Origin of the sequence: Bradyrhizobium lablabi (assembly GCF_018131005.1) — a bacterium.
Classification (GTDB): domain Bacteria; phylum Pseudomonadota; class Alphaproteobacteria; order Rhizobiales; family Xanthobacteraceae; genus Bradyrhizobium; species Bradyrhizobium lablabi_D.
Window position 1 is genome coordinate 1 of the sequence record NZ_JAFCJK010000002.1, and the last position, 113156, is coordinate 113156.

Below are 113156 nucleotides of genomic sequence, written 5' to 3' on the forward strand. Positions count from 1 at the left end.
GAGCCGGCCGAACTCGGCATATGGGCGGTTTTCCTGACACGCGCACAAATGCCCGCCCGCGTGCGAGCGTTCATCGATGCATTGCGGGGACGGCTGCTCGCCGGCACAACTGCCGGGTAACGTGGGGAGCGGACGGACCGGGCCGGAGCCGGGAACGCTGCACCGGCCCGGCAATGGCACGCGACCATCACCGAGCCGGCCTCTGCGTCATTGCTTGCTTGGTTCGAGCACCACGATCACGCCGGTCGGCTCGGGTTCGTGTGGTCTGAGACTCGTCAGTGTGGGATCACTCCACTCGGCAAGGCTGACGATTTCACCGGTCTTACCCTCCATGTCGGGCGTCTGCGCAGGCTCGAGGACCTTCAGCCCGCTGGTATCGACGAAAAACGTATGCTCGCCAAACACGCTATTCAATTGCGCGACCGCCGGGTGATCATCGGGAAGCACCTGTGCTTCCATCTGAGTCATGGTTCTCTTCACCTGTTCGGAATTTAGCTTCATGAGCCGCTCCTTTTTCGTGTGTTCCGATTTTGGTGGTTCCCCGCCGCCTGTTTCCTCAGGGCATCTACTCTCGAACCGATCTTGGATGGAAACGTTCCGCTTGCCGCATGCCGAATGGCTGCGGACAAGCGCTTATCGTTCGTATGCCAACAGTAGCGCGTTAGGGAACAGAGCGCCCGTGGATCCCAACCGACCGGACTATTTGGCACCCGGCCCGATTGTCGCGGTGGAAACATATGGGCGAACCTGGGCCTGGGGGTAGGATTTGCGCAAATTTTGCGTTAGTCACGGCGGTAGCCTGCCTTCCGACCCGGTTCCCCTCCTCGGTCATTACGCGATTTCGGATATTTCGACATGAGACAGATCATCTTCGCGCTGGCGCTCCTGTATCCGGCTGCCGCACTTGCCCAAGGGACGACGCCCCCAGCGGCCAATGCCGCCGAGACGCCGGCCGCCCCACAGTCGCCGACGGTCGGCGGCAAGCCGCTCGTCCAGGTCGGCAAGAAGCACGCCGCCAAGAAGGGCGAAAATACCGCCGCAGCCCCTAAGTCCCAATCGGTCGCGCAGCAGCTGCAGGCGTGCCAGGAAATCGACGACGCCACCAAAGAACGGCTGGACTGCTACGACACGATCTTCAAGCCGCAGCCGAAAGCGAAGGCGGCAGCCGCCAAGGGCGTCAACGATTGCCGCTTTATGAAGGAAGAGGACGAGCGGCTAACCTGCTACAACGGCTTTGCCGACAAGATCCCGAAGCTGCCGCGTTAACCGGATTGGCGTAGACGTGACGCCGTCCGAAGGCGCCGCGTCGAACGGGCGCCGGATTTCGCAACTACCAGGTGCCGAAACCGAAGAGGCCGTAACGCTGCTGCTGCTGCTGGGCGACGCGGTACGGCTGGAACAAGCCAGGCTGGGCAAAACGCATCGCCTGCAGCTGAGTCGGCGGATTGGCGCGCACTTTGGCCACCCTGCGCTTCTTCGGGGCCGGAGGCGTCATGGCCTGCGCCTGCTGCTCGAGTGGCTTGGCATCTGCCGCCGCTGCCGGCCGATTCTTCGCTTCCGCCGGAACGAATTGAGCGAAGGTGTCGCGCACTCGCGCCTTGGCCGACAGGTCCGGCGTGGTAGCAGCCGGTGGGGCCGCGGCGACCCCACTCGCCTGCTGCGATGGTACGGCGGGCAGGCTGGTGTCAAACACCACCCGCTCAGGCAATTTCTGGGTGGACTGGATGCGGACCGTGCTCTTGTCCACGGCAGGCGCCGACAGGCTGGCGTTGGTTGCAACCTCCGCCTGTGGCACTATAGCGTTAATCAAGAACAACAACGCGAGCAAAGCTCCGCCCACGAACAGGAAGTATCGCGCCACGGGCATTTTGAATGCTCCCCCCGCGCTTCGGCGCGGATTGTCTCGCCTGGAGCGCAACGACAGCGGGTCATCACGCACCGTCCCCGCGTGATCTCTCGGAAAACCGGAACCCACGCGCACTGATCACGCTGTAACGGGCGATCTATCAGTTAGTTCCGAGCGGGCCCCTAAGGTTCACCCAGCCAGGTCACTTTTTCGGAATGGAGGCCTAGATCCGGTTCGCGGTCACGACGGTACATTTGGCCTTATTTGCGTTGACGTTTACGAACCCGATCAGCATGCCAGGATAGGTCTTCCGGCTCCTCATGCCGATCGTATCTGCGATCAAACGCTTGCGGTCAGTCAGGTGGCTGCCGTCGCTACGGACGAAGGCGCAAGCGATCTCGATATCCCTCACGGCAAAGTCGTTCGTGTTGCGCAGGGTGAGCGTGACCAGAGCCTTGGAACCGAGCCCGCCCCGTCGAAACGACTGCGAGGAAATCCAGAGCCCGTCGCGCGGCGATTTCTCTGACCTGACTTCCGGTGAGGCCTCCTGTGTAGCCGCGATGCCGACGGTTGCAGGCTCATCCGATGGCACAGCAACGGCCGCCGGTGCAGTCCCGACCGCAGGGCTTGGCTGCATGTCGGTTGCTGCACCTGGAGTTGGCGCGGACTGCGCCAGGAGAACGGTCTCGGCGGACGATGAGGCTGCAGTCTGGTCATCAGCGTCGCTTGGCTCAGGAAGCATAAGCCATGCCGCAATTCCGGCGATCGCGATCAGCGGCAGGACCAGACTTGCCGCAACACCTCGAAGCGACGTCATGCCGATCCGCATTGCCGTGCCCTCATCCGGCGGCAGCGCCACCCGGCGCCGCACGCGAAAAAAGCCATACGGGCGTCGCACCGTACGGCTTCCAGGGACGGCCGCGCGGTACGGGCGCCACTCCATCACAATCACCAGCAGCGCGAATGGTTTCATTGTGCGACGGCAATATTGCGGCGGGTGCCGTGCAGGGATGGCGTTGCGTGCACTCGGCCGCTAGATTTGCGCGGTTTCAGCCATGCGCAAGCGCAAACCTAACAGCGCGATCGCAGCCAACAAGAACGAGCAAGGAGACCATGATGCCAATCGTCACCTGGGATCACATCCACCTGCGCAGTCCCGATCCCGAGGCAACGGCGGCGTGGCTGCGTGACATTCTCGGCGGGGAGATCATCCGCGGCCCCGGTCGCATCGATGTGCAGCTTGGCGGCGCCAAGGTATTCATCGCCGAAGTCAAGCCGGGGGACGGCGTCAACCCATCTCCCGTGACGCCCTATCAAGGGCTCGATCATTTCGGGCTGACGGTGAAGAACATCGACGCGGTTGCCGCAGAACTCAGGGCAAAGGGCGTCGGGTTCACAAAGGAACCGACCACCATCCGCCCTGGCGTCCGCATCTGCTTCATCCGCGGCCCGGAGGGGATTTCGATCGAACTGCTGGAGCGCGACCAGAAATACGCGTGAGCGCTACGTCATGCTGCCTGGCATAAAGCAGCGGATCGAAATCCCCATATAGCCGCGGACCGGCCACACCATCGCGCGACCGGCGCGGTTGGGTTCGGTGATCACGGCTTCATCTGGGACATCGATCCACTCGCCGTCGAGGCGCACGCGGTAGTGTCCGTCCTTGGATTCCCAGTCGACGTCGCTGACCGCAGTGCCATCGGCGTCCGAACAGCACGGCCCCTTCCCGCTCCGCAGACTGTCAAACCATTGCTTGAGCGGAGAATTGGCATAGCGGCCGTCGGGATCGCGTGCCTTCGCGAATTCGACAGCCGCCATCAACAGCAGCAGGGCGACGGCAAGCCTCAGTGAGGTCGCCGCGAGGCCATCACGAAGGCGGGTCGAAGTTCCATACTCACTGCATCGGCGCGCCAAAGGGCGGCCAGGCTCAGTCCAGTCTGTCATATGTTTCTGCTCCAGCACTTACCGGCCAGTGCAAACAGACCTATGCATTTCACGGGCCAGTTTAAGTCCCGAGCGCATTCCAACGTCATCACATCGTAACACGGATTGACAGGAACCGAGGATCCGCGCCACCGAGGCGTCCGGAAGTTAACTTGCCGCGTTGCGCGAGTGTGCGCGCTTTGGCATAAAAAACCCGCCAGCCTCCGTGGGCGCGGCGGCCGGTGATCGGGGCACCATGAAGAACGGACTGTATTCGATTCACGTGACCTTGCTCGATGGGCGTGTTGGCAAGGGCAGCGGCGTGATTCTGTTCCGCGACGGCCAAATTCTCGGCGGGGACGCTTATCTTTTCTATACGGGCAGCTACACGGTAAAGGGCGACACCTTCAAGGGCGAGGTGCTCGTGCAACGCCACACCACGCCGCGCGACACCGAAAACCCGTTGTTCGGCGGGCCCGCCCCCGTGGGTATCGGCGTCTCCGGCACCTTCACCGACACGCGCGGCACCATGAGCGGAACAGCACTGATTGGAAAGCACAGCCAAATCTTCGGCGCGACGCTGCACAAGCTCGCGGATGTCAATTAAGCGCTTGCGCTATCAGCCGCCCAGGGCGGCTCTTGCAACCAACCTTGGTGGTTCCGCGCCTACTCCGCCGCCTGCTCGAGTGGCGCAACGCGCGGCAGAATGATCTGAATGCGCGTGCCGTTGCCCGGTGCGGAATCGAGATCGAGCCTGCCGCCAAGACGTGTAGTAACGATACTGTAGACGATGTGCAGGCCGAGTCCGGTGCCGCCCTGGTCGCGCCGCGTCGTGAAGAACGGATCGAAGGCACGGCGGCGCACGTCGAGGCTCATGCCGCAGCCATTGTCGGCGAAGACGATTTCGACGTTGTCCTTGCCCGATGCGCGAACCTGGATGTCGACTTCGCCGGCCCTTCCATCCGGGAAGGCGTGCGCGACCGAATTGAGGAACAGGTTGGTCAGCACCTGGCCGTAGGGTCCCGGATAGGAGTTCATGATCAGATTCGGCTGGCAATCGACATTGAGCGTCAGATTGTGCTTGCGCAGGCCAGGCCGCAGACTCATCACCACCTGCTCGGTCAGGTCGCCGAGATCGAAGGTGCGCTGGTCTGAATAGTTGCGGTCGGCGGCGACCTGCTTGAACGACTGGATCAATTCGGCGGCGCGATTGAGATTGGCGACGAGTTGCGACGACGCGCTGCGCGTGGTGTCGAGGAACTCGTTCAGGCTGGAACGACGCAGTTCGCCACGCTCGACTTGGGCCGCAAAATTCCCGGTTTTGCGTTCGAGCGCAGACGCCACCGTCAGGCTGATGCCGACCGGGTTGTTGACCTCATGAGCAACGCCCGCCACCAGCCGCCCGAGCGCAGCCAGCTTTTCCGCCTCGATCAGCGAGTTCTGGGTTTCGCGCAGATTGCGCAGCGCGGCTTCGGCGGAATCCTTTGCCTTCCGCATCTCCTGCTCGGAGCGCTTCCGTTCGCCGATGTCGAGCGCCACCGTAACGATATTCTCGATCTCGCCTTGCGCGCCGAGGATCGGCAGCTTGTTGACCAACCACTGCCGCATGTTGCCAGCGGAATCCTTGTACTCCTCCTCGTAGAAACCGAGCTCGCGGCGGGCCGAGAGCACGCGCTTGTCGTTCTCGTCGGTCTTCGCCGCGCCGTAGCGTGACATCAACTCGGCGGTAGTCTGGCCGATCGCGTCCCGCGGCTCGATACCGAAAATGCCGGCCATGTAGCGGTTCATCAGCACGTAACGCAGGTCACGGTCCTTGACGTTAATGACCGCCGGAACGGTGTCGATCACCATTTGCAGGAGGCGCCTGCCCTCGGCGATCGCATCTTCCGCGCGCCGCTCATCGGTGATGTCGCGCACGGTGCCCTCATAGCGGACCACCTCGCCCTGCTCGTTGCGCACGACGGTGGCCGAGTCCGAGAGCCACAGCACGGTGCCGTCGCGCGAGCGCACCTGGTATTCGTATTCGCGCACCATGCCGTCGCGCTGCATCCGCGCCTGGTACTCGACGCGCGCTGCCCGATCGACATAGACGGTGGAGGCGATATCGCCGATGCCGTTGATCAGGTCCTGCGGCGTGGCGTAGCCCATCATCCGCGCCAGCGCCGGGTTGGCGTTAAGCAGCGCGCCGCCCGGCGTGGTCACGTAGATGCCGTCGACCGACGCCTCGAACAGTTTGCGATAGCTCTCTTCGGCCAGCCGCTGCTCGGCGAGCGCGCGCACGGCAGCTTCGCGCGCGGTGTCCGCGTCGACCAGAGTCTGGCGAAATACCTCGGCCGCGCGGGCGATGTCGCCGATCTCGTTATCGAGATTGGTCTCCGGGATGAAGGCGCTCTTTTCGCCGCCCGCAACCCTGCGGATCGCGCCCGCAATCTTGGCGAGCGGGCGCACGGTACGACGGACCACGAGCAGCGCGGCGAACAGGCCGATCAGCACCCCGGCCGAGCCGAGCACGATGCTTTGCCATTTCGCCTCCGTCAGCGTGCGCGCGAAATCGCGCGACAGCACGTGTCCGCGCCGCGTGCTGAGCTCGCGCAGGAGCTCGGTGACGCGCTGGATCAGCCGGCCCTCCGCCCCCAGCACCTCCTTGTCGATGTCGGCGATCTGGCCCTCCCGAACCGAGACCGCGATGATCGCTTCGGCATAATCGTTGACGGCCGCCCGCAGCGCCGGATCGGCGATGGTCAGCGCGCGCATGTTCTGCGCCGCCTGATCGGCCGCGGAGGTATTATGCGCGAGCAGCGCGGTTGCGATGCGGCTCTGGGTTTCTGACAGCGTTGCCGCAACTTCCCGATCCGCGCTCGCGGCGACCGCCTTGTCGAAGGTCTCGCGGAGCGGCGGCAACCCGGCGAGCAGCTCGGCGCGGCGGCTCAAGAGTGTCGAGATGCGTTCGATGCCGCCGCGATAGGTCGCAAGCCGCTGGGTTACACCGTCGATCATGTCCTGCTGCTCGGGCGCCAGCTCGATTCGGGTCTTCCCGAGTACCTCGCTCAGCGAGCGGGCGGCCTCCGCGACCTGGATCGACTGGCTGCCCGGTTCGGTGACGAAGTCGCGCGCCGCCAGCCGCAGCTCGTTCATGCGCCGGTCGATGTCCTCGGCGATGTCGCTGACGCTTTGCAGCCGCTGCAACTCGGCAAAAGTGGTGTCGATATGACGGATCGCGACCACGCTCGCCGTGGACGTGATGATGATCACGGCGAGCACCAGCATGAAGCTGCCGAACGTGAGCTGGCCGATCGTCAGGGAAAATGCGCGCGGCGGCTGCGAATTTTGCGGCAATTCAGCGGTCATATCACCAAGCCGGGTCTAATCGACCGCAATATACGACGTAATTCGGGCTGGGGGGAACATGCCCGCAGTTATGGCTAAGGCGCGACGCCCGGCCAAGAGTGATGGGGTCACGCTGATGACGGCGGCTGGCGCCCGTCGGACACCGGCGCAAGATCGGGGCCGGCGCGCACAGGATGTCAGGCGGTAGCTATCCTCCGCGCCGGGATCGTCATCGCGGCAACGCCGATGACGACGCAGGCGAGCCCAATCCATGCCGTCGGACTGAGCCGTTCGCCCAGAAGGAGCACACTGAGCGCGACGCCGATCGGAACGCGTAAATAAGCCTGTGCCGTGGTGCCGACCGAGCCGAGGGTCTGGATCAAGCGAAAATAGATCACGAAGGCGAGCGCGGTCGAGACCACGGCAAGGGTCACGAGCGCCAACAGCGAGTTTGTCGAAGCTGACATGGTCCAAGGACGCTCAAGGGCAAGGCTCACCGGAATGAGGATCGCAGCGCCGGCAATCAGCGAGCCTGCCGCCGGCGCCATCGGATCAAGTTCCTTGAAGCCGCGGCCGAAGATCGCCGCACAGGCGTAACAGATCGTCGCCGCCACGATCGCGATTTCGGCAACGATGCCGGTGCCGACATCGCGGAACGCATCGACGCCGACGATCAGGCAGATTCCGGCCATGCCGGCGACCACGCCGAACAGCTTTCGTGGCGTCGCGGCCTCATGGTGGGTAATCACGGCCGTGAACAGGAACGTGAAGATCGGCGATGCCGAATTGAGGATCGTGGTCAGGCCGGCATCGACCATGCGCTCGCCCCAGGCTATCAGGGTCCAGGGGATCACGCTGTTAAGGCAGGCCTGGAACGTGAAGCGACGCCAGGTCATCTGATCGGTCGGCATTCTCACGCCGCGGGCCCTCATGATCGCGAGCAATAGCAGGCCTGCGATCGCGGTCCGCGCGGCGATCAGCGTGACCGGCGGAATGGTCGCAACGCCGAGCTTGATGAGGATGTAGGAACCGCCCCAGAGGGTCGCGAGCGCAAGCAGCAGCGCGAGATCGAGGGCCGTATTCGGGTGTCGCGAGGTGCTGTCCATGCCGGCGGTTCCGTCTCGATGGTTGGACGGAAACTACATCGTGCGAGGTCGTAATACTTCGCTGCACGTCGAAGCATGTATGATCGCCATGGTCGGACCTTGTCCCGCCCTGCGCGACCTTTTGCGAAGACGTGGATGCCCTGGGCCTGACGATGAAAATGAGCCGCGCAGGAACACTAGCCCAGCGCGCCGACGTCGAACACCTCACCGTCATAGCCGGCTTCCTTGGGAATCCGGAGCTGGCGGCCAGCGGGGGTCTTCGTCATCACGGGCATGACAGTGACGATCGGCTTGTCCTTGCTGTCGGCGAGCGCCGCCATGACACTCGCCTGCTTGCCGAGCTTGATCAAGTTACGCGTGGTGGGAAACGGCAGCTTGAACCGGCCGGTCTCGCCGCCCTCCAGCGCCTCACGCGGCGATACCCAGATCGAGTCGGTAGACTCCTTGCCGTCATGGCCGCCGAGTTGCTCGGGCGGCGCGGCCGCAAGAAAGAACCAGGTATCAAAGCGTTTCGGCATGCCCTCCGGCGTGATCCAGTGCGCATAGGGCATGAGCTCGTCGAGCGCGAGCAGCATGCCGTTGTCACTCAAGACCCTCAGGAAGCTGATCTTGCCTTCGTTCAGGTCGGCGCGATGCGCGACCGCGATTTCGGTTGCGAGTTTGGCATCGATCAACTCCTTCGCGCCTCTTCGCCGTGCCAGCAGAATTCCGCTTTCCTCGAAGGTCTCGCGGATCGCCGCAATCCGAAAGCCGAGCGCGTTGGCATCGAGCCCCTCGCCGCCCGAATACAGCGCGGGATTGGCTGCGATCTCCATGTCATTCTCGTCGAAGCTGCCGCCCGGAAACACCAGCGCGCCGGAATTGAACTCGATCTGGTGATGGCGGACCATCATAAAGACTTCGATCTCGTCGCGGCTCTTGCTGTCGCGCAGGATCAGGACGGTCGAGGCCAAACGCGGGGCGACAATGTCAGGCATGAGCTAACCCGCGGCGCTGGATTGCGGTTGCAGATTGGCGCGACGGTCGACCCGCGCGACGCGCGACAGCAGGTAATCAACCTCCGCCCTCGCTTGCGGCGTGATGACTGCGCCCGGCTTGCGTTGCACGATGGACGAAATAATGCCGCGCTTCTGCAGCACATATTTGCGCACGGTGAGGCCAACGCCGGGCTGCTGTTCGTAGCGGATCAGCGGCAGATGAGCGTCGAACAGGTCGTGCGCGGCGTCACGCTTGCCTGCCTTCGACAGATTGACGACGTCGATCAGGAGCTCGGGGAACGCGTACCCCGTCATCGCACCATCGGCGCCGCGCTCCATCTCGAAATCAAGGAACAGGCCGCCATTGCCGACCAGGATCGACAACGGACGCAGCGAGCCATCCTTCTGGAAATTACGCAGCGTCGAGATCTTCTCCAGGCCCGGCCAGTCCTCATGCTTGAGCATCACGCAGGACGGGCTGTCCATCACGATCTTGCGAATCACGGCGGGCGTGAACACGACGGTGAGCGTCAGCGGATAGTCCTGAAGCACCCAGGGAATGTCGTCTCCAATCGCTTCCTGTGCCTGCTTGAAATAGGTGATGATCTGGTCGTCGGTGCGCAAATGGGGAGGCGGTGCGATCATCACGCCGGCGGCGCCCGCGTCCATCGAGGCTTTGGCCAGCGCCCGCATCGAGGCAAAGCCCGGCGCCGAGACACCGACGATCACCTGCAGCTTCTTGGCGCGCCTGACGAAGCGAAGCGCGACCTGCTCGGCCTCGGCGGCGTCGAGTTTCGGCGCCTCACCCAGAATGCCCAGCACGGTCACGCCATCGCAGCCGACATCGGTATAGAAATCGGTCAGCCGGTCGATCGACGCCTCGTCGATGCGGCCGTCGTCGTGGAATGGGGTCGGCGCAATCGCGAATGTTCCTGCGGCCTGGGCGGTGAGTTTCATGGATGCCTCTATCCTGTGTCGTCAGTCCGGGACGCGCGGAGCGTGAACCTCAGGCGCGCAATTGCGAGGTGAATCGCGAGGTTCCGGGCTGGATGCCGCGCATGGCCCGGAACGATGTGTACCACCTAAAACCGGCGCGCGCCCATCTTGATCTGCTCCTCGGAGAAGAAGATCTCCTTGGCGTGGGTAACAATGTCCTCGGCCTGCCAGCCCGAGAAAGGCGGCTTCCAGCCTTCCATTTCCATCATCCGCATCTCGCGTACGCCGCGCGGGCCCGAGACACCGAGGACCTTGCCGGTCTGGTCGCACGACAGGTCGCTGACCATGTACAGGACTGCCGGCGCAATGCCGTTCGGCCCGAGCGCGGCACCCGGGTTCTCCTTGTAGCGGGGCAGGTCTGCGGTCATGCGGGTCAAGGCGCCCGGCGCCAGCGTCCAGATCCGGATGTTGTACTTTCGGCCCTCGATCGCCAGCACGTTGGACAGACCCCAGATGCCGCCCTTGGCCGCGCCGTAATTGGTCTGGCCGAAATTGCCTATCAGCCCAGAGGTCGATGACGTATTCACGATCACGCCGCCGCCATTGTCGCGCATCCATTTGAATACCGGCTGGGTGCAGCAGAAAGTGCCCTTCAGATGCACCCTCATCACCCTGTCCCAGTTCGCTTCCTTTGCCTTGTGGAAGGTTTCATCCAGCAAGATGCCGGCATTGTTGACGAGGATGTCGGCGCGACCGAAGTGCTTGATGGCATCATCGAACACCGACTGGCCGCCGGCCATGGTCGAGATGTCGGCGCCGTTGGCGACTGCGCGGCCGCCCTCGGCCTTGATCGCATCGACCACCTTCTCGGCCATCGACTTGTCCGAACCCGACCCATCGCGCGGGCCGCCGAGGTCGTTGACAACAACCGCCGCGCCCTCGCGCGCGAACAGCTTCGCGTAGGCTTCACCGAGCCCCCCGCCTGCGCCCGTGATCAGCGCCACCTTGCCGTCAAGTAACCCCATGGTCGTTTCTCCGTTTGTTGTTCTCTTCCTTACCTCGCCCCGCTTGCGGAGAGAGCTGGACCGCATCACAAGCTGCGATCCCGGTGAGGAGGTACAGGTCTATCGGCGAAGACCACCGTTGCGGAGGCGCCCCTCACCTAACCCTCCGCCCGCAAACGCGGGGCGAGGGAGCCACCGCCCTCGCAACCTACGCCAGCACGGTCTTGCCGCTCCTGATGACGGTGACGCCGCGCGACTTCACCTTGGCTTCGAACGACACCACGTTGCCGTCCTTCCACAGTTCCATCGTCACGGTCTCGCCGGGAAAGACTGGCGAGGAGAACCGCGCCGCGTGCTGCTTGAACGCGGACGGATCGTAATCGGCATAGGTCTGCAACACACCGCGGCAGGTGATCCCATAGGTGCACATGCCGTGGAGGATCGGCCGCGGGAAGCCCGCCTTCTTCGCGAACTCCGGATCGGAGTGCAGCGGATTGCGGTCGCCGCAGAGCCGGTAGATCAGCGCCTGATCCGGCCGCGTCGTGATGTCGATGACCCTGTCGGGCGCGCGCTCCGGCACCCGGTGCGGTTCGGGCTGGCCTTCCGACGGCCCGCCAAAGCCGCCGTCACCCCGGGCGAAGCGCGAGGCGACCAGCGTGGCGAGCCTTTCGCCCTTGTCGTCCTTCAACACGGTCTGGTGACGAATGACGGCGCCCTTGTCCTTGCCCTTGTCGAAGACGTCGACCACGGTCGAATCGGCAGTGATGTGCGCAGCGGTTGCGAGCGGCTTGTGGAAGGTGATGTCGCGCTCGCCGTCGACCACCATCACGCGGTTGAGATTCATCTCGCCGGGACCGGCGCCCCAGGCGGCAACGGATGCGAATGTCGGCACCACCTTGAGCGGACGCGGCGTCAGCGCGCCCTCGTTGACGAAGGCGAGTTCCTTCTCGTCCATCGGATCGGCGCCGAGCCCTATGCCGTAGGCGTAGAGCATCACCTCGCGGTCGCTGTAGCTGTATTTCTGGCCGAGATTTTTCAGGGCCATCAGCTGTTCGTAATTGATCGGCATGTTTCTCTCCCGAGATTTTTGCTGCCGTCATGTCCGCGGAGGCGGGCACCCGGTAATCGCCAGCGTTGGCGGATCCCCACTTTTGCGGGGATGAAGATCTGTTGTTTGGTCAGAGTCGAACGCAGCAGCATCAGGCAACCGTGAAGAATGGCAGCGGGGCGCCATCGGTCGGCTTCCATACGAGCTTCACCTTCTGACCGATCTTGATGGTATCGAGGTCGCAATCGACGATGTTGGTCTGCAGCGACGGCCCCTCCTTCAGCGTCACGTAGGCAATCGCATACGGACCGGTCGGCGATTTGCGCATCAGGCTGTAGGTGTAGACCGTCGCCTCCCCGCTCGCCTCCTCCCACACCGTCTTGTCGGAGAAGCAGAACGGGCAGATCGAGCGGGGGAAATAATGCGGCTCCCCGCAGGCCGTGCAGCGCTTGATCATGAACCTGCCCTGCTTGGCGGCGTCCCAGAATGGCGCGGTCTCCGGATTGATCAGCGGGGCATTGTATTTCTTCGGCTCGGCCATCACACGCGCTCCAGAATGCAGGTTGAGGCGGCATGGCGAACGCCGAGCAGGCCGCCGGTGCCGTGCGCGATCGCGAGATCGCAGTTCGGCACCTGGACTTTCGGATGCGCTTCGCCGCGCAATTGCCTGACAGCCTCGAGGATCTTGGTCATGCCGCCGCGGTTGACCGGGTGATTGCTGCAGAGACCGCCGCCATCCGTATTGAACGGCAATTTTCCGACGCCCGAGATCAGATTGCCATCAGCGACGAATTTGCCGCCCTCGCCCTTCTTGCAGAACCCCAGATCTTCGAGCTGCATGAGCACAGTGATCGTGAAGCTGTCATAGATCGAGGCGTATTTGATGTCCTTCTGCGTCACGCCTGCCTCCTCGAAGGCACGCGGGCCGGACCACACGCCGGCTGAATAAGTGAGATCGAGATCCTTGCCGCCACGCGGCCCCTTCATCGCCTCGCCATGGCCGATCAGGCGCACCAGCGGCTTCTTCAGCCTCTTGGCGATCTCGGGCGTCGTGACGATCATCGCGCCACCGCCATCGGTGACGACGCAGCAATCCATGCGATGCAAGGGATCGGAAATCATCGGCGAATTCAGCACGTCCTCGACCGTGACGACGTCCTTCAGCATCGCATGCGGATTGTATTGCGCGTGATGAGACGCCGCGACCTTGATCCAGGCGAGCTGCTCGCTGGTCGTGCCGTAGTCGTGCATATGGCGCATGGCACACATGCCATAGGCATTGTGTGTGGTCGCCCCGTACGCCGACTCGAAATCGGCCTCGGCGCCGGCGGCGCGCGGCGGCATCGGGCCGGTGCGCGGCTTGCCCGCCAGCGTCACCAGCGCGACCGAGCATTTACCGGCGGCGATCGCTTCAGCGGCGTGGCCAAGATGAATCAGGTAAGAACAGCCACCGGTTTCGGTCGAATCCACGTGGCGCAGCTTCCTGGTATTGAGGCCGAGATAATCGACCATCGGCCAAAGGCCGCCCGGCGCATCGCCGGCGCAGAAATAGCCGTCTACATCGTCCTTGGTGAGGCCGGCATCCTCGAGCGCGCCCTTGGCGACCTCGGCATGAAGCTGTGCGGTGGATTTATCGGGTGCGTGCCGGGTGGGATGTTCGTAGATCCCGGCGATGTAAGCCTTGCCCTTGATGGTCAAATCTTTCTCCGCTGGCGTTTCTTAAGGTCTCCAGCGTTTTCTGAACCGCCTGACGGGCCTTGGCAAGCGTGGAAATATTCCGCGGGGCGAGAGGGAAAGGCACGCCACACGCGTCATCGTGAAATCAGCTAATTCTTCGCGCAGGATCAGACCGCTCCAACGTCCGCTCTGGCCGACTGCACGTGGGCGATGGTGCTGATTGCCAGCCAGCGTGGCAGTGCTCGTTGCGCCTTCACTGTGCCATGTGCGCGGAGCCGCCCGGTGTCGAGAGCCTGCGCGAGAAGCAGATCTCCGCGCCAGACGCAGACCAGATCGCGAAGCGTGCCCTCGAGAAAAAGATCTATACGATGATCGGGCTTCGAGAGGCATAGCTCGCACCGGCCGTCCTCATTGAGAAACCACCAGTAGCGCTTCTTCGCGATCTGGTCGGTAAGTGCCAGCTGGACAACAGTTCGTCGGTCCCCAAAGGCGTCCGGCCTGGCGCCGCGCTCGAGCGCCCATAGCAAGAGGCCGAGGTCGATTTCGTGCTTCGCAAGCTCACGGCGCGACCATTTTTGTCCCCACACCCCGAGAGCCATGACGATCGGCACAAGATCGTCGCCGGCACTGGTCAGATGATACGTCCAACTATGCCCGCTCGCCGATTTGCTGCGCTCGACAATGCCCTCGTTCTCGAGCTGCCTGAGCCTGTGGGACAGCAGTGACGGCGAGGCAAGCGGCACGCCGCGCTGCAGCTCCGAGAAGCGCGACGCGCCGAGCGCCAGGTCGCGCAGGATGAGCGGCGTCCATCGCTGGCAGAACACCTCCGCGGCCTTGGCCACGGGACAGAACTGGCCATAGCGCTTCATCGCCTTCTCCGAACCGGACCGGCATGACGGAGGCAAGGATACCCGATGGCTGCGTGCTGGATACTACAGATTTTAGAGCAGATTTGAGCTCAGCCTTGTGGTTCGATCGCTCATCTCGGGAGGGCTTCGGGACAGGAGGCCGCGATGGGAACCGATCAGGCCGTTCTCCCTCATCACCAGACGGCTGCGACCGCATGGGGTCGCGGCGGCAAGCACTATGATGACGTAAGCTTTGCTATTTCCGATGCGCTCGCTCATGGTGCCCAGAGGCTCAATCCGCGCGCGGGCGAGCGTATCCTCGACGTCGCGACCGGCACCGGCTGGTCCGCCCGCAACGTGGCGCGCGTGGGCGCAGTGGTGATAGGCGTGGACATTTCGGAGGAGCTGCTTGCAGCAGCTCGTGAGCTTTCCGCCCACGTGCGGCCCCCGATCGAGTTCCAACAGGCTGATGCCGAACGCCTGCCGTTTGACGACGGCGCCTTCGACGGTGTCATCTCGACGTTCGGCGTGATGTTCGCCTTCGACCACGCGCAGGCCGCCGCCGAACTGGCGCGTGTGTGCCGCCCTGGCGGTCGCCTGGCCCTGACCACTTGGGCACCGGCAGGGGCAGTAGCGGAGTTCTTCGGCATCATTGCTCGACATAGCGATGCACCGCCTCCGCCCTCATCTCCCCTGGCCTGGGGCGATCCGCCGCACGTCGAAAAGCTGCTCGGGAAGGCCTTCGATCTCAAGTTCGAGCCCGGCGTCAGCAACGCCTATCACGGCAGCGCCGAGGATATCTGGAACTGGTACACGCGAGGCTTCGGACCGTTGCGCCAACTCGCGGAGAGCCTGCCGCCGGACCGCCTGGAGCGCCTCAAATGTGATCTCGACGCTTACCATCAGCACTATGCAGTGCCGGCGGGACTGCATGTGAAGCGCGAGTATCTGCTCACCCTGGGCCGCCGACGGTAAGCGCCGGGCCCGGTGGCCTATTCTGCCGCCATCTGCCGTGGCGCGGGCGGCGGGCTGGCGAGGTCGGCGGCGAGTTGCGCGTAGCGAACCTTCGCCTCCCGGATCGCCTTCTCCTTCACCGGGCCATAGCCCCTGATACGATCGGGCAGCGAGAGCAATTCCACCGCGATATCGTGATTGAGCGGCGACAACAGGCCGAGCACTGTCGCTACATCCTTCTCGTAGCCCGCGATCAAATCGCGTTCGAGCCTGCGGTCTGCGCTGTAGCCGAAGATGTCGAGCGGCGTGCCGCGCAGGAAACGGAGCCTCGCCAGCACCTTGAATAACGACATCATCGAGGAGCCGAACTCTCGCTTCTTCGGCCGGCCCTGCGCGTCCACGCCGCCGCCGAGGATCGGCGGCGCCAGATTGAAGTTGAACTTGAAATCGCCCTCGAACTGGTCGCGGAGCTGCTTCTCGAAATGACCATCGGTGAACAGACGTGCCACCTCGTACTCGTCCTTGTAAGCGAGCAGCTTTGCGTAGTTGATCGCGACCGCACGCGGCAGCGCTTCGCCATAGCCGCCCTTGGCCGCCGCGTCGCGAACCTGATCGACCAGCCTGCGATAGCGCTTCGCGAGCCGCGAGCTCTGGTAGCCGGTCAGCAGGCCCATGCGATGGGCGATGATCTCGTCGAGCGACATTGCGTCCAGCGTCTTGACCGGCAGGACGTCGTCATGATCCTTCATCATCGCGTTGAGCCGCGCCGTATCGGCGGCGGCAAGACGGCCGAGCTGGAAGGCTTGCGTGTTCATCTTGATCGAGACGCCATTGACCTCGATCGCCTGCTGAATCGACTCCGCCGAGAGCGGCAACAGACCGCGCTGATAGGCGAATCCCAGCATCATGATATTGGTGGCGATGGAATCGCCGAGCAGCGCTTCGGCCGGCTTGGTGAAGTCGAAGAACGCGGAGTCCTTGCGCAGTTCGGTCTCCAGCACGCTGTTGACCTTTCGGCTCTGAAAATTGAAGTCGCGGTCGAGGATGAAGTCAGCGGTCGGGATCACGTGACTGTTGATGATGCCGACCGTACGGCTCGCGTCGCATAGCGTGATGGTGTCCTTCGATGCCGCCACCACTTCATCGGCGGCGAGCACCAGGTCCGCCGTGCCGGTGACGATGCGCGAGCAAGTGACGTCGGCGGTGTGCTCGGAAAGCCGGACGTGGCTCAGCACCGCCCCGCCCTTCTGCGCAAGGCCGGACATGTCGAGGATCATGCTCGCCTTGCCCTCGATATGGGCGGCCATGCCGAGCAGTGCGCCGATGGTTAGGACGCCGGTACCACCGACGCCGCCGACGGCGATGTTGTAGGGCCTGTCCAGCGAAGGCTTCGACGCCGGCTCCGGCAGATCGTCGATGGCGCCGAGATCGGGCGGCGCGCGCCGCCGCAGCTTGCCGCCATCGACCGTGACGAAGGACGGGCAAAAGCCCTTCACGCAGGAATAATCCTTGTTGCAGGTCGACTGGTTGATTGTGCGCTTGCGCCCGAGCTCTGTCTCCAGAGGCTCGACCGAAATGCAGTTCGACTGCACCGAGCAATCGCCGCAGCCTTCGCACACGGCCGGATTGATCAGCACGCGGCGCGCCGGGTCCTCCATCAGGCCGCGCTTGCGGCGGCGACGCTTCTCGGCAGCGCAGGTCTGCACAAACACGATCGCGGACGTGCCCTTGTAGTCGCGGCACATCTTCATGACGTTTTCGAGCTCGTCGCGATGGAACAGCTTGACACCAGGCGCGATGCTGTCGGCCGGATAGGCGTCGGGATTTTCCGAGACCAGGTAGATCTCGCGGATGCCCTCGGCGTGGAGCTGGAAGGTGATCTGCTGCGGCGAGAGGTCGCCGTCGTGACGCTGGCCCCCCGTCATCGCGACAGCGTCGTTGTAGAGGATCTTGTAGGTGATGTTGGCCTTGGAGGCGATCGCCTGACGGATCGCGAGGATGCCGGAGTGAAAATAGGTGCCGTCGCCAAGATTGGCGAAGATGTGGTTCTCATTGGTGAAGGGCGCGATGCCGACCCACGGCACGCCCTCGCCGCCCATGTGGGTAAAGGTCTCGGTCGAGCGGTTCATCCACAGCGCCATGAAATGGCAGCCGATACCGGCTAAAGCCCGGCTGCCTTCCGGCACCTTGGTTGAGGTGTTGTGCGGGCAGCCCGAGCAGAAATACGGCGTGCGGGTAACCGGTGACACCGCCTGCATCTGGGTCGCCTGGCGACCGTTGAACCAGTCGGCCTTGGCGCGGAGCATCTCCGCGATTTCAGGGTTGAGATTAAGCCGAAGAAGCCGCTCGGTGAGCGATGTTGCCAGCGAAGCGACGCTGAGCTCAGCGGCGAAGGTCAAAAAACGCTTGTCGTGATCGTCCATCTTGCCGACGATGCGCGGGCGGACGTCGTCGCGCCAGTTGAACAGTTCCTGCTTGACCTGATTCTCGACGATCTCGCGGCGCTCCTCGACGATGAATATCTCCTCGAGTCCGACAGCGAAGTTGCGTACGCCTTCCGGCTCCAGCGGCCAGGGCATGCCGATCTTGTAGAGGCGGATGCCGATCTTGGCGGCGACCTGCTCGGTTATGCCGAGTTCGCGCAGCGCCTGGCGGATGTCCTCGTAGCTCTTGCCGGACGCCATGATGCCGTAACGCGCGTTCGGCGAATCCATCGTGATGCGGTTGACCTTGTTCGCGCGGGCAAAGGCGATCGCCGCGAAGCCCTTGTAGTCCTGCAACCGGCGATCCTGGTCGAAGCGATCGTCTGGCCAGCGGATATTGAGGCCGCCCGGCGGCAATTCGAAATCGGCCGGGATCACGAACGGCGTCATCTCGTCGGTGAGATCGATCTCGGCCGTGGTCTCGACCGTCTCGGTGATGACCTTCATGCCGACCCAACAGCCCGAGTAGCGCGACATCGCGATACCCAACAGGCCCATCTCGATCATTTCGTGGATACTTGAGGGATAAAGGTAAGGCATCAGCGCGGAGATGAAGGCGTGGTCTGATTGATGCGGGACGGTCGAGGATTTCGCGCCGTGATCGTCGCCGGCAAGGCAGAGCACACCACCGTTCTTCGCCGAGCCGGCCGCATTGCCGTGCCGGAACACGTCGCCGGAGCGGTCGACGCCGGGGCCCTTGCCGTACCAGATGCCGACCACGCCATCGTATTTGGCGCCGGGCGAGAGCCCAAGCTGCTGCGAGCCCCAGATCGCGGTGGCCGCCAGGTCCTCGTTCACGCCGGGCTGGAATTTGATGTTGTATTGGTCGAGGTGCTTGCGGGCCGCGAACAACTGTTGGTCGTAGCCACCTAGCGGGGAACCGCGGTAACCTGAGATGAAGCCCGCCGTGCTGAGGCCTGCGGCACGATCACGCCTGATCTGCGCCATCGGCAGGCGCACCAATGCCTGGATTCCGGTCAGGAAGACATGGCCAGTCCCTTGAGTGTACTTCTGGTCGAGACTGATAGGACCCTGGTTGATACCCATTTAGCCCTCGTAAAGCTTTGGTCGCCACGACTGATTTTTAGCTAGTCATCTGAGCTCGTTAGAACCAGTCTATGTCGGATTTTTCGATACGCGCACCACAATTCTGAGCAATGGAGCCCGGCGCTCGAAAATCGCAATTTCGTGCCCGGAATATCGGAGGCGCGTTTCGGTTTCTGTCGCTGGAAAGGCCTGCGGCGAAATGGCGTAACGGTCTCACGGACCAAAGGGTAAGTGAATGTTGGGGCGGTTTTGGGCTGCGCAGGCGATTCTGGTCACTCTGCTGTTGTGCAGTGCGTTCGCATCAAGCCAATGCGCGGCCCAGCCGGAGGATGCAATTGCCCACGGCAAGGCGCTTACCATCGCGGGCGATTGTGCGGGCTGCCACACCGCCGATCCGGCAAGGCCTTTTGCAGGCGGCAAGCGGATCGACACGCCGTTCGGCGCGATTTATTCCGCGAACCTGACCCCCGACCGCGATACCGGTATCGGCAGCTGGAGCGATACCGATTTCCTTCGCGCGTTTCGTTTCGGCGTGTCGCCATCGGGCGCGCACTATTATCCGGCCTTCCCCTATCCCAATTTCACAAAGCTGATCCGCGACGACATCCTGGCGATCCGCGCCTATCTCGCGACGCTCGAGCCCGTCGCCAACAAGGCGCCGCCGCCGGATCTGCGTTGGCCGCTGAACTATCGCGTGCTGATGCGGGCCTGGAGCTACCTGTTCTTCAAGCCCGGCATTTTTCAGCCGGACCAGAGCAAGAGCGCGGAGTGGAATCGCGGCGGTTATCTCGTTGAAGGCCTCGCGCATTGCGGCACCTGCCATACGCCAAAGAATATCTTTGGCGCCGACAGGCGCGGCCAGCCGTTCGCTGGCGGCATGGTCCAGGGCCTGTTCGCGCCACGGCTCGATGCGGCCTCCCGCAGCGGGCTAAATTCCTGGAGCGTCGACGATATCGTCGAGTACCTGCAGAGCGGACGCAACGCCCGTAGCAATGCTGGTCCTTTGATGTCCGAGGTGGTCGTCAATTCGACCTCCAAGATGAGCGATAAGGACGTCCGGGCAATCGCCGTGTATCTGAAGAGCTTGCCGGCGGGCGCGCCGGAGCCCGACGTCACCACTCCCTCGCTGGAGCAGATGAACAATGGCGAGCGGATCTATCGCGGTGCATGCGTGGCCTGCCATGAGCTCGACGGCTCGGGTGCACCGCGCATCTACCCACCGCTGCCGGGCAACGCCAATCTGCAATCGGCCAACCCTGCGAACACCCTGCGCATCATCCTCGACGGCGCGCAGACCATCACTACGCCGAGGGCGCCGAACGCCGGCTCGATGCCGGCCTACCCCAAGCTGAGCGACCAGGAGATCGCCGACGTCGCGACCTACATCCGCAACGCCTGGGGCAATACCGCACCAGCGGTGACGGCCGATCAGGTGGCAAAGGCGCGACGGAACTAGCAACAGGCCTGTACCTAAGGGCCACGTGGTGAGGAGGCGCGGCCAGCGCCGTCACGAGACCCTCGTCCCAGTCACCGCTCCTCGCCGCTGAAGACGAATTTCGGCATCTCCCATTTGTAACGAATCGCCAGCAGGCGAAGCGTCAGGCCGAGCGCGAAGGTCAGCACGGTCCAAAGATGATCGTTGACGTTCAATCCGAAGGCCGTCGCATAGAAGAGCCCCGTGACGACGGAGACGCTGGCATAGAGTTCGCTGCGAAACAGAAGCGGCACCTCGTTGCAGAGGATGTCGCGCAGCACGCCGCCGGCACAGCCGGTGATCATGCCCGCGACGATCACGATCGGCAGCGAAGCGTCGACCTGCCAGGCGACGTCGCAGCCCGCCATGGTGAACACCACGAGCCCGATCGCATCGAGCACGAGGAACGCCAGTCTGAGGCGATGCACCAACCGCGCCAGTACGATCGTGACGATCGCCGCCACTACTGCGATCGCCAGATAGATCGGATGCAGCACCCAGAGCAGAGGGTAGTGTCCAAGCAGCACATCGCGGATGGTGCCGCCGCCGAGCGCGGTGATGCAGCCGAGCATGCAGACGCCGGCCCAATCCATGCTGCGCTTGCCCGCTGCCAGCGCCGCCGTCATCGCCTGAGCCGCGACCGCGATGAACGAGAGCACCTGCAAGACCGAATCGGTGGGCGGCAGTGTCCACATCGCGAAAGCCTCACGGAACAGATCGGGGAACCTGGAATCAGCAGTTCCATCATGAACAGGTTGCAAGATTGGCGCGGAACATCCTCGCGCGCCAGCCATTGTCCTTGGCGTTTAGTTTTGGGGTGCTAACGGAGGAACTTTGAATGGCATACCAACCTGACGATCCGTATCGCGCCAACCTGACCGATGACGAAATCCGCCGTCAGGCGCGTCTCAACAGCCTGGACACTGAGTTGCAGGCGGATCCCGAACTCGCCGAGGGTTCGGCGAGCGGCACCAAGATCGCGATGTTCGCGGTCGCCGTAGCTGTGGTGCTCGGCGCCCTGTTCTACGGGCTGAACAACACCTCGGTGAACCAGGCCGGCACGACGCCGACCTCACAGACCGCGCAGACCCAGCCGACCAACCCGGCCGGTGCGCCGCCCGGCATGCGAGACGTGACGCCGAAGTCCAACACCGAACCGGGCATGACCACGGGTGCGGCCCCGGCTCGTCCGGCCGCCCCGCCGGCCAACAAGCCAACCGGTCAGGAGATCGACCGCTCGGCGGCGCCGTCGGACTCCACCGGCGACAAGAAATAATTCACGCATCATCGCGCAAAACAGCGGGCCGGATCGGCCCGCTGTTCCTGTCTCTTACTTGAACATCTTGTTGAGCTCACCGCCGGAATAGCCGTTGGCGAGCTCGGTGAAGGTCCCCTTCTCGGCCATTTCCTTCGCGGCCTTCATGAAGCCGGCCCAGGCCATCCTCGCCAGCGAGCCGCCGACACTGATCCGACGCACGCCGAGATCCGCGACCTCGCTCAGCGACAGGCCGGACGCACCGATCAGAAGATTAACCGGCTTTGGCGCCACCGCCTTTACGACGGCCGAGATCTCCTCCTTGGTCTTGATACCCGGTGCGTAGAGGCAGTCGGCGCCAGCCCCGGAATAGGCCTGTAGCCGCTCGATCACCATCTTGAGGTCCGGCTGACCCCACAGGAAGGCCTCGCAGCGGCCGGTGAGCAGCACGCCGCTGTTGTTCGCATCGATCGCCTTGCGTGCGGCCTCGATGCGCTCCACAGCGAGCTTGAACTCGAACAGCGGCTTGGCTGCGTCACCGGTAGAATCCTCGATCGAGAGCCCGGCAACGCCGGTATTTGCGCCCCGTGCGACGTTGTCGGCGACCCTACCGGGCTCGATGGCAAAACCGCCCTCGAAATCGGCGTTGACGGGAACGTCCACCGCGGCACATAGCGCCGTCAGGTGATTGCAGACGTCATCGACAGTGACACGGTTGTCGGCCTTGCCGATGGTCCAGGCGAAGCCCGCGCTGGTAGAGGCCAGCGCCTTGAAACCGAGATGCTGAAGCGCTCGGGCGCTGCCGACATCGAACGGATTCGGCAGAATGAAGCACCCGCTTTCGTGCATCTTCTTGAAGGCGATGCGCTTGTCCGCGGTCGTTGCCGGCATTGTGCTCTCCCTTTTGTTTGTCGCGCAGAGATAGGAAGGCGCGCGATGGCGCGCTAGTGCGCCTCGTGGACCGCGCGACTGTCCCTTGGCGCCTGCGCGCGGTCGCTCATGCCATAATCTCTGATCACGCTGGCGACCCGCAGGCGGTAATTCTCAAAAATCCGGGCCCTACCCTTGGCCTGGGTCCGGCGGTGCTCGATCGTGTTGCGCCAGGCCTCCACCGCGGCCTCGTCGCGGAAGAACGACAGCGAGACGAACTTGCCCTTCTCGGTGATACTCTCGAAGCGCTCGACCGAGATGAAACCGTCGATCTCTTCCAGGAGCGGCTTCAACTCGGCAGCAAGGTCGAAATATTGCTGGCGGTGTTCCGGCTTGGGCCACACTTCGAAAATCACGGCGATCATGGCTGTCTCCTGGCGCATTTACGGATCGCCATTATAGCGTCACCTTGCGAAGAAATGTCCGTTCCTCCACCAGGATGAACTTGTTTTCCTCGGCGAAGTTGAAGTTCGCCATGCCCTCCTTGTCGCCACGCAGCCGCGCGCGATAGGCCTCGTAGGCGGCGAGGCTTTCGAACGAGATCAACGCAAATGCGATGTTGTTGGTGCCCTCGTGCGGCATCCAGTAGCCGATCAGGTCGCCGCCGCATCTCGGGATGATACCGAGCCAATTTCTGGAGTACTCCTCGAACATCGCGCGCTTGAACGGATCGAGCTGGTAGCGAATGAAGACGGTAACGGTCATCCTGTGTAAGCCTCCAATGCTTGCCGTCATTACGAGGCGCGATAGCGACGCAGCAATCCATACCTCCACGCTCGGCGCTGTGGATTGCTTCGCTTCGCTCGCAATGACGATCCATTTCCGACACTGACAATAGCCGCTTGTCCGACGCCAATGCTTCGGTTATCATCGAAGCATGAAAGCAGGACCTGACATCTCCGTGGTCGCCGCCCTGGTCGGCGATCCCGCCCGCGCCAACATGCTGACCGCGCTGATGACCGGTCGCGCGCTGACCGCGAGCGAACTCGCCCAGGAGGCCGGCATCACGCCGCAGACTGCAAGCTCGCATCTGTCGAAACTTGAAGCCGGCGGGCTCATCGAGCCGGAGAAACAGGGCCGTCACCGGTACTATCGCCTCACCGGTCCGGATGTCGCGGGCGTGCTGGAGGGGCTTGCAGGGCTTGCCGCGCGTGCCGGCCACATGCGGGTTCGCACCGGGCCGAAGGATCCGGCGCTCCGGCGGGCGCGCATCTGCTACGACCATCTCGCCGGCGATCTGGGCGTGCAGATGCTCGACAGCATGAAAAGGCAGAAGCTGATCCGCCAGACCAAGCAGACGATCGAGCTGACCGGCGAAGGCAGGCGCTTCATGGCCGATACACTGCAGATCGATGCGAACATGCTGGCGCATCCGCGCCGGCCGGTGTGCAAAGCCTGTCTCGACTGGAGCGAGCGGCGGCATCATCTCGCGGGCACGCTCGGCGCGGCCATGATGGCGCGCTTCACGGAGCTGAAATGGGCCGCGCGCGACGCCACGCCCGGCAGCCGCGTGGTCAACTTTTCGCGAACCGGCGAAAAGCGGTTTGCCGCGCTGTTCGGGCCCGGCGAATAAGCACGCGTTCGGTTCGGCCTCACGGCCGCTCTGCACGAATGCGCGATCTCGTTCCCGGAGCCTCCCATGAAACGTCGTCCTCTCATCACCGCGCTGCTCGGCGCCCTGCTCGTTTTCTCCCTGGCGCCCGTCTCTGCCGCCGAACGCGAACCCTACGGCATCGGGCTCGAAGGCTTTCCCTATCCCTACCCAGTCCAGATGCTGCCGCTGGTCAACGACGGCGAGCAACTCCGCATGGCCTATATGGATGTCGCACCCGCGCAGCCGAACGGCCGCACCGTGGTGCTGTTGCATGGGCGCAATTTCCCATCGAGCTACTGGGCACCCGTGATCAAGACACTGACCGGCGCGGGCTATCGCGTTGTCGTGCCGGACCAGGTCGGCTTCGGCAAATCCTCCAAACCGCAGGGCGATCTGCATTTCGACAACCTCGCGCGCAACACGGTGATGCTGCTCGATCATCTGCAGATCGCGAGCGCCGACATCGTTGCGCATTCGCTCGGCGGCATGCTCGCCGTGCGGATCGCGCGGGCCTATCCCGACCGCGTCAACCATCTGGTGCTGACCGCGCCGATCGGACTGGAGGACTACCGGCTCTACGTGCCGCCGACGCCGACCGAGAAGATCCTCGAGACCGAGGACAAGCTGACGGCGGAAGGTTATCGCAAGCAGCTCGAGACCAACTATGCGCTGAAGCTGCCGCCGGACCAGGTGACGCCGTTCATCGACGCGCGCTTCAACATCAAGGGGAGCGCTGAATATCCACGCTGGCTGCGCGCCTTCGTCGCCTCGGCGCAACTCATCTATCGCGAGCCCGTCGCGCACGAAATTCCATTGATTTCGCAACCGACGCTGTTCGTGATGGGCGCCGACGATCACAATGCTCCCGGACGGCCGAACGCGCCGGAAGCGCTGCGGCCGAAGATGGGGCAGAATGCCGACCTCGCCAAGGCGCTGGCCGCGAAGATGCCGAACGCTCGCGCCGAGGTGATCCCCAACACCGGGCATCTGGTGTTTCTGGAAGCGCCTGTGAAGTACGACGAATTGCTGTTGGGCTTCCTGGCATCGCGCTAGCGACCAACATGCACGCGGCACGTTCATATCAGGTTCAGCCGGCGGCACTATGGTGAGAGGACAACAGGCGCGGCTTCTGCAAGTATCCGGCCAATCGATTCGTCGTACGGAGTTTTTGCGGTGCCGCGCAGTGCGGCCCGGGATGATGGGAGAAGACATGAAGTATCTTTTTGCTGCAGCAGTTCTGGTTGCGACCTCCTTTGCCGGCTTGAGCGCGGCGAACGCTGCGGGCGGATGTGGTCCCGGCTGGCATCGCGGCCCCTACGGCGGATGCGTCAGGAACGGCGGCCCCGTCCTTGTCGCTCCAGGCGCAGTCGTCGTGCGTCCCGGCGCCGTCGTGGTCGCGCCCCGCGGACGCGTCTGCCCCTACGGCTTCGTCTGGCGCTACGGCCGTTGCCGCCCGATCTGATCGCTGCATGAGATGACAAGTAAAACCCCGCCTTGCGCGGGGTTTTTCTTTTAGCGCGTCCGCAGGCAACGGATCACCAGTAACGGTGCCGCCAGTGCCGCCGCCAATGGCGGTGACGCCAGCCCCAATGCCTGCGCCGCCAGCCCCAGTGGCGATGGCGCCAGCCCCAGTGGCGGTGGCCCCAGCCTCCGTGATGATGCCACCGCACTTGCTCCGGCTTCAAACGTTCGATCTCGTCACTTGACGTCACGGCGGGATGAGCATCCTCCGCAGCCGGCTGCCGCGCGTCTTCGTTGAGAGGATGCGGCGCGAGCGGCGCGGCTTGCGCACTTGCTGCGAAGGCCGCCGCGCCCGCGGCTACTCCGGCTGCGATCTTCAGAAAATCCCGGCGTTCCATGGCACTTTCCTCATTCTATAGCTCATGATGCACGGCAGATCTTGTCGCACTGGCCTGAACGCTTGCTGAACCGTCCGTTCACGTGCGTGGTGGAGCAATCACGCCGCCATCGGCAGTTCCGAAGCACCGAGGGTTCGCGCCGTTGCGCGGAAAAAGGACCGCAGGCTCACGCAACCGTCACATCGGCTGTGATATATCCGCCGTGGATCATGCTTCATCTGGGGATCACCGATGTTTGCCCGCCGCTTCGCCACCCTGCTCTCGGTCCTCTTGATGTCCGGCACGGCCCTGCCGGCCGCGGCGCAGGAGATCGCACTGCCGCGCGAGGCCCAGATCGGGCCGCGGCCGTTCTATCTCGTCGACAAGATGAAGGACGGACCGCTGAAACAGCAGCTGAGCCTGTGCACAGGCCCGTTCCACAAGAGCAACTTCTCGATCGGCCACCGCGGCGCCGCGCTGCAGTTTCCAGAACACAGCAGGGAAGCCTACATGGCGGCCGCCCGCATGGGTGCCGGCGTGATCGAATGTGACGTCACCTTCACCAAGGATCGCCAACTGGTCTGCCGCCACTCGCAATGCGACCTGCACACCACGACCAACATTCTGACAGTGCCAGATCTCGCCGCGAAGTGCTCGCAAGGTTTCAACCCGGCCGATCCCGCGACCGGCAGGAAGGCATCGGCGAAATGCTGCACGTCGGACATCACGCTCGCCGAATTCAAGCGGCTGACCGCGAAGATGGACGGTTTCAATCCGGCCGCGAAGACGCCGGAGGAATATCAGAACGGCACGCTGCGCTGGCGCACCGACCTCTACGCCAATTCCGGCACGCTGATGACCCATGACGAGAGCATCGCATTGATCAAGAGCCTCGGCGCCAAGTTCACGCCGGAACTGAAGGCACCGGAAGTGCCGATGCCGTTCGACGGCGACTACACCCAGGAGAAATACGCAACGCAAATGCTCGCCGCCTACAAGGCCGCCGGCATCCCCGCTAGCGACGTGTTCGCCCAGAGCTTCAATCTCGCCGACATCCTCTATTGGGTGAGGACCGAGCCCGATTTCGCCAAGCAGGCGGTCTTTCTCGAGGAACGCTATGAAAAGGAAGGCCTTGATCCCGACAAGCCAGAGACCTGGAAGCCCTCGATGGCGGAGCTGAAAGCCTCGGGCGTCGCGATCCTGGGACCCCCGATCTATGCGATGCTGACGCTGAACGACAAAGGCGAGATCGTCCCCTCGGCCTACGCCAAGGCCGCGAAGGAAGCCGGCCTCGATCTGATCGGCTGGTCGCTCGAGCGCGACGGTCCCCTCAACAAAGGCGGCGCCTTCTACCACAAATCGATCAAGGCAGCGATCGACCGCGACGGCGACACGCTGACGGTGCTTGACGTACTCGCAAACCAGGTCGGCGTCCGCGCGATGTTCTCGGACTGGCCGGCGACGACGACGTTCTATGCGAACTGCATGGGGATCAAGTAGAGGGTACTTGAGCGCACAACGATGCGTCGCCCCCGCGAAAAGCAGCCATCCATAACCACAGCCGTTTGCTGTGATGGAGAGCCGGGCTCCAGCGTCGCGCATCAATTCCCGCCGGTGGTCCCGGGTCGCGCTTCGCTTGCCCAGGACGACGTGGAGTTGGTTTCGCGATCGATAACCATCGTTGTCATTGCGAGCGAAGCGAAGCAATCCATGCCCCCGCTTGCTGAAGCATGGATTGCTTCATCGCTTCGCTCCTCGCAATGACAAGGTGAGATTCTCGGATTGTCAAACAGTGGATGCGCATCCGCGTTCTCGCGGCGCGATGCGCTCGAGTTGTGGGTCTCGTCTCACCCTCCATCCGGATAGAGGGCGCTGGGAAAGCCGGGTGCCGATCGCACCCATGGGCCCGGTGCAACAAAAAGCACCGGGGTAGGACCACAGGTGTAACCGGAAACAACCCGGCTTTCCCTGCGCGATGGTTTACGACTTACTTCGCGCTCTTCCCGGTGAGACCAGCTCTTTTGTCACCGTCATCAGCGAGCACTGTGCTGCTCACGAACTTGACACCTGCATCGGGGCGTCAGAACCACACGACTTCGCCGTCCGTGTCGCACGCGCTCGTCGTTTCGCGCGCCTCACGTCCACCGCATCCCACCGCAACGTTCGTGACGATCGCGAGCCGCCCCTCTTTCGGGTGAGACGGGCGGATTCATGGACTGAGTTGGGGTCTGTCGGGAAGCAGAATATTTTTGCCTGAAGGGCTGGACAGGTTTCTGACTGATTTGCCTGTCGGGTTGATTTGTCGCACACGGCGCAACCGGATTTGACTTGCGTCCGAAGCAAGTCAGCGACGTAGCCCGCATGAGCGGCACGACATGCGGACGACCTATGGTGCGCGGATGGAGTTGCCCCGGATATCGCTGCGTTCATCCGGACTATGCTTGCCGTGCTTAGCCGACCGTGCCTGAGGGCATCGACGCGCCGCCGGTCGCACCTCCGCACAACGCCGTCATACTTTATTCAAACAACGGATCGAACCTTCGGAACAGGAGCGAAGCGAGCTGGGTTGTCCTGGGTGGATCAAATCCATCGAACACAGGAACGAAAGCCATGGCAACACAAGTAAAGCCGATTCCCGACGGATACCACACCATCACGCCCTACATCGTCGTCGATGACGCCGAGAGGATCATCCGCTTCATGAAGGACGCATTCGGAGCGCAACCGGTTTTCGAGCCAATGATGCGGCCTGACGGCAAAGTCATGCATGCGGAGTTCAAAATCGGAACTTCCATCGTGATGATTGCCGACTCCTCGGAACGTGCAAAAGCCACATCCACGATGCTGTATCTCTACGTGCCCAACGTCGATGCGGTCTATCAAATGGCGCTCAAGGCCGGTGCCACGTCAGTGATGGAACCTATGGATCAATTCTATGGCGACCGCAGCGGCGGCGTGAAGGACCCGGCCGGCAACCACTGGCACATCGGTACACACATTGAGGACGTATCTCCGACCGAACTCAAGAAGCGCGCTGCTGAAATGATGAAGCAGCAGCACAAGGTGGCATAAGCGGGGATGCTGGGCCATCGTCGCCGCCTTCATTGCGAGCGAAGCGAAGCAATCCATTCATCCACTGTTGGAGACATGGATTGCTTCGTCGCTTCGCTTCTCGCAATGACGACTTCTCTGCTGGTCAGCCATGTAACCCACATGAGCGAAGCGACATGCGGGGCTGCTACGTTCCTATGGCCTTGCGTTAGCCAACCACGCGCGCGGCCGTGAGTCCGGAGCGGCCAACAGCAGACATCGGCCGCAGACGTTAGCACCGGCCTCGAGCGCGAAATCCGGCCTCGCGAGCCGGGAGGTCGAGCTGAAACCAGCCTACCGTGCGCAACTCGAAGGCAATCCGAGCCGGCATGAGCCCAGCGCGGTGAACTCCGGTTTGGACGCGTCCGAGAAAAAGATCAGAGCTGACGGCTACATGTTTCCCGATACCGCCGGCAGTTTCCCTGGCCGCGTTCGCCGAGTTCATCCTTGTGAAGGCAGGCCAATCGCAACTCGGCGCACATCTGGCCCCGTGACGGACGCTGGCATTCTTCGCGGAATCTGCGGCAATTGCCTTGGCCGCGCTCGCCGAGTTGGTCCTTCATTTCGCAAGCGAGGCGCAACTCCCTGCAGTCCTGCGCGAAGACAACATCGGTCAATCCAATCAGCAAGAACATTACTACCGGAATTGCACGCATGGCTTTCAATTCCCGGGTGAAATCTGGGCCTTTAGCTCGCCCAGCACGAATGGGTCACGCGGATACACAGAAGAGTTCGGCGTCAGGCGCCGGAAAATGGACATCTGAGCTGCGCCATATTGGCGCAGCGTGAGAATCCTTCATTGCCTTCAGGCTGGGATCGCCTCACTGACCGGGCTCAGAGGGGCCCAGCACCAATGTCTGTAGGAGGTCAACAGCCGTCATTCTGACCCGTTCGCCAGATGTCTGCTCATTCCCTGACGGCGGCGGAGAACGAGACTTCCTCCAACCGCTGCCTTGGGCCATAGGCGAAATTGCGCTGCTCACTCGATCACCTCGTCAGCGCGGGTGATAAGCGTCGGCGGCATCTCGATGCCCAACGCGCTCGCCGTTTTGAGATTGACCGCCAGAAACAGGTGCGTCGGAAATTCGATCGGCAAATCCCCCGGAGCGGTTCCGTGCAGGATCCTGTCCACGAAGTAGGCACCTCTATGGTAGCACCAACGCAAATCGACACCGTAGCTGACAAGTCCGCCGGCGACGACATGCTCGCGATAGCCGTGGACTGTCGGAAGCCGGTTCTCTAGGGCCAACATGGCAATCTGCCTACTGTTCGCCAACAGCATTGAGGTTTGCAGCACGATGACGACGTCAACGCGTTCGTCGCTTAGATAGCGTACTGCCCCGTCGAGGTCGTCCGGTCGATTGGCATCGGCCGAGACGGTCGCGATCTTCGCGGCTCGCGCCGAAGCTTCCACCTCGATCGCCTGAGCAGGAGCCTTGGGATCCTTCGAATTGGTAAGAAGTCCCACTTTGCTCACGCCGGGCACGATCTCGCGAGCAAAATCGATCTGCTTTGAGGGCAGCCCCGCAACATAGGGATTCACGCCGGTGACATTGCCCCCGGGTCGGGCATCGCTGGCTATCAAACCCAAATGAACGGCGTCCGCGAGCGCCGGCGAGACGATTGGAATCGTCGATGTAAGTTTTTTGGCCGCAACCGCGTAGATAACCGCGGCGGCGAGGATGACGTCTGGCTTCAATCGGATCACTTCTTCGGTGAGCGCAGGCACCCGTTCCTGATAGCCATCGGTAAATCGATAGAGCATCTTCAAGTTGTGCCCTTCGGCATAACCCCGCTCTCGCATTCCGCGCAAAAAATTCTCGATGAAGGATGCGTTTAACTGCTGTGAGGTTCCGACCCAGGCGACGGTGGGCCCCTTGGACGAAGTTTGCGCCAGCGCCGCGAGTGGCCACGCAGCAGCGATACCAAGTGCCGTGATGAAATCGCGCCGTTGCATCTGACCCGCCCAAAAGGTGGTCCACGCGTTGTACAAACTACAGCAACCTCGAACGTTCGAAAAGGGACACGGTTCAGCGCAGGCAAGGTTCAATGCCGCTTTGGGCCGTTCGCGACCGATGCAGCCGATCGTTGCAGACGAGCTGATTTGGTTACGGCAGGCCCCATTGCCCAAAGCATGATCCGGAAAAGTCTAGCGGTTTTCCCTCGCGACAAACGCGTAGCGTTTGCGCGGAGATCATGCGCAAACAACAAGCTAAAGCGCGATGATGATTCATCCTGATCTCATCGCGCTTTAGCGGGTTTCGCGGCCTCGTGCCTGCTTTGGGGGTCCGACAGCAGACCTCATTCGATGATGTCGGCACTTACGCTAACAGACGGCGGTATAGTCAGCCCCAGCGCTCTGGCCGTTTTCATATTGATAGCGAAGTCAAGGCGCGTCGGACCCTGGAACGGCAGCTCGCCAGCCGGCGTGCCACCGAGAATGCGCTCCACGTAACCGGCTGCTTGTTGGGCAAGCTCTCTAAGGTTGGGGCCATAGCTCATCAGCAAGCCTCGTTCGGCATTGTCCCGGGAGCTTCCAATCGTCGGCAATCCAGCTTTTACTGCAAGCGCGCCGAGCTTTTCGCTGTCGCGATTTAGCTCTGGGGTAGGCACGATCACGAGGGCCTCCACGCCATGACTGCGCATCGCGTCAAATGCGGCCGCATACTCGTTTGGGCTTTCGACCCAGATTTCGACCAGTTCCAATCCGGCCTCGGCAGCAGACTTTCGCAAGGGCGACAAGCCCGGCTCCACGACCTTGCGATGATTTGATATCACCGCAATTCGATGCACTGAAGGCAGGGCCTCATGAAGCAAGGACAGACGCTTGACCTCAAGTTGCGGGGCGATCAGGCAAACGCCAGTGACGTTGCCGCCCGGGTGCGCCCAACTCTCGGCGACGCCAGCGCGTACCGGGTCCACACCCATTGGAGCGGCGACAATCGGAATTGTGCGCGTCGCCGCACGGGCCGCATGAATTGCCCAATCAGATGTGGCGATAATGGCATCGGGCTTATCGCCGACCATGGCTGTCGCCAGCTCGGGCATTTGCGCCTCGGTCCCGACGCGAACATCAACAACCAGATTGCGGCCTTCGACAAAGCCGCGCGTCGCCAGGTAGGGCAGCATGACAGACTGCGCAACGCCCCCGTCGACAAGCGCGAGCACACCCAAGCGCCAGACACGTTCCGCAGCTTCTGCGTAACCCGGCAAAAGCACCACCAACACAGCGCAAACGAGCGCAGCCCGCCTCATCTTGAACGCTCCTCTGTGGCACAGCTCCCAAATTATCATTCCCCGCAAGAAATGTCCGCATGGGGACCCGGAATGGACATCGCGGGTGGCGACGACTGCCAGCGCCAACAGGTTTGGCAGTCGTCAAGGGTGATGCTAAGAAGGCTCGACCGATTTATCGGCATCGCGGCGCCGCGCCGCGACGGCTGCTTCCACGCCAGAGCAGATCATTCCAAACTGACGAGAAACTGAGACGAGAGGAGCAAGCGTCAGCATCAGGAGGGCAGGCAGCGGCCGGTCTTTGTCGAACTATGTCAAGCCGGGTGCCGCCAGCCCGGAACGCACCGCAATATAATGTTTCCGGAGCGATCTCAGCTGCTCAGCCGAAAAAGCAGCAGCAGGCTCGTTCGCAACCGCAATAACGGCGGCCCGACACACAGAGGCCGTTGAAGCGAGGCTCACATGGATAGCGCATCCTCGTCACGCCGGACCTCGGCCTATTTTGAAAGTCTGACGCGAGCCGGCCGACAAATCAAGGCGGCGGCCAGGTGGGCGGCGTTCGCGCTCGTCGCCGCGCTCGTTGCTGCAAGTTTGAACGCCGCGCTTGGAGATATGCCGGCCGCACGAAGCTTTTCGCAACCGGGCCTGCAGCGGATCGGCGACTATCTACGTCATGAGGTCGCGATCAGCAAAATTCCGGGCGCGATCCTGTTGATCCAGCAGCACGGAAAGCCCGTCTATTACGAAAAATTCGGCCTGCGCGACGTCGCAACCAAGGCGCCGATGACGGATGACACCATCTTTCGGTTCTATTCGATGTCGAAGCCGATCACATCGGTTGCCGCTCTGATGCTGGTCGACGACGGCAAGCTGTCACTCGATGACCCCCTCTCCAAATACATTCCGGCCTTTGCCGACGTAAAGGTCGGCGTAGAAAAGCCCGACGAGACCGGAAAGCCAGTGTTTACGCTGGAACCGCTCAAGCGCCCGATCACCATACTCGATCTGATGCGACAGACTTCCGGCATCACCTACGGGTTTTACGGCGACGGCCCCGTGCAAAAACTCTACCGGCAGGCCGACCTTTACAGCGGCGATTTTGACAACGCCGAGTTCGCTGCGCGCCTGGCAAACCTGCCGCTCGCCGTGCAGCCGGGCACGACGTGGACCTATAGCCATTCCGTCGATGTGCTCGGGAGGGTGATCGAGGTGGCTTCGGGAAAATCGCTGTTTCAGTTCGAGAAGGAACGGCTGCTGGATCCTCTTGGCATGAGCCATACCGCGTTTTTTGTCGCGGACGAGGCGAAGCGCCCGCTCGTTGCCCAGTTCCTGCCGAATGATCTGATAGACCCGCCCATCGCCGGAATCAGGGACCCGATGGTGCGTAGGCGCTGGGAATCCGGCGGCGCCGGGATGGTAGGGACGATCGGCGACTACGCGCGCTTTTTGCAGATGCTTCTGAACGGCGGCACGCTTGACGGACGACGCTATCTGAAGCCGGAGACGGTGGCCCTGATGACGTCGGACCAAATCGGCCCCGGGAGCGGAATCGCACCCGCCGACATCTATTTTCTGGCAGTCCACGCCGGATTCGGATTGGGCGTTGCCGTGCTCACATCGCCGCAACCGAAGAGACCGTGGCCGCCAGGCGTATATGGATGGGATGGCGTGGCGGGCGCCTTTTTCTTTGTTGACCCGGCCGACGATCTGTTCGTGCTCTGCATGATGCAGTCACCCTCGCAGCGCGGTCGGATCGAGACGGAGTTGGCGCCCCTGATTTTCGATGCGATGGTGAGATAGGCTGCCAAAGCTTGATCGACTACAGGGACCTGTCGCGATTGCCGTCAGTCCTATGCACCATCGAACGGACCTCGATGAGACCTGTCGGCACTTCGCTGTTGGGCCACTGACGAAACGGCTCTCACAACGGCAGATTGTCGTGCTTCTTCGCGGGAATCTCGACCTTCTTGTCCTTCAGCATCGCAAGCGCCCTTGCGATCCGCCGGCGGGTGGAGTGCGGCATGATGACGTCGTCGATATAGCCGCGCTCGGCGGCGATGAAGGGGGAGAGGAAGCGGTCCTCGTATTCCTTGGTGCGCGCGGCGATCTTGTCGGGATCGCCGATGTCGCTGCGGAAGATGATTTCCACCGCGCCCTTCGCGCCCATCACTGCGATCTGCGCGGTCGGCCAGGCGTAGTTCATGTCGGCGCCGATCTCCTTTGAGGCCATGACGTCGAATGCGCCGCCATAGGCCTTGCGGGTGATGACGGTGACAAGTGGCACCGTGCACTGCGAATAGGCGAACAACAGCTTGGCGCCGTGCTTGATCAGGCCGCCATATTCCTGGCTCGTGCCCGGCAGGAAGCCCGGCACGTCGACGAAGGTGACGATCGGGATGTTGAAGGCGTCGCAGAAGCGTACGAAGCGCGCCGCTTTGCGCGACGCATCCGAGTCGAGCACGCCCGCCAGCACCATCGGCTGGTTGGCGACGAAGCCGACGGTGCGGCCGGCGATGCGGCCGAAGCCGGTGACGATGTTCCGGGCGAAGGTCTCGGAGATCTCGAAGAAGTCGCCCTCGTCCACGACCTTGAGGATCAGCTCCTTCATGTCGTAGGGCTTGTTCGGATTGTCGGGGATCAGCGTATCAAGCGAATTGTCGACGCGCTCGATCGAATCGAAGCTCGGCCATTCCGGCACGCCGTCGCTGTTGTTCGACGGCAGGAAGTCGATCAGCCGGCGCATCTGCAACAGCGCGTCGACGTCGTTCTCGAATGCGCCGTCCGCGATCGATGAACGCGTCGCATGCACGGAGGCGCCGCCGAGCTCCTCGGCGGTGACGACCTCGTTGGTGACGGTCTTCACCACATCGGGGCCGGTGACGAACATATAGCTCGTGTTCTTCACCATGAAGATGAAGTCGGTCATCGCGGGCGAATAAACGTCGCCGCCGGCGCAGGGGCCCATGATGACGGAGATCTGCGGGATCACGCCCGAGGCGATGACGTTGCGGCGGAACACGTAGGAATAGCCCGCGAGCGCGGCGACGCCCTCCTGGATGCGCGCGCCGCCGGCGTCATAGAGGCCGATGATCGGCGCCCTCGCCTTCATCGCCATGTCCTGCAACTTCGTGATCTTCAGCGCATGGGTTTCGGAGAGCGAGCCGCCGAACACCGTGAAATCCTTGGCGAAGACAAACGTCTTGCGGCCGTTGACCGTGCCCCAGCCGGTGACCACGCCGTCGCCCGGTATCTTGGTCTTGTCCATGCCGAATTCGGTCGAGCGGTGCTCGACGAACATGTCGAATTCCTCGAACGAGCCCTTGTCCAGCAACAGCTCGATGCGCTCCCGCGCGGTCAATTTTCCGCGCGCGTGCTGCGCCTCGATGCGCTTTTCGCCACCGCCAAGTTTGGCGCCGGCACGCCGTGCTTCGAGGGTATCGAGGATATCTTTCATTTGCTTTCGCCCGTATTAGCTACCGCATCAAGGATTGGCCGGGTTCTAACACGGCATTTTCCGAACCGGAAACCGGGTTATGGGTGGCCCGGACGGCAAGAACGGTAGGATTTTCTGACCCCTGGGGGATGCTCCGATGAACGAAACGACCACACTGGAGACCGGCGCTCCGACCGGCGGGGTGCGCACGCTGCTGCGGCTCGAGGGCCTCGTGCTGTTCCTCGGAATGACCGTGCTCTATGCCGTCTGGGAGGGGTCGTGGCTGGTCTATGTCCTGCTCTTCCTGGTGCCGGACCTGAGCTTTGCCGCCTACCTTGCCGGACCCCGCGTCGGCGCGATCGTCTACAACGCCGCCCACGCCTATCTCGCACCGGTCGCGCTGATGACGCTCGGATTCGCCACGTCCTCGCCGCTGGTGCTGTCGATCGCGATGATCTGGCTCGCCCATATCGGCATCGACCGCGCGCTCGGCTACGGACTGAAATATCAGGCCGGTTTCGGCTTCACTCATCTGGGGCATATCGGGAGGCAGAAATTGACAGGCTGACGGGCGCTTGCTGTAGTCGCGCCCCAACGGGCGATGCAACTCCATCAAATCAGGAGGAGCCGATGCTGACAGACTGGCGAGTTGCCGCGACGGCCGCGATCTTTTGCGGCGTGCTCTTCGCCTGTATCGAGACCAGCGCACAGTCGGTCCCGAAGGAGATCGCGGCGCGCACCGAGATCTACGCCATCCCCTCGCTGACGATCTCGGACCAGCAATTCCTGACCGGCGATGCCAACGGCAAGCAGGTGACAGTCGCGGGCGAATTCCGCATCGCGCAAGGGATCGGCAAGCTGCCGGTCGTCGTGCTGATGCACGGCTCGAGCGGCGTCGGCGGCAACACGGACGCCTGGGTGCACCAGTTCAACAGCATGGGAATTTCCACCTTCGTGATCGACGGCTTTTCCGGCCGCGGCCTGACCGCGACCGGACCGAACCAGGCCCTGCTCGGCCGGCTCAATCTCATCGTCGACATCTACCGATCGCTCGACATCCTCGCCAAGCATCCGCGCGTCGATCCCGAACGCATCGTGCTGATGGGTTTCTCGCGCGGCGGCCAGGCGACGCTCTATGCGAGCCTCGACCGCTTCAACAAGCTCTGGAACAGATCGGGCGTCCAGTTCGCGGCCTATATCCCGTTCTATCCGGATTGCTCGACGAGCTACGCCACCGACACCGAAGTCGCGGCGCGCCCGATCCGGATCTTCCACGGCACGCCCGACGACTATAATCCCGTCGCAAGCTGCAAGGCCTTCGTCGCGCGGTTACTGGACGCCAAGCGCGACGTGGCGCTTACCGAATACCCCGACTCCGCGCACGGCTTCGATGCCGGCCTGATCGGCAACGACAAGGTCGTGGAATCCACGGGATCGCAGACCGTGCGCCACTGCACCATCAAGGAGGGTGAAGGCGGCGTGCTGATGAACGCCGCAACCCAGACGCCCTTCAGCTACAAGGACTCCTGCGTCGAAGTCAGCCCGCATGTCGGCGGCAATCCGACCACCGCGCTCGAGGCCCGCAAGGCCGTGAGCGATTTCCTGCAGTCGCTGTTCAAGCTGGGATAGCAGCGTCGATGCACAATCGTAGAACCTGTCATTGCGAGCGAGCAATCCACGCCGCCATGCGCGGATAGGTGGATTGCTTCGTCGCTTCAGCGCAAAATTGCTTCGCAATTTTGTCGCGAGCTCCTCGCAATGACGGCCGATATGAACTTCCCTACTTCTCCCCGACCTTGAACGGTTCCTCCTTGCCTGATGGCACGGTCTCTTCCGCCATCGCCAGCATCATCGCGACCATCACGTAATTGCCGGCGACCGCCGTGAGATCGACGATCTGCTGATCGTTGAACACCTTCTTCGCCCGTGCATAGGTGTCGTCCGACACCTTCTTGGTCGTGGTGAGCTCGGTGACGAAGTCGTACACGACGGCCTCGTCCTCGGCCATTTTCGACGGACGGTTCCCGGCCTTCAGCTCGGCGATGATGTCGGCGGACAAGCCGGCCTTGGCGGCGAGCGGCGCATGCGCGAACCACTCGACCTGCGAGCGCCATTGCCGCCCGATGATCAGGATCGCGAACTCGTTCAGCCTGGTCGGCACAGAAGTCTGCCAGCGCAGGTAATAGAACAGATCGTACAGCCGCTGGCCGAGCACGGGGCTGCGGATCATCGGATTGTAGGGACCGCCAAGCCCGACACTCGACACTTTCATGATCTGCTCGCCGAGCGGCTTCTGCTGCTCGTTGAGCTGGTCCATGGTGAGCTGTGGAAAGCGCGGCTCCTTGCTGGTCGCCGGCGCGGCAAACATCGTCGCCGCGAACCAGCCCCCGGCGGCGGCAAGCGTGAGCGACGAGAGCCAGACTGACGCCGAATGCATGATTTCCTCCGTTCTTGGTTTTATCTTGGGAATGCTAGTCGACCCCTGCGTCGCCCGCCAGCCGCGGCCTGCGCAGGTCAGCCCGTCACATCGCGACGATGTCGGTGAGGCATTGCTGCGTCACCGTCATCCGTGCGTCGATCTGCTCGTTGGTCCTGCAATCCATGTTCATCGCGAACACGGTGACCGCGCTGCCCTTCTCGACCCAGCCGACCAGCCAGCCCAGCGAACCGTGCTCGCGGTCGGTCAATCCGGACTTGGCGCGAATGGTGGCGTCGCCAACCTTCGTGACGGGGAGAATATCACGCACCAGCTCCTGGCTGCGTGTGCCGATCGGCAGCACGCCGCGGCGCAGCCGGTCGAGGAAATCGACCTGCTGGATCGGATCGATGCGAAGATTTCCGGTCAGCCAGAACTGATCGATGCCGCCGCCAATGTCGCGATTGCCGTACTCGAGCAAGTCGACATATTTCTGCATCCGCTCCTGTCCGATCCGGCGGGCGATCTCCTGATAGACCGGCACCGCGGAGACCGCGATCGCCGAGCGCAGCGTGTGATCCTTGTTCCAGGCCTCGACGCTGCGCGTCACGCCGTCCCATTTGAACACGTCCTTGTCGGGGTCCTGGACGACGCCGGTTTCGAGCGCGATCAGGGAGTTTGCGATCTTGAAGGTCGAAGCCGGAAGCCTGTCCTCGCCGGAGCGGACCTTGTCGCTTGCAATGATCAGGTAGTCATCGACCTTGTAGCCGACGAAGGTGCCCTCGGTGCTGAGGTCGAAGAATCGCTTGGCGAGGCCGTCGCGAAACTCGCTGCGCTGGAAGGAGACATTGGCGAAACTGCGGTACGGCAGGATGCTCGCAGCGGCGAAGAGACCGAGCGCAAGACGGCGATTGATCACGACGGGGACCTGGATTGGTTCGAGAAGCGGGAGCAACGTTGGTGATGCCATCGTGGTGAAAGCATGGCAACAAGGCTGAAGCCGGTGCCCACGGCGCGATGCGATCGGGCCGAAAATCGGCATTGCGCTTTGGGCCTCGTTTGAGCGTGACCTCCGCGCAAACGCTTCGCCTTTTGTCGCGAGGGAAACCGCTACGCGCTTTTCCGGATCATGCTTAGCGCACCCTGCCCGATAGCCGCAGCACGAAGATCAGGACTTCGGCGACCGCCTTGTAGAGCTCGGCCGGGATCTCATCGCCGAGCTCGACATTGGCGAGCGCGCCGGCCAGGACCTCGTTCTCCTCGATGGGAATGTCGTTCTCTCTGGCGATCTCGATGATCCTGGCGCCGATGACGCCCTTGCCCTTGGCGACGACGCGGGGCGCGCCGGAGTGGTCGTAATGCAGCGCGACCGCGAGCTGGTTCCTGGTGTCGCTCATAGCGCGCGGTCCAGGAAATGCCCGGCCCGGGCGGGCGCTCCTTGCGGCGGCTCGCCATCGCGGATGTCGATCTCGCCGGGCACGAGCTCGGCCTGGGCCAGCGCCCGGCTCAATTGCGAGGCGCCGGCGCGTAGCTGCGCGGCGGTCCCTGGCCGCTCGGCCCACATGCGCACCGATGTGCGTTCGCCGCTCAGCGAGACCAGCGCATGGACCGGGCCGGCCGGCTCGACATCGAGCGTGAACCGCGCCTTCCACACCCTTTTGGCGGCCTCGACCTCTTGTTCGCCGCCGTCGCGGGAAATCTCGAACTGGGCCATCGCCGTGCCCTGCGGCGTCAGAAATGGAATCTCGAAATTCCAGCGCGGCGTCGTGGTGTCGACCTGTGGCGTTGCGGTGTCGATGCGATCGGGGAGCGAAGCGACCTGCAGAAGCGTCTGCCGCGCCAGCGCCGCATCGGTGTTCTCGAGCAGATGATGCGCGGCAGTGGCGAGCGTTGCGCCGGGACCGATGGATGGCTGCGCGATCGCTTGCGCCGCCGGCGGCGCGCCGCGAAACGGCGGTGGCGGCGTATTGGCGTGCGCGATGTCGCCGGGCGGGATGTCCCTTGCCGGACGCGCGGAATTGCCGGACTCCCGCAGTGCCTGCTGTATCAGATTGAGCGCGCCGCCACGTGACGGGACGCCATCGAGCGTCTCAGCGAGCGCGCCGGCAAGGCCTGGGCCGACAGCATCTGGATCGCCGGTAACAGCCAGGCGCGATTGCGGCAGCGGGATATCCTGCGTCTCGAGATCTGGGGCGCCCGTCGGGACGACGCTCGGTGCCGCCGCGGACAGCGTCCTGGTCGCGTCGGTCGCGCCGAGCGAGGATTGCAGCGCCTGGCGCAACACGATCAGCGCGGCCTTCAGATCGGGCACGGCGCCGTTGGACTGCACGACACCCGACGCCAGCGAGGCCTCCAACAGCAGTCCGGATCTCTGGAACGCCGCCTTGATGTCGTCGCCGCCGAGATTGTGATCGAGGCTCGTCTGCTGCGCCAGCACCTGCGCGATCGCAGCCTGCAGCCTTGGCGGCAGATTGTTCGATGCTATCGCGGCGAGATTGGCAAACAGCGTGCCCTGGCCGCCTTGCACCGTGGCCGCGCTCTGCGCCGCAGCCGTGACCACGCCGCGCTCCAGCGGCGTCAGCACGGCCTTGGGCGACGTCGCATTCGCCTCGGAATTTGCCGCGACGTCGGCTGCGGCATCCGCCGACAGCGTCACCAGATCGCTCGACGCTGCGGCTTGCCCGACCAGTTGCAGACGGATGCCGTCCTCCGTGTGCGAGACCGCAAGTTGAAGTGTTTGCCCCTGCTGCAAGGGCACCTCGGACTGGACGTCGATCGACAGGCTCGCGATCGCGATCCGCACCAGGTCGGCGGACAGGATCTTCAGCACCTGCGCATTGACGACGCTGCCCGCCTGCAGCACGAGTTCGGACGCGACGCTGCCCGTCTCCTGGGTGGCAGGCACCGGCAGCACGGGATTGATCGATATCGGCATGTCAGAGGTCTCGGCCAGGTCGCAGGCCCACGAAGCGATGTTTCGTGATCCCGCCCTCTTATTGGAGCAACCCGGCTTCCACTCTTCCGGATATGCTCGACGCTAGCCCAGCGTCCTAAACCTCTCGTTAACCGACCACGGACTTCTGAACCTTCAGAATGCTCGCAGCGGCCTTGAAATCGACCAGCCGGGCAGCCCGGCGCGACATAACCTCCTCGTCGGCACCCCATGTGTCGATGTTCCAGTCCTCGTCGACATGCGCGGCCGCCCAGATTTGGTCTTCGTCGCGAAAGCCATGCGCGAGCGCAAGCGCCAGCAGTGCCGAACCCGTTAGCGTCGTCACCACATGCAGCGCCGCGACCGACCACGGATCGTGCGGAAATGCCGCGCGGGCGGCCTTGATCGCAGCCCCGGGCTGGCCGACATGCGTGATCCCCTCGGCGAGGATGAAATGAGCTCCGAGCGTGTCGGCTGCCCAGAACAGAATGGGGTCCCAATGCGTCGCCTCGCGGGCGACCAGCGCCTCGGGATGGCCGGCACGATAGAACAGCATGTCGCTGCCGAGGAATTTCGCAGCGTCGTCGGCCACGGCATCGACGCGATCGATCACGCCCTCGACGACGCTGTTGGCAAAACGCGTCAACGGCATGGTCAGGGGCTCGATGGTCTCGCCTTGCGCGTTCCATTCCGTGGCAATCGCGTCCGCGGTGGCGCGCGCCGGCACGACCACTGGCTTGCCTGACGGCGAACGGATCGGCCGGCCGTCGAGCGTGATCGAAAAGCCGCCGCCGGCATCGGCAACGCTGGCACGTTCATAGAAGCGCTTGCGCAGCGGCGCGCGCGTCTGGCGCCGCACTGCTTCCTGCGGATCGGGCGGGGATTGTCCTGCGATTTCATCGAATAATTCGCGCATCGCGCGGCCGGCTTTCGTTCTCTGGTATTTGCCGCAAGATATGTCAGGGACCGCGGCAAATAAAGCTGATGCGACGGATCAAGGTGCTTGCGGGCCTTTCGCTGGTCATGGCCATCCTCGACGCGGCCATGCTTCAGTCCCGCAAATTGGCGCAGGAGCGCGCATAGGTCGCGCGATCGGACTGGTTCAACCCAAGCGCTGCGCCTTCATCCAGGCATCTCGACATGCGGTCGCCAAATGAGTTGCGTCTGGAGGAGCGGACGTTCGGATGCGCCGAACGGGGCCCATCGATCTTGGGAACCGGAGGCACTTCGATCCTGGGTGGCGGCGGCGGCGCCGGCGGCGGCGGGTTGTAGAGCGAACCGCCCGGCGGGAAGAGTTGCGCGAACGCCCCGCCCCCGCTCAAGGCGACGATCAGCACGCAGGTGGGAAACAGAGATCGCAGCATGCCCAATATGTCGTTACGGAGCGACCGATCCGCAAGCCAAATACCTGCTCACCCACTGACGACCCGCGTCCTGCCTCCGTCACGGCCTCTGATAGATCACGCGCCCGGCGCGGATCGTGTAGGCGACCTTGGCGAGGTTGCGGACATCGGCCATGGGATCGCCGTCGAGCACGACCAGGTCGGCGTCGAGCCCCTGCTCCACCCGTCCCTTTTTCACAGCCTTGAAATACCGCGCGGGATTGGTCGTCAGAGAGGCCAGCACCTGGCGCTCCGACAACGCACGGTGCATGAGCTCGTATTCCTGCGACGTATCGTACTGCTTCGTGAAGCCGACATCGGTCCCGAACAGTACGGGCCCGCCGTTCTCCGAAAATTGCCTGACCTGGTTCACGGTCACGTCAACTAGTCGAGCGGTCACGTTGGGATCGAGGACGACGGTCGTGAAGAGCGCCAGCGTCGGAATCAACGCAATGCCCTGCGCCTTGAATCGCGCGAGCTGCTCTGCCGTATATCCGCTTTCAGAGGGCGTGGTATGCGCGAGCACATCGACGCCGGCTGCGATCACCGTCTCCACACCGGTCTTGTTCTGCGGATGGGCGAATACCGGCTTGCCTTGCGCATGCGCCACGTCGACCGCCGCCTTGGCAATCGCCGGGTCCATGTTGATGACCGGCTTGTCGCCCATGAACGCACCGGTAAACAGCTTGATGCCGTCTTCGCCCATTCCAAGATAAACGCGCGCGAGCTGCGCCGCTTCATCGGGCGTCGTGACTTCGGGGAGCTGCACCTCACGGGGCACATAGACGGGGTGGCCGCCTTTGGGAAACATGTTGCCGGCGACGCGAATGTTCGGCCCCGGCACTTCGCCGGAATCGACGCGGCGGCGCAGCGGCAGGGTGTCGGCAGGATCCGAGCCGAGATCCCACACCGTGGTGAAGCCCCAGCGCGTCAGCATGTCCTGCATGTGTTGCGTGAGCGGCGCAGCCGGTGCATTGGCAGCGTTGCGCCAGGCGGCCTCCGTGAAATGGACATGGCTGTTCCAGAAGCCGGCAACGATCGTCTTGCCGGCGCAGTCGATCACGCGTGCGTCGTGCGGGACCTGGACCTGATTTGAGTTGCCGACGGCCGTGATGACGCCATCGGTCGCCACGACGACGGCATCCGCCACCGAAGCCGCCTCCGGCGCGGCATAGAGTGTGCCTCCCTTGAGCACGAGCGTATCGGCGTGGGCGGCAGCGTTGAAGCCGACGATCGAACAGAGAAATCCAAGCAGAAGCGTGATGCGGAGCGACGTTGCGGTCATGCACAAATCCCATCGATCATTGCCAGTATCGCCATGAGCCAGCCGCGGCGGACGATAGCGCATCGCCATGACCTCGCTTTGATCGTTCTTGCTCTGCCCGCTCAGGCACCGGCACGTCCGGGTCACTCCTCCGGCGCGTTCTCGATCGGGTCGAAACGGTCGGCCTCGAGCCCGAGCAGGTTCCAGGATTGCAGCATATGCGGCGGCAACGGCGCTGTCGCATCGATCACGCCGCCGCGCGGATGCGGGATCACGATGCGGCGGGCGAGCAGATGCAGGCGGTTCTGCAGACCGCCGGGCAACTCCCAGTTCTCCTTGTTGAAGTATTTGGGATCGCCGACGATCGCGTGATCGATATGCGCCATGTGCGCGCGCAATTGGTGCGTCCGCCCGGTGACCGGCTTGAGCGACACCCAGGCGAGCTTCTGCGCCGAGGTCTCGACCACGGCGTAGTAGGTCACCGCGTGGCTTGCACCCTCATCGCCATGCGCCGCGATCCGCATGATGGTGTCGTCCTCGCCCTCCTCCTTGGCAAGATAGGTCGAGATGCGGCCCTGCTTCGGCTTCGGAACGCCCGCGACCAGCGCCCAATAGATCTTGCGCGCGGAGCGATGGCGGAACGCGCCGGTCAGATGCGTCGCGGCAAAGCGTGTCTTGGCGACCAGGAGGCAGCCCGAGGTCTCCCTGTCGAGGCGATGCACCAGCCGCGGCTTCTGCCCCTTGGCGTCGCGCATCACCTCCAGCATCTGGTCGACATGGCGCGTCATACCGGAGCCGCCCTGCACGGCCAGGCCTGCGGGCTTGTTCAGCACCAGCACGTCGGCGTCCTCGTAAAGCGTCATGTCCTTCAGCGCCTGCAGCGTCCTCGTGGCGGCTTCCGAGAGCACGCCGACCGCCTTCGGCGAGTCGAGCCGCAGCGGCGGGATGCGCACGCTCTGCCCCTCCTCCAGCCGGTCCTTGGAGTCGGCGCGCTTGCCGTTCACTCGCAACTCGCCTTTGCGGACGATCCGCTGAATGTGGGAGAACGACAGCCCGGGAAACCGCGCCTCGAGGAAACGGTCGACACGCATGTTGTTCTCGTCGGCCGTCACCACGACGGTCTGCACCTTGGTCGGCAGCGGCAACCCGTCGGCAACCTTTGCCGGCGCTGACATGACGGGCTCGGGCCGCTCGCGCAATTCACGCCGTGGCTCGGCGAAGCGTTGCGGCTTGCCGTCCGCGCGATGCGCCGGCGGGCGATTGCCCTTCTTGCGATCGTCCGGCTTGCGGCTGCGATGCCCGGATCCGCTCTTGGCGCGGTCGCCCGGCGATGTTGTCCTCTTGATGCGACGGCTCATGGCGGTTTTTCGGCTCCGGATCCGCATTGTGCCTAGCGCAAATGCCGCGAATCGTCACGGCGGAATCGCTACAAATCCTGCGCGACATCGGCCATGTTGGCCCAAGCACGCGGGCAACCGGCGGGGAATTTTCTCATGAGACTTGCAAGATCGGCTTTGGCGGCGGCGGCGGTGATGATCGCAAGCTCGGCGCTCGCGCAGCAGAGCCCGATGCCCGACGATCTGGCCTGGAAGCTGTTGGAACTTGGCCGCGTGGTCGATCCGCCGAGAACGGCCCCGCTCTACGCGCCGCTGCAGCAGAAAGAGCCGTATGAAGGCGTGAAGGTGGAGCGGGACGTCAAATACGGCCCCGCCGATCGGCACCTGCTCGACGTCTTCACGCCAGCGACCAGCTCATCCGCGCGGCCGGTGCTGATCTACATCCATGGCGGCGGTCTCGTCGCCGGCAGCAAGCGCGCCCCGGGCAGCCCGTTCTACGACAACATCATGCTGTGGGCAGTGAAGAACGGCTTTGTCGGCGTCAACGCCACCTATCGTCTGGCGCCCGCCTTTCCATGGCCGGCCGGCGCCGAAGACATGGGCGCGATCGTCGAGTGGGTGTCGGAGAAGATCGGCGCGCGCGGCGGCGATCCCGCCCGGGTCTTCCTGATGGGCCAGTCGGCCGGCGCGATCCACGTCGCAAGCTATGTCTCTCACCCAGAATTTCACAAGGTGAAGGGCGGCGGCCTGGCCGGGGCGATCATGATATCAGGCATCTATGATCTGACGGCGTCACCGGCGGGCGACGCCGAACTCGCCTATTTCGGCTCCGATCCGTCGCGCTACGCCGAACGCTCCTCGCTGCAAGGGCTTCTCGCGAGCCCGATCCCGCTGATGGTCACCGCTGCCGAGCTCGACCCGCCGCGCTTCGTCGAGCAATTCGAACTGGTGAAACGCGCGGCCTGCAAGCGGCTGAGCGGCTGCACGCGCACGTTCATGCTCCCCCAGCACAGCCACATGTCGGAGGTCTATTCGATCAACACGTCGGATACGCGCCTGACCGATGAAATGTTGGACTTCGTGAAGACCGGGAAGTAGGCCGGCAGGTCAGAACAGCCGCACCTGAACGGCAGTGCTGGCAAGCTTCGGCGAGCTGGCATCGACCACCTTCTGAACCTGCGGGAATTTCGCGCGCAATACTTTCTCGACTTCGTTGCGCAGCGCGGAATCATTCTCGGCCGACACGAATGCAACAGTGCCGGACGGCAGGCGACTCGCGTCGTTGAGTTCGGTGAAGTCGGTAAAGACCGCGTTGGCGCTATAGCCCCTTTGCAGCAGATAGTCCTGCATCTGCATCGCCAGATCCCTGCGGTCCACCATGTAGAGCACGACGACGACCTTGCTCTTGTTGGCATCGATCTGCTGCTTTTCGGCTGGCGTCGCGGCTGCGCTCGCGCCCTTCTCCAGCACGTTGACCCGCTTGCGCAGCGCCTCGAGCTGCCCCCTCACATCGGCGCCCTGCTCGCCGACATCGGCCTTGATCTGCTGGGTCTGCGTCTGCAGCTGTTCCCGGACCAGGCTGATCTCGGTGCCTCCGGGCAGCTTCACCGCGAGATTGAGAACGGTCGGTGCGACACACAGCAGGGCTGCAATCAGAAGTACGATCGCGTTGCTGTTGGGGACGTTCGGATTGTTGAAGATCCCGCGCGCCAATGCTCCGATCAGGCTGAGGCCGGCCAAAAGCGGCACCACGACGATGGCAGCGGTCAACCAGGCGTTATCCACGCGATGCCCCCTGAGGTTGCCGATATGTTATGGCGATTCCAGGGGCGTGTCAGCCGCTTCCGCGTTGGGCCCGCAGCTTGGCCCAGTAGTCCAGCCGTTTGCGGATCTCGCGTTCGAATCCGCGGTCGGGTGGATCGTAGAAGGTCTGGCGACCGAGCGCTTCCGGGAAATAATCTTGGCCCGAGAACGCATCGGGGGTGTCGTGATCGTATTGATAGCCGGCACCATAACCCTCCGACTTCATCAATTTCGTTGGCGAGTTCAGGATGTGCTTCGGAGGCAGCAGCGAGCCGCCCTGATTTGCCGTCTGCATCGCTGCGCCAAACGCGGTGTAGACCGCGTTCGATTTCGGCGCGGTGGCCAGATAGACCACGGCCTGCGCGATCGCGAGCTCCCCCTCGGGCGAGCCGAGGAAGTCGTAGGCGTCCTTGGCCGCGTTGCAGATCACCAGCGCCTGCGGGTCGGCAAGCCCGATATCCTCTACCGCCATCCGCACCACCCGCCGCGCAAGAAACAGGGGATCCTCTCCGGCATCGAGCATCCGCGCGAGATAGTACAGCGCAGCATCCGGATCTGAGCCGCGCACCGACTTATGCAGTGCCGAGATCAGGTTGTAATGGCCGTCCGCGGACTTGTCGTAGATCGGCGCGCGGCGCTGCAGGATCTCCTGCAATTGCCCGGCGTTGAAGACCTCACCTGCGCGTGCCCCGCGCCAGACCTCTTCGGCGAGCGTCAGCGCCGCGCGCCCGTCACCATCGGCCATCCGCACCAGCACCGCGCGTGCTTCGGCATCGAGCGGCAGTTTCCTGCCCTCGACCTTCTCGGCGTTGGCAAAGAGCTTCTCTACCGCGGTCGCATCGAGCGAATGAAACACCAGGACGCGGGCACGCGACAGCAACGCGGCGTTGAGTTCGAACGACGGATTTTCCGTGGTGGCGCCGACCAGCACCACGGTGCCGTCTTCCATGACCGGCAGGAAGGAATCCTGCTGCGCCCGATTGAAGCGGTGCACCTCGTCCACAAATAACAGCGTTCCCTTGCCGGTCTCGCGACGGGCGCGCGCAGCGTCGAACGCCTTCTTCAGGTCGGCGACGCCGGAAAACACCGCCGAGATCTGTTCGAAATGCAGCTCGGTGGCGTCGGCGAGCAGCCGCGCCACCGTGGTCTTGCCGGTGCCCGGCGGTCCCCAGAACACCAGCGAGCCCAGCGTGCGGGTCTGCAGCATGCGCGTCAGCGCGCCGTCGGGGCCGAGAATGTGGTCCTGGCCCACGACATCGGCAAGCACGCGCGGACGCAGCCGGTCCGGCAGCGGATGGGGCGCGTCCTGCTCCATCCCTGCCGCGGCAAAGAGATTGGGAGCGTTACGCGGTTGTTTTGGACTCATCCGCCCAGCGTCACGTTGATCTGTTGGCCGCCCCGCACCAGCGTGATGCGCCAGATCCGCGTCCCCGCTTTCGACGCCTTGTCGAGGTCGCTCGTCCGGGAGATCTTCTGGTTGTTCACGGCGAGGATGATGTCACCCTTCTGGAAACCGACATTGGCGGCTGTCCCATCATCGGTAAGTTCGGTTACCACAACACCCTCGGCGCCGGCGTCGAGATGTAGTTCGTCGGCAAGCGCCGGCGAAATGTTGGCGACCTTGGCGCCCTGGAACGGCGAGCGCGCGGTCAACACGATCTCGTCGCGGCCGGTGTCGGGCGCGCTCTCCAGCGGCACGGTGAGCTTCACGGGCTTGCCACCGCGCTGAACGTCGACCTGCGCGGTGCCACCGAGCGGGCGGGTCGCGAATCGGTAGTCGAACGCGTTGGGATCGTCGATGGTTTGGCCGTCGATTGCAACGATCAGATCGGACAATTTCAGGCCTGCGCGCGAGGCCGGGCTGTTCGGCGAGACGTTGGCGACGAGCGCGCCGCTCGGCAGTTTGAGCCCCAGCGTCTCAGCGATCTCCGGCGTCACCGCCTGCAGCCGGGCGCCGAGCCACGGCCGCTTCACCGCCTTGCCGCCGCTCTTGGCGGACGCCACCACGACGCGTACCATATTGGCGGGAATCGCAAAACCGATGCCTTGCGAACCGCCTGAGCGGGAGAAGATCGCCGTGTTGATGCCGGCGAGCCGGCCTGTCATGTCAACCAGCGCGCCGCCGGAATTGCCGGGATTGATTGCGGCATCGGTCTGGATGAAGAACTGATAGTCGGTGATGCCGACCTGGGTTCGTGCCAGCGCCGAGATGATGCCGTGCGTGACCGTTTGGCCGACGCCAAAGGGGTTACCGATCGCAAGCACGACATCACCGACCTGAAGCTCATCGGAATTGGCGAAGTCGAGGGTTGCGAATTTTTCCTTGCTGTCCTTGAGCCGCAGCACCGCGAGGTCGGTGCGGCTGTCCTTCAGGACGATCTCGGCTTCGAATTCGCGCTTGTCGGCGAGCGAGACCTTCACCTGGTCGGCGCCTTCGATCACGTGATTGTTAGTGACTACCAGGCCCGACGAATCCACCATCACGCCTGAGCCGAGCGATCGCTGCATCTGCTCCGGCTGCTGGCCCGGCACGCCGAAGAAGCGGCGGAAAATCGGGTCATCGAGAAGCGGATTTCGGTTCTGAACGGTCTTGGCGGCATAGACATTCACCACGGCCGGCTGCACGCGCTGCACAATGGGGGCGTAGGACAGCCGCAGTTCAGCCGCTGAGGATGGCACGCGACGATCCTGTGCCTGCGCATGGGAATATTCTACAGACACCAATGCCAAGAGAACCGAAATTGCAGCAATGCGGATGAATCGGAGCATTCTTACCTCTCGCGAAAGTCACCGAATATAGGTCCGTTCGTCCCGCAATTGAAGGGTATCTGCCGCATTTGAAGTGCGCCCGGCCCGCCGCATCAGATCTGTGCGCGGCCTCGTGCGCGACGGGATCTCGTGCTGCCGCGCCTCGCGGCAATTCGTGACGCGCATATTACGCTAGCGCCTCTCAACTCAGATTTGATTGATCATATTATGATAGTCATTCAAATAACCTGCTCGGGCTGTTGCGTTTGCGCAACAAGCAGAACCGGGGTTCCGTGCTAAAAGGTCGCATGACGTTCACGATGGCATTCTAGGACTGCGGTCCAGTGAATGAACTTTCAACATGGGGAATCTTCGAACATGGGTGCAACAAGATTAGGTGCAATCGCGGTAGGGCTTGCGGGATTTCTCGCTGCCGCGCCGGCGTATGCCCAATCAGCAGGAGGCTCTGACGCAGAGATCGCGCTGCTGAAGCAACAGCTCCGCATGCTCGAGCAGAAGCTCGACAAGCTGCAGAAGCAGACCAACACGAACACCGAGGCCGCCGCCGCGGCAACTGCCAAGGCGAAGGCCGCGGATGCAAAGGCTGCGCGCGTCGCGAGCGCGCCTCCGCTCATCCCGGTGAAGGGGCCGGTCGCGCCACCTGACGTGATTGTGAAGATGCCGGACAACAGGCCGACCATCTGTACCGCGGACGAGCAGAATTGCATCGCGATCACGAGCCGGGTCCACTACGACGTCGGTGGTTACGACTACCGCCCGAACTCGGCTGGGACCGTGCCGCAAAAGCTCGACAGCGGCCAAAATCTCCGCCGAGCGCGCATCGGCCTGATCGGCAAGTTCTTCGGCGACTGGAACTATGCGCTGATCTACGACTTCGGCGGCTCTTCCGACGGCTTTGGCGGCGCGGCGCCAGGATCGCTCCCGGGCGGTGGCACCTCAGGCATCGAGAACGCCTATCTGAGCTACACCGGCTTCAAGCCGTTCGGCGGCAAGTCGGCGCTCGAAATCGGCGTCTTTGACCTGCTCTACACGTTGGACGAATCGACGGCCTCCAACGACATTCTGTTCATGGAGCGCTCCTCCGCGACCAACATCGCGACCAACATCGCAGCCGGCGACTTCCGCTCCGCGGTCGGTGGCCGCTGGTGGAACGACACATTGTGGGTCGGCGCCTATCTCACCGGTCCGACCACGGGTGCCATTCACTCGGCGTCCAGCGTAACGCCGCCCGGCACCAGCGAACAAGTCGGCGCGACCGCGCGCATCGCGGGCCAGATCATCAGCGGCGACGGCTACTCGCTGCACCTCGGCGGTGACGCCGAATGGTTGATCACGCCTCCTCGCAACTTCGTGACCAACACGCAGTCGCTCACGCTCGCAGACCGGCCCGAGCTGCGCATCGATCCGACCAACCTGATTTCGGCGGCGATCGCCAACACCTCGGGAGCGCAGGTCTACAGCGTCGAAGCGGCTGCAACCTATGGAGGGTTCTTTTTCCAGAGCGAGTATTACTGGTACAACGTCGAGCGAGACGCGAATACCAGCGTGCCGGCGTTCGGGGCTCCGAGCGCGAAGTTCCAGGGCGGTTATGCGCAGGCGGCCTACACGCTGACCGGCGAGACCCGCACCTACAATCCGTCGACCGCCTCCTATAACGGCATCAGACCGAAGAATCCCTTCGAGCTCAACGGCAGCGGTTGGGGTGCCTGGGAAATCGGTGGCCGCATCAGCCAGATCGACCTCAACGATCAGCTCGGCACCCCGTTCGGCATCGCCGCCGGCCGGCAAACCGTCTACACGGCGGGTTTGAACTGGTACGTCAACAACAACATCCGCTTCATGCTCAACTATCTGCATGGCGAGCTCAACAAGCAGGCGTCGTCTACCTCGACGGTCGATGTCGGCTCGAAGTTCGATGCGATCGCAATGCGAACGCAGATCAAGTTCTGACGCAACTACCTTCCGGGAGCGGCAACACCGCTCCCGGAATCCTATGCGGCGTGTTTCGGCTCCTTGACCGCCTCCCGCGCGGGGGCGCAGGACAATCGCTGCTGGTGGCTTTCGCCCCAGGCTTTCAAAATATCGATTACCGGCCGCAAGCTCTCGCCGATCTCGGAGAGGCAATATTCGACCCGCGGCGGCACCTCGGCATAGACCTTCCGAATCACGAGCTTGTCGTTCTCGAGCGCACGTAGCTGCTTGGTCAGCATGCGCTGGGTGATCCCGGGCATTCGCCGGCGCAGTTCGCCGAAGCGCTGCGTTCCGGCCTGCAGGTGAAACAAGATAACGCCCTTCCATTTGCCGTCGATCAAGTCGAGCGTCGCTTCGACCGCACAGCCGGGCCGATGGGTGAAATCCTTCCGTTTCATCGACTCCCCCAATAGTATCCAAACAGGGACTAGTTCCCTGTATTTACAGTACTTGCCAAAGTGGAGCCAGCTCGACAATTAGCTGAGGGCGCGGACACGCGCCAGCAACGGGAGAGCGGGCATGAAGGCCGTCGGATACCAAAAGTCGCTGCCGATCGAGGCGGCGGATTCGCTGATCGATTTCGAGACTGCAAAGCCGGAGCCGAAGGGCCGTGACATCCGTGTCGCGGTGAAGGCGATCTCGGCCAATCCAGTCGACTACAAGGTCCGCAAGCGCGCGGCGCCGCCGGAGGGCGAATACAAGATCCTCGGCTTCGATGCGGCCGGCGTGGTCGACGCCGTGGGTCCGGACGTCAGCCTGTTCAAACCCGGCGACGAGGTGTTCTACGCAGGCTCGATCCTGCGCCAGGGCACCAATTCGGAGTTTCACCTGGTCGATGAGCGCATCGTCGGCAGGAAGCCGAAATCACTGTCGTCAGCGCAGGCCGCGGCGTTGCCGCTGACCTCGATCACCGCGTGGGAATTGTTGTTCGACCGGCTCGGCGCGGTGCCAGGCAAGAGCCTCGATCCGCGCACGCTCTTGATCACCGGCGGCGCCGGCGGAGTCGGCTCGATCCTGATCCAGCTTGCACGCCGCCTCACCGGTCTCACCGTGGTTGCGACCGCAACCCGGCCCGAATCGCAGAAGTGGTGTCTCGATCTCGGCGCCCATGCGGTGATCGATCACTCCAAGGCGATGAAGGAGCAGATCGAAGCGCTGAAGCTGCCGCCGGTCAGCCTCGTCGCGAGCCTCACCTTCACCGACCAGCACTACAAGGCGATCGCCGACTTCATCGCGCCGCAAGGCAAATTCGGTCTGATCGATGATCCGCCCGAGTTCAACGTCGCCGCGTTCAAGGGCAAGGCGGTCTCCGTGCATTGGGAATCGATGTTCACGCGGAGTTCGTTCCAGACGTCAGACATGATTGCGCAGCACCATCTGCTCAACGACGTCGCCGACCTCATCGACAAGGGCGTGCTGCGCACCACGCTGGACCAGACGTTTGGCACCATCAACGCCGCCAACCTCAAGCGCGCGCATGCACTCCTGGAGAGCGGCAAATCGCGCGGCAAGATCGTGCTGGAGGGATGGTAGTGGTCAAGGCGGGTTAGCCGACCGCGTCCGCCGTAGCTCAACAAGCAAAGGCGGAAGGCATAACCCGCCACTGCAGCCGTGAAGGGCGGCGGGTTTAGCCAACCGCTCGCCCGCTCGGCGGTGTGTGCGTGATCGAGATACCAATGGCGCCACACCTTCGACGGACATCCTCTCACGCAATCGTGTTGACGATGCCACCTTCGGCGCGAAGCGCTGCGCCGTTGGTCGCCGACGCCTCTTTCGAGCACGCATAGACCACAAGGTTGGCGATCTCCTCAGGGGTCGCAAACCGCTGCAGCAGCGAGGTCGGCCGGTGCTGCTTGACGAAGTTGGCGGCCGCCTCCTCTACCGACTGGCCGTTCTGCCGCGCCAGCTCCTTGACGAAGGTCTCGACGCCTTCGGACAGGGTTGGACCCGCCAGCACCGAGTTCACGGTCACGGCCGTGCCGCGGGCCAGTTGCGCGAGCCCGCGCGCAATCGAGAGCTGGGCGGTCTTGGTCATGCCGTAGTGAATCATCTCGGTCGGAATGTTGATCGCCGACTCCGAGGAGATGAAGACAATGCGACCCCAGTTGCGCTTCAGCATGCCCGGCATGTAGCCGCGCGACAGCCGCACACCCGACATCACGTTGATCTCGAAGAAGCGGCCCCACTCCTCGTCGGGAATGTCGAAGAAGTCCTTCGGCTCGTAGATGCCGGCGTTGTTCACGAGAATGTCGGCTTGCGGCAGCGCCGCAACCAGAGCCTTGCAACCCGCGGCGGTCGAGACGTCCGCCGCGATACCGCGCAGCTTGCTGTCCGGCACCGACTTTGCGATCGCCACGACCGCAGCGTCGACCTTGGCCTGGCTGCGGCCGTTGACGACGACCTCGGCACCGGCCACGGCCAGACCCTTCGCAATGGCGTTGCCGATGCCGGCGGTTGAGCCTGTAACCAGCGCCGTCTTTCCGGAAAGATCGATTTTCATGAGCCACCTCCTGTCAGTCCTCGAGAAGATATCTGTCCGCGGGGCGCTTTGTAACAACCGCGACATCAACGTGGCCGAAGCAGCCGGAATGGGTCTTGACGGACTTGATAAGCGCCCACGATCCGCGCCGGGTAAAGCGAAAATAAAAACGGCGCCCGAAGGCGCCATTTTCGAAGACCTGATGAGGACCGGCTTACGCCGCCTCGACCTGCTTTTCCTCGGTCGGGCCGGAATCCTGGCCCTTGGCATCGACATCGCGGTCGACGAACTCGATCACGGCCATCGCTGCATTGTCGCCGTAGCGGAAGCCGGCCTTGATGATGCGGGTGTAGCCGCCCTGGCGGTCCTTGTAGCGGGGGGCCAGCGTGTCGAACAGCTTCTTGACCATGTCGACGTCGCGCAGCTCCGAGATCGCCTGGCGGCGCAGCGCGAGCCCACCCTTCTTGCCGAGGGTAACGAGCTTCTCGACGATCGGCCGCAGCTCCTTCGCCTTTGGCAGCGTGGTGACGATCTGCTCGTGCTTGATCAGCGCGGCGGCCATGTTGGCGAACATCGCGCGGCGATGCTCCGCGGTGCGATTGAGTTTCCGATGAACCTTGCCGTGACGCATAGTCTATTCCTTACATTGTCTCTGCCACGACGGTTCGTCGGACATGTTGCTCAGGTGGGCTTCCTGCGTTCGCCGTGGATGGCAAGTAACGAACGGTGAATAGCGAGAGCCTGCCATTCGCTGTCCGCTACTGCCTATTACTCAGTAGTGATCCTCGAAGCGCTTGGCGAGCTCGTCGATGTTTTCCGGCGGCCAGCCCGGCACTTCCATGCCGAGGTGCAGGCCCATCTGGGCCAGCACTTCCTTGATCTCGTTCAGCGACTTGCGGCCAAAGTTCGGGGTGCGGAGCATTTCCGCTTCCGACTTCTGCACGAGGTCTCCAATGTAGACGATGTTGTCGTTCTTCAGGCAGTTTGCCGAACGCACCGACAATTCGAGCTCGTCGACCTTCTTGAGGAAGGCCGGATTGAAGGCGAGATCGGGGATGATCTCCTGCGCGACTTCCTTGCGCGGCTCCTCGAAGTTGACGAACACGTTGAGCTGATCCTGCAGGATGCGCGCGGCGTAGGCGACCGCATCCTCCGGCGTGATCGCGCCGTTGGTCTCGATCGTCATGGTCAGCTTGTCGTAGTCGAGGATCTGGCCTTCGCGGGTATTCTCGACCTTGTAGGAAACCTTGCGAACTGGTGAGAACAGGCTGTCGACCGGGATCAGGCCGATCGGCGCATCCTCGGGACGGTTGCGCTCGGCGGCCACGTAGCCCTTGCCGGTCGTGACCGTGAATTCCATGCGGATCTCGGCGCCGTCGTCCAGCGTGCAGAGCTGCAGGTCGGGGTTGAGCACGGTGACATCGCCGACGGTCTGGATATCGCCGGCGGTGACGACGCCAGGTCCTTGCTTCTTCACGACCATGCGCTTGGGGCCTTCGCCCTGCATCTTGATCGAGATGTCCTTGATGTTGAGCACGATATCGGTGACGTCCTCGCGCACGCCGGCAATCGAGGAGAACTCGTGCAGCACGCCGTCGATGTGCACCGATTGCACAGCCGCGCCCTGCAACGAAGACAACAGGATGCGGCGCAGGGCGTTACCGAGCGTCTGGCCGAAACCGCGCTCAAGCGGCTCGGCGACCACGGTGGCAAACCGGCTCGAGTCCGAGCCCGGCGTCACCTGCAGCTTGTTCGGTCGAATGAGTTCTTGCCAATTTTTCTGAATCGTCACTGTTTCACCCATGTGCCGGCCGAATCGAGGGACCTGGCGTTGGAGATCGCGGAGCAGTCCGCGTGGTCAATTTCCAAAACAATCGCGAGCGGCCAAGCCGCAAGCGACATCAATCAGACGCGCCGGCGTTTGCGCGGGCGGCAACCATTGTGCGGGATCGTGGTCACGTCACGGATCGAGGTGACGGTGAAGCCCGCGGCCTGCAGCGCACGCAGCGCCGATTCGCGGCCCGAACCGGGGCCGGCCACTTCGACCTCCAAGGTGCGCATGCCATGTTCCTGCGCCTTCTTGGAGACGTCTTCGGCCGCGACCTGCGCGGCATAGGGGGTCGACTTGCGCGAACCCTTGAAGCCCATCGTGCCCGCCGACGACCAGGCAATCGTGTTGCCCTGCGCGTCGGTGATAGTGATGGTCGTGTTGTTGAACGACGAATTCACGTGCGCGATGCCGGATGCGATGTTCTTGCGCTCGCGCCGGCGCACGCGGGTGGCTTCCTTGCCCATTACCTAAAACCTTTCCTGTGATCTCAAACGCCGCCGTAACGCCAGCGGCTACACCTCAAAGAAGCGAGTGGCGAACGGCGAGTGGTTCGTCCACCCGCAATTCGCCAGTCACTATTCGCCAAACTACTTCTTCTTGCCGGCGATCGCCTTGGCCGGCCCCTTGCGCGTGCGCGCATTGGTGTGGGTGCGCTGGCCGCGCACCGGCAGACCGCGACGATGACGCAGGCCGCGATAGCAGCCGAGGTCCATCAGCCGCTTGATGTTGATGCCGACCTCGCGTCGGAGATCGCCCTCGACGAGATAGTCGCGGTCGATGACTTCGCGGATCTGCAGGACTTCCTGGTCGGTCAACTGATTGACGCGACGGTCCAGCGGGATCTTGACCTTCTCCATGATCTCGGCCGCGTTTTTCTGGCCGATGCCATGAATGTACTGAAGCGCGATCAGTGCGCGCTTGTTGGTGGGAATATTCACGCCGGCAATACGGGCCACGGACTTCTCTCCTGTCGCCGATCCCTCACGGATTCGGGCTGTAAGTGCTTGCTATCTGGGGCAAGTGCTCGCAAACGCGAACACGACGCCCTTCCCCTTATGTTCTTCGGGGCCCGGCATCGTCATAACTATCCGACTTGGATGCGGGGCTTATTAAAGGATTCATGTCGGTTTCGTCAACAGCTCCTAGCGTTTAGCTCGCTTTTTAGTGAGCTTTTTTGAAGGCCGTGGGGCAGCCTTCCGGGCGATCCCGGCCCTGGTCCCAGCCTTGGCAGCCTTCTTGACCTTGGAAGGCCTCTTCACGGCCTTGGCAGCCGCCTTCGACGCACCCCTGCCGGCCGTGCGGGCCGGTCTGGAGGCCTTTTTGGCGGTCTTGGCGACCTTCCTGACCCCCTTGGCGGTCTTCCGAGCCGATGCCTCGACCTTCGGTTCCACGGCCCCGATGGCAGCCAGGATACGGTTAATCTCGCGGGTGACGTGTTCGATGGTCATCATGCCATCGACGGTCAGGAGCTTCCGCCGCTCGGAATAATAGTGAATCAGCGGTTCCGTCAGGGAGCGATAGCTCGCCAGCCGCTTGATCAGCACTTCCGGCGTGTCATCGAGGCGGACCTCCTCGCCTCGCGCCCGCGTTTCCTCGGCGCGCTTTTCGACCCGATCGAGTAACGCGCTCTCGTTGACGCGGAGTTCAATGACGGCGTCGAGCTTGAGGTGCTTCTTTTTCAGGAGTTCATCCAAGGCCGCAGCCTGCGGGACGGTGCGCGGAAAGCCGTCGAGGATGAAACCTCGCGCGGCATCCGGCTGCTCGATGCGATCGGCGATAATCCTGACCACCACTTCGTCGGGCACGAGACCACCGTGGGACATAATCTCCTTCGCCTGCAAGCCGACCGGCGTACCGGCCGCTGCGGCCGCACGCAGCATTTCACCGGTCGAGAGCTGAACGATGCCATGCTTGTGCACGAGGCGTTGCGCCTGGGTCCCCTTGCCCGAGCCCGGCGGCCCCAAAAGGATCAATCTCATGACTATCGCCCCCCGGCCGGGTGAGCGATGATCCGCACACCCGCTTTCTGAATTTCAAGACCGCCGCGATCAGCGGCGACGGCCTCTGAGTTTGGACTTTCTGATCAGCCCTTCATACTGATGGGCCAGCAGGTAACCCTGAACCTGCGCCACCGTGTCCATCGTCACGCTGACGACAATCAACAACGACGTGCCGCCAAAGTAGAACGGCACCGAGGCGTAGGAAATCAGAATTTCAGGAATCAGACAGACGATCGCGAGATAGATCGCGCCCAGCACAGTGATGCGCGACAGCACGTAATCGATGTACTCGGCAGTACGCTCGCCGGGACGGATGCCCGGGATGAAGCCGCCGTGCTTCTTCAGGTTGTCGGCCGTCTCGGTCGGGTTGAACACGATCGCGGTGTAGAAGAACGCGAAAAACACGATCAGCGCGAGATAGAGGATCAGGAACAGCGGGCGGCCATGGCTGAGCTGGGTCGTGATCCACTGGAACCACTCCGGGCCTCTGCCGGCGTTGAAGTTCGCGACCGTGGTCGGCAGCAGCAGCAGCGACGAGGCGAAAATCGGCGGAATCACACCCGACGTGTTGAGCTTCAGCGGCAGGTGCGAAGACTGGCCCTCGAACATCTTGTTGCCGACCTGTCGCTTCGGGTACTGGATCAGGAGCCGGCGCTGCGCCCGCTCCATGAACACGATGAAGGCGATCACGGCGACCGCCATCACGATGACCATCAGGATCACACCGGTCGACATCGCGCCCTGGCGACCGAGTTCGAGCATGTTGGCCAGTGCCGAGGGCAATTCAGCGACGATGCCGGAAAGGATGATCAGCGAGATGCCGTTGCCGATGCCGCGCGAGGTGATCTGCTCGCCGAGCCACATCAGGAACATGGTGCCGCCGGTCAGGGTGATCGTGGTCGACAGGCGGAAGAACATGCCGGGGTCGCTGACGACGTTGCCGGCGCCCTCAAGACCAACGGCGATGCCGTAGGATTGGAACGCGGCGAGGATCACGGTCAGGTAACGCGTATACTGGTTCAGCGTCTTGCGGCCGGCCTCGCCTTCCTTCTTTAACGCCTCGAGCTGCGGCGAGACGGTGGTCAGGAGCTGGATGATGATCGATGCCGAGATGTACGGCATGATGTTCAGCGCGAAGATCGCCATGCGGTGGATACCGCCGCCGGCAAACATGTTGAACATGCCGAGGATGCCGCCAGCCTGCGTCTGGAACACCTGCTCCCAGATGGCCGGATCGATACCGGGCAGCGGGATGTAAGTGCCGAGCCGATAAACGAGCAGCGCACCCAGTGTGAACCAGATGCGCTTCTTCAGCTCCTCGGCCTTTCCGAGCGCTGCAAAATTCAAGTTGGCTGCAAGTTGTTCCGCTGCTGAGACCATGTTTAGGCTTTCTCCCGGAGCCCCCTTTGCCGACTCCGCCTTGGGTAGGCGATCGGTAGACGCCGGACATTATCTGGTGCTCGGCTTCGATAAGTCCATCGTTCGATCCGCGGATTGCCCGCGCGCGGCGGGCAATGACGCAGATGTTACGCTGCCTCGCCTTCTTCCTTCTTGACCGGGGCCAGGATCTTGACCGTTCCGCCGGCCTTCTCGACGGCCGCGACGGCGGACTTGGAGGCGCCGTGCACCTCGATCGTCAACTTGGCCTTGATCTCGCCGCGGCCGAGCAGCCGCACACCGTCCTTGGTGCGGCGCAGCACGCCCGCCTTTACCAGCGATTCCGCGTTCACGGTCGCGCCCGCGTCGATCAGCTTGTTGTCGATCGCGTCCTGCAGACGGTCGAGGTTGATCTCTGCGAATTCGAGCCGGAATATGTTGTTGAAGCCGCGCTTGGGCAGACGGCGATGCATCGGCATCTGACCGCCCTCGAAACCCTTGATGCGGACACCCGAACGCGCGGTCTGGCCCTTGCCGCCGCGGCCCGATGTCTTGCCCTTGCCGGAACCGATGCCACGGCCGACACGCATGCGCTTCTTGCGCGAGCCGGCGTTGTCGGCGATATCGCTGAGCTTCATCGCCCTTCTCCTATCTCTTGCTTACTCGCCGACGATGCGGACGAGATGCTGGACCTTGCTGATCATGCCGCGAACTTCAGGGGTGTCCTGCAGCTCGGCAACCCGGCCGATCTTGTTGAGCTTGAGGCCGATCAGCGTCGAACGCTGCGAGTGATGGCGGCGGATTGCGCTGCCGATCTGCTCGACCCTGATCGTCTTGCTGGCCTTGGCCATCGTTCTGACTCCAAATAGCGCGCGGTTCGTCGCGCGGGTTATTCCGCCACCGCTTCGGCGTCGCCGCCGACGCGGCGCGACTGCAGGGTGGAGACCTTGATGTTGCGGCGCGCCGCCACAGAGCGGGGCGAATCCTGATGCTTCAGCGCGTCGAAGGTCGCGCGAACCATGTTGTAGGGATTCGACGAACCGATCGACTTTGCCACCACGTCCTGGATGCCGAGCGTCTCGAACACCGCGCGCATCGGTCCGCCGGCGATGATGCCGGTACCTGCCGGAGCGGCACGCAGGTAGACGCGGCCGGCGCCGTGGCGGCCGGCAATGTCGTGATGCAGCGTGCGGCCTTCGCGCAGCGCGACGCGCGTCAGGTTGCGCTTGGCCGCTTCGGTCGCCTTGCGGATCGCCTCGGGAACCTCGCGGGCCTTGCCGTGGCCGAAACCGACCCGGCCCTTCTGGTCGCCGATCACGACCAGCGCCGCAAAGCCGAACCGCTTGCCGCCCTTGACGACCTTCGCCACGCGATTGATGTGGACGAGCTTGTCGACGAACTCGCTGTCGCGCTCCTCGCGATCCCTGCTCCGTTCGCGTCCGCCGCGTTCGCGTTCACCTGCCATGGTGTTTTCCAATCTTTAGGAGGCCCGTGCCTCTTTCCTCGTAATCGTACAAACGGTTTAGAAGCTCAATCCGCCTTCACGCGCGGCATCCGCAAGCGCCTTGACGCGCCCGTGGTAGAGATAGCCGCCGCGATCGAACACGACTTCCTTGACGCCCCTCTGCGCAGCGCGCTCGGCCAGCAGCTTGCCGACCGCCTTCGCCGCATCGATATCGGCGCCGGTCTTGCCAGCCTCGCGCATGGTCTTTTCCAGTGACGAGGCAGAAGCCAGCGTCTCGCCCTTCAGGTCGTCAATGACCTGCGCGTAGATGTGCTTGGACGAGCGGAACACCGACAGCCGCGGACGGCCGCCTGCCGAGCGGCGAAGCGCAAGGCGCACGCGCTGCTTGCGCCGGGCATTCGTAACCTTCAGTGACATGACCGGCTCCGTTACTTCTTCTTGCCTTCCTTGCGGAAAATGAACTCGTCGACGTACTTCACGCCCTTGCCTTTGTAGGGCTCCGGCGGACGATAGGCGCGGATCTCCGCTGCGACCTGGCCGACCCGCTGCGGATCATTGCCGGTGATCGTGATCTCGGTCGGCTTCGGCACCGCGATGGTGATGCCTTCCGGGATCGCGTAGACCACGTCGTGGCTGTAGCCGAGCGCGAGCTGCAGGTTCTTGCCCTGCATCGCAGCGCGATAGCCGACGCCGGTGATCTCTAGCTTCTTCTCAAAGCCCTTGGTGACGCCCTCGACGAGGTTGGCGACCTGGGCGCGCGCCGTGCCGTACATCGCCTGTGCACGGTTGGTCTTGACGCGCGGCGCAACCTTGACCTGGCCGTTCTCGAACTTCACCTCGACGTCGTCATGCACGACGAATTGAAGCTGGCCCTTCGGCCCCTTCACCTTCACCGTCTGGCCCTCGACGCTCGCCGTCACACCGGACGGGATCGCCACCGGCTTCTTGCCGATACGTGACATCTAAAATCCCTCCTCAGAACACCGTGAAGAGAATCTCGCCGCCCACGTTCGCGTCGCGCGCTTCGTGGTCAGCCATGATTCCCTTCGGCGTCGACAACACCGAAATGCCGAGTCCGTTGTTCACGCGCGGCAGGTTCTTCACCGAGGTGTAGACCCGCCGGCCCGGCTTCGACACGCGCTCGATCTCGCGGATGACGGGTTCGCCGTCGAAATACTTGAGCTCGATCTCGAGCTCGCTGCGGCCGGACGGATGCTCGACGCTGGCGTAGCCGCGGATGTAACCCTCGGCTTTCAGAACCTCGAGCACGCTGGCGCGCATCCTCGAACCCGGGCTCGAGACCTTGGACTTCGAACGCATCTGCGCGTTGCGGATGCGGGTGATGAGATCGCTGATCGGATCGTGCGTGGACATGCTTTCCGACCCTCCTTACCAGCTCGACTTCACGAGCCCGGGAACCAGGCCCTTGGAGCCGAGTTCGCGCAGCGCGATGCGGGAGAGCTTGTTCTTGCGATAGTTCGAGCGCGGACGCCCGGTCAGCTCGCAGCGGTTACGGATACGCGTCGGCGACGAGTTGCGCGGCATCTCGGCAAGCTTCAGGGTCGCCGCGAAGCGCTCCTCCATCGGCTTGCTCTTGTCGGCGATGATCGCCTTCAGCTTCTCGCGGCGCGGAGCGGCGTTCTTCGCCATCCGCTTGCGCCGGTTGTTCTTCTCGACTGAACTCTTCTTTGCCATGCTTGGCTCCTGGGTATCCGCGTTTGAGTTGGCTTTGCTCAGCTACTCACTGCCGGAACGGGAAATTGAAAGCGGTCAACAAGGCGCGGGCCTCGTCGTCGGTCTTTGCGGTGGTACACACCGTGATGTCCATGCCGCGGGCCTCCGAGACCTTGTCGAAATCGATCTCGGGGAAAATGATGTGCTCCTTGATGCCGAGCGAGTAGTTGCCGCGGCCGTCGAAGCTCTTCGGGTTCAGGCCGCGGAAGTCGCGAACGCGAGGCAGCGCCACGTTCACCAGGCGATCAATGAACTCGTACATATGGGCCTTGCGCAGCGTGACCTTGCAGCCGATCGGCTGGTTTTCGCGCAGCTTGAAGGTCGCGATTGCGACGCGCGAATAGGTCACGATCGCCTTCTGGCCGGCGATCTGGCTCAGTTCGGCGGCAGCCGTCTCGGCCTTCTTGCGGTCGTTGACGGAATCGCCGACGCCCATGTTGAGCACGACCTTGTCCAGCCGCGGAACCTGCATCACGTTGGCGTAGCCGAACTTCTCGGTCAGCATGCCGCGGATTTTCTTGTCATACTCCGCGCGCAGGCGCGGCACGTAAGCGGTATCAGCCATCGATCTCTGCTCCCGAGCTCTTGGCAATACGGACCTTCTTGCCATCGGCCTGAATCTTGAACCCGATGCGGGTCGGCTTTCCGTCCTTGCCGACATACGCAACGTTGGACAGGTGGATCGGCGCCTCCTTCGAAATGATGCCGCCCTCCTGGGACTGGGTCTGCTTCTGGTGACGCTTCACCATGTTGATGCCGCGCACGAGAGCCTTGTTCTCGTCTGGACGCACCTCGAACACCTCACCAGTGCGGCCCTTGTCGCGGCCGCTCAGCACGATGACCTTGTCGCCTTTGCGGATCTTGGCAGCCATCACAGCACCTCCGGCGCGAGCGAAATGATCTTCATGTGGTTCTTGGCGCGAAGCTCGCGTGGGACCGGCCCAAAGATACGCGTGCCGACCGGCTCCGACTGGTTGTTGATCAGCACGGCTGCGTTGCGGTCGAAGCGGATGACCGAGCCGTCGGCGCGACGGATGTCCTTGCGGACCCGCACCACCACGGCCTTCATCACGTCGCCCTTCTTCACCTTGCCACGCGGAATGGCTTCCTTGATCGACACAACGATAACGTCGCCCACGGTGGCATAGCGGCGCTTGGAGCCTCCAAGCACCTTGATGCACATGACACGGCGTGCGCCTGAATTATCGGCCACGTCGAGGTTGGTCTGCATCTGAATCATTGATGCACCTCGTCCTCTTTCTGCGCACTGGCGCGCTCAAAATTTCCCTGAATTCTCCCGGCCAAGCCGAGGTTATCAGGCCGTTTTCTTGTGTTCGCCCCGGACCACGGTCCAGCGTTTCAGCTTCGAGATCGGCTTCGATTCTTCGATCCAGACCATGTCGCCCGGCTTGAACTGGTTATTCTCGTCGTGCGCGTGGTAGTTCTTCGAACGGCGGATCGTCTTCTTGTAGATCGGATGGGTGAAGCGGCGATCGACGCGCACCACAACCGTCTTGGCTTGCTTGTCGCTGACGACCACGCCCTGCAGAGTACGTTTCGGCATAGCTGGCCCCTTACTTCTTCTTCGCGCGCTGCTGGGCAGCGATGGTCTTGATACGAGCAATGTCGCGGCGGGCTTCCCGCATCCGCGAGGTGTTTTCCAGCTGCCCGGTGGCGCGCTGGAAGCGCAGGTTGAAGCGCTCCTTCTTCAGGTTGAGGATCGCATCTTCCCGCTGGTCGTCGCTCATCGCGCGAATGTCTTCGACTTTCATCTCGGCCATGGCGATTACTCCGCAATGCGCGCGACGAAGCGCGTCTTGATCGGCAGCTTGGCGGCGGCGAGCGACAGCGCTTCCCTTGCGGTCTGCACCGGCACGCCGTCGATCTCGAACATCACCCGACCCGGCTTGACCCGGACCACCCACAATTCCGGCGAACCCTTGCCGGAGCCCATGCGGACTTCGGCAGGCTTCTTCGACACCGGCACGTCGGGGAACACGCGAATCCAGACGCGGCCGGCGCGCTTCATGTGACGGGTCAGCGCGCGGCGGGCGGCCTCGATCTGACGGGCGGTGACGCGCTCAGGCTCCATCGCCTTGAGGCCGAACTGGCCGAACGCCAACGTCGCGCCAGAGGTCGCAACGCCGTGGATACGGCCCTTATGCGCCTTCCGGAACTTCGTTTTCTTAGGTTGCATCATGGCTTTAAGCCCTCAAATTCCTGCTTTGCCTTAGGCGGCGTCGCGGCGCGAACGCGGCGTGTCGCCTTCGGCCATCTTCTTGTCCTGGGCCATCGGATCGTGCTCGAGGATCTCACCCTTGAAGATCCAGACCTTGACGCCGCAGGTGCCGAAGGTCGTGAACGCGGTCGCAACGCCGTAGTCGACATCGGCGCGCAGCGTGTGCAGCGGAACGCGGCCCTCGCGGTACCATTCCATGCGCGCGATTTCGGCGCCGCCGAGACGGCCCGAGCAGTTGATGCGGATGCCCTCTGCACCAAGGCGCATCGCCGACTGCACGGCGCGCTTCATGGCGCGGCGGAACGCGACGCGGCGCTCGAGCTGTTGGGCGATCGACTCGGCAACCAGGGTCGCGTCGAGCTCGGGCTTGCGGATTTCGACGATGTTGATCACGACATCGGACGAGGTGATGTCGGCGACCTTCTTGCGCAGCTTGTCGATGTCGGCGCCCTTCTTGCCGATCACCACGCCCGGACGCGCCGAGTGGATCGTCACGCGGCATTTCTTGTGCGGACGCTCGATCACGATGCGCGCGACAGCCGCCTGCTTGAGCTCCTTGTGCAGGATCTCGCGGATCTTGACGTCCTCGTGCAAGAGCTTGCCGTATTCCTGCTTGCCGGCAAACCAACGGGAATCCCAAGTCCGGTTGATCCCGAGACGCAGCCCGATTGGATTGATCTTTTGACCCATCGTCTTCTCCTGCGCCCTCTTTAAGCGCCTGCCTCGGCCTCGACCTGACGAACCACGATGGTCAGGTGCGAGAACGGTTTGTACACACGACCCGAACGGCCACGGCCGCGCGGGGCAAAACGCTTCATCACGATGCCGTTGCCGACATGAGCCTCGGCGACGACAAGATCGTCGACTTCGAGGTCATGGTTGTTCTCGGCGTTCGCGATCGCCGATTCCAGGCACTTCTTGACGTCGACCGCGATCCGCTTGCGCGAAAACTGCAAGTCAGCGAGCGCCGCGGACGCCTTGCGGCCGCGGATCAACTGCGCCACGAGGTTGAGCTTCTGCGGGCTGACGCGCAGCATGCGGGCGACGGCCTTGGCCTCATTGTCCGCGAGGCTACGTTCGCGCTTTGGTTTGCTCATCGCTTAATCCTCAAGCCTTCTTGGCTTTCTTGTCGCCCGAGTGGCCGTGGAAGGTCCGGGTCGGCGAGAACTCGCCGAACTTGTGACCCACCATCTCCTCGTTGACGGCCACCGGCACGTGCTTCTGGCCGTTGTAGACGCCGAACGTCAGGCCGACGAACTGCGGCAGGATGGTCGAGCGGCGGCTCCAGATCTTGATGACGTCGTGACGGCCGGACGCGCGCGCGGCATCTGCCTTCTTGAGCAGAGAGCCTTCGACGAACGGGCCTTTCCAGACTGAACGAACCATGTCCGGCGTTCCTTACTTCTTCCGCTTGTGGCGGCTTAGGAGAATGAATTTGTTGGTCGACTTGTTGCTGCGGGTCTTCTTGCCCTTGGTCGGCTTGCCCCACGGGGTGACCGGATGGCGACCGCCCGAGGTGCGGCCTTCGCCACCGCCGTGCGGGTGATCGATCGGGTTCATGACGACGCCGCGGTTGTGCGGACGCCAGCCGAGCCAGCGGGTCCGACCGGCCTTGCCGATCGAGATGTTCATGTGATCGGGGTTGGAGACCGCGCCGATCGTGCCGCGGCAACGACCGTGCACGAGACGCTGCTCGCCCGAGTTCAGGCGGATGATCACGTAGTCCTGATCGCGGCCGACGATCTGGGCATAGGTACCGGCGGAGCGCGCAAGCTGGCCACCCTTGCCGATCTTCAGCTCAATGTTGTGCACGATCGTGCCGACCGGCATGTTGCCGAGTGGCATGACGTTGCCCGGCTTGACGTCGACATGGCTGCCGGCGACGACCGTGTCGCCCGCGGCCAGACGCTGCGGCGCCAGGATATAGGCCTGCTCTCCGTCCTGATACTTGATCAGCGCGATAAAGGCCGTGCGGTTGGGATCGTATTCCAGCCGCTCCACTGTCGCCGGCATGTCCACCTTGTCGCGGCGGAAGTCGACGGTGCGATAGGCCTTCTTGTGGCCGCCGCCGCGGAAGCGCACGGTGATGCGACCGTTGTTGTTGCGGCCGCCCGTACCGATCTTGCCCTCGGTCAGCGCCTTCACCGGCTTGCCCTTGTAGAGCGCCGAACGATCGACCATGACCAGCTGGCGCTGGCCCGGCGTCGTGGGGTTGTAGGTTTTCAAAGCCATCGTCGTTGCGCCTTATAGTCCGGTAGTCACGTCGATGCGGTGACCCTCTTCCAGGGTCACGATCGCGCGTTTGGTATCCGACTGTGAGCCGAGATTGCCGCGGAACACCTTGGTCTTGCCCTTGCGAACGAGGGTGTTGACGCTCTTCACCTTGACGTCGAACAGCTTCTCGATCGCTTCTTTGATCTGCGGCTTGGTGGCCTTGCCGGAGACCTTGAACAGCACCTTGTTGTGCTCGGAGGCGAGCGTCGCCTTTTCCGTCACGACGGGAGCGACGATCACGTCGTAATGGCGCGGGTCGATGTTCTTCATTTGAAGCGCGCCTCCAGCGCATCAACCGCAGCCTTGGTCAGCACGAGCTTGTGGCGGCGGAGAATGTCGTAGACGTTGATGCCCTGGATCGGCAGCACGTCGATGTTGGGGATGTTGCGGGCCGCAGTCGCGAAACCGGTGTTGAGCTCGGCGCCGTCAATGATCAGCGCGTTGGTGAGCCCGAGTCCGGAGAAGTGACCGATCAGCGCCTTGGTCTTGGCTTCCTTCACGGTCGCGTTGTCGATCACGATCAGCCCGCCGTCCTTGGCCTTGGCCGACAGCGCATGCTTCAGCGCGAGCGCACGCACCTTCTTCGGCAGGTCGGTCGCATGGGAGCGAACGACCGGACCGAACGCACGGCCACCGCCCCGGAACTGCGGCACGCGGGCCGAGCCGTGACGGGCGCCGCCGGTGCCCTTCTGCTTGTACATCTTCTTGCCGGTGCGCCAGACGTCAGCGCGGCCCTGCGTCTTGTGGGTGCCGGCCTGGCGCTTGTTAAGCTGCCACTGCACGCAGCGCTGGATGATGTCCGCGCGCGGCTCAAGACCGAAGATCGCGTCCGAGAGCTGGACCGATCCGGCGTCCTTGCCTTCAAGGGTCGTGACTTTCAGTTCCATCTCACGCGCCCTCCTTCTCGGCCGATGCCTCGGCAGCCTCACCGCCGGCAACCTTGAACTTGCCCGGCTTCGGAGCTTCCTTCGGCAGCGGCTTCTTCACCGCGTCACGCACCGAGATCCAGCCGCCCTTGGAGCCGGGGACGGCGCCTTCGACGAGGATCAGGCCGCGCTCAACGTCGGTCGAGACCACGCGCAGGTTGAGCGTGGTAATGCGATCGACGCCCATGTGACCGGGCATCTTCTTGTTCTTGAAGGTCTTGCCGGGGTCCTGGCGGCCACCGGTCGAACCGATCGAGCGGTGCGAGATCGACACACCGTGGGTGGCGCGCAGACCGCCGAAATTCCAGCGCTTCATGCCGCCGGCAAAACCCTTACCGATCGAGGTGCCGGTCACGTCGACGAACTGGCCGACCACGAAATGGTCCGCCTGGATCTCGGCGCCGACCGGGATCAGCGCGTCCTCGGACACGCGGAATTCCGCAACCTTGCGCTTGGGCTCGACCTTGGCGACCGCGAACTGGCCGCGTTCAGCCTTGGGCAGGTAGACGGTCTTGCGGGCACCCGCACCGAGCTGAAGGGCGACGTAGCCGTTCTTGTCTTTCGTGCGGTGACCCAGCACCTGGCAGTTGCCAAGCTTCAGCACGGTCACAGGGATATGCTCACCGGCCTCCGTAAAGACCCGCGTCATCCCGACCTTTTGTGCGATCACTCCGGAGCGCATCGGCGTGCTTCCTGTCCTTCTGTCCGCAAGCTGCGGACGTAAAAATCCAAAACCTTAGAGCTTGATCTCGACGTCGACACCGGCGGCCAGGTCGAGCTTCATCAGGGCATCGACGGTCTGCGGGGTCGGGTCCACAATGTCGAGCAGGCGCTTGTGCGTGCGCATCTCGAATTGCTCGCGGCTCTTCTTGTCAACGTGCGGAGAACGGTTGACGGTGAACTTCTCGATGCGGGTCGGCAGCGGAATCGGTCCGCGAACCTGCGCACCGGTGCGCTTCGCCGTGTTCACGATCTCACGGGTCGACGTATCGAGAATCCGATGGTCGAACGCCTTGAGACGGATGCGAATGTTTTGGCCGTTCATTGCCGTGCTTTCTTCAGTGAGTGGCAAGTAACGAGCAGCGAACAGGAGAACCTATTCGCCACTCGCCATTCCCTGTTCGCTTCTTACTCGATGATGGCGGCGACGACGCCGGCCCCGACGGTGCGGCCGCCCTCGCGGATCGCGAAACGCAGCTTTTCTTCCATCGCGATCGGCACGATCAGGTGCACTTCCATCGCGATATTGTCGCCCGGCATCACCATTTCGGTGCCTTCCGGCAGGTGCACGACGCCGGTCACGTCGGTGGTGCGGAAGTAGAACTGCGGCCGGTAGTTCGTGAAGAACGGGGTGTGACGGCCGCCCTCTTCCTTGGTGAGGATGTAGGCCTCAGCCTTGAACTTGGTGTGCGGCTTGACCGAACCCGGCTTGCAGAGCACCTGGCCACGCTCGACTTCCTCGCGCTTGGTGCCGCGGAGCAGCGCACCGATGTTGTCGCCCGCCTGACCCTGATCGAGCAGCTTGCGGAACATCTCGACGCCGGTGACGATGGTCTTCTGGGTGTCGCGGATGCCGACGATTTCGATTTCCTCGCCGACCTTGATCACGCCGCGCTCGACACGGCCGGTGACCACGGTGCCGCGGCCCGAGATCGAGAACACGTCTTCGACCGGCATCAGGAAGGGCTGGTCGATCGGACGCTCCGGCTGCGGGATGTACTCGTCGACATTCTTCATCAGCTCGAGGATCGCGTCGTGGCCGAGCTTCTTGTCCTTGTCCTCGAGGGCGGCAAGCGCCGAGCCCTTGATGACCGGGATCTTGTCGCCCGGGAATTCATACTTCGAGAGCAGCTCGCGGACTTCGAGCTCGACGAGCTCGAGCAGCTCCGGATCGTCGACCATGTCGCACTTGTTGAGAAACACGACGAGCGCGGGCACGCCGACCTGGCGGGCGAGCAGGATGTGCTCGCGGGTCTGCGGCATCGGGCCGTCAGCAGCCGACACCACCAGGATCGCGCCGTCCATCTGGGCAGCGCCGGTGATCATGTTCTTCACGTAGTCGGCGTGGCCGGGGCAGTCGACGTGGGCATAGTGACGGTTGGTCGTCTCGTACTCGACGTGAGCGGTCGAGATAGTGATGCCGCGGGCCTTCTCTTCCGGCGCCTTGTCGATCTGGTCGTAGGCGGTGAACGTTGCACCACCGGTTTCTGCGAGCACCTTGGTGATCGCTGCGGTCAGCGAAGTCTTGCCATGGTCGACGTGACCGATGGTTCCGATGTTGCAGTGCGGTTTAGTGCGTTCAAATTTTGCTTTGGCCATTTGACTCTCCGTTCAATCGTTAGCTGCAAACCAACGATAATCAGGCAAACTTCTTCTGGACTTCAGCCGACACATTCGCCGGAGCTTCGGCGTAGTGATCGAACTGCATCGTGAAGGTTGCGCGCCCCTGGCTCATCGAGCGCAGGTTATTCACGTAACCGAACATGTTCATGAGCGGCACCATCGCATTGATGACGTTGGCATTGCCGCGCATGTCTTGGCCCTGAATCTGGCCGCGCCGCGAATTCAGGTCGCCGATGACCGAGCCGGTGTAGTCTTCCGGCGTCACCACCTCGACCTTCATGATCGGCTCGAGCAGAACGGACTTGCCCATCTGCAGCGCCTCGCGGAAGCAGGCGCGCGTGGCGATTTCAAAGGCCAGCGCCGAAGAGTCGACGTCGTGGAACTTGCCGTCGATCAGCTGCACCTTGACGTCGACCACCGGGAAGCCGGCGACCACGCCTGAGGATAGCACGCTCTCGACACCCTTTTCGACGCCAGGGATGTATTCCTTCGGCACCGCGCCGCCGACAATCTTGGACTCGAACTCGTAGCCCTTGCCCGGCTCGTTCGGCTCGACCACGAGGGTGACGGCCGCGAACTGGCCGGTACCACCGGTCTGCTTCTTGTGGGTGTAGCTGTGCTCGACCCGCTTGGTGACGCGCTCGCGGAATGCGACCTGCGGCGCGCCGATATTGGCGTCGACCTTGTAGGTGCGCTTGAGGATGTCGACCTTGATGTCGAGATGCAGTTCGCCCATGCCCTTCAGGATGGTCTGGCCGGACTCGTGGTCGGTCGACACGCGGAACGACGGGTCTTCCGCGGCAAGCTTCGCCAGCGCGACGCCCAGCTTCTCCTGGTCGGCCTTGGACTTCGGCTCGATCGCGATCTCGATCACCGGCTCCGGGAATTCCATCTTTTCGAGGATCACCTGATGGGTCGGATCGCACAGCGTGTCGCCGGTGCGCGCTTCCTTCAGGCCGGCCAGCGCGACGATGTCGCCCGCATAGGCTTCCTTGATGTCTTCGCGGTTGTTCGCATGCATCAACAGCATGCGGCCGATCCGTTCCTTCTTCTCGCGGGTCGAGTTCACCACGCCGGTGCCCGACTGAAGGATGCCCGAATAGATACGGCAGAAGGTGATGGTGCCGACGAAGGGGTCGTCCATGATCTTGAACGCGAGCAGCGACAAGGGCTCCTTGTCGTCGGCCTTGCGCACGACCTCGTTGCCCTTGTCGTCGGTGCCCTTGATCGCGGGCACGTCGAGCGGCGACGGCAGATAGTCGACGACGGCGTCGAGCAACGGCTGCACGCCCTTGTTCTTGAACGCGGATCCGCACAGCACCGGGTAGAAGGCGCCGGTCAGCACCGCCTTGCGGATCAGTCTCTTTAGAGTCGCCTCGTCAGGCTCCTTGCCGTCGAGAAACTCGGCCAGCGCATCGTCGTCGAGCTCGACGGCGGCTTCCACCATCTTCTCGCGATATTCCTTGGCCTGCTCGACGAGGTCGGCCGGAATGTCGACATAGTCGAACTTCGCGCCCAGCGATTCGTCGTTCCAGATGATGCCCTTCATCTTCACGAGGTCGACAAGGCCCTTGAAGGCGCTCTCGGCGCCGATCGGAAGCTGGATCGCGATCGGCTTCGCGCCGAGACGATCGACGATGTCGGACAGACACTTGAAGAAGTCCGCACCGGTCTTGTCCATCTTGTTGGCGAAAACGATCCGCGGCACCTTGTACTTGTCGCCCTGGCGCCAGACGGTCTCGGTTTGCGGTTCGACGCCCTGGTTGGAGTCGAGCACGCAAACGGCGCCGTCGAGCACGCGCAGGCTCCGCTCGACCTCGATGGTGAAGTCGACGTGGCCGGGAGTGTCGATGATGTTCAGGCGCTTGCCGTTCCAGAAGGCGGTGGTCGCAGCCGAGGTGATCGTGATGCCGCGCTCCTGCTCCTGCTCCATCCAGTCCATCGTCGCGGCACCTTCGTGCACTTCGCCGATCTTGTGGCTCTTGCCGGTGTAATAGAGGATGCGCTCGGTGGTCGTGGTCTTGCCGGCATCGATATGCGCCATGATACCGAAGTTGCGATAGTCCTCGATGGCATGTTGGCGGGGCATGGGGCTGTTCCTTAGATTCCTTTGTTCGCCTTACCAGCGATAGTGCGAGAAGGCGCGGTTGGCTTCCGCCATCCGGTGCACGTCTTCGCGCTTCTTGACGGCGTTCCCCCGGTTGTTCGATGCATCGAGCAACTCCGCTGAGAGCCGCTCCGTCATGGTCTTCTCGTTCCGCTCGCGCGCGGCCGAGATCAGCCAGCGGATGCCGAGTGCCTGGCGGCGCACCGAACGCACTTCCACCGGCACCTGGTAAGTCGCGCCGCCGACGCGGCGGGAACGGACCTCGATAGTCGGCATCACGTTCTCGAGCGCCTGCTCGAACACGCCGAGCGGGTTCTGCTTGGTCTTGGCCTCGATCATGCCCAGCGCGCCGTAGACGATACCTTCGGCGACCGACTTCTTCCCGGCGTACATCACCGAGTTCATGAACTTCGTAATGATGACGTTCCCGAACTTCGGGTCCGGAAGAACTTCACGCTTCTCAGCAGAATGGCGACGCGACATCTGATCGTTTCCCGCTTATTTCGGACGCTTGGCACCGTACTTCGAACGGCGCTGCTTACGGTTCTTGACGCCCTGGGTATCCAGCACGCCGCGGAGGATGTGGTAGCGCACGCCGGGCAAATCCTTGACGCGGCCGCCGCGGATCATGACCACCGAGTGCTCCTGCAGGTTATGGCCCTCACCCGGGATGTAGCCGATCACCTCGAAGCCGTTGGTCAGGCGCACCTTGGCGACCTTGCGAAGCGCCGAGTTCGGCTTCTTCGGCGTCGTGGTGTAGACGCGCGTGCACACGCCGCGCTTCTGCGGCGATTGCTGCAGCGCCGGCACCTTCTTGCGCGACTTCTGCACTTCTCGTGGATTTGCGATCAGCTGGTTGATCGTCGGCATGCAGCCTTCACCCTTTTAGTTCGCGCGGAACCTTGAATGGCTCCGCCAATATCTTCTCGGGATCAGCCGTCCCGTACGGCCCGTCCGGCGCGCGACAAACGTCCACGCAAAACGAAATCACGCCAACCACCCATCGCTGAGCGGAAAGCGCTTCGACGCCACAGAGGACCTCGATCCGAACCTGATCAGCGTTCGCTGTTCAGTCCGCAATCGAGGTCATGCATCCGAATTCACTCTCAAGAGGACTTGCTCAAGAGAACCAAAATCGTCCTGGCATTGCCTAGCTATAATCGACAGCGTCTGAGCGGCATTCGTCGAGGTTGGTGCCCGTCCGGTTCCCTAGGAACCGTCAGGGTGTTCCGTTCCGACGTTGGCGTTGCTCACCGCCTGTCGTTAAGTGGCCGCCTTGTATAAGCGCAAGATTGTGAAGTCAAGCAAAACGATAATCAAAGAAACACCTCTGGCGCCTACAGATTTTGCATTCAGGTCCGCGCTCTCCTGCTCGAAATCGCGACGTCACCCATCCCGATCGGCCGCCCCAGGATCATCATTTCATCCGGATAAAATAAGCTTCCCAGCTTCGTCTTCAAGGTCGGCGGTGTAAACTAAGCATTTATTTGCCATTCGCAGCGCAAAAAGGAGGGTGCCAGGGCCCGAGAACCTCCATGCGGTATACAGATGTCGCGATTATCGGCGGAGGCCTTGCGGGCTCGACCGCGGCGGCCATGCTCGGCCGCGACGGCGTCCCGAGCATCCTGATCGATCCGCATCAAATCTATCCCTTCGATTTTCGTGTCGAGAAGATCAGCGGCGGGGTGCAGCTCGAGCGATTCGAAAGGACGGGCCTGGCCCAATCCGTGCTGCGTTCGGCCACGCTGGACGGGGAAAACTGGATCGCCCGATTCGGCTATCTGCTCGACAAGGTGCCGAGCCAGCAATTCGGCATCATGTACGATGCGCTGGTCGGCGCGATCAGGGCAGAGATGGTCGAACCTGCGGAATTCATCTGCGACAAGGTCATCGGTGTCACGACCAGCGACGAGCGGCAGAAGCTTGTACTCGCCAATGGAGACACGATCTCGGCGCGGCTCGCGGTGCTCGCCAGCGGGCTGAATGTCGGGTTGCGGAGGGCGGTCGGGATCGAGCGGCGGCTCGTCAGCGCCTGCCATTCCATTTCAATCGGCTTCGACCTCGTGCCGGTGGGACGGCCCGCCTTCCCCTTTCCGGCGATGACCTATTTCTCGGAGCGGCCGAGCGACCGTATCCCCTACCTAACGCTGTTTCCGGTCGGGAGCCGGATGCGCGCCAACCTCTTTACCTATCGCCAGGCGGACGATCCCTGGCTGCGCGCGATGCGGCATCATCCAGTTGAGACGCTGAACGCCGCGCTGCCGCGCCTGCGCCGGATCACCGGCGAATTCGATGTTTCCGGCGACATCAAGATCAGGCCCGCCGACCTGCATGTCAGTACGGGCTACGTGCAGGCCGGCATCGTACTGGTCGGTGACGCTTTCGCGACCACCTGCCCCGTAACCGGCACCGGCACCGACAAGGTGTTCACCGACGTCGCGCAGCTCTGCAACATGCATATTCCGGCTTGGCTTGCGACGGAGGGCATGGGCGCGGACAAGATCGCCGCGTTCTACGACGATCCGCTCAAGAAGGCCTGCGACGCCTGGTCGAACGACAAGGCGTTCAAGTTCCGCTCGGTGTCGATCGATACCGGGCTTTACTGGCGGCTCCAGCGCTGGACGCGCTTCCTCGCCTATCTCGGCGACGGGACATTACGGCGAACACGCAAGGTGATCAGGCCGGAGCGGAAACTTCGCGCTCACTCCTCGTCACCATCCTCCTCGACTTCGTCATCATCCTCATTGTCGTCGTCGGCCTGAGCTGCCGACGTATGGCCCTGATCGTCCCATAGCTTGCGGTAGACACCATTCCTGGCGAGCAGTTCGGCGTGCGAGCCGCGTTCGATCGCCCTGCCGCCGGAAATCACAATGATCTCGTCCATGTCGACCACGGAGGTGAGCCGGTGGGTTGACCAGATCATGGTTCGGCCTGTCGCGACCTTGAGCAGCGTGCGATTGATCGCGGCCTCCGTGGTCTGGTCGAGCGCCGACGTTGCTTCGTCCAACAACAGAACCGACGGATTGCGGATGATGGCGCGGGCAATCGCAATGCGCTGACGTTGGCCACCTGACAACGTGTCGCCGCGCTCGCCGACCGGCGTGTCGTATTTCTGCGGCAGGCTCATGATGTAGCGGTGGATCTCGGCCTTCCTGGCAGCGTCCTCGACCTCGGCGTCGGTCGCCCCCTCCTTGCCGAGCCTTATGTTCTCGCGGATCGACATGTTGAACAGCATGTTCTCCTGGAACACCACCGCCATGCCCCGCCGCAGCGACTCGCGAGTCACGCGGCGGATGTCGACGCCGTCGATGGTGACGCGACCCTCGTCCGGCACATAGAGCCGAAGGATGAGATTGAGCAACGTGCTCTTGCCGGAGCCGCTCGGGCCGACGATCGCGATGCTTTTGCCGGCATTGAGCTTGAGAGTGAGATTGTCGAGCACCGGCGTCAGCGCCCCTTCATATTGGAAGCTGACGCGGTCGAAGGTGATGTCGTTAGTGATGCGTGGCAAATCCGGCGCGCCGGGACGGTCGGCGCCGCGGGTTGGCTCGTCCAGCAGTTCCTGGATATGCCGCACCGCTGCCGCCGACTGGATCGACACAGGGATGAAATGCATGAGATGGGCGATGTTGTAGGACACCTCCCAGAACGCACTTTCGAAGGTGACGAAGGTGCCGATCGTGATCTGGCCCTTGGTCGCGAGATAGGCGCCGATCGCGAGCACCACGAGATGCAGCAGCAGCACCGCGATGGTGACGGTGCGCTCCACCATGGTCGACAGGAACATGGCGGAGGCCGCCTTCGTTCTGACCTCGCGGTTGCGCATGGTGAACCAGCCGAGCGCGCGCCTTTGCAGGTTGAAGGCCTTCACCACCGCTTGCGCGGCGACGTTCTCCTGCACAGTCGCGAGCAGCGCCGATTCGTTGAGCTTCTGCTCGTAATTGGCCTGCACCGCTTTCGGAGTCAGGATGCGGGGACCGATCAGCGTGATCGGAAACACCAGCAGCGCAACGACCGCGAGCTGCCAATTCAAGAACAGCATCAGGATGATGCCGGCAATCATTTCCAGGAACGGCAGCGCAGCACTGTTGGCGAAGGTCTTGATCGAACCCTCGAACGCCGAAAGGTCGATCGAGAAGCGCGACAGGATCTCGCCGCGCTTGGTACGCGCAAAATAGGACGACGGCAGGTTCTGGACGTGATCGAACAGCCGCGTCCGCACGTCGGAAATGATGCTGGCCGCGAGCCGCGCATCCCAGCGCTCGTACCAGACCGCGATAATCGAGGTGACGATGCCGGCGACCGCAAGCACGCCGAGGATCTTGTAGAGAGCCTGAAAATCCTCCTCGCCGAGCGCGTCGTCGATCAGGAACTTCAGGCTGAGCGGCATGATGACGTTGAATAGCGTCTCGACCACCACACCGAAGGCGACGAAGGCGAACAGCCGCTTGTAGGTGCTCAGGAACGGCCTGACGAAGCCATAGATCGTGGCGAGCGCACCGGCGGCTTCCTTGGCGGTAAAGACGACGAGATCCTCGTCGTCCTCATCGTCGTCGAGCTCGTCGTCGTCCCTTTCCTCCTCATGGTCCTCGGGCGCAACCTGCGCTCTGGCCTTGGCGGCTGGCTGGCTCGAACCGGCCACCGCAAGCCTATTCTTCAGCTCGGGATCATCGGCGCCGGCCAGATTCGGATCGTCGGAAGCAGGAGGCTTGGGCGCCATAAAACCAACCGATGCTGCACGGCCGGCATGACCGCAAATTGAGGGCGCCGCGAAAACGCGACAACCCCGATCCTATGCGATCACGGTGAGATCAGCAAAGCAATTGGCATCGACGATGTACCGCACCAAAGGCGCGGCACAGAGCGGCACTCCACGTCGCAGCCGCGCGGCTAGTCGTTCTCGGCCTCGACCTTATCGAAGAACGAGTAGCGCAAAGCGTCGGCGTCGCCATACCAATGCCCCGGTCCCTTGTTGGCCGCGAGAGTCGCGGCCCACAGCGCCTCGGTACAATCGTGGCGATGCATCGCGAGATCGAAGCCGTTGCCAAAGAACAGCTCCGACCATTCCCACCAGGTGGCGAGCTTCTTCACGCCGCGCAGCAGGTCGTAGCGGTCGATCAGCGCCGGCGCCATGTCCGACGTCACCGAGCCGAATACGAGGCCGGTCTTGACGACGCGATTGAGCTCGCGCACCGCGCGCACTACCTGCTTGCCGCTGAGATGACACAGGCTGGTCTCGAACACGAAGTCGAACTCGTTGGAGTCGAACGGCATGTCGACGATTGAGCCGAACTTGTTGTATTTCGTCAGCGCCGTCGGCGTCTTGCCGTGGATGTAGCGGTTGTTCTCGATACCCCAGGCATCGATACCGCGTTCGCGCAGCGCACCGACCAGTTCGCCGCTGGCGGAGCCGGCGACCAGGAGCTTGTAGCCCTTCTCCCTGCCCCACACGGTGTTGATCAGGTCTATCAGAAAGGACGGATCGGTGAAGTGGCGCCACGCCTCGCTGTACGGACCGACGTTCCGGTAATTCTCGAAATAGCTGCGGTCGATCTTGTCCGACAGAATTGCCGTTGTCTGCGACTGGGCACGGCGCAGCCGTATCATCTCGGTGAGGATGATGTCGGTCGCAGCATCCGAGGAGTCGAGCAGACCATTCAGCGTCGAATCGAACAGATAATCGCCGACTACCACGATCCCAGGATGCTCCTTCGGCTCGGGACGGTGATTGGTGAGAACGTCGCGCACCGGCAGCCCTCCGGGCAGCGCGTTCACCGACGACAGCCAGCGCTGGATCTTGCCTTCCATGAAATGCGCACGGGCATCGCCAAACGCGGCGGGCAACGATTTCAGTGCGGTGTCGATCAGTTCCTGGTCGGTGAGATTGGCGAAAGCCAGCGCGTCGGAGCCCGCAATCAGCCAGTTCAGGACGCCGTGCCTGCCGACGTCATGGCGCGCGCCTTCGTTGTAGACGCAGCAGCCGCCGAATGCTTCCGACATGAACCAGGCGCCTGGGATCTTCTCGCCCCAGAACGGTTCGTCGAACAGGATCGAGACGCGCAGATAGTGCGCAGGCCGGTCGAAATAGGCGATGTGCTTGACCATCGACTTGCGCAACTCTTCGCCGTCCCAGCCCATCGTCGCGAGCCAGGAATGCGGCAGGCAAACCAGCACGAGGTCGAAGTCGCGCGTCTCCGGCCCTTTGCCATTCATCATGTTGAGCTGATAGCGGCCGCTTGCGGTCTTGCCGACCTTGAGGACCCGGTGGTTGAGATGGATGTCGGCATCGACCTCCGAGCGCAGACACTCGATCAACTGCTCGTTGCCGTTCTGAATCGAGTACAGACCGATATAGCCGTCGATATCCATCACGAAGTTCTTCAGCGCGTTGAGTCCGTTGGTGTTGTGACTCTCGGTCGCGATGTCGGAGCGCGCCATCACCTTGAAGAAGCGCTTGGCAATGGGATCCTCGACCTCCTCGTCGAGCACCTGCTCGCAGGTCTTGTAGGCCCAGGGGTGTTCGTTGTCGTGCGCGCCGACGCCTTCGTAGTATTCGATCGGCGATACCAGCTCGGTGCAGCGGTTGCGGAAGGCCTCGATTGCGTCAGCGGTCTTCGGCCCGTATTTGCGTCGCACACCGGCGACATCGGCGAGCAGTTCGCCGTCGAGATGCACCTGCTCGGCATCCATCGGAATTGTCTGCAGACCGAAATGCTGGATCAACTCGCGCAGCGGGTCGGGCCCGGTCATCGAGTAGTCGTAGATCTCGGCGACTCCGGCTTCGTACATCGCGGGCGCAGTGTCGAACTTGCGCGTGGCGATCTTGCCGCCGAGACGATCCGACGCCTCGAAGAGCGTGACGCGGCAAAGGTCGCCGAGCTTGCGCTTCAGGTACCACGCGCTCATCAGGCCGCCGGGGCCGCCGCCAACGATTGCAAGATCAAACATGTACGTTCCGTCGTCTCCGGACCCGCGAAGCGGCCGGCCTAAGCCAAATTAGCAAAAGCGCTTTTCACTCTGAAGGAAAGATGAACAAAGCAGGTTATCGCAGCGCAGCAAAGGAAAGAAAGCAGCAAAAAGGCCGGCACGGAGCCGGCCTTTTCGTCCATTACCGTAGTCTTGCGGATGCTATTCCGCGGGCGGCAGGGCCAGCGGCTCCGCTTCCGGGGCCGTCGGCACGATCGCCGCCTGCTTCTCGCGCTCGTCGAGGATCAGCTTGTCGCGCTTGACCGCGACCTCCCGGATCCGCGCCATCGAGGCACCGGTGCCGGCCGGAATCAGGCGGCCGACGATGACGTTTTCCTTGAGGCCCTCGAGCGGGTCCACCTTGCCGTTGACGGCCGCTTCGGTGAGCACGCGCGTGGTCTCCTGGAACGATGCCGCCGAGAAGAAGGAGCGGGTCTGCAGGCTCGCCTTGGTGATGCCGAGCAGAACCGGCGTACCCGTGGCGGGCTTCTTGCCCTCCTCCTTAGCCTTGCTGTTGAGCGCGTCGAACTCGATCTTGTCGACCTGTTCGCCCACGATCATATCGGTGTCGCCCTGGTCCGCGACCTCCACCTTCTGCAGCATCTGACGGACAATCACCTCGATGTGCTTGTCGTTGATGAGCACGCCCTGCAACCGATAGACCTCCTGGATTTCGTTGACCAGATAGGCAGCGAGTTCCTCGATGCCCTTGATCGCCAAGATGTCGTGCGGCGCCGGATTGCCTTCGACGATGAAATCGCCCTTTTCGACGACATCGCCGTCCTGCAGATGAATGTGCTTGCCCTTCGGGATCAGGTACTCGCGCGGCTCCTCGGTCTTGTCCATCGGCTCGATCGAGATGCGGCGCTTGTTCTTGTAGTCGCGGCCAAAGCGAATCGTGCCCGCGGTTTCGGCGATGATCGCCGCATCCTTCGGCTTCCGGGCCTCGAACAGCTCCGCCACTCGCGGCAGACCGCCGGTGATGTCGCGCGTCTTGGCGCTCTCGGTCGAGATACGCGCCAAGATGTCGCCGGGCTGCACCTTCGCGCCGATATCGACCGACAGAATGGCGTCGACCGACAGCATGTAGCGGGCATCGCCGCCACGTGCGAGTTTCATCACCTTGCCGTCCTTGCCCTTGACCACGATGGCCGGACGCAGATCCGAACCGCCGCGCGTCGTGCGCCAGTCGATGACCACGCGCTTGGCGATACCGGTCGACTCGTCCAGCGTTTCCGAAATCGACTGGCCCTCGACCAGATCCTCGAACCCGATCGTGCCCTCGACTTCGGTCAGCACCGGGCGGGTATAGGGATCCCACTCCGCGATGCGCTGGCCACGCTTCACCATGTCGCCATCGTCGACATGCATCCGCGAACCGTACTGGATGCGGTGCGTGGCGCGCTCGGCGCCGTCGGCGTCGACGATTGCAACGACCATGTTGCGCACCATCGCGATCAGGTGACCGTCGCTGTTCCGGGCGATGGCCTTGTTCTTGATCACGATCTTGCCGTCGAAGTTCGATTCCACGAACGACTGCTCGTTGATCTGCGCCGCACCGCCGATGTGGAACGTGCGCATCGTGAGCTGCGTGCCGGGCTCGCCGATCGACTGTGCCGCGATGACGCCGACGGCCTCACCGTGGTTGACCGGCGTGCCGCGCGCGAGATCGCGGCCGTAGCACTTGCCGCAGATGCCGTTGACGAGCTCGCAGGTCAGCGCCGAGCGGATCTTCACCTCCTGGATGCCAGCCTGCTGAATCGCGTCGACATGGCTCTCCTCCATCAGAGTATCGCGCTTGACGATCACGCTGTTGCTGGCGGGATCGCGCACGTCATCACAGGCCACGCGGCCCAGGATGCGGGAGCCGAGCGAGGCGACGACCGTGCCGGCATCGACGATGGCGCGCATCTTGATGCCGAGTTTGGTGCCGCAGTCGGCCTGCGTGATGATGCAGTCCTGCGCGACGTCGACGAGACGGCGGGTCAGGTAGCCGGAGTTCGCGGTCTTCAACGCGGTGTCCGCGAGGCCCTTGCGGGCGCCGTGGGTCGAGTTGAAGTATTCGAGCACCGACAAGCCTTCCTTGAAGTTGGAAATGATCGGCGTCTCGATGATCTCGCCCGACGGCTTGGCCATCAGGCCGCGCATGCCGGCAAGCTGGCGCATCTGGGCCGGCGAACCGCGCGCACCGGAGTGGGCCATCATGTAGATCGAATTGATGTCCGCGTCCGCTCCGCTCGCCGTCTTCTTGGTCGCGGAGATTTCCTTCATCATCGCCTTGGCGATTTCCTCGGTCGCCTTCGACCAGGCGTCGACGACCTTGTTGTACTTCTCGCCATGGGTGATCAGGCCGTCATTGTACTGCTGCTCGAAATCCTTCGCCAGCGTACGGGTGGTGTCGACGATCTTCCACTTGCCGTGCGGCACGACCATGTCGTCCTTGCCGAACGAAATGCCGGCCTTGAACGCATTATAGAAGCCGAGCGCCATGATGCGGTCGCAGAAGATCACCGTCTCCTTCTGGCCGCAGTGGCGATAGACCTGGTCGATGACGCCGGAGATCTCGCGCTTGGTCATCAGCTTGTTGATGATGTCGTACGAGATCTTCGGACTCTTCGGCAGCAGGTTGCCGAGCATGACGCGGCCCGCGGTGGTTTCGATCCAGCGCTTGGACGGCTTGCCTTCCTCGTCGGTGCCCTCCCACCGGTACTTGATCTTGGTGTGGAGGTGGATGACCTTCGAATGCAGGGCGTGCTCGAGCTCAGCCAAGTCGCCGAAGATCTTGCCCTCTCCGGGCAGTCCTTCGCGCATGATCGAGACGTAGTAGAGGCCCAGCACGATGTCCTGCGACGGCACGATGATCGGCTGGCCGTTCGCCGGGTGCAGGATGTTGTTGGTCGACATCATCAGCACGCGCGCTTCGAGCTGCGCTTCGAGCGACAGCGGGACGTGCACGGCCATCTGGTCGCCGTCGAAATCGGCGTTGAAGGCGGCGCACACCAGCGGATGCAACTGGATCGCCTTGCCCTCGATCAGCACCGGCTCGAACGCCTGAATACCGAGGCGATGCAGCGTCGGCGCGCGGTTGAGAAGCACCGGATGCTCGCGGATCACCTCATCGAGGATATCCCAGACCTCCGGACGCTCCTTCTCGACGAGCTTCTTGGCCTGCTTCACCGTGGTGGACAGACCCTTGGCGTCGAGTCGCGAATAGATGAACGGCTTGAACAGCTCGAGCGCCATCTTCTTCGGCAGGCCGCACTGATGCAGGCGCAGCTCGGGGCCGACCACGATCACCGAACGGCCCGAATAGTCTACGCGCTTGCCGAGCAGGTTCTGACGGAACCGGCCCTGCTTGCCCTTCAGCATGTCGGCGAGCGATTTCAAAGGACGCTTGTTGGCGCCAGTGATGACGCGGCCACGGCGGCCGTTGTCGAACAGCGCGTCGACCGCCTCCTGCAGCATGCGCTTTTCGTTGCGGATGATGATGTCGGGCGCACGCAGCTCCATCAGCCGCTTCAGACGGTTGTTGCGGTTGATGACGCGGCGATAGAGGTCGTTGAGATCCGACGTCGCGAACCGGCCGCCGTCGAGCGGCACCAGCGGACGCAGGTCCGGCGGAATCACCGGCACGACCGTCATGATCATCCATTCCGGCTTGTTGCCGGAGAAGCGGAAGGCTTCGACGATCTTCAGGCGCTTGGCGAGCTTCTTGTGCTTGATGTCCGAGTCGGTCTCGGCCATGTCGGCGCGCAGCGTCGCCTCGAGCTTCTCGAGGTCGAGGCCCTTGAGCAGCTCGCGGATCGCCTCCGCGCCGATCATGGCGGTGAAGCTGTCCTGGCCGTATTCGTCCTGCGCCTTCAGATACTCGTCTTCCGACAGTAGCTGACGGTCCTTCAGCGCGGTCAGGCCCGGCTCGAGCACGACGTAGTATTCAAAGTAGAGGATCCGCTCGAGATCCTTCAGCGTCATGTCGAGCAGGAGGCCGATGCGCGATGGCAGCGACTTCAGGAACCAGATGTGGGCAACCGGCGCTGCGAGCTCGATATGGCCCATGCGCTCGCGCCGGACGCGCGACAGCGTCACCTCGACCGAGCACTTTTCGCAGATGATGCCCTTGTACTTCATCCGCTTGTACTTGCCGCACAAGCACTCGTAGTCCTTGATCGGCCCGAAGATGCGAGCGCAGAACAGACCGTCGCGCTCGGGCTTGAACGTGCGGTAGTTGATGGTCTCCGGCTTCTTGATCTCGCCGTAGGACCAGGACAGAATCTTCTCCGGAGACGCGATCGAGATCCGGATCTGGTCGAAGACCTGAGCCGGCGTCGTCGGGTTAAAAAGATTCATAATCTCTTGGTTCATGGTCTTCTCCTCGCGTGCCGATCGTCACCGGCAGCAAATTCGAAACTCTTCTCTGGCTCGCGCTCCGCTCGCCCTGCGAGCGAAGCGCCTGATGCCCGGTGAAGTCGGCCGGGCATGAATCATCGTGTTACTCGGCCGCCTCGGAGGTCGGCGCCGCTCCCATCTTGGAATTGTGCAGGTCGACGTTGAGGCCGAGCGAGCGCATTTCCTTGACCAGCACGTTGAACGATTCCGGAATGCCGGCCTCGAACGTGTCGTCGCCGCGAACGATCGCCTCATACACCTTGGTACGGCCGGCCACGTCGTCCGACTTCACGGTCAGCATTTCCTGCAGCGTGTAGGCGGCGCCGTAGGCTTCCAGCGCCCAGACCTCCATTTCGCCGAAGCGCTGGCCGCCGAACTGCGCCTTGCCGCCCAGCGGCTGCTGGGTGACGAGCGAGTACGGACCGATCGAACGCGCGTGGATCTTGTCGTCCACGAGGTGGTGCAGCTTGAGCATGTAGATGTAGCCCACCGTCACCTTGCGATCGAAGGCATCGCCGGTGCGGCCGTCGTAGACGGTCGACTGGCCGGAGGCGTCGAAGCCCGCGAGCTTCAGCATCTCCTCGATGTCGGCTTCCTTGGCACCGTCGAACACCGGTGTCGCGATCGGCACGCCGTGGCTCAGGTTGCGGCCAAGCTCGACCAACTCGTTGTCGTTCAGCGTCTTGATGGTTTCATCGTCGCCATAGATCCGCTTCAGGGTCTCGCGCAGCGGCTTGAGATCCTGCTTCTGATAGTAGGAGTCGATGGTCTGGCCGATGCGCTTGCCGAGGCCCGCGCAGGCCCAGCCCAAATGCGTCTCCAGAATCTGACCGACGTTCATGCGTGACGGCACGCCGAGCGGATTGAGCACGATGTCGGCATGAGTGCCGTCTTCGAGGAACGGCATGTCCTCGATCGGCACGATCTTCGACACCACGCCCTTGTTGCCGTGACGGCCGGCCATCTTGTCGCCGGGCTGGATCTTCCGCTTCACCGCGACGAAAACCTTGACCATTTTCATCACGCCGGGCGGCAATTCGTCGCCACGCTGCAGCTTTTCGACCTTGTCGAGGAAGCGCTGCTCGAGGCCCTTCTTCGACTCGTCATACTGCTTCCGCATGGCCTCGATCTCGGCCATCAGCTTGTCGTTCGGCGAGGCGAACAGCCACCACTGCGACTTCGGATACTCGTCGAGCACCGCACGGGTGATCTTGGTGTCTTTCTTGAAGCCTTTGGGACCGGCAATGCCCTGACGGTTCTCCAGAAGCTCGGCGAGGCGGTTGTAGACGTTGCGGTCGAGGATCGCCTGCTCGTCGTCGCGGTCCTTGGCGAGACGCTCGATCTCCTCGCGTTCGATCGCCAGCGCACGCTCGTCCTTGTCGACGCCGTGGCGATTGAACACGCGCACTTCCACGATCGTGCCCTGCACGCCCGGAGGCACGCGCAGCGAGGTGTCGCGGACGTCGGAGGCCTTTTCACCGAAGATGGCGCGCAAGAGCTTCTCTTCCGGCGTCATCGGGCTTTCGCCCTTCGGCGTGATCTTGCCGACCAGGATGTCGCCGGCGCGCACTTCCGCACCGATATAGACGATGCCCGCTTCGTCGAGGTTCTTCAACGCTTCTTCCGAGACGTTCGGAATGTCGCGCGTGATTTCCTCGGGTCCGAGCTTGGTGTCGCGCGCCATCACCTCGAACTCCTCGATGTGGATCGAGGTGAAGACATCGTCCTTTACGATCCGCTCCGAGAGCAAAATCGAGTCTTCGAAGTTGTAGCCGTTCCACGGCATGAACGCGACCAGCACGTTGCGGCCGAGCGCAAGCTCGCCGAGATCAGTCGAGGGACCGTCGGCGATGATGTCGCCCTTCTTGACGGCGTCGCCGACCTTCACCAGCGGACGCTGGTTGATGCAGGTCGACTGGTTGGACCGCTGGTACTTCATGAGACGGTAGATATCGACGCCCGACTTGGTCGGGTCGAGATCTTCCGTGGCGCGGATCACCACGCGGGTGGCGTCGATCTGGTCGACCACGCCCGAGCGGCGGGCGGCGATCGCAGCACCGGAGTCGCGAGCCACGACGCCTTCCATGCCGGTGCCGACGAACGGCGCCTCGGCACGAACCAGCGGCACCGCCTGGCGCTGCATGTTCGAGCCCATCAGCGCGCGGTTGGCGTCATCGTTCTCGAGGAACGGGATCAACGCCGCGGCAACCGAAACGAGCTGCTTCGGCGACACGTCCATGTAGTCGACCTTGTCAGGGGTTACCGGCAGCACTTCGCCGGCGTGACGGCAGACCACCAAGTCCTCGGTGAAGCGACCCTTGGCGTCCAGCGGCACGTTGGCCTGCGCGACGCGATAGCGGCCCTCTTCCATCGCCGAGAGGTATACGACCTCATCGGTGACGCGCCCTTCCTTCACCTTGCGATAGGGCGTCTCGACGAAGCCGTATTTGTTGACACGTGCGAAGGTCGCAAGCGAGTTGATCAGGCCGATGTTCGGACCTTCAGGCGTCTCGATCGGGCAGATGCGGCCGTAGTGCGTCGGGTGCACGTCGCGCACCTCGAAGCCGGCACGCTCGCGGGTCAGACCGCCCGGGCCAAGCGCCGACAGCCGCCGCTTGTGGGTGATCTCCGACAGCGGGTTGGTCTGGTCCATGAACTGCGAGAGCTGCGAGGAGCCGAAGAACTCGCGCACGGCGGCAGCCGCCGGCTTGGCGTTGATCAGGTCCTGCGGCATCACGGTGTCGATATCGACGCTCGACATGCGCTCCTTGATCGCGCGCTCCATGCGGAGCAGGCCAATCCGGTACTGGTTTTCCATGAGCTCGCCGACCGAGCGCACGCGGCGGTTACCGAGATGGTCGATGTCGTCGATTTCGCCCTTGCCATCGCGCAGGTCGACCAGCGTCTTGATGACGGCGAGGATGTCTTCCTTGCGCAGCGTGCGATGGGTGTCGGGGGCGTCGAGCTCAAGACGCATGTTCATCTTGACGCGGCCGACCGCGGAAAGGTCGTAACGCTCGGAGTCGAAGAACAGCGACTGGAACATGGCCTGCGCCGAATCCAGCGTCGGCGGCTCGCCCGGGCGCATCACGCGGTAGATGTCGAACAGCGCGTCCTCACGCGTCATGTTCTTATCGGCCGCCAGCGTGTTGCGGATGTAGGCGCCGACATTGACGTGGTCGATGTCGAGCAGCGGCAGGTCCTTGTAGCCCTGCTCGTTGAGCACCTTGAGCGACTTCTCGGTGATCTCCTCGCCGGCCTCGGCGTAGATTTCACCGGTCTTCGGATTGACGAGGTCCTCAGCGAGGTAGTTGCCGACGAGTTCCTCGTCCGACATGCGGAGTGCCTTGAGGCCCTTTTCCTGGAGCTGGCGCGCCTGACGCACGGTCAGTTTCTTGCCGGCCTCGAGCACCACCTTGCCGGTGTCTGCGTCGACCAGGTCGTTGACGGTCGAATAGCCGCGGAAGCGGTTGGCATCGAACGGCACGCGCCATCCGTCCTTGGTCCGCTTGTAGGTGATCTTCTTGTAGAAGGTCGAAAGGATCTGCTCGCCGTCGAGACCGAGCGCGTACATCAGCGAGGTCACTGGAATCTTGCGGCGGCGATCGATGCGCGCGAACACGATGTCCTTGGCGTCGAACTCGATGTCGAGCCAGGACCCGCGATACGGAATCACGCGCGCAGCAAACAAGAGCTTGCCGGACGAATGGGTCTTGCCCTTGTCGTGGTCGAAGAACACGCCGGGCGAACGGTGCATCTGCGAGACGATGACACGCTCGGTGCCGTTGACGACGAAGGTGCCGTTCATCGTCATGAGCGGGATGTCGCCCATGTAGACGTCCTGCTCCTTGATGTCCTTCACCGACTTCGCGCCGGTCTCCTCGTCGATATCGAACACGATCAGGCGCAGCGTCACCTTGAGCGGCGCAGCGAAGGTCATGCCGCGCTGGCGGCACTCGTCGACATCATATTTCGGCGGCTCGAATTCGTAGCGGACGAATTCGAGCATCGAGGTGCCCGAGAAATCCGAGATCGGGAACACCGAGCGGAAAACGGCCTGCAGGCCCTCGTCCTCTCGCCCGCCGGCCGGCTCATCGACCATCAGGAACTGGTCATAGGACGCCTTCTGAACCTCGATGAGGTTCGGCATCTCGGCGACTTCCTTGATATGTCCGAAGAACTTGCGAACGCGTTTGCGACCGGTGAATGTCTGCTGCGCCATCGTGGCCTCTCATTTTCGTCGCCTTTGTGGGGCGAACCTTCCGGGCGCCGACTGCCATCGGTCCCGGGTTGAATGTCGGATCGTCTTGAGGGAACCAAGTTCGAATTAGGAATTAAATCCCCAACCCGGTCTTGCAGCCTTCAAAACGCAAAACGACGCGCGGGCGCTCGACCGCACCCGCCCGTCACAACCTTGTGCTTCACGGACTGAAAAAGCCCGAAATCTGACTGTCTCCCAACGGCTTCCGCCGGGAGCCCTGCCGCCCCCGCCGCCGACCGTGTTTTTCGCTGCCTTCCCGATATGGGGAGGTATTATGGAGATTCGAGGGTTAAGTCCACGAATCCCCACACTTTTTTGTGTTCGGCGCGCCACGCGACAACCTGTCGCGCACCGCTTGCCCCTCCACCCCTGTCATGCCCGAGCTGCGCCCAACCATTCGGAAGCTTGGAGAGGAATCCCGGATCTAGCTCGGCCGCCCGGGATTTCGCCCAAGAAACTTGCGTTACTTGAGCTCAACCTTTGCGCCGGCCTTCTCGAGCTGGGCCTTGATCTTGTCGGCTTCTTCCTTGTTGACGCCTTCCTTGACCGGCTTCGGCGCGCCTTCGACGAGGTCCTTGGCCTCCTTCAGGCCCAGACCGGTGATGGCGCGGACTTCCTTGATGACCTCGATCTTCTTGTCGCCAGCGGCAGCCAGCACGACGGTAAAGTCGGTCTTCTCTTCGGCCGGCGCTGCGGCAGCGCCACCGGCGGCGGGGCCAGCCACCGCGACAGCGGCGGCGGCGGACACGCCCCACTTTTCTTCGAGGAGCTTGGCGAGCTCAGCCGCCTCGAGCACGGTGAGGCTCGAGAGGTCGTCGACGATTTTCTGCAAGTCAGCCATTGATCTGTATCCTTAAACGTTTGGTTCGAACCAGGTTGAGATTAGCGAAGGGTCAGGCCGCTTCGCCCTTTGAGGCATGGGCCTGAATGACGCGCGCGAGCTTGGCCGCAGGTGCGTTCGAGAGCTGAGCGAGCTTGGTCGCCGGGGCCATTATGAGCCCCACGATCTTGCCGCGCAGTTCGTCGAGCGACGGCAGTGAGGCAAGCGCCTTCACGCTGTCGACATTCAGGACGGTTTTGCCCATCGAGCCGCCGAGGATGACGAACTTCTCGTTCGCCTTGGCGAAATCGATGGCAACCTTTGGCGCCGCAACCGGATCTTTCGAAGTTGCGATCACGGTCGGCCCCTTCAGCAGGGAACCGATGGAAGCGACGTCAGTGCCTTCAAGAGCAATTTTGGCGAGACGGTTCTTCGAGACCTTCACCGACGCGCCCGCCTGCTTCATCTGCATGCGCAGCTTCTGCATCTGGGCCACGGTGAGGCCGGAATAGTGAGCAACGACCGCGACGCTCGTGGTCTTGAAGACCTCATTGAGCTGTTCGACCGCCTCTTTTTTTGCCGCTCGTTCCACAGCAAGCTCTCTCCGGTTGGCGGCCTTTCCGCTAGGACAGGACCGCCGGGTTGCACCCATCGTCCCGCCCAAAACCTGATCCTCGGGGCCGGAGCCCTTCGGACATGCCGGGCAAGACGACATTTAGAAGCCTGCCCTCCCAGAGCCTTGCGGCCATGGGGTGTCGAGGTTCGAACCAAACCAGCCTCCCGCCGCGATCGGCTCGCGGCGGAGAAGGCGAAATCCGGTCTTCACCCGTCTATGCAGGCCATGCGATTAAGCCATTGAGAACGTGACGTTCCCGCTGGCGCCTGCAGTCTCGGACAGGATCGGGCTATCGGCCGAGGCCGAACGCCCTGCCCTCATTCCCCCGGAGCGAAGAGTTTCCTTCCTTTCGAGCCATCCTTGCGGACATGCGGAAAGGAATGATCTCCTATCGTATCGGGTTTTCGGAATGCGAGCACAGACATGCCAGCAACGGCTAGCACGCCCGGAGCGCGCTATTTAGCGAGTTCGGTCCAGTTTGCCAAGAGCAAAATTCAGACCAGTTCCTGAATCGCGGAGACGGGTTTCATCGCCATGCGAGCCGTTTCAGACGCCCTTGACTTGGTATGGCAACGGCTTCCCGGCGAAAAAGGCCTCGAGATTGGCGAGCACACAGTCTTGCATCGCCACATGCGATTCCAGTGTATGGCCGCCGATATGCGGCGATAGCACGACATTCGGAAGCGCGGTCAGGGCATCAGGCGGATGCGGTTCCTGTGCGAACACGTCGAGGCCGGCCCCCGCAATCGTCTGACCGGCCAGTGCGGCAACCAGCGCCTTCTCGTCGATCACGGAGCCGCGCGAGACGTTGACGACGAAGCCTTCACCGCCGAGCCGGCGCAGGATGTCGGCGTTCACAGCGTGGTTGGTGTCGGCCCCGGCGCGCACCGCGACCATCAGCACGCTGCACCAGTCGGCCAGCGCCTCCAGGCTCGGAAAATAGTGATAGGGCACGTCGTGTTTCGTGCGGCTGAAATATCCGACCTCGGTCTCGAAAGCAGCCACCCGGGTGGCGATTTTCCGGCCGATCGCGCCCAGCCCATAGACGCCGACCCTGCGGCCACGCATTCCGGCTTGCGGCCGCATCATCGGCGATGGCTTTGCCCCCGCCCAGTCGCCGCTTCGCACGTAATGGTCGGCCACTGGCAGACGTCGGACCGAGGCTAGCATCAGTGTCACCGCGATATCTGCCACCGAAGTCGCGTTCGCGCCTGGACTATGACCGACCGCGATCTTGCGCGCTGCGGCGGCAACAAGGTCGACGCCGTCATAGCCCGTGCCGTAGCACACGATCGCCCCTAGCTTCGGCAACATATCCATTGCGTCAGCGCCGAGCGGCGTGCCGCCGGCGGTGATCAACGCGCGGACGTCGCCAAGTTCTGCCACCGCGAACGCGTCGGCCGGCCGTTTGCCGGCAGCGTTCAACAAATCGTAGCGCTCGCCGAAGCGCACCATCTGGGCTTTGGGAAAGCGCGAATAGATCAGGACCTTGTGGCGCATTCTTGTTGTTTCCTGCGAGAGGCCTCACACAGCAAACAAAAGAGCGGAATCGGTTGCCCGATCCCGCTCTTCCTTATTCATTGCGGCTCAAGCCTTAGCCGAGCAGCGTGCCCGGCTCGACTTTCACGCCCGGGCCCATGGTGGAGGAAACCGCCACGCGCTGGATATAGGTGCCCTTGGAACCTGCCGGCTTCGCCTTGGCGACTGCGTCTGCAAGTGCCTTGACGTTCTCGACCAGCTTGTCCTCGGAGAACGAAGCCTTGCCGATGCCGGCCTGCACGATGCCGGCCTTCTCGACGCGGAACTCGACCGAGCCGCCCTTGGCGCCCTTCACGGCGTTGGTGACATCCATGGTCACGGTGCCGATCTTCGGGTTCGGCATCATACCGCGCGGGCCAAGCACCTTACCGAGGCGACCGACCAGCGGCATCATGTCGGGGGTGGCGATGCAGCGGTCGAAATCGATCGTACCGCCCTGCACTTTCTCGACGAGGTCTTCAGCGCCGACGACGTCGGCGCCGGCAGCCTTGGCTTCCTCGGCCTTGGCGCCGCGCGCGAATACGCCGACTCGCAGCGTGCGGCCAGTTCCGTTCGGCAGGATCACGACGCCGCGGACCATCTGGTCGGCGTGACGCGGATCGACGCCGAGGTTGATCGCGATCTCGATCGTCTCGTCGAACTTCGACTTGGCGCGCTCCTTGACCATCTTGATGGCATCCGCGAGCGGATAGAGCTTCTCACGATCGACACCCTCGCGGGCCTTCTTCAGACGCTTTCCGATTGCCATGGCCCGTTACCCCGCAACTTCCAGACCCATCGACCGGGCGGAGCCCTCGACCATCTTCATGGCCGCTTCGACGGTGTCGCAATTCAGGTCCTTCATCTTCTTCTCGGCGATCTCGCGCACCTGCGCCTTGGTCACCTTGCCGGCCTTGTCTCGGCCCGGCGCCTTCGAGCCGGACTGGATCTTGGCGGCCTGCTTGAGGAAGTAGGACATCGGCGGGGTCTTCATCTCGAAGGTGAAGGAACGGTCCGCGTAAATGGTGATGATCACCGGGATCGGGGTGTTCTTCTCTTCTTTCTGGGTCTGGGCGTTGAACGCCTTGCAGAACTCCATGATGTTGAGGCCGCGCTGACCAAGCGCGGGACCGATCGGAGGCGACGGGTTTGCCGCCCCGGCCGGGACCTGAAGTTTCAGGTATCCGGTCACTTTCTTTGCCATTGACTACTCCTGTAGTGCCGAGCAATGCCGGCGGTTTCAGGTTCCGTGGTCCGGTCGAAGGGGTTGGCGACCGCCTCGTTCCTCCCACGGCCTCTATTGACGCGAGGCATATACCCCACGCCGTCCGGTCAGACCACCTTTTCGACCTGACCGAATTCCAGTTCGACCGGAGTGGCGCGGCCGAAGATCGACACCGCGACCTTCACGCGCGAGCGCGCCTCGTCGATTTCTTCCACCACACCAGAGAACGAAGCGAATGGGCCGTCGGCCACGCGCACGTTCTCGCCGATCTCGAACGACACCGACGCCTTCGGTCGCTCCACGCCCTCCTGCACCTGATGCAGGATGTGCATCGCTTCGGCCTCCGAGATCGGCATCGGCTTGTTTTCCGCGCCGAGGAAGCCGGTCACCTTCGGGGTGTTCTTGATCAGATGAAACGCCTCGTCAGTCAGTTTCATCTTCACCAGCACGTAACCGGGGAAGAACTTGCGTTCGGCGTCGATCTTGCGGCCGCGGCGCACCTCAGTGACCTTCTCGGTCGGCACCAGCACCTGCTCGAACAGTTCTTCCAGCCCACGCTGCTTCGCCTGCTCGCGGATCGACTCCGCGACCTTCTTCTCGAAGTTCGAATAGGCGTGAACGATGTACCAGCGCTTGTCCATCAATTGAGTTCCGCTGTTCATCAGTGGATGCCCAGTATCAGGGTGACCAGGTAGCGGATGACTTGATCCGCGGCGAAAAAGAATATCGAGGCCAGCGCCACCATCACGAACACCATGATGGTGGTGATGGTCGTCTCGCGCCGCGTCGGCCAGGTGACCTTGGCGGTCTCCGAGCGCACTTCCTGCAGGAATTTGAACGGGCTGAAAGCCATTCTTCTCAAGTCCACGTCCGTCACAGGACGATTTGCAAAAGCTTCGGGGAATCCGAACAGCCGACCTCTGGGACCCAGCCCTCGTTTGAAGGTTGAGCCGATAAACGAGCTCGATTGTTCGGGGAATTTAAAGCCGCGCCGGATATCCGCGATCCAAGCGGGCCGGCAGCGAGTGGCGGCTATCTACTGCGGGACCGGCCAAACGTCAAGGTCGGTCGAGGCCGCATCCAGGCCTGCCCGCTCCGGGCCGGGTCGTACAGGCTCCGTCAAATCAAGGGCCTAGCCGGGCCGGAAACCAGGGGAGCCACGACTGCCCGGGTCCTTCCGCCGCAGCCACCTTACCCGGCAAACCGGTTCTGGATCGCCTGGTCGAGCGTGTCGCTGCCGGCAAAGCGCTGCCTAAGCTCGCGCTTCAGCAGCTTGCCGCTCGGGTTCTTCGGCAGGCTGTCGATGAAGATGACGCGCTTCGGCACCTTGAAATGCGCCATTCCCGCTTCGCAGTGCTTGATAACGGCGTCAGCCTCGAGCGTCTCTCCGGCCTTGACCACCACGATCGCAGTGACCGCCTCGATCCAGCGCGGGTGCGGCAGACCGACCACCGCCACCTCCGACACGGCCGGCAGCCGGTAGATCATCTCCTCGACCTCGCGGCTAGCGACATTCTCGCCGCCACTCTTGATCATGTCCTTCACGCGGTCGACGACCGTGATGTAGCCGTCTGCGTCGACGGTGGCGAGATCGCCGCTGTGGAACCAGCCGCCGGCGAAGGCCGCGGCGGTCTTGACCGGATCGTGGTAGTAGCCGGAGAGCAGGTGCGGCGAACGGTGCACGATCTCACCCACCTCGCCCACCCCGACGTCCTGCATCTCCGCGTCGACGACGCGCGTCTCGACATTGATCGCCGGTTTGCCGGCCGAGCCCGCCCTGGGCAGTTGATCCTCCGGTGTCAGCACGGTTGCAAGCGGCGCGATCTCGGTCTGACCATAGAAGTTCCAGAACCTGACATTCGGCAACCGGCGCTGCAGTTCGAGCAGCACCTCGACAGGCATAATCGACGCGCCGTAATAGCCCTTGCGCAAGGTCGACAGATCGGTGCGATCGAAGGCAGGCGAGCGCAGCATCGCGATCCAGATCGTCGGCGGCGCAAAGAAAGCTTTGATCCCGTGCGCCGCGATCAGTGACAGGATGTTGTCGGGCACCGGCTTGCCGGTGATCAGGCTGGTGGCGCCAAGATAGATTGCTGGCCCGAGAAAGACGTCGAGCTGCGCACAATGATAGAGCGGCAGCGCATGCAGGACTGTGTCCTCCGTCGCCATGCCGCCATCGATGATGCAGCTGACATACTGCCACATGACGGCTTCATGGGTCAGAATCGCGCCCTTGGGCAGCGATTCCGTGCCGCTGGTGTAGATGATCTGCGCAGGGTCGCGGCTGTCGACCGACGTCTCGGGCGCCGAGGCGTCGCTGTGCAGCAGCTCGTCGAAAGTCATGACGCCATCAGGCGCTGCGGCCGGATCTTCGCCGGGAAACCAAATCAAGGTTTCGACAGCCGAGCCTTTGGCGGTCGCGGCGCGCGCCTGCTCTACGAAATCACGGCCCACCGCGAGCAGCCTCGCCCCCGAATTGACGAGGATGAAATTGATCTCGTCCGGGTTCAGCATGAAGTTGATCGGCACCAGGATCGCGCCGATCCGCGCGACGGCGAAGCGCAGGGCCGCGAAGGCGTGCGAATTGCGCGACAGCACGGCGACGCGATCGCCTTTCTGGATGCCGTGACCAAGCAATCCGCGCGCAAGCCGATTGCAGACCGCATCCATCTCCGCGAACGTCCAGCTTACCTCGCCGCAGATCAGCGCGGTCTTTTGCGGATAGCGGCGAGCGGAGCGGCGTAACAGATCGCCGATGCTATGCTCCCGTGCGCGTTGGATCGTCGCCCCGATATCTCCCGTCATTGTCCCTCCCCAATCATGTCATTGTCGTTGTTGTCGCATCAGGCGGGGGAGCTACCGTCGCCGCGCCGCATGAGCGTGTTCCATGTACATGTGCTCGACCGAGCGATCGAGCGAGGCGATTTTCTCGAAGCCGCGCCGCCAATCCTGCAGATGTCGTCGCGTCCAGAGCGCGCCTGCCTCCTTGTCGCGACGCTTGATGGCGTCGAGCAAATGGCGGTGCGCCTCGACGAGGCGCGCACCGCCTTCAGCGATACGACCGACGATCATCTCGGTGGTCGGGAAAAACAATTGCGCGGCGGGCTCGCGGGCGAGCTGCAGCACGCGATTCTGCGAAGCCTTGGCGATCAGCACGTGGAATTCGGCGTCGAGCTCGGCGAGTGCCGCGGGATCGGCGACCACTTTCTCGCTGCGTTCGAGATTGTCGGCAAGCTCGGCCACATTTGCGTCGGTCGCGCGCTCCACCGCACCCTGGATGCTCGCCGCCTCCAGCGTCATCGACGCTTCGAACAGTTCGCGGAAGGTGACCTCGTGCAGCACCAGCGCACGCGACAGCCTGGTGGCGAGCTTGTTGTAGCGTGGCAGGCAGGCGTGAAGCCGTCGGCTCGAGTCGCGCTGGATCAGGCCGCCCTCCTCGAGCACGCGGATGCCTTCGCGGACGGTCGAACGGTTCACCCCGAACTGCTGCACGAGCTCTTGCTCGGTGCCGATCGGCTCTCCGGGCTTGATCCGGCCGTTGACGATTTCCCGCTCGATCGCGTCCGCGACCTTCTGGTAGGCCGGCGCGACGTCGATGCGTCGAAAGAATGGCGCGGTAGGCACGTGACCTCTCGGATTGGCGATTGTCGGACAAAAAATAGTTTGGTGTCTGTGAGGCGTCAATTTGCTGTCGCTTGTGCCAAATGTCGCAGCCTGCCGAGACAAATTGACTCCCGGTCGAGCCAATTCTAGCTTTGTCGGACAAATCCAGAATAAGAACGAGGGGAGGCACCGCGCCATGAGGGCGATCTTCAAGACGATAGCTGCGGGCGGATTGTTTTCGGCGGCACTGGCGGGACCCGCGCTCGCGCAACAAACCGCACTCAAGATCGGCGTCCTCAGCGACTTCCAGTCGGTCTATGCCGACATCGGCGGCATGGGCAATGTCGAAGCGACCAAGATGGCAATCGAGGAGTTCGGCGGCACCATGTTCGGCAAGCCGATCGAGCTCGTCACCGCCGACGTGCTCAACAAGGCCGACATCGCCGCCACCATCGCACGCAAATGGTACGAGGCAGAGAACGTCGACATGATCATCGACATGCCGACCTCGGCGACCGCGCTCGCCGGCATGGAGATGTCGAAGCAATTCGAGAAGATCATGATCGTGACGGATGCGGCGAGTTCCGACATCACGGGGAAATCCTGTTCGCCCTACACCGTGCACTGGACCTACGACACCTACGCCAACGCGCACACCGTCGGCAGCGCGATCGTGAAGAACGGCGGCGATTCCTGGTTCTTCATCACCGCGGACTACCTGTTCGGCCATTCGATCGAGCGTGACACCGGTGATGTGGTCCGCGCTGCCGGCGGCAAGGTGATCGGCAGCGCCCGCCACCCGCTCAACACACCTGACTTCTCGTCCTTCCTGCTGCAGGCGCAGGCCTCGAAAGCCAAGATCATCGGCATGGCCAATGGCGGCGCCGACACTATCAACACCATCAAGCAGGCGTCCGAATTCGGCATCGTCGCGGGCGGGCAGAACCTCGCGGGCATCGTGATGTTCATCTCCGACATCCACAGCCTTGGGCTGAAGCTCGCGCAGGGCCTGATCATCACCGAGGCCTATTACTGGGATCTCAACGACCGCACCCGCGCGTTTGGCAAGCGCTTCTTCGAGCGCATGAAGCGGATGCCGACCATGAACCAGGCGGCGACCTACAGCGCCACGCTGCACTACCTCAACGCGGTGAAGGCTGCCGGCACCAAGGAAACCAAGACAGTGCTCGCCAAGATGCGGGAGACCCCGGTCCGCGACGCCTTCACCGACAACGGCATGTTGCGTGAGGACGGCCGCATGGTGCACTCGATGTTCCTGTTCGAGGTCAAGAAGCCCGAGGAATCGAAGGCGCCGTGGGATTACTACAAGGTGCTTGCCGAAGTGCCGGGCGATCAGGCGTTCCGCCCGTTGAAGGATGGCGGGTGCCCGCTGATCAAGTGAGCGAAGACGTCCGTGGCCGGGGCTCAAGGCCCTCTGCCAACGCATTCAAATTGTTCGGTAAAATCTGGCGGGAGTGGCATGGCTCGAACCTGCGACCCCCGGTTTTGGAGACGGGGGTCGGCCCGCGCGGGAGGCCAAGCGCATCGCAGGCCGCATCCTGAATGGCGGTGATTTGGTCGAGGATTTGCGGCGTCATCTTGACGTCGCGCAAGCCGCGCTCGCGGGAAATATCGAAGTGAAAATTATTCTGATTTCTCTTCGCCGGCGTCACTAGGCCGTTGTGGTGCGCCTGACGCTGCGCTTTCGCAGATTCGCCGGATCGTGATGCGGACGTCGCCGCCGTCCTCACCGACGTGGGATTGCGGGGCGCGGCCCCACCCGCGATCCAGCAGGATGTTGGCGGCCTGTATCCGCGCGGCGTCTGAGTGCTCGGGCTGCCGCATGATCGACGCCAGAACGCGAATGCTTTCGGCGGTGTATGACCGGCACACTGACCGTATGTCCGGGGGCGGGCATCGGCCTGCCCCCCGTTTGACACCTAGGCGGGCTTTTGCAACCTGACACGGGCCGTTAATTCACCAACAGCGGACTTGAGATAGACCCGTCGATGTACACAGCCGACGTGAACGCGCGGGCTGCCGAATTCACGCGTCGAGCTTCTGGGACCGGTACTCGGACATCTTCTGCGCCGCGATGATGACCTCGACCCGGTTCCTGGCCTGCATCTTCTGCATCAACTCGGTCATGTAGTGCTTGACCGTCTTCTCGGTGATGCGCAGCGTCGCGGCGATCTCCTTGTTGGTCATGCCGCGCAGCAGCAGCCGCACGATCTGCCCCTCGCGCATGCTCAGCTTGATGGCCTCGGCGACGCGGTGGCGGACGTCTTTGTTGCGGAGCGCGTCGATCACCCGGGTGGCGAAGCCCTGGGTGATGTAGGTCTCGTCCTTCAACACGGCCCGGGCGGCGGCCATCAATTCACACTCCGCTGAGCGCTTGAGGACGTAGCCGTGGGCACCGGCGTCGAGCGCCCGGACGGCATGGTCGACGCCGTGCTGACCGGTATAGGCGATGATCTTGATCGCGGGCATGGCGCCGCGGATGGTGCGGATGGCGGCGTAGGTCTCGTCTGGAACGGCCGGACTCAGAACCATCAGGCTGGGGACGTGAAGACGGGCCAGCTGGACCATGTCGGCCGCGCTGGATCCGGTGGCGACCACATTGAAATCGGGCGGGGCCGAAAGATAGGCGGTGAGAGCGGTCATCATCAAAGGCTGATCTTCGACAATCGCGATCGTAATATCGGTCATTAACTCACTCCTGAAACGCTACGTCACAAATACCTGCTCCGTTTTTTTGAACGGTGATCAAATCATTGAGGAGAAAGCGAAAAGTTTAAGGCCACAAATCAAACATAATCCGCTAAATCCGTCTCCCTATCTTCGGAACGTATCGACTAAAATGCAGGCGGCAGATCGTCGCGGCCAGGTTGCCGGAAACTCAGTCGCCCGTTTCCAGTGGTGTGTACGGGCCACGCTCAGCGCTCGCGGAAGGCGCGGGTCATTTGGTCGGTGAAGGGTTTTGCCAGATAGGAGGCCGCGGTGCGCTCTTGGGTGGAGACGAAAACCTCCGCCGGCATGCCGGGGACGAGCTTCAAACCCTTCTGCTGGACGAGGTCCTCTTCGGCCGGAAGCAGGCGGACATGGGCGATGTAGTGCTCCTGGCCGTTGGACGGGTCGCGGGCCGAAGCCGGCGACACCATCGCGACCTTGCCCTTTAGCTCCGGTGTGGTGGTGCGGTTGAATGCGGAGAGGCGGATGCGCGCCGGCTGTCCGACCCTCACCTGGTCGATATCGGCCGGCGAGATCTTGATCTCAAACTTGAGATCCGCGTTCTCAGGCACCACGGTGGCGATCTTGGCCGCCGGGGTGATGACGCCGCCCACCGTGTAGGCGAACAGTTCGTTGATGTAGCCGGAGGCCGGGGAGCGGATCTCGGTGCGCGACAGACGGTCCTCGATGGCGAGCTTGCGTTCCTGCAGTTCCGCGATGCGCGCCTCCACGGTGCGCAGCTCCTTCTGGGCCTCGGTCGAGGCGTTCTGGTCCACGGCGATGATCTGCAGGCGGATTTCGCTGGTCCGCACCTTGGCGCGGGCGATGCTCGCCTGGATCTCGCCCTGTTCGCCCATGATGCGCGCGTAGTCGCGCTGGGAGGTGTAGACGCGCTGGTACTCGACGATCTTGCGGTCGAACAGCGACTGCAGCTTCCCGCGCTCGGCGCCGACCAGCCCGATCTCCTCGATTTTGGCGGCTAGGCGGGCCTCCATGCCCCTGATCTCCTCCCCGGTCTGGCCGATCGAGAGCTCAAGCTGCTCCTTCTGGCTGTCGCGGGCGGTCTTGTTGCCCGTGAACAGCCGGGCTTCGCCGTGGATCACCGCGGGAGCGGTCGAGGGAAACAGGTCGTGAATGTCGGCGGGAAATTCGACCGAGGGCAGATTGTCGCGTTCGGCCACCAGGCGGGCGCGACGCCCCAGCGCCTCGACCAGCTGGGCGCGCACGATCAGATGCTCGGCCTTGATCTGGACGTCGTCGAGCGTAGCAAGCACCTGGCCTTCGCGGACTTGGTCGCCCTGGCGCACCGACAGCGTCTTGACGATGCCGCCGTCGCGGTGCTGCACCTCCTTGAGGTTCTGGTCGACCTTGACGGTCCCGGCGGCGACCACCGCGCCCTCCAGCATGGCCCAGGCCGCCCAGCCGCCGCAGCCGGCCACCAGCAGCGCGCTCAGCACCAGGCCGGCGAGGATGCGCGGCCACAGCCGGAGCGGCCGCTCGCGGGACAGGTTTCGCACGGGGTGCGGTTGCGGGGCGAATTCGAATGCGTCGACCTGCTTCATGGCTTCTGCCCTCAGGAATGGAACGCTGCAAACTGCAGATTGTGGTGTCCGGTGACCTCGATGGTCGTGACGTCGTCGTCGCCGGAGCCGTTGGCGACGTCGATCGCGGTGTACTTGCCGTCGGCGAGCTCCTCGAAGCGGAAGCGAACGGGCCGGACATGGTGGCCGCCGTCGTTCTGGTCGAGGTAGATCTGCTCGAACAGATCGGCGACCTGTTCCTTGTCGTCGCCGTCCTTGATGGTGATCTGGTAGGTGGCGGCGACGATCTTGTCGCCGACCGTGAAGTCGGTGATCTTCTTCACGACGTTCTGCTCCGAACCGTCGTCGCACTGGAACGTGAAGCAGTCGTTGCCGGCGCCGCCGGTCAGGACGACCGGTCCATTGCCGGCATGGATCACGTCGTCGCCCGAGCCCGCGATGATCTCCTCGAAGCCCTGGATCAGATCCTTGCCGATCCCAAGTCCCGTCGCGGTGCCGTCGCGCAGGTCGATGGTGACGGTGATAGTGGTCTCGGAATAGTCCAGGACGTCGTTGCCCGAACTGCCGTCGTAGCGGTCGTCGGCGCCGTCGGCCGCCGCCAGCACCACGTCGTCACCGCAGCCGCCGTTGACCACGTCCGATCCCGCGCCGTCGGCAATGGTGTCGTTTCCGGTGCCGCCGGCCAGCACGTCGTCGCCAGTTCCTCCCGTCAAGGTGTCGGCGCCGGCGCCGCCGGCGATAGTGGCCGCGGCGACGCCGGCCGCGATCGCATCGTCGCCTGCCCCGCCGAGCACGATGTCGAATTCCGCGACCACGTCCTCGCCGATGTCCTCGCCGGACGCCCGACCGGAGGCCAGATTCACGTTTACCTTCCGGACGGCCGCAGCGTAGTTCAACGTATCCGTCCCGCCGCCGCCGGTCAGGGTGTCGTCGCCCGCGCCGCCCGTCACGACATCGTCGCCGGCGCCGCCGTCGATCGCAGCCGAGGCCGCTCCGGCCGTCAGGGTATCGTTGCCCGTGCCGCCGATCACGGTCTCGAATTCCGAAATCGCGTCCTCGCCGATATCCTCGCCGGAGGCCCGGCCGGTGGCCAGATTCACGTCGATGGCTCGCGTAGCCGACGAGTAGTCCAGGACGTCCTTGCCGGCGCCGCCGGTGTAGCGGTCGTCGGCGCCGTCGGCCGACGCCAGCACGATGTCGTTGCCCTCGCCGCCGGCGACGAGGTCCGCTCCGCCGCCGTCGGAAAGGACGTCGTTGCCGGTGCCGCCGTCGAGCGTGTCGTCGCCGGCTCCCGCCAGCAGGATGTCTCGGCCCGCGCCGCCGTCGAGACGGTCGTCGCCGTCCTCCCCCTGCAGCGTGTCGTCGCCGTCCTCGCCGAACAGGCGGTCGTCGCCGGCTCCGCCGAACACCACGTCGTTGCCCGCGCCTGCGAACACGATGTCGTTGCCGGCGCCGGCATAGACCACGTCGTTGCCCGCGCCCGCCAGAATGTGATCGTCGCCGTCGCCGCCCGAGAGCCGGTCGTTGCCGCCGCGGGCGTCGATGCTGTCGTCGCCGCCGAGCGCCACGATGGTTTCGGCGCATTGGGTGCCGAGCAGGGTGTCGTCGCCCTCGGTCCCGAAGATCGGCGGCGCCTCGACCACGTTGAAGTAGGCCGTCTGCATCACGACGTGGGAGCCGTCGCTGATCGCATAGGTCAGCTTGACCTCGCCCAGCATGTCCGGGGTGCGGTCGAACTCCCAGCCGTCCGCGGTCCGGGTCAGCGTGCCGGAGGACGAATAGATGCCCACCACGGTGAGCCTGTCGCCGTCCGGATCGGTGGCGCCGGCCAAGAGCGCCGCCAACGATATGGCCAGCCCGTTGCAGGCCACGACGTCGGGAAGATGCACCGCGCCCGAAAGACGAGGCGCCCGGTTGCGGTGGTCGGGTGGCGGAGGATGGCGCGGGTGCCTGTCGTCACCCCCACCACGGTGGTCGGGTGGCGGAGGATCGCGCGGGTGCCTGTCGTCACCCCCTCCGCCACCCCCACCGCCCCCACCGGCCCCGCCTCCGCCAGGAGGGGCCTCGTGGCGCGGCTTCGGACGGTCGTCGTTGGCGGTCTTCGGGCTCTCGCCCGATCCTGTTTCGATCTTGGGCGGGTCGGTGCGTGACCGGGCGCTGAAATCGGTCGACCCGGACGAGGCGCGCTCCTCGTCGGCGCGGGCCGAAATCCTGACCTCGTCGGTCCGGCCGGACGAGGCCGCGGGCGCCTCCTCGGGTTTCGGCTCGGCGGCCGTCAGCACCTCCTCCTTGACCGTCTCCGGCTCGTCGCCGCCCGAGCCGCGGGGCTGGCCGCGGTCCTCGCTGGCTTCGAGCTTCACGGGCAGGAAGCTCTTGAGATAGGCCGAGCACGAGCCCACGATCAGCAAGAAGATCAGAGGGACGAAGCGGCGGCGGCGGTCGTCCTTCTCCTGGTAGTCTTCGCGGCCGGGGGCGGCCTCCTTCGCGCTCGAGCGGGTGGCCTGGACGTTGATCGTCATGCAGGCCTCCTGACGATCTTGGTCTCCGGAATCCTGGTCTCGGAAGGCGTGTCGGCCGGGGCGGCCGGGGCGGGCTGCAGGGCCGGGGTCATGATGTCCTGCTTCTTGCCGAAGGCGACCATGCGGCCGGCCTGGATGATGGCGACGAGGTCGACCGCGACCAGGGCGCTCGGCCGGTGCGCGATCACGATGGCGATGCCGCCGCGGGCGCGGACGCCCTCGATGGCGGCGGTGAGCGCGGCTTCGCCCTCGCCGTCGAGGTTGGAGTTGGGCTCGTCCATCACCACCACGAAGGGGTCGCCGTAGAGCGCCCGGGCCAGCGCGATGCGCTGGCGCTGGCCGGCGGAGAGCGCGCAGCCCTGCGGCCCCAGCCTGGTCCGGTAGCCTTCCGGCATCTTGACGATCATGTCGTGGACGCCGGCGGCCTTGGCGGCCTCGATCACCTTGCGGTAGTCGGGCTCGGGTTCCAGGCGGCAGATGTTGTCCTCGATGGTGGCGTCCATCAGCGCGACTTCCTGGGGGAGATAGCCGATGTGCCGGCCGAGGTCGTCCTCGCGCCACTGGGTGAGGTCGGCGCCGTCGAGCCGGACGCTGCCGCGCAGCGCGGGCCAGATGCCGGTTAGCGCCCGCACCAGCGTCGTCTTCCCGCCGGCGGAGGGGCCGATGATGCCGAGGGCCTGTCCGGCCTCGAGCTCGAAGCCGACCTCGCTCAGCACCACCTGGCCGGATCCCGGCACGGCGATGGTGATTTTCTCGACGGAGAGGCGCGCGGCCGGATCGGGCAGCCGCATCGGCTCGTCGGCGGCGGCGAGCGCGATCACGGTGTCGCGCAGGCGGTGGTAGGCCATGCGCGCGGCGATGAAGGCCTTCCAGTTGCCGATCGCCAGATCGACAGGCGCCAGCGCCCGGGCGGACGCGACCGAGACCGCAATGATGGCGCCGGCGGAAAGCTCGCCCTTGATGGCGAAATAGGCGCCGAGCCCGAGCAGGGCCGACTGCAGCATCATGCGGAGCACGCGCGAGACCGCGGCGAAGCTGCCGGTGATGTCGTTGGCCCGGGTCTGCAGGTCGAGATGCTCGGCATTGGCCTCGTTGAAGCGGCCGACGGCGCGGCCGGCGAAGCCCATCGCCTTGAGGACCTCGGCGTTGCGCGCGTTGCAGTCGGCGATGCCGTTGCGTTCCACCGCCGCCCTGCGGGTGGCGACGATCAGGCGCCGGGTCATAACCTCGCTTACGACGGTGAGCGTGACGAGGACCAGGGCGCCGGCGAAGGTCAGCGCGCCGAGCATCGGGTGGAGGAAGTAAATGAAGGCGAGGTAGATCGGCATCCACGGCAGGTCGAACAGCGCCGAGGGCCCCTGGCTGCCGAGGAAGCCGCGTACCGTATCGACGTCGCGGCCGCGTTCCAGCGCCTCCGACGTGGAGAAGCCGAAGCGCGGCATGTCGATGGCGACGCGGTGCGCCAAGGGGGCGATTTTGCGATCGATCCGGGCGCCGACCCGCACCAGCACCTGGGAGCGGACGACGTCGAACCCGCCCTGGAACAGATAGAGCCCGATCGCGAGCGCCGACAGCACCACCAGGGTGGGAATGCTGCCGCTGGTCAAGGCGCGGTCGTAGATCTGCATCATGTAGACAGAGCCGGTGAGCGCCAGCACGTTGATCATGCCGGAGATCACGAAGAGAAACAGGACGATGCCGCGGAAGCCGCGGGTCAGTTCGGCCAGGCGGCGGCGCTTGGCGGGGGTAAGCTCTTTCGACTTGGGCATGTGACAGGTGCCATGTGATTGCGAGGAAAGCTGACAGGTTGACGGGAAAGCGGCGGGCCGGAACGGGAGGATCTCCCGTTCCGGCCGACTTGCGGGGCTAGAGCGTGACGTTGGAGCCGAGGTTCTGGTGTCCCGCGATCTCGATCTTGAAGTCGGCGGCGTTATTGCCGTCGACGTTGCCCTGAATGACGGTGAACTCCTGGCCGTCGTGGGTGGCGTAGCTCACCGCGAGCTGCCCTGCGGCAGTGAAGGCCGCGTCGGACACCAGCGTGAAGCTCTGGTTGCCGTCGGCGGCGTAGTTGGCGTCGATGCCGCTCAAGTCGATCCGGTCGCCCGGTTCGAAGCCGACGATGGTGTCGCCGTTGGCCGCTTCCACCGAGTTGAAGCGGAAGGTGTCGTCGCCGAGCCCTCCGTTCATCACGTTGGCGGCGGTGCCGGCGACGATGACGTCGGCGCCGGAGCCGGTGGTGACGTTCTCGATGCCCCAGAGCGTATCGTTGCCGGTCTGGGAGCTCGAGGCGCTGCCGTTCGCCAGCGAGCCGGAGCCGAGGTTGACGGTGACCGACGCGCTCGCCACCGACATGTCGAGCGTGTCGATGCCCGAGCCGCCGGTGCCTTCGTCGCCGAAGTAGGCGTCGTTGCCGTCGTTAATGTCGGCCACGATCAGATCGTCGCCGGCACCGCCGAACACCGTATCGTCGCCAAATCCGGCGTTGATCAGGTCGTTGCCCTGATCGCCGAAGATGCGGTCCGCCCCGTCGTCGCCGTAGACGATGTCGGCATCCGCGCCTGCGAACACATGGTCGTCGCCCGTTCCGGCGAAGATCACGTCCCGGCCGCTGCCGCCGGTGACGAAGTCGGCGCCCTCGCCGGCCGAGATCGCGTCGGCCCCGGCATTGCCGGCTGCGATGTCGTCTCCGGCCAAGGCGACGATCGTATCGTCGCCTTCCGTACCGACCAGCGTGTCGGCCTGCGGCGTGCCGGTCCGGACCACGCCGGTTGCCGGGGTTTCCTCGCCTTCGCCGCCGGTGGTCGGCGTTTCCTCGTCGTCGCAGTCGTCGTGCGGCGTCTCGTTCTCGTCTTCGTCCCCGTCAGGCTCCTCGGTCTGGAACTGGGGCGGCACGACGCCACTGAACGTGACCGAATGGGTCCCGTTCGAGATGGTCTTGGTGCCGTCCTGGTTCTCGACCAGGTGGTAGGTCGCCGGATCCGCGCCTGCCGGAAGCTCGATCACGTCCTCGGCCTGCAGCGCGCCGATGATGGTGTCGTTGCCGCCGTTGGACTTGAACACGATGCGATGGGCCGAGGTCAGGGCCGAGATGTCGATCGTGTCGTCGCCCGCGTCGCCATCGATGGTGATGGTGTTGAGGCGCAGGCTGGTCGGGGTGAAGTCGCCGATCACCTGGAAGGTGTCGCCGGCTCCCGCTCCGCCACCGGTCCCCGATGGATCGATGCCGTTGATGCGGATTTCCTCGATTTCGCTCAGTTCCGCGATCACCACCTGCGGCCCGAGTTCGCCCACGCCCCGTGTGATCACGATCTCGGTCGCCGCAGCCGAAGCGAAGCCCGCCGTGGCGGCCGCCGCCTTGGTGTAGATGCGGTACCATTCGGACGAGGCGTTGCCGTTGATCACGAAGGTGTCGCCCGCGACGCCTTCGGTGCCGCCGTTGACGATGTCGCGGCCGTCGGTCGGAGCTGCCGCATTAGCGTTCCAGATGATTGTATCGTCGCCGCCACCACCGTTGACCGTGTCCACGCCGGCATTGAGCCCCGGCGCCGTGAAGTTGACCGCGAAGTTGTCGACGAAGAAGTTCTCGCCGGTTTCGAAGTTGCCGATCGCCCGGAACCGAATTGCGGAGTGCGCGGCATTCAGCGGCGCCGTGAAGTTGACGGTGCCGTTGGTGTCGCCGCCGAGCGTTCCCAGCAGCTGCCAGGTGGCGCCGTTCAGCGCCTCGACGGCAACTTGTTCGCCCGCATCGAGGTCGTCGCCTTCGTAGCTGAACGAGAGCGACGCGGCGGTGGCACCCGCCAGATTGATGGAACGCTGGATGATTTCGTCGCCATCGATGCCGGCGGCGAATTGGAGGCGGCCGCCGCTGATCTGGATGTCGCCTCCGGTCGAGCTGGTCGCCTCGCCGGCACCGGTCTCGGTCCATCCGGACGCGAACGCGACCGTGCCGTCGCTGTTCAAGTACGACGCTGTTCCGAAGTTGTCGGCGTAGGCGCCGCTGTTGCTGCCGGCACCGCCGCTCAGCGTGTCGCTGCCGTCGTCGCCGTTGAGGGTATCCGCGCCCTCGCCGCCGTTGACCACATCGTTTCCGCCGCCGGCATTGACGATGTCGTTGCCACCGTTGGCGTTGATCGTCTCGGCAGCGCCGGTCCCGGTGAGCGTCTGGCTGGTGTCGGTGCCGTTGATCGTGAGCGTCGGCGCCGCTGCCGCAAGGATGTAGTCGGTCGCGTCGAGGGCGGCGACCGTCGTGTTGTTGACCTGGATGCTGCCGATCGTCGCCAGGGCCGCGTCCCGGACGTTGAGCACCACGTTGGCGCCCACCTGGGTTGCGACGACGCGCGTCGCCAGGTTGGCGCTGGTGATGCCCAGGGCGCTGAGGTTGATCAGGTCCTGGCCGCCGCCATTCGGGTTCGAATCGAAGCCGACGATGGTGTCGGCGTCGAACCCGGCGGCGTTGTAGAGGATGACGTCGTTGCCGTCGGTCACGGTGATCGCGTCGTTCCCGGCCCCGCCGACGATGGTGTCGTTGCCGCCACCGCCGTTCAGCTGGTCGTTGCCGGTGCCGCCGTCGATCAGGTCGGTGCCGTTGCCGCCATTGATGGCGTCGTCGCCGCCACCGCCGAAGATCTGGTTGTTGCCGCCGCTGCCGGTGATGGCGTTGGCGAGCGCGTTGCCGGTGCCGTTGATGTCGCCGCCGGTCAGCGTCAGGTTCTCGAACTCCGCACCGAGGGTATAGGAGATCGAGGACTGGACCGTATCGGTGCCTCCGAGGGCCAGTTCGGTCACCACGTCGCCGGCATCGTCGACGACGTAGGTGTCGTTGTCCGCGCCGCCCGCCATGATGTCGGCGCCGGCGCCGCCGTTCAGGTTGTCGTTACCGATGCCGCCGTTCAGCGTGTCGACGTCGTCGCCGCCGTTCATCGCATCGTTGCCGTCGCCGCCGTTCAGCGTGTCGTTGCCGAGCCCACCGTTGAGCGTGTCGTTGCCGGCCAGGCCGCTCAGCGTGTCGGCCAGGTCGCCGCCGGTGATGACGTTGGCCTCGGCATTGCCGGTGCCGACGAACTGGTCGGCGTCGGCGCCGAGGTAGGTCAGGTTCTCGACGTTGGCCATGTTGGCGATGGAGAGCTCGGCCAGGAAGGTCTCGACCGTGTCGGTGCCTTCGCCGAGGGCCTCGATCGCGACGTCGAGCAGATCGTCGATGCCGTAGGTGTCGTTGCCGGCGCCGCCGACCATAGTGTCGGCACCGATCGCACCTGCGAAGTCGTCGTTGGTGCCGTTGAGCCGGGTGTCGAGTTCGTCGTTGCCCGCGTCACCGACCAGGAGGTCGTCGCCGAGCCCGCCGACGAGATCGTCGTTGCCAGTGCCGCCGAAGATCAGGTCGTTGAGACCGCCGCCGGTGATGACGTCGTTGACGCTCTGCTCGCCGACGACGAAGTTGGCCCGGGCGTTCGCGACCGCATCCGTCGACAAGTTCACGCCGCCGGTATTCCGGTTGGCCGGATCGAAGCGGCTGATGAAGTAGTCTTCGGCTCCGAGCGCATAACCGGCGAAGGTGGCGCCGTTGAAGTTGATGCGCTCGACGCCGGTCTCGGCGTTGGCCGGATTGGCGCCGGTGAAGTGGCCCGCCACGGTGATGGACTGGGCGACCGAGGTCGTCTGTCCGGTCGGCAGGCTGTAGTTGATCACCAGGTCGCCGGTCTGGGTGGCGTCGTTGCTGTCGAAGGCGTTCAACGCCGTGATCGTCGGCACCGGAAGCAGCGTCACCGGGTCGATGATCGGCTGGCCGGCAGCATCGACGGCGTTCGGAGCCTGGATCGAAATCCGGTCCGCCGTGCCGCCGCTGGCCAACTCGTTGATGACGTCAACGCCGTCGCCGACGCTGAACGCGTAGGTGTCGTTGCCGGTGCCGCCGTTCAACGTTTCGGGGCTGGTCCCGAAGGTAACGACGAGATTGTCGATGGTGACGACGTCGGTGCCGCCGTTATTGGCGGTGCCGCCGCTGTTGTTGTTGGTGCCGGCGACCTGGAAGCGGATCGCCGAGTTGGCGGAGAGAGCCCCGGTCAACGCGACATTGGCCCGCGGCTGATTGGTGCCGGTGGCGCTGTCGATGGTCGGCCCGACCTGGACGAAGTCGACCCCGTTGGCGGCGAACCAGACGGTGACGGTTTCTCCCGCGTCGAAGCTGTTCTCGTCGTAATCGAAGGAAAGCGTGGCCGTGGTCGCCCCTGCGAGGTTGATGGTGCGGGTGATGCTTGCGCCATTGCCGTTGTCGAACAGCCGCAGCGAGTTGTCGCCGTCGTCGATGGTGATCTGCCCCTGGCTCGCGGGGTTGGCGCCGCCATTGTCGCCGTCCTCGACCCACGGCGTCGACCACAACGCCGTTCCGTTCGAGTTGCCGAGCGCCGTAGTGTTGAAGTCGTCGGCATAGGTTGCGCTGGTCGGGGCGCCGCTCGCGCCGCCGACGAGGATGTCATTGCCCGCGCCGCCGTTGAGAACGTCGTTGGACGCCAGTCCGACGATCAATTCGTCGATCGCCGTCCCGTTCAGCACGTCCGGATTCGGCGTGCCGACGATGATCCCGAGCGTGCCGTCGGTGAACTGCAGCCGCTCGATGTTGCGGAGCAGGTCGGTGCCATCGAGCGGGTCGAGGCCGCCGGTGTTGGAGACCACGAGGGTGCCGTCGGCACGCGCGGAGAACGAGTAGTTTGCGCGAACGTCGGAGTAGACCGCGGTGTCGATGTCCGGCGTGTTGTCGCCGGTGGAGACGATGTCGCGGACGATCTTGAGCTGGCCGGGGTTGATCTGGCCGGCGAACACCTTCTGGACCAGCGTCGTCATGCTGTCGTGGAACTCGACCGGCTCGCCGGTCGGCCCGTTTTCGTCGAAGCCCGACATCACGGCGATGCGGACCCGCAGCCAGCGGTCGCCGTCGATGATGTCGTCGCCGCCGCGGCCCTCGATGGTGTCAGAGCCGTCCCCGCCGAGCAGGATGTTGCCGCCGACGAAGCGGCCCTGGGCGTCGAACGATTCCGCTCCCGCGCCGGCCAGCAGGGCCTGCAGCCCCGCGATGAGGGCGAGGCCCTCGCCGTCGAGCGCGCTGCCGCGGAAGCCTTCCGTGGGCATGTCGGCCGCGGTCACGTCAGAACCGCGGATGACGTCGCCCTGCTTCGAACCCGACGCGCCCTCGACCTGGGTGAAGCTGTCGAGCGCCGCATCGGCCGGGAGCACCGGGATGCCGGGCAGGATCTGGGTGTTGAGGTCGACGGTGACCGAAAACTTCATGGCGTCGTAGGTGGTCCAGTCGAAGCCGGACATGCCGTCGAACTTGCCGCGGCCGAGACTGCCGAACCAGATGTCGTCGCCGCCCTCGCCGATGAACTCGTCGAAGCCGCCGTCGCCGTGGAACACGTCGTGTCCCTTGACGGCGTCGAGCTGGAACTGGTCGTCGAAGTTGTCGCCGACCGCGCCGGTCCAGGCGCCGATCTCGATCCAGTCGTCGCCTTCGCCGCCGAGTGTCTGCTCGGTGGTTTTGCTGCCGTAGACGAAGTCGTTGCCGACCCCGCCGAAGGCTTCGTCCAGACCGTCCGCGCCGAGCACGAGGAAGTCGTTGCCCTCGTCGGCGACCACCAGGTCGACACCCTGGCCGGCGTTGACCGCGTCGTGGCCGCGGCCGGTGCGCATGATGTCGTCGCCGAACAGGTCGGTGATGATGTCGTCGCCGTCGCCGCCGATGTACTGGTCGTTTCCGGCGCCGCCCTCCATGCGATCGTTGCCGCCGTCGCCGTAGAGGGTGTCGTCGCCCTCGCTGGCAATGATGGTGTCGGCCTCATCGGTGCCGCCCAGCAGAACGTGGTCGGTGCCGGTGTAGCGCAAATAGTGCGATTCAGCGGCACCGGTCGCCGGATCGTCACGCAGAACGAGCGGGGTGAGGATGGATCCGCCGACCGGGTCGGCGCCATCGAGCCCCGGATTCCACTGCTTGGTCTGGTCGACCTCGAGGATGAGGCCGGGCGTGGAGAACACGTCCGAGGGCAGATGGCCGGCGTCGGCATTGAGGCCGATCACCTTGGCGAAGGTGTTGTTCTCCATTTCGGAGAGCAGATGCAGCCCGTCGAGCCGCTGCAGATAGTAGAAGCGGTCGCCGTCCTGGAGCTTCTCGAGCTGGACCTCGAACACGAAATTGAAGGTCGAGCCCAGCATGCCGCCGAACGGCATGACCTTTTCGGCGAGACCGCCGATCCAGAGATCGACGTTGTCGAGGCCGCCCAACGAGCCGCCGAGGTAGGCGCCGGTGGCGTTGAGGAAGTCGAGGCGGTCGGTCGGCACCGCAAGACCGGCGAACGACTGGCCGAAGATCAGGGTCATCGCGGCGTCGCGCTTGCCCTCGACCGTGGTCTGCCCGGTGATCAGCGGGTGCGTGCCGTAGGCTGCGACGAAATTGATGATCGAAGCCTCGTTCTTGAGGTGGCTTGCGAAGTCGGTCCAGCTCGCATAGGGACGCAGTTCCTCGGCGTGGCTAGAGGCCTCGAAGAACTCGCGGCGCGCGGCGTTCAATGACGGCACGCCGGCATCTCGCCCGCGGGCCAGGTTGATGGTGGCCAGATCGAGCGGCAGGCCGAGCAGGTTGTTGCGGAGCGCGCTGGTGACGAACTCGTCGATCTCGTTGCCGACCTGTCGGGTCATGCCGCGGATGATGTTGCCGGCCGCGACGCTGTCGGGGACGGTGTGGGCGACGCCGGTGGCGTCGGAGTCGAACTCGACCGGATTGAGGAAGGCCTGGATGAGCCCGATCTGGTCGTTGGTGAAGGACGGGTCGAGCCGGTCGATCGTCTCGGTCAGCATCGAGTGGCCGAAGCGGTAGACCACGTGGGCGAACTCGGCGACGATGCTCGGGTTGATGTCCGCGTGGTAGCCGTCCGGCACGACGAAGAAGTCGATGTTGGGCTGCACCTTGCGGGCGAAATCCTCGAACACAAGATGCTGGTACTGCATCTCGGTGCCGAACTTGGCGGCCTGGAACAGGCGTTCGCCGTCCCAGTTCAGCGTGCCGGCGAAGGCGTGGATCCCGGCCACGTCAGCCGGGATGGCATCCACCTGCGCCTGCGTCAGAGGGACGTCCAGCCACTCGTTGATGAAAGCCATGTCCTTGGTGCCGAGCACGATTTCCTTGGTGTGCTCGACCAGGCGGTTGTGCTCGGAGTGGAAGATGTGGTGGACGGCGGTCAGGCCGATGTTTTCGTTGGCGCGGCCGTCGCCGGCGATGAAGTGGGCGTCCAACAGTTCGTTGTCGTAGACCGCCAGGCCGTTGCCCGGGTTGGCCAGTCCGATTTCGATGTCGCCGTCGGCGAGCCCGTTTGGCACCGCGTCGTGGGCGATGTCGGCCAGGAAGGCGGCGTTGATGCGGAGCGCCGCGGCGGGAACGGTGATGGGAGCGACCGAGGTGCCGGAGACGACGATGTCGTCCGCGGTGTTCGGAATGCCGTCGGCGCCGATGCCGGTGATGATCTGGGCGAAGCCCTGGGCATTGGGAATGAAGTTGCCGTACACGTCGGTGCGGAGCAGCGGTACCGCGCCGACGTCCTGGTCGGTCAACAGGATGCCGAGCATCTTCGCCTGTTCCTTGACCTCGCCCCAGGTGGCCATGCCGCCGGCGCCGGCGCCGCTTCCGTCAGGATTGGCGCCGCGGCCCTCGATCAGCTTGCCGGTGGCGTGCGGGACGCCGTTGGCGTCGAGCGCATACTGGCGCAGGAACACCTGATGAGAGGCGTGCGAGGTGTAGGTCTGGTTCTGGTCGACGAACGGGGTCGTGGTGTTGACGGGACGGATGTCGTCCGCCGTGCCGAATACGTTGTCGGCGCCGGGCGAAACGGTGGCGCGGGTCAGCACCATGAAGTTGGTCGGGCTGCCCGGCACGTAGAGCGGATCGTCCGGCTGAAGCGGCACGAACACAGTGCCGCTGCCGCCCTTGTTGACGAGGTCCAGGCCGTGATCGAAGAACTGGCCGAACAGCGTGAACCAGGAGTTGAACGGGGCCGAGAGGCCGACGTCCGGGGAGACGTTGACGATCTGGACGTTGTCGCCGTCCATCGCGAGCCCGAACGGCTCGAGGGCGGCGTCGCGGACCCCGCGCGCGGCCGCCAGGTCGGCCAGCGTTAGGGCGTGCGCCGACGTCGCTGTGGCCAGGGCGTCGAGCGCCGCCTGCTCGGCGGGGCTCGGCGGGGTGACGTCGTCGCCATCGCTGAGCACGTTGGCGGCGGCCTTGGCGTTCTGCATCACCACGCGAGCCTGATACTCGGCGT

At 63.6% G+C, this 113156-nt stretch carries 104 protein-coding genes (1 of these 104 running past the window's edge); 20 read left to right on the plus strand and 84 right to left on the minus strand.

The window, feature by feature from the left end:
• Window positions 1–207: 207 nt before the first annotated feature.
• The gene (locus JQ553_RS05040) at window positions 208–501 is read right to left on the minus strand and encodes a hypothetical protein (RefSeq protein WP_212498826.1); all 294 of its coding nucleotides are present in this window, start codon (window positions 499–501) and stop codon (window positions 208–210) included.
• Window positions 502–855: 354 nt separating this feature from the next.
• On the opposite strand from JQ553_RS05040, the gene JQ553_RS05045 reads away from it, so the two are divergent.
• On the plus strand, window positions 856–1266 hold the full coding sequence (locus tag JQ553_RS05045; RefSeq protein WP_212498827.1) for a hypothetical protein: 411 nt from the start codon (window positions 856–858) through the stop codon (window positions 1264–1266).
• Between the two features lie 64 nt (window positions 1267–1330).
• Here the strand turns inward: JQ553_RS05045 and JQ553_RS05050 are convergent, their stop codons facing one another.
• Window positions 1331–1867, minus strand: a complete 537-nt coding sequence (locus tag JQ553_RS05050) for a hypothetical protein (protein WP_212498828.1) — start codon at window positions 1865–1867, stop codon at window positions 1331–1333.
• 202 nt (window positions 1868–2069) lie between these two features.
• Window positions 2070–2744, minus strand: a complete 675-nt coding sequence (locus JQ553_RS05055) for a hypothetical protein (protein ID WP_212498829.1) — start codon at window positions 2742–2744, stop codon at window positions 2070–2072.
• Window positions 2745–2962: 218 nt separating this feature from the next.
• On the opposite strand from JQ553_RS05055, the gene JQ553_RS05060 reads away from it, so the two are divergent.
• Entirely contained in the window at window positions 2963–3346 is a 384-nt protein-coding gene (locus JQ553_RS05060) for a VOC family protein (RefSeq protein ID WP_212498830.1), read from the plus strand.
• Between the two features lie 3 nt (window positions 3347–3349).
• Here the strand turns inward: JQ553_RS05060 and JQ553_RS05065 are convergent, their stop codons facing one another.
• Window positions 3350–3664 carry a hypothetical protein gene (locus JQ553_RS05065; protein WP_212499658.1) on the minus strand — a complete coding sequence of 105 codons (315 nt, stop codon included), beginning with the start codon at window positions 3662–3664 and terminating at the stop codon, window positions 3350–3352.
• Between the two features lie 361 nt (window positions 3665–4025).
• On the opposite strand from JQ553_RS05065, the gene JQ553_RS05070 reads away from it, so the two are divergent.
• Window positions 4026–4376: a GrlR family regulatory protein gene (locus tag JQ553_RS05070; protein WP_212498831.1), complete on the plus strand. Its 351-nt coding sequence runs from the start codon at window positions 4026–4028 to the stop codon at window positions 4374–4376.
• 59 nt (window positions 4377–4435) lie between these two features.
• On the opposite strand, the gene JQ553_RS05075 is transcribed toward JQ553_RS05070, so the two are convergent.
• From JQ553_RS05075 to JQ553_RS05115, 9 genes are all read right to left on the minus strand, one after another.
• Window positions 4436–7117, minus strand: a complete 2682-nt coding sequence (locus JQ553_RS05075; RefSeq protein WP_212498832.1) for a PAS domain S-box protein — start codon at window positions 7115–7117, stop codon at window positions 4436–4438.
• 176 nt (window positions 7118–7293) lie between these two features.
• Window positions 7294–8202 carry a DMT family transporter gene (locus JQ553_RS05080; protein WP_212498833.1) on the minus strand — a complete coding sequence of 303 codons (909 nt, stop codon included), beginning with the start codon at window positions 8200–8202 and terminating at the stop codon, window positions 7294–7296.
• 176 nt (window positions 8203–8378) lie between these two features.
• Window positions 8379–9179 carry an NUDIX hydrolase gene (locus JQ553_RS05085; RefSeq protein ID WP_212498834.1) on the minus strand — a complete coding sequence of 267 codons (801 nt, stop codon included), beginning with the start codon at window positions 9177–9179 and terminating at the stop codon, window positions 8379–8381.
• Window positions 9180–9182: 3 nt separating this feature from the next.
• Window positions 9183–10136, minus strand: coding sequence for a dihydrodipicolinate synthase family protein (locus JQ553_RS05090; protein ID WP_212498835.1), 954 nt, complete (start codon window positions 10134–10136; stop codon window positions 9183–9185).
• Window positions 10137–10261: 125 nt separating this feature from the next.
• The gene (locus tag JQ553_RS05095) at window positions 10262–11140 is read right to left on the minus strand and encodes an SDR family oxidoreductase (RefSeq protein WP_212498836.1); all 879 of its coding nucleotides are present in this window, start codon (window positions 11138–11140) and stop codon (window positions 10262–10264) included.
• Window positions 11141–11327: 187 nt separating this feature from the next.
• Window positions 11328–12188 carry a MaoC family dehydratase gene (locus tag JQ553_RS05100; RefSeq protein WP_212498837.1) on the minus strand — a complete coding sequence of 287 codons (861 nt, stop codon included), beginning with the start codon at window positions 12186–12188 and terminating at the stop codon, window positions 11328–11330.
• 130 nt (window positions 12189–12318) lie between these two features.
• Window positions 12319–12708: a Zn-ribbon domain-containing OB-fold protein gene (locus JQ553_RS05105; protein WP_212498838.1), complete on the minus strand. Its 390-nt coding sequence runs from the start codon at window positions 12706–12708 to the stop codon at window positions 12319–12321.
• Window positions 12708–13865: a thiolase domain-containing protein gene (locus JQ553_RS05110; protein WP_212498839.1), complete on the minus strand. Its 1158-nt coding sequence runs from the start codon at window positions 13863–13865 to the stop codon at window positions 12708–12710. The genes JQ553_RS05105 and JQ553_RS05110 overlap by 1 nt, the downstream gene beginning before the upstream one ends.
• A 146-nt stretch (window positions 13866–14011) precedes the next feature.
• Window positions 14012–14713: a helix-turn-helix domain-containing protein gene (locus JQ553_RS05115; protein WP_212498840.1), complete on the minus strand. Its 702-nt coding sequence runs from the start codon at window positions 14711–14713 to the stop codon at window positions 14012–14014.
• A 144-nt stretch (window positions 14714–14857) separates the two neighbouring features.
• Between JQ553_RS05115 and JQ553_RS05120 the strand changes: the two genes are divergently transcribed.
• Window positions 14858–15667 carry a class I SAM-dependent methyltransferase gene (locus JQ553_RS05120; RefSeq protein WP_212498841.1) on the plus strand — a complete coding sequence of 270 codons (810 nt, stop codon included), beginning with the start codon at window positions 14858–14860 and terminating at the stop codon, window positions 15665–15667.
• A gap of 17 nt (window positions 15668–15684) precedes the next feature.
• On the opposite strand, the gene JQ553_RS05125 is transcribed toward JQ553_RS05120, so the two are convergent.
• A complete protein-coding gene (locus tag JQ553_RS05125; RefSeq protein WP_212498842.1) occupies window positions 15685–19176 on the minus strand; it encodes an indolepyruvate ferredoxin oxidoreductase family protein in 3492 nt (1163 codons plus the stop codon).
• Window positions 19177–19411: 235 nt separating this feature from the next.
• Between JQ553_RS05125 and JQ553_RS05130 the strand changes: the two genes are divergently transcribed.
• Window positions 19412–20632, plus strand: coding sequence for a cytochrome c (locus JQ553_RS05130; RefSeq protein ID WP_212498843.1), 1221 nt, complete (start codon window positions 19412–19414; stop codon window positions 20630–20632).
• Between the two features lie 71 nt (window positions 20633–20703).
• Here the strand turns inward: JQ553_RS05130 and JQ553_RS05135 are convergent, their stop codons facing one another.
• A complete protein-coding gene (locus JQ553_RS05135; RefSeq protein WP_212498844.1) occupies window positions 20704–21345 on the minus strand; it encodes a trimeric intracellular cation channel family protein in 642 nt (213 codons plus the stop codon).
• A 143-nt stretch (window positions 21346–21488) separates the two neighbouring features.
• Here JQ553_RS05135 and JQ553_RS05140 point away from each other — a divergent pair, with 143 nt between their 5' ends.
• On the plus strand, window positions 21489–21926 hold the full coding sequence (locus JQ553_RS05140; RefSeq protein WP_212498845.1) for a hypothetical protein: 438 nt from the start codon (window positions 21489–21491) through the stop codon (window positions 21924–21926).
• A gap of 54 nt (window positions 21927–21980) precedes the next feature.
• On the opposite strand, the gene JQ553_RS05145 is transcribed toward JQ553_RS05140, so the two are convergent.
• From JQ553_RS05145 to JQ553_RS05155, 3 genes are read right to left on the minus strand one after another with little or no spacing between them, the layout of a single operon-like run.
• Window positions 21981–22796: an oxaloacetate decarboxylase gene (locus JQ553_RS05145; RefSeq protein WP_212498846.1), complete on the minus strand. Its 816-nt coding sequence runs from the start codon at window positions 22794–22796 to the stop codon at window positions 21981–21983.
• A 53-nt stretch (window positions 22797–22849) separates the two neighbouring features.
• Entirely contained in the window at window positions 22850–23200 is a 351-nt protein-coding gene (locus JQ553_RS05150) for an antibiotic biosynthesis monooxygenase (protein WP_212498847.1), read from the minus strand.
• Between the two features lie 31 nt (window positions 23201–23231).
• Window positions 23232–23540 carry an NIPSNAP family protein gene (locus JQ553_RS05155; RefSeq protein WP_212498848.1) on the minus strand — a complete coding sequence of 103 codons (309 nt, stop codon included), beginning with the start codon at window positions 23538–23540 and terminating at the stop codon, window positions 23232–23234.
• Window positions 23541–23712: 172 nt separating this feature from the next.
• Between JQ553_RS05155 and JQ553_RS05160 the strand changes: the two genes are divergently transcribed.
• The 3 genes from JQ553_RS05160 (at window position 23713) to JQ553_RS05170 (ending at window position 25891) form a co-directional block, all read left to right on the plus strand.
• The gene (locus tag JQ553_RS05160; protein ID WP_212498849.1) at window positions 23713–24408 is read left to right on the plus strand and encodes a helix-turn-helix transcriptional regulator; all 696 of its coding nucleotides are present in this window, start codon (window positions 23713–23715) and stop codon (window positions 24406–24408) included.
• A gap of 66 nt (window positions 24409–24474) precedes the next feature.
• Window positions 24475–25482 (plus strand): alpha/beta fold hydrolase, encoded by a 1008-nt coding sequence (locus JQ553_RS05165; protein ID WP_212498850.1) that lies wholly within the window; start codon window positions 24475–24477, stop codon window positions 25480–25482.
• A 157-nt stretch (window positions 25483–25639) separates the two neighbouring features.
• Window positions 25640–25891 (plus strand): GCG_CRPN prefix-to-repeats domain-containing protein, encoded by a 252-nt coding sequence (locus JQ553_RS05170; protein ID WP_212498851.1) that lies wholly within the window; start codon window positions 25640–25642, stop codon window positions 25889–25891.
• 73 nt (window positions 25892–25964) lie between these two features.
• Here JQ553_RS05170 and JQ553_RS05175 read toward each other — a convergent pair whose 3' ends face one another.
• Entirely contained in the window at window positions 25965–26288 is a 324-nt protein-coding gene (locus JQ553_RS05175) for a twin-arginine translocation signal domain-containing protein (protein WP_212498852.1), read from the minus strand.
• Between the two features lie 231 nt (window positions 26289–26519).
• Here JQ553_RS05175 and JQ553_RS05180 point away from each other — a divergent pair, with 231 nt between their 5' ends.
• The 3 genes from JQ553_RS05180 to JQ553_RS05190 all read left to right on the plus strand — a co-directional run bounded on the left by JQ553_RS05180 (window position 26520) and on the right by JQ553_RS05190 (window position 30121).
• Window positions 26520–27767, plus strand: coding sequence for a glycerophosphodiester phosphodiesterase family protein (locus tag JQ553_RS05180; protein ID WP_212498853.1), 1248 nt, complete (start codon window positions 26520–26522; stop codon window positions 27765–27767).
• 960 nt (window positions 27768–28727) lie between these two features.
• On the plus strand, window positions 28728–29339 hold the full coding sequence (locus JQ553_RS05185; RefSeq protein WP_312015089.1) for a VOC family protein: 612 nt from the start codon (window positions 28728–28730) through the stop codon (window positions 29337–29339).
• 551 nt (window positions 29340–29890) lie between these two features.
• Window positions 29891–30121, plus strand: coding sequence for a hypothetical protein (locus tag JQ553_RS05190; protein WP_212498854.1), 231 nt, complete (start codon window positions 29891–29893; stop codon window positions 30119–30121).
• Between the two features lie 215 nt (window positions 30122–30336).
• Here JQ553_RS05190 and JQ553_RS05195 read toward each other — a convergent pair whose 3' ends face one another.
• The gene (locus JQ553_RS05195) at window positions 30337–31314 is read right to left on the minus strand and encodes an ABC transporter substrate-binding protein (protein WP_212498855.1); all 978 of its coding nucleotides are present in this window, start codon (window positions 31312–31314) and stop codon (window positions 30337–30339) included.
• Window positions 31315–31658: 344 nt separating this feature from the next.
• Entirely contained in the window at window positions 31659–32612 is a 954-nt protein-coding gene (locus tag JQ553_RS05200; protein WP_212498856.1) for an ABC transporter substrate-binding protein, read from the minus strand.
• A gap of 441 nt (window positions 32613–33053) precedes the next feature.
• Between JQ553_RS05200 and JQ553_RS05205 the strand changes: the two genes are divergently transcribed.
• Window positions 33054–34391, plus strand: coding sequence for a serine hydrolase (locus tag JQ553_RS05205; protein ID WP_212498857.1), 1338 nt, complete (start codon window positions 33054–33056; stop codon window positions 34389–34391).
• A 121-nt stretch (window positions 34392–34512) separates the two neighbouring features.
• Here JQ553_RS05205 and JQ553_RS05210 read toward each other — a convergent pair whose 3' ends face one another.
• Window positions 34513–36045 (minus strand): acyl-CoA carboxylase subunit beta, encoded by a 1533-nt coding sequence (locus JQ553_RS05210; RefSeq protein ID WP_212498858.1) that lies wholly within the window; start codon window positions 36043–36045, stop codon window positions 34513–34515.
• A 136-nt stretch (window positions 36046–36181) separates the two neighbouring features.
• Here JQ553_RS05210 and JQ553_RS05215 point away from each other — a divergent pair, with 136 nt between their 5' ends.
• Window positions 36182–36592 carry a DUF4260 domain-containing protein gene (locus JQ553_RS05215; protein ID WP_212498859.1) on the plus strand — a complete coding sequence of 137 codons (411 nt, stop codon included), beginning with the start codon at window positions 36182–36184 and terminating at the stop codon, window positions 36590–36592.
• Between the two features lie 62 nt (window positions 36593–36654).
• Entirely contained in the window at window positions 36655–37653 is a 999-nt protein-coding gene (locus JQ553_RS05220; protein WP_212498860.1) for a dienelactone hydrolase family protein, read from the plus strand.
• A gap of 151 nt (window positions 37654–37804) precedes the next feature.
• Here JQ553_RS05220 and JQ553_RS05225 read toward each other — a convergent pair whose 3' ends face one another.
• The 8 genes from JQ553_RS05225 to JQ553_RS05260 form a co-directional block, all read right to left on the minus strand.
• The gene (locus JQ553_RS05225) at window positions 37805–38461 is read right to left on the minus strand and encodes a carboxymuconolactone decarboxylase family protein (RefSeq protein ID WP_212498861.1); all 657 of its coding nucleotides are present in this window, start codon (window positions 38459–38461) and stop codon (window positions 37805–37807) included.
• Between the two features lie 85 nt (window positions 38462–38546).
• Window positions 38547–39359 carry a class D beta-lactamase gene (gene blaOXA / locus JQ553_RS05230; RefSeq protein WP_212498862.1) on the minus strand — a complete coding sequence of 271 codons (813 nt, stop codon included), beginning with the start codon at window positions 39357–39359 and terminating at the stop codon, window positions 38547–38549.
• Between the two features lie 214 nt (window positions 39360–39573).
• Window positions 39574–39837, minus strand: coding sequence for an EscU/YscU/HrcU family type III secretion system export apparatus switch protein (locus tag JQ553_RS05235; protein ID WP_212498863.1), 264 nt, complete (start codon window positions 39835–39837; stop codon window positions 39574–39576).
• Entirely contained in the window at window positions 39834–41375 is a 1542-nt protein-coding gene (locus JQ553_RS05240; RefSeq protein ID WP_212498864.1) for a flagellar hook-length control protein FliK, read from the minus strand. The genes JQ553_RS05235 and JQ553_RS05240 overlap by 4 nt, the downstream gene beginning before the upstream one ends.
• 127 nt (window positions 41376–41502) lie before the next feature.
• Window positions 41503–42288 (minus strand): ATP12 family chaperone protein, encoded by a 786-nt coding sequence (locus tag JQ553_RS05245; RefSeq protein WP_212498865.1) that lies wholly within the window; start codon window positions 42286–42288, stop codon window positions 41503–41505.
• A gap of 133 nt (window positions 42289–42421) precedes the next feature.
• Window positions 42422–42736: a hypothetical protein gene (locus tag JQ553_RS05250; protein WP_212498866.1), complete on the minus strand. Its 315-nt coding sequence runs from the start codon at window positions 42734–42736 to the stop codon at window positions 42422–42424.
• 79 nt (window positions 42737–42815) lie between these two features.
• Window positions 42816–44039, minus strand: coding sequence for an amidohydrolase family protein (locus JQ553_RS05255; RefSeq protein ID WP_212498867.1), 1224 nt, complete (start codon window positions 44037–44039; stop codon window positions 42816–42818).
• Window positions 44040–44161: 122 nt separating this feature from the next.
• Window positions 44162–45376 (minus strand): RluA family pseudouridine synthase, encoded by a 1215-nt coding sequence (locus JQ553_RS05260; protein ID WP_249143992.1) that lies wholly within the window; start codon window positions 45374–45376, stop codon window positions 44162–44164.
• A 135-nt stretch (window positions 45377–45511) separates the two neighbouring features.
• On the opposite strand from JQ553_RS05260, the gene JQ553_RS05265 reads away from it, so the two are divergent.
• Window positions 45512–46453, plus strand: coding sequence for an alpha/beta hydrolase (locus JQ553_RS05265; protein WP_212498869.1), 942 nt, complete (start codon window positions 45512–45514; stop codon window positions 46451–46453).
• A gap of 9 nt (window positions 46454–46462) precedes the next feature.
• Here the strand turns inward: JQ553_RS05265 and JQ553_RS05270 are convergent, their stop codons facing one another.
• The 3 genes from JQ553_RS05270 to JQ553_RS05280 are packed head-to-tail and all read right to left on the minus strand — an operon-like array spanning window position 46463 to window position 49927.
• Window positions 46463–47140, minus strand: coding sequence for a hypothetical protein (locus JQ553_RS05270; protein ID WP_212498870.1), 678 nt, complete (start codon window positions 47138–47140; stop codon window positions 46463–46465).
• Window positions 47141–47189: 49 nt separating this feature from the next.
• Entirely contained in the window at window positions 47190–48524 is a 1335-nt protein-coding gene (locus JQ553_RS05275) for a replication-associated recombination protein A (RefSeq protein WP_212498871.1), read from the minus strand.
• A complete protein-coding gene (locus JQ553_RS05280) occupies window positions 48521–49927 on the minus strand; it encodes a DegQ family serine endoprotease (protein WP_212498872.1) in 1407 nt (468 codons plus the stop codon). The genes JQ553_RS05275 and JQ553_RS05280 overlap by 4 nt, the downstream gene beginning before the upstream one ends.
• A gap of 357 nt (window positions 49928–50284) precedes the next feature.
• Between JQ553_RS05280 and JQ553_RS05285 the strand changes: the two genes are divergently transcribed.
• Entirely contained in the window at window positions 50285–51877 is a 1593-nt protein-coding gene (locus tag JQ553_RS05285) for an OprO/OprP family phosphate-selective porin (RefSeq protein ID WP_212498873.1), read from the plus strand.
• A gap of 41 nt (window positions 51878–51918) precedes the next feature.
• On the opposite strand, the gene JQ553_RS05290 is transcribed toward JQ553_RS05285, so the two are convergent.
• Complete coding sequence (locus JQ553_RS05290; protein ID WP_212498874.1) at window positions 51919–52296, minus strand: helix-turn-helix domain-containing protein; 378 nt, start codon at window positions 52294–52296, stop codon at window positions 51919–51921.
• A gap of 121 nt (window positions 52297–52417) precedes the next feature.
• Between JQ553_RS05290 and JQ553_RS05295 the strand changes: the two genes are divergently transcribed.
• The gene (locus JQ553_RS05295; RefSeq protein WP_212498875.1) at window positions 52418–53431 is read left to right on the plus strand and encodes a zinc-binding alcohol dehydrogenase family protein; all 1014 of its coding nucleotides are present in this window, start codon (window positions 52418–52420) and stop codon (window positions 53429–53431) included.
• A 172-nt stretch (window positions 53432–53603) separates the two neighbouring features.
• Here JQ553_RS05295 and JQ553_RS05300 read toward each other — a convergent pair whose 3' ends face one another.
• From JQ553_RS05300 to rpsL, 32 genes are all read right to left on the minus strand, one after another.
• Window positions 53604–54398: an SDR family NAD(P)-dependent oxidoreductase gene (locus JQ553_RS05300; RefSeq protein WP_212498876.1), complete on the minus strand. Its 795-nt coding sequence runs from the start codon at window positions 54396–54398 to the stop codon at window positions 53604–53606.
• 193 nt (window positions 54399–54591) lie between these two features.
• On the minus strand, window positions 54592–55008 hold the full coding sequence (gene rplQ, locus JQ553_RS05305) for a 50S ribosomal protein L17 (RefSeq protein WP_212498877.1): 417 nt from the start codon (window positions 55006–55008) through the stop codon (window positions 54592–54594).
• Between the two features lie 141 nt (window positions 55009–55149).
• The gene (locus tag JQ553_RS05310; protein ID WP_212498878.1) at window positions 55150–56181 is read right to left on the minus strand and encodes a DNA-directed RNA polymerase subunit alpha; all 1032 of its coding nucleotides are present in this window, start codon (window positions 56179–56181) and stop codon (window positions 55150–55152) included.
• A gap of 101 nt (window positions 56182–56282) precedes the next feature.
• Window positions 56283–56672: a 30S ribosomal protein S11 gene (gene rpsK / locus JQ553_RS05315; protein WP_006021048.1), complete on the minus strand. Its 390-nt coding sequence runs from the start codon at window positions 56670–56672 to the stop codon at window positions 56283–56285.
• Window positions 56673–56795: 123 nt separating this feature from the next.
• On the minus strand, window positions 56796–57164 hold the full coding sequence (rpsM, locus tag JQ553_RS05320) for a 30S ribosomal protein S13 (RefSeq protein ID WP_212498879.1): 369 nt from the start codon (window positions 57162–57164) through the stop codon (window positions 56796–56798).
• 186 nt (window positions 57165–57350) lie between these two features.
• Complete coding sequence (locus JQ553_RS05325; RefSeq protein WP_212498880.1) at window positions 57351–58187, minus strand: adenylate kinase; 837 nt, start codon at window positions 58185–58187, stop codon at window positions 57351–57353.
• 69 nt (window positions 58188–58256) lie between these two features.
• The gene (gene secY / locus JQ553_RS05330) at window positions 58257–59588 is read right to left on the minus strand and encodes a preprotein translocase subunit SecY (RefSeq protein ID WP_212498881.1); all 1332 of its coding nucleotides are present in this window, start codon (window positions 59586–59588) and stop codon (window positions 58257–58259) included.
• Window positions 59589–59734: 146 nt separating this feature from the next.
• Complete coding sequence (rplO, locus tag JQ553_RS05335) at window positions 59735–60223, minus strand: 50S ribosomal protein L15 (protein WP_212498882.1); 489 nt, start codon at window positions 60221–60223, stop codon at window positions 59735–59737.
• Window positions 60224–60244: 21 nt separating this feature from the next.
• Complete coding sequence (gene rpmD / locus JQ553_RS05340; RefSeq protein ID WP_212498883.1) at window positions 60245–60436, minus strand: 50S ribosomal protein L30; 192 nt, start codon at window positions 60434–60436, stop codon at window positions 60245–60247.
• 38 nt (window positions 60437–60474) lie between these two features.
• Complete coding sequence (gene rpsE, locus JQ553_RS05345) at window positions 60475–61050, minus strand: 30S ribosomal protein S5 (protein ID WP_212498884.1); 576 nt, start codon at window positions 61048–61050, stop codon at window positions 60475–60477.
• Window positions 61051–61107: 57 nt separating this feature from the next.
• Window positions 61108–61467, minus strand: a complete 360-nt coding sequence (gene rplR / locus JQ553_RS05350) for a 50S ribosomal protein L18 (RefSeq protein WP_212498885.1) — start codon at window positions 61465–61467, stop codon at window positions 61108–61110.
• Window positions 61468–61478: 11 nt separating this feature from the next.
• Window positions 61479–62012: a 50S ribosomal protein L6 gene (gene rplF / locus JQ553_RS05355; protein WP_212498886.1), complete on the minus strand. Its 534-nt coding sequence runs from the start codon at window positions 62010–62012 to the stop codon at window positions 61479–61481.
• A 13-nt stretch (window positions 62013–62025) separates the two neighbouring features.
• Entirely contained in the window at window positions 62026–62424 is a 399-nt protein-coding gene (gene rpsH / locus JQ553_RS05360; protein WP_212498887.1) for a 30S ribosomal protein S8, read from the minus strand.
• Window positions 62425–62439: 15 nt separating this feature from the next.
• A complete protein-coding gene (gene rpsN / locus JQ553_RS05365) occupies window positions 62440–62745 on the minus strand; it encodes a 30S ribosomal protein S14 (protein WP_212498888.1) in 306 nt (101 codons plus the stop codon).
• A 46-nt stretch (window positions 62746–62791) separates the two neighbouring features.
• The gene (gene rplE / locus JQ553_RS05370; protein WP_212498889.1) at window positions 62792–63349 is read right to left on the minus strand and encodes a 50S ribosomal protein L5; all 558 of its coding nucleotides are present in this window, start codon (window positions 63347–63349) and stop codon (window positions 62792–62794) included.
• On the minus strand, window positions 63342–63656 hold the full coding sequence (gene rplX, locus JQ553_RS05375; RefSeq protein ID WP_212498890.1) for a 50S ribosomal protein L24: 315 nt from the start codon (window positions 63654–63656) through the stop codon (window positions 63342–63344). The genes rplE and rplX overlap by 8 nt, the downstream gene beginning before the upstream one ends.
• The gene (gene rplN, locus JQ553_RS05380; protein ID WP_011473865.1) at window positions 63656–64024 is read right to left on the minus strand and encodes a 50S ribosomal protein L14; all 369 of its coding nucleotides are present in this window, start codon (window positions 64022–64024) and stop codon (window positions 63656–63658) included. The genes rplX and rplN overlap by 1 nt, the downstream gene beginning before the upstream one ends.
• A 75-nt stretch (window positions 64025–64099) precedes the next feature.
• Window positions 64100–64348, minus strand: a complete 249-nt coding sequence (gene rpsQ / locus JQ553_RS05385; protein WP_066499426.1) for a 30S ribosomal protein S17 — start codon at window positions 64346–64348, stop codon at window positions 64100–64102.
• Window positions 64349–64358: 10 nt separating this feature from the next.
• A complete protein-coding gene (gene rpmC / locus JQ553_RS05390; protein WP_016843753.1) occupies window positions 64359–64565 on the minus strand; it encodes a 50S ribosomal protein L29 in 207 nt (68 codons plus the stop codon).
• A 5-nt stretch (window positions 64566–64570) separates the two neighbouring features.
• Window positions 64571–64984, minus strand: a complete 414-nt coding sequence (gene rplP / locus JQ553_RS05395) for a 50S ribosomal protein L16 (protein ID WP_212498891.1) — start codon at window positions 64982–64984, stop codon at window positions 64571–64573.
• Between the two features lie 30 nt (window positions 64985–65014).
• A complete protein-coding gene (gene rpsC, locus JQ553_RS05400; protein ID WP_212397861.1) occupies window positions 65015–65713 on the minus strand; it encodes a 30S ribosomal protein S3 in 699 nt (232 codons plus the stop codon).
• 20 nt (window positions 65714–65733) lie between these two features.
• The gene (gene rplV / locus JQ553_RS05405) at window positions 65734–66120 is read right to left on the minus strand and encodes a 50S ribosomal protein L22 (RefSeq protein WP_212498892.1); all 387 of its coding nucleotides are present in this window, start codon (window positions 66118–66120) and stop codon (window positions 65734–65736) included.
• Between the two features lie 10 nt (window positions 66121–66130).
• A complete protein-coding gene (gene rpsS, locus JQ553_RS05410; RefSeq protein ID WP_008136357.1) occupies window positions 66131–66409 on the minus strand; it encodes a 30S ribosomal protein S19 in 279 nt (92 codons plus the stop codon).
• Window positions 66410–66421: 12 nt separating this feature from the next.
• Entirely contained in the window at window positions 66422–67255 is an 834-nt protein-coding gene (gene rplB / locus JQ553_RS05415; RefSeq protein WP_212498893.1) for a 50S ribosomal protein L2, read from the minus strand.
• 12 nt (window positions 67256–67267) lie between these two features.
• A complete protein-coding gene (locus JQ553_RS05420; RefSeq protein WP_044538543.1) occupies window positions 67268–67567 on the minus strand; it encodes a 50S ribosomal protein L23 in 300 nt (99 codons plus the stop codon).
• A complete protein-coding gene (gene rplD / locus JQ553_RS05425) occupies window positions 67564–68184 on the minus strand; it encodes a 50S ribosomal protein L4 (RefSeq protein WP_212498894.1) in 621 nt (206 codons plus the stop codon). The genes JQ553_RS05420 and rplD overlap by 4 nt, the downstream gene beginning before the upstream one ends.
• Before the next feature lies 1 nt (window position 68185).
• Entirely contained in the window at window positions 68186–68905 is a 720-nt protein-coding gene (gene rplC / locus JQ553_RS05430) for a 50S ribosomal protein L3 (RefSeq protein ID WP_212498895.1), read from the minus strand.
• A 54-nt stretch (window positions 68906–68959) separates the two neighbouring features.
• Window positions 68960–69268, minus strand: a complete 309-nt coding sequence (gene rpsJ / locus JQ553_RS05435; RefSeq protein ID WP_002712302.1) for a 30S ribosomal protein S10 — start codon at window positions 69266–69268, stop codon at window positions 68960–68962.
• A gap of 83 nt (window positions 69269–69351) precedes the next feature.
• Window positions 69352–70542 (minus strand): elongation factor Tu, encoded by a 1191-nt coding sequence (gene tuf, locus JQ553_RS05440; protein WP_212498896.1) that lies wholly within the window; start codon window positions 70540–70542, stop codon window positions 69352–69354.
• A gap of 40 nt (window positions 70543–70582) precedes the next feature.
• On the minus strand, window positions 70583–72655 hold the full coding sequence (gene fusA / locus JQ553_RS05445) for an elongation factor G (RefSeq protein WP_212498897.1): 2073 nt from the start codon (window positions 72653–72655) through the stop codon (window positions 70583–70585).
• A gap of 30 nt (window positions 72656–72685) precedes the next feature.
• Window positions 72686–73156, minus strand: coding sequence for a 30S ribosomal protein S7 (gene rpsG / locus JQ553_RS05450; protein ID WP_212498898.1), 471 nt, complete (start codon window positions 73154–73156; stop codon window positions 72686–72688).
• 15 nt (window positions 73157–73171) lie between these two features.
• A complete protein-coding gene (gene rpsL / locus JQ553_RS05455) occupies window positions 73172–73543 on the minus strand; it encodes a 30S ribosomal protein S12 (RefSeq protein WP_006611834.1) in 372 nt (123 codons plus the stop codon).
• Between the two features lie 665 nt (window positions 73544–74208).
• Here rpsL and JQ553_RS05460 point away from each other — a divergent pair.
• Entirely contained in the window at window positions 74209–75435 is a 1227-nt protein-coding gene (locus JQ553_RS05460; protein ID WP_212498899.1) for an NAD(P)/FAD-dependent oxidoreductase, read from the plus strand.
• Here JQ553_RS05460 and JQ553_RS05465 read toward each other — a convergent pair.
• From JQ553_RS05465 to JQ553_RS05525, 13 genes are all read right to left on the minus strand, one after another.
• Complete coding sequence (locus JQ553_RS05465) at window positions 75375–77393, minus strand: ABC transporter ATP-binding protein (RefSeq protein WP_212498900.1); 2019 nt, start codon at window positions 77391–77393, stop codon at window positions 75375–75377. The genes JQ553_RS05460 and JQ553_RS05465 overlap by 61 nt on opposite strands.
• A gap of 170 nt (window positions 77394–77563) precedes the next feature.
• Window positions 77564–79621: an FAD-dependent oxidoreductase gene (locus JQ553_RS05470; protein ID WP_212498901.1), complete on the minus strand. Its 2058-nt coding sequence runs from the start codon at window positions 79619–79621 to the stop codon at window positions 77564–77566.
• 180 nt (window positions 79622–79801) lie between these two features.
• Window positions 79802–84001 (minus strand): DNA-directed RNA polymerase subunit beta', encoded by a 4200-nt coding sequence (gene rpoC / locus JQ553_RS05475; protein WP_212498902.1) that lies wholly within the window; start codon window positions 83999–84001, stop codon window positions 79802–79804.
• Window positions 84002–84128: 127 nt separating this feature from the next.
• Window positions 84129–88247, minus strand: a complete 4119-nt coding sequence (gene rpoB / locus JQ553_RS05480; protein WP_212498903.1) for a DNA-directed RNA polymerase subunit beta — start codon at window positions 88245–88247, stop codon at window positions 84129–84131.
• A gap of 502 nt (window positions 88248–88749) precedes the next feature.
• Window positions 88750–89127 (minus strand): 50S ribosomal protein L7/L12, encoded by a 378-nt coding sequence (rplL, locus tag JQ553_RS05485; RefSeq protein ID WP_050402243.1) that lies wholly within the window; start codon window positions 89125–89127, stop codon window positions 88750–88752.
• Window positions 89128–89179: 52 nt separating this feature from the next.
• Window positions 89180–89698, minus strand: a complete 519-nt coding sequence (gene rplJ, locus JQ553_RS05490; protein WP_212498904.1) for a 50S ribosomal protein L10 — start codon at window positions 89696–89698, stop codon at window positions 89180–89182.
• A 570-nt stretch (window positions 89699–90268) separates the two neighbouring features.
• Window positions 90269–91222: a 2-hydroxyacid dehydrogenase gene (locus JQ553_RS05495; protein ID WP_212498905.1), complete on the minus strand. Its 954-nt coding sequence runs from the start codon at window positions 91220–91222 to the stop codon at window positions 90269–90271.
• 94 nt (window positions 91223–91316) lie between these two features.
• Window positions 91317–92009, minus strand: a complete 693-nt coding sequence (gene rplA / locus JQ553_RS05500; protein ID WP_212498906.1) for a 50S ribosomal protein L1 — start codon at window positions 92007–92009, stop codon at window positions 91317–91319.
• Window positions 92010–92015: 6 nt separating this feature from the next.
• On the minus strand, window positions 92016–92444 hold the full coding sequence (gene rplK, locus JQ553_RS05505) for a 50S ribosomal protein L11 (RefSeq protein WP_024509064.1): 429 nt from the start codon (window positions 92442–92444) through the stop codon (window positions 92016–92018).
• A gap of 128 nt (window positions 92445–92572) precedes the next feature.
• Window positions 92573–93106 carry a transcription termination/antitermination protein NusG gene (gene nusG, locus JQ553_RS05510; protein WP_212499660.1) on the minus strand — a complete coding sequence of 178 codons (534 nt, stop codon included), beginning with the start codon at window positions 93104–93106 and terminating at the stop codon, window positions 92573–92575.
• 20 nt (window positions 93107–93126) lie between these two features.
• Window positions 93127–93318 (minus strand): preprotein translocase subunit SecE, encoded by a 192-nt coding sequence (gene secE / locus JQ553_RS05515; protein WP_212498907.1) that lies wholly within the window; start codon window positions 93316–93318, stop codon window positions 93127–93129.
• A 338-nt stretch (window positions 93319–93656) separates the two neighbouring features.
• Window positions 93657–95270, minus strand: coding sequence for an acyl-CoA synthetase (locus JQ553_RS05520; RefSeq protein WP_212498908.1), 1614 nt, complete (start codon window positions 95268–95270; stop codon window positions 93657–93659).
• A 51-nt stretch (window positions 95271–95321) separates the two neighbouring features.
• Window positions 95322–96089 (minus strand): FCD domain-containing protein, encoded by a 768-nt coding sequence (locus JQ553_RS05525; protein ID WP_212498909.1) that lies wholly within the window; start codon window positions 96087–96089, stop codon window positions 95322–95324.
• Window positions 96090–96264: 175 nt separating this feature from the next.
• On the opposite strand from JQ553_RS05525, the gene JQ553_RS05530 reads away from it, so the two are divergent.
• A complete protein-coding gene (locus JQ553_RS05530; RefSeq protein ID WP_212498910.1) occupies window positions 96265–97470 on the plus strand; it encodes an ABC transporter substrate-binding protein in 1206 nt (401 codons plus the stop codon).
• Window positions 97471–98114: 644 nt separating this feature from the next.
• Here the strand turns inward: JQ553_RS05530 and JQ553_RS05535 are convergent.
• From JQ553_RS05535 to JQ553_RS05555, 5 genes are all read right to left on the minus strand, one after another.
• Entirely contained in the window at window positions 98115–98777 is a 663-nt protein-coding gene (locus tag JQ553_RS05535; RefSeq protein ID WP_212498911.1) for a response regulator transcription factor, read from the minus strand.
• Window positions 98778–99004: 227 nt separating this feature from the next.
• Window positions 99005–100360 (minus strand): HlyD family type I secretion periplasmic adaptor subunit, encoded by a 1356-nt coding sequence (locus JQ553_RS05540; RefSeq protein WP_212498912.1) that lies wholly within the window; start codon window positions 100358–100360, stop codon window positions 99005–99007.
• An 11-nt stretch (window positions 100361–100371) separates the two neighbouring features.
• Complete coding sequence (locus JQ553_RS34845; protein WP_212498913.1) at window positions 100372–102858, minus strand: calcium-binding protein; 2487 nt, start codon at window positions 102856–102858, stop codon at window positions 100372–100374.
• Window positions 102855–104627 carry a type I secretion system permease/ATPase gene (locus JQ553_RS05550; RefSeq protein WP_249143994.1) on the minus strand — a complete coding sequence of 591 codons (1773 nt, stop codon included), beginning with the start codon at window positions 104625–104627 and terminating at the stop codon, window positions 102855–102857. Before JQ553_RS05550 ends, JQ553_RS34845 begins: the two co-directional genes overlap by 4 nt.
• 97 nt (window positions 104628–104724) lie before the next feature.
• Window positions 104725–113156, minus strand: the 3' portion of a protein-coding gene (locus tag JQ553_RS05555; protein WP_212498914.1) for a peroxidase family protein. 529 nt of this gene lie beyond the right edge of the window; the window shows 8432 of its 8961 coding nt (coding positions 530–8961); its start codon lies beyond the right edge, outside the window — the gene reads right to left on this strand; it ends in the stop codon at window positions 104725–104727.

Excerpts from the sequence above, each read along its gene's own strand:
- JQ553_RS05040 (WP_212498826.1), bottom strand. The coding sequence starts at position 501 with ATGAAGCTAAATTCCGAACAGGTGAAGAGAACCATGACTCAGATGGAA.
- JQ553_RS05045 (WP_212498827.1), top strand. The coding sequence starts at position 856 with ATGAGACAGATCATCTTCGCGCTGGCGCTCCTGTATCCGGCTGCCGCA.
- JQ553_RS05050 (WP_212498828.1), bottom strand. The coding sequence starts at position 1,867 with ATGCCCGTGGCGCGATACTTCCTGTTCGTGGGCGGAGCTTTGCTCGCG.
- JQ553_RS05060 (WP_212498830.1), top strand. The coding sequence starts at position 2,963 with ATGCCAATCGTCACCTGGGATCACATCCACCTGCGCAGTCCCGATCCC.
- JQ553_RS05065 (WP_212499658.1), bottom strand. The coding sequence starts at position 3,664 with ATGGCGGCTGTCGAATTCGCGAAGGCACGCGATCCCGACGGCCGCTAT.
- JQ553_RS05070 (WP_212498831.1), top strand. The coding sequence starts at position 4,026 with ATGAAGAACGGACTGTATTCGATTCACGTGACCTTGCTCGATGGGCGT.
- JQ553_RS05075 (WP_212498832.1), bottom strand. The coding sequence starts at position 7,117 with ATGACCGCTGAATTGCCGCAAAATTCGCAGCCGCCGCGCGCATTTTCC.
- JQ553_RS05080 (WP_212498833.1), bottom strand. The coding sequence starts at position 8,202 with ATGGACAGCACCTCGCGACACCCGAATACGGCCCTCGATCTCGCGCTG.
- JQ553_RS05085 (WP_212498834.1), bottom strand. The coding sequence starts at position 9,179 with ATGCCTGACATTGTCGCCCCGCGTTTGGCCTCGACCGTCCTGATCCTG.
- JQ553_RS05090 (WP_212498835.1), bottom strand. The coding sequence starts at position 10,136 with ATGAAACTCACCGCCCAGGCCGCAGGAACATTCGCGATTGCGCCGACC.
- JQ553_RS05095 (WP_212498836.1), bottom strand. The coding sequence starts at position 11,140 with ATGGGGTTACTTGACGGCAAGGTGGCGCTGATCACGGGCGCAGGCGGG.
- JQ553_RS05100 (WP_212498837.1), bottom strand. The coding sequence starts at position 12,188 with ATGCCGATCAATTACGAACAGCTGATGGCCCTGAAAAATCTCGGCCAG.
- JQ553_RS05105 (WP_212498838.1), bottom strand. The coding sequence starts at position 12,708 with ATGGCCGAGCCGAAGAAATACAATGCCCCGCTGATCAATCCGGAGACC.
- JQ553_RS05115 (WP_212498840.1), bottom strand. The coding sequence starts at position 14,713 with ATGAAGCGCTATGGCCAGTTCTGTCCCGTGGCCAAGGCCGCGGAGGTG.
- JQ553_RS05120 (WP_212498841.1), top strand. The coding sequence starts at position 14,858 with ATGGGAACCGATCAGGCCGTTCTCCCTCATCACCAGACGGCTGCGACC.
- JQ553_RS05125 (WP_212498842.1), bottom strand. The coding sequence starts at position 19,176 with ATGGGTATCAACCAGGGTCCTATCAGTCTCGACCAGAAGTACACTCAA.
- JQ553_RS05130 (WP_212498843.1), top strand. The coding sequence starts at position 19,412 with ATGTTGGGGCGGTTTTGGGCTGCGCAGGCGATTCTGGTCACTCTGCTG.
- JQ553_RS05135 (WP_212498844.1), bottom strand. The coding sequence starts at position 21,345 with ATGTGGACACTGCCGCCCACCGATTCGGTCTTGCAGGTGCTCTCGTTC.
- JQ553_RS05140 (WP_212498845.1), top strand. The coding sequence starts at position 21,489 with ATGGCATACCAACCTGACGATCCGTATCGCGCCAACCTGACCGATGAC.
- JQ553_RS05145 (WP_212498846.1), bottom strand. The coding sequence starts at position 22,796 with ATGCCGGCAACGACCGCGGACAAGCGCATCGCCTTCAAGAAGATGCAC.
- JQ553_RS05150 (WP_212498847.1), bottom strand. The coding sequence starts at position 23,200 with ATGATCGCCGTGATTTTCGAAGTGTGGCCCAAGCCGGAACACCGCCAG.
- JQ553_RS05155 (WP_212498848.1), bottom strand. The coding sequence starts at position 23,540 with ATGACCGTTACCGTCTTCATTCGCTACCAGCTCGATCCGTTCAAGCGC.
- JQ553_RS05160 (WP_212498849.1), top strand. The coding sequence starts at position 23,713 with ATGAAAGCAGGACCTGACATCTCCGTGGTCGCCGCCCTGGTCGGCGAT.
- JQ553_RS05165 (WP_212498850.1), top strand. The coding sequence starts at position 24,475 with ATGAAACGTCGTCCTCTCATCACCGCGCTGCTCGGCGCCCTGCTCGTT.
- JQ553_RS05170 (WP_212498851.1), top strand. The coding sequence starts at position 25,640 with ATGAAGTATCTTTTTGCTGCAGCAGTTCTGGTTGCGACCTCCTTTGCC.
- JQ553_RS05175 (WP_212498852.1), bottom strand. The coding sequence starts at position 26,288 with ATGGAACGCCGGGATTTTCTGAAGATCGCAGCCGGAGTAGCCGCGGGC.
- JQ553_RS05180 (WP_212498853.1), top strand. The coding sequence starts at position 26,520 with ATGTTTGCCCGCCGCTTCGCCACCCTGCTCTCGGTCCTCTTGATGTCC.
- JQ553_RS05195 (WP_212498855.1), bottom strand. The coding sequence starts at position 31,314 with ATGCAACGGCGCGATTTCATCACGGCACTTGGTATCGCTGCTGCGTGG.
- JQ553_RS05200 (WP_212498856.1), bottom strand. The coding sequence starts at position 32,612 with ATGAGGCGGGCTGCGCTCGTTTGCGCTGTGTTGGTGGTGCTTTTGCCG.
- JQ553_RS05205 (WP_212498857.1), top strand. The coding sequence starts at position 33,054 with ATGGATAGCGCATCCTCGTCACGCCGGACCTCGGCCTATTTTGAAAGT.
- JQ553_RS05210 (WP_212498858.1), bottom strand. The coding sequence starts at position 36,045 with ATGAAAGATATCCTCGATACCCTCGAAGCACGGCGTGCCGGCGCCAAA.
- JQ553_RS05215 (WP_212498859.1), top strand. The coding sequence starts at position 36,182 with ATGAACGAAACGACCACACTGGAGACCGGCGCTCCGACCGGCGGGGTG.
- JQ553_RS05220 (WP_212498860.1), top strand. The coding sequence starts at position 36,655 with ATGCTGACAGACTGGCGAGTTGCCGCGACGGCCGCGATCTTTTGCGGC.
- JQ553_RS05225 (WP_212498861.1), bottom strand. The coding sequence starts at position 38,461 with ATGCATTCGGCGTCAGTCTGGCTCTCGTCGCTCACGCTTGCCGCCGCC.
- JQ553_RS05235 (WP_212498863.1), bottom strand. The coding sequence starts at position 39,837 with ATGAGCGACACCAGGAACCAGCTCGCGGTCGCGCTGCATTACGACCAC.
- JQ553_RS05240 (WP_212498864.1), bottom strand. The coding sequence starts at position 41,375 with ATGCCGATATCGATCAATCCCGTGCTGCCGGTGCCTGCCACCCAGGAG.
- JQ553_RS05245 (WP_212498865.1), bottom strand. The coding sequence starts at position 42,288 with ATGCGCGAATTATTCGATGAAATCGCAGGACAATCCCCGCCCGATCCG.
- JQ553_RS05250 (WP_212498866.1), bottom strand. The coding sequence starts at position 42,736 with ATGCTGCGATCTCTGTTTCCCACCTGCGTGCTGATCGTCGCCTTGAGC.
- JQ553_RS05255 (WP_212498867.1), bottom strand. The coding sequence starts at position 44,039 with ATGACCGCAACGTCGCTCCGCATCACGCTTCTGCTTGGATTTCTCTGT.
- JQ553_RS05260 (WP_249143992.1), bottom strand. The coding sequence starts at position 45,376 with ATGAGCCGTCGCATCAAGAGGACAACATCGCCGGGCGACCGCGCCAAG.
- JQ553_RS05265 (WP_212498869.1), top strand. The coding sequence starts at position 45,512 with ATGAGACTTGCAAGATCGGCTTTGGCGGCGGCGGCGGTGATGATCGCA.
- JQ553_RS05275 (WP_212498871.1), bottom strand. The coding sequence starts at position 48,524 with ATGAGTCCAAAACAACCGCGTAACGCTCCCAATCTCTTTGCCGCGGCA.
- JQ553_RS05280 (WP_212498872.1), bottom strand. The coding sequence starts at position 49,927 with ATGCTCCGATTCATCCGCATTGCTGCAATTTCGGTTCTCTTGGCATTG.
- JQ553_RS05285 (WP_212498873.1), top strand. The coding sequence starts at position 50,285 with ATGGGTGCAACAAGATTAGGTGCAATCGCGGTAGGGCTTGCGGGATTT.
- JQ553_RS05290 (WP_212498874.1), bottom strand. The coding sequence starts at position 52,296 with ATGAAACGGAAGGATTTCACCCATCGGCCCGGCTGTGCGGTCGAAGCG.
- JQ553_RS05295 (WP_212498875.1), top strand. The coding sequence starts at position 52,418 with ATGAAGGCCGTCGGATACCAAAAGTCGCTGCCGATCGAGGCGGCGGAT.
- JQ553_RS05300 (WP_212498876.1), bottom strand. The coding sequence starts at position 54,398 with ATGAAAATCGATCTTTCCGGAAAGACGGCGCTGGTTACAGGCTCAACC.
- rplQ (WP_212498877.1), bottom strand. The coding sequence starts at position 55,008 with ATGCGTCACGGCAAGGTTCATCGGAAACTCAATCGCACCGCGGAGCAT.
- JQ553_RS05310 (WP_212498878.1), bottom strand. The coding sequence starts at position 56,181 with ATGGGTGAAACAGTGACGATTCAGAAAAATTGGCAAGAACTCATTCGA.
- rpsK (WP_006021048.1), bottom strand. The coding sequence starts at position 56,672 with ATGGGCAAGGAAGCCACCCGCGTGCGCCGGCGCGAGCGCAAGAACATC.
- JQ553_RS05325 (WP_212498880.1), bottom strand. The coding sequence starts at position 58,187 with ATGAGATTGATCCTTTTGGGGCCGCCGGGCTCGGGCAAGGGGACCCAG.
- secY (WP_212498881.1), bottom strand. The coding sequence starts at position 59,588 with ATGGTCTCAGCAGCGGAACAACTTGCAGCCAACTTGAATTTTGCAGCG.
- rplO (WP_212498882.1), bottom strand. The coding sequence starts at position 60,223 with ATGAAGCTCAGCGATATCGCCGACAACGCCGGCTCGCGCAAGAAGCGC.
- rpmD (WP_212498883.1), bottom strand. The coding sequence starts at position 60,436 with ATGGCCAAGGCCAGCAAGACGATCAGGGTCGAGCAGATCGGCAGCGCA.
- rpsE (WP_212498884.1), bottom strand. The coding sequence starts at position 61,050 with ATGGCAGGTGAACGCGAACGCGGCGGACGCGAACGGAGCAGGGATCGC.
- rplR (WP_212498885.1), bottom strand. The coding sequence starts at position 61,467 with ATGTCACTGAAGGTTACGAATGCCCGGCGCAAGCAGCGCGTGCGCCTT.
- rplF (WP_212498886.1), bottom strand. The coding sequence starts at position 62,012 with ATGTCACGTATCGGCAAGAAGCCGGTGGCGATCCCGTCCGGTGTGACG.
- rpsH (WP_212498887.1), bottom strand. The coding sequence starts at position 62,424 with ATGTCCACGCACGATCCGATCAGCGATCTCATCACCCGCATCCGCAAC.
- rpsN (WP_212498888.1), bottom strand. The coding sequence starts at position 62,745 with ATGGCAAAGAAGAGTTCAGTCGAGAAGAACAACCGGCGCAAGCGGATG.
- rplE (WP_212498889.1), bottom strand. The coding sequence starts at position 63,349 with ATGGCTGATACCGCTTACGTGCCGCGCCTGCGCGCGGAGTATGACAAG.
- rplX (WP_212498890.1), bottom strand. The coding sequence starts at position 63,656 with ATGGCTGCCAAGATCCGCAAAGGCGACAAGGTCATCGTGCTGAGCGGC.
- rplN (WP_011473865.1), bottom strand. The coding sequence starts at position 64,024 with ATGATTCAGATGCAGACCAACCTCGACGTGGCCGATAATTCAGGCGCA.
- rpsQ (WP_066499426.1), bottom strand. The coding sequence starts at position 64,348 with ATGCCGAAACGTACTCTGCAGGGCGTGGTCGTCAGCGACAAGCAAGCC.
- rpmC (WP_016843753.1), bottom strand. The coding sequence starts at position 64,565 with ATGGCCGAGATGAAAGTCGAAGACATTCGCGCGATGAGCGACGACCAG.
- rplP (WP_212498891.1), bottom strand. The coding sequence starts at position 64,984 with ATGATGCAACCTAAGAAAACGAAGTTCCGGAAGGCGCATAAGGGCCGT.
- rpsC (WP_212397861.1), bottom strand. The coding sequence starts at position 65,713 with ATGGGTCAAAAGATCAATCCAATCGGGCTGCGTCTCGGGATCAACCGG.
- rplV (WP_212498892.1), bottom strand. The coding sequence starts at position 66,120 with ATGAGCAAACCAAAGCGCGAACGTAGCCTCGCGGACAATGAGGCCAAG.
- rpsS (WP_008136357.1), bottom strand. The coding sequence starts at position 66,409 with ATGGTTCGTTCAGTCTGGAAAGGCCCGTTCGTCGAAGGCTCTCTGCTC.
- rplB (WP_212498893.1), bottom strand. The coding sequence starts at position 67,255 with ATGGCTTTGAAAACCTACAACCCCACGACGCCGGGCCAGCGCCAGCTG.
- JQ553_RS05420 (WP_044538543.1), bottom strand. The coding sequence starts at position 67,567 with ATGAAGAACATCGACCCGCGCCATTACGACGTGATCGTCGCTCCCGTC.
- rplD (WP_212498894.1), bottom strand. The coding sequence starts at position 68,184 with ATGGAACTGAAAGTCACGACCCTTGAAGGCAAGGACGCCGGATCGGTC.
- rplC (WP_212498895.1), bottom strand. The coding sequence starts at position 68,905 with ATGCGCTCCGGAGTGATCGCACAAAAGGTCGGGATGACGCGGGTCTTT.
- rpsJ (WP_002712302.1), bottom strand. The coding sequence starts at position 69,268 with ATGAACGGCCAAAACATTCGCATCCGTCTCAAGGCGTTCGACCATCGG.
- tuf (WP_212498896.1), bottom strand. The coding sequence starts at position 70,542 with ATGGCCAAAGCAAAATTTGAACGCACTAAACCGCACTGCAACATCGGA.
- fusA (WP_212498897.1), bottom strand. The coding sequence starts at position 72,655 with ATGCCCCGCCAACATGCCATCGAGGACTATCGCAACTTCGGTATCATG.
- rpsG (WP_212498898.1), bottom strand. The coding sequence starts at position 73,156 with ATGTCGCGTCGCCATTCTGCTGAGAAGCGTGAAGTTCTTCCGGACCCG.
- rpsL (WP_006611834.1), bottom strand. The coding sequence starts at position 73,543 with ATGCCGACGATCAACCAGCTGATCGCAAATCCACGAGAAGTGCAGAAG.
- JQ553_RS05460 (WP_212498899.1), top strand. The coding sequence starts at position 74,209 with ATGCGGTATACAGATGTCGCGATTATCGGCGGAGGCCTTGCGGGCTCG.
- JQ553_RS05465 (WP_212498900.1), bottom strand. The coding sequence starts at position 77,393 with ATGGCGCCCAAGCCTCCTGCTTCCGACGATCCGAATCTGGCCGGCGCC.
- JQ553_RS05470 (WP_212498901.1), bottom strand. The coding sequence starts at position 79,621 with ATGTTTGATCTTGCAATCGTTGGCGGCGGCCCCGGCGGCCTGATGAGC.
- rpoC (WP_212498902.1), bottom strand. The coding sequence starts at position 84,001 with ATGAACCAAGAGATTATGAATCTTTTTAACCCGACGACGCCGGCTCAG.
- rpoB (WP_212498903.1), bottom strand. The coding sequence starts at position 88,247 with ATGGCGCAGCAGACATTCACCGGTCGCAAACGCGTTCGCAAGTTCTTC.
- rplL (WP_050402243.1), bottom strand. The coding sequence starts at position 89,127 with ATGGCTGACTTGCAGAAAATCGTCGACGACCTCTCGAGCCTCACCGTG.
- JQ553_RS05495 (WP_212498905.1), bottom strand. The coding sequence starts at position 91,222 with ATGCGCCACAAGGTCCTGATCTATTCGCGCTTTCCCAAAGCCCAGATG.
- rplA (WP_212498906.1), bottom strand. The coding sequence starts at position 92,009 with ATGGCAATCGGAAAGCGTCTGAAGAAGGCCCGCGAGGGTGTCGATCGT.
- rplK (WP_024509064.1), bottom strand. The coding sequence starts at position 92,444 with ATGGCAAAGAAAGTGACCGGATACCTGAAACTTCAGGTCCCGGCCGGG.
- nusG (WP_212499660.1), bottom strand. The coding sequence starts at position 93,106 with ATGGACAAGCGCTGGTACATCGTTCACGCCTATTCGAACTTCGAGAAG.
- secE (WP_212498907.1), bottom strand. The coding sequence starts at position 93,318 with ATGGCTTTCAGCCCGTTCAAATTCCTGCAGGAAGTGCGCTCGGAGACC.
- JQ553_RS05520 (WP_212498908.1), bottom strand. The coding sequence starts at position 95,270 with ATGACGGGAGATATCGGGGCGACGATCCAACGCGCACGGGAGCATAGC.
- JQ553_RS05530 (WP_212498910.1), top strand. The coding sequence starts at position 96,265 with ATGAGGGCGATCTTCAAGACGATAGCTGCGGGCGGATTGTTTTCGGCG.
- JQ553_RS05535 (WP_212498911.1), bottom strand. The coding sequence starts at position 98,777 with ATGACCGATATTACGATCGCGATTGTCGAAGATCAGCCTTTGATGATG.
- JQ553_RS05540 (WP_212498912.1), bottom strand. The coding sequence starts at position 100,360 with ATGAAGCAGGTCGACGCATTCGAATTCGCCCCGCAACCGCACCCCGTG.
- JQ553_RS34845 (WP_212498913.1), bottom strand. The coding sequence starts at position 102,858 with ATGACGATCAACGTCCAGGCCACCCGCTCGAGCGCGAAGGAGGCCGCC.
- JQ553_RS05550 (WP_249143994.1), bottom strand. The coding sequence starts at position 104,627 with ATGCCCAAGTCGAAAGAGCTTACCCCCGCCAAGCGCCGCCGCCTGGCC.